This is a genomic window from Methylocystis heyeri (assembly GCF_004802635.2).
Classification (GTDB): domain Bacteria; phylum Pseudomonadota; class Alphaproteobacteria; order Rhizobiales; family Beijerinckiaceae; genus Methylocystis; species Methylocystis heyeri.
This window is the reverse complement of sequence record NZ_CP046052.1, coordinates 3,387,501-3,500,178: the sequence shown is the minus strand read 5'-3', so window position 1 is coordinate 3,500,178 and position 112,678 is coordinate 3,387,501. Positions and strand designations below refer to the sequence as shown.

The window sequence follows — 112,678 nt, the reverse complement described above, 5'->3', positions numbered from 1 at the left end:
TGAGATATCCCGCGCGGGCGAGACGCAGGCCGAGATCGGCGTCCTCGGTCACATTGTAGGCGTCCCAGAAGCCGAGCTGCGCCAAGGCCTCGATGCGGAAATGGTTCGAGGTCCCTCCGAGAAACATGGGCGTTCCCATGACGCTGGAGCCTTTGTTGAAGACGTCGAACAGGGCTGCATATTCCAGGGCGAAATGGGCGGTCAGCGCATTTTGTCCGCCATTATGGATGCAGAGGCTCGCCTGCAGGCAGGCGGTCTCGCCCGGCAGCCGCCGGAACAGCGCCGCGGCCCGGCGCAGCTGCCGCGGCTCGGGCATGTCCTCGGCGTCATAGACGGTGACCAGGGCGCCGCGGAGAAAAGGCGCGGCGATATTCATGGCGCGGGGTTTGGTTTTCGGCGCGCCTGCGGGCGCCACGATCACCCGATGCGGCGCGGCGGGCCCATGGAGGCGCAGCGCCGCCTGCGTTTCCAAATCGTCTTCCTCGACCATGAAAACGACGTCGAGCTTGGCGCGGGGATAATCCAGACCGTCGATAGCCGAAGAAAGCTGGCGGACGACTGCGGCTTCCCTGTAGAGCGGCGCGATGATGGAATAGACCGGCAGTTCCGCGTCGGCGATCTCGAAATTACGCTCGTCGCGCTCGAAGCTCGCTGCGCCGGCCAGCAGCCGCGTGAAGACGCTCACAAGGAATAATGCGGCGAGCAGGAGGGCGGCTCCCAGCGCCGCCGGACCAAAGGGAAGAAAAAGACAGGCGAGGGGCAGGGCCGCGCTAAACGCGGCCAGCGCTGCGCCGCTGCGCCCGATCGCGCCCCGGGCGCAGAGTTCCGGATCCGCGCGTTCTGCACAAAACGGGGCGGCGGCCGCGGCTCGCCGCAATGGTTCCTGCTCCAGCGCCTTCAGAAAGCGACTGCGCGTCGTCACCGCGAAAAGAGGCCGGGCGTTCTTGCCTCGCGCGGCGCCGATCAGCGTGCCAATTGCGGCGCCCTTCGGCGCAAAAAGCCATCTGAGCTCCAGCGGATTTGGGGCGAGCGGCGCATAACCGAGTTCCTCGGCGTGAGCGGCGTCGGCGGAACTCGCGATCCTAAATCCCTGCTCCAGAAATCGCACGCCGAGATGCGCGGCGAGCAGCCGGTAGAAACTTTCTTCCGCCATCAGGCCTTCGGCCAGCAGGGCGGCGTCGGCCGAAACGCCTTGGCGCCGCGCCAAAGCGCTAGCGTAAAGGAGAACTTCGCCAGGCGCGCCGAAGGCCGCGAGAAAGGCGATCTCCTGCGGCAGCGGCCGGGGCGTGGGTTTTTCGGAAGCGAAGCCGTCGCGAAGGCGCGCATTTGGCGGGAAAACGGAGGCGTCCGCGCCTTCCGCCCGGCGGCGGTCGCCATGACGGGGCGGACTTTTCGCCTGATTTTCCGAAATGCGGCCGTCGGGCCGGGGCGAACTCATGAAAACCCTTAAACGGGCGTCCGGGCGGCGGCGCGACGGCGGGCTCCCGAACGTCTTTCACCTGTGGAAACGACTTATAAGGAATTGTGGCGCCAGGACTTGGCCTTGGCAAGAGCTCGGCGCTGCGTGAAACATTTTCCCGGCGTCCCCTTGAATTGGGGACGCCATTTGTTCTCAGGCCTTTTCGCATTCGGCCCGGAAGGCCTTGCGGGCCTTGCCGTGGAGCCCCTTGGCGTCGGCCTGGGCGCGGCAATCCTTGCGCTTGGTCTTGGCGTCCTCCGCGGTCGCCGGTTTCTGCGCCGCCGGGGCCGGCGCAGTCTCGGCCTGAGCCTGAGCTTGCGGAACCTTGCCTGCGATCTCGGCCGGCGGGGCCCACACCTGCTCCGCCATGGCGGGTGAGGCGTACATGGCTCCGGCCAGGGCGGCGATTTTAATCAGATTGATCTTATTCATAAAAGCTCCCTCTCTTGCGGCGCGGCGAGCGCGGCCCGGCGCCGTCGTTTTGCTTGGCTTCGAGCGGCCGCTCACGCTGCTAAGACATTTTTAAGAAAATTGCACGTTTCCGCGAAGTTTGATCCCGGGTTTCGCCGCGCCGGTTTTTCCCTTGGATCCGGACTCGCAAAAAACCCCGACAATTCCGGCCCTCCGCGCGTCCCGGGCGCAACCCTGGCCACCAAAGCGCCGGAAATGCTATGAGCAGGCTCGAACGCGCCCGGATGGGCGCGCTTTTCGCAGCGCCAACATCCCGAGCACAGCTCCCAATGGAAACGATCGCGCTCGCAGTCGCCTTGATGGCGCTCGCAGCCTGGCTTTATCTCATCGCCTTCAACGGCGGTTTCTGGCGGCTCGCCGAACAGGACCGCTTCCTCGCCCCGGAAGGCGCTGCGGCTCCAAAAGACGCGAGCGTCGTCGCAATCGTGCCCGCCCGCAACGAGGCGGACGTCGTCGCGCAATGCGTTTCCTCTCTGCTCGGCCAGAAATTCTCGGGAAGCCTGCATATCGTCCTGGTGGATGATCAGAGTTCGGACGGAACGGGGGAGGTCGCGCGCTCCTGCGCCGAGGAGATGGGCGCTTCGGAGCGGCTGACGGTGCTGGGTTCAGACGGGCCCGCTCCGGGCTGGACCGGCAAGCTCGCCGCCATGCAGCGTGGGTTCGACCATGTGCGCGCCCTTGAGGCCCAGCCGGCTTTCGTGCTCTTCTGCGACGCAGACATCGCCTTCGAGCCCGTCGCTCTGGAGCGTCTGGTCGCGGGCGCCTTCGCGCGCGGGACCGTGCTCACCTCTTTGATGGTGAAGCTGCGTTGCGAAAGCGCGGCCGAGCTTTGGTTCGTGCCGGCTTTCGTGTTTTTCTTCCAGATGCTCTATCCCTTCTCCCGGGTGAACGATCCCGAATCCGCGGTCGCCGCCGCCGCCGGCGGCGTGATGCTGGCGCGGCCGGAGCCGCTCGCTCGGGCGGGAGGCCTCGCCGCGATCCGAAGCGCCCTCATCGACGATTGCGCGCTCGGCGCCCTGATGAAAAGACAGGGGCCGATATGGCTCGGGCTGACGCAGTCCGTCCACAGCCTGCGGCCCTATCCCGATTTCGCCGACATCGAAAAAATGGTCACGCGCTCGGCCTACGCCCAGCTCGGCTTTTCGCCGCTGCGGCTATTCGGCGCGCTCATAGGCATGGCGATCGTTTATCTGGCGCCGCCGCTGCTCGCCGTTTTCGGCGAAACTCCCGCCCGGGAGGCCGCGCTGGTCGCCTATGCGCTGATGGTTCAGGCCTTTATGCCGAGCTTGGGCTTCTACGGGCTTTCGCGCTGGCGCGCCCTGGCCTTGCCCCTGGTGGCCGCCTGTTATACGTGGTTCACGCTAGAGTCGGCGCTTCAGCACGGGCGCGGGCGGGGCGGGGCCTGGAAGGGACGTTATCAGGCTCATTAACGCGGTTTTGCTTGAGCATAGAGCGACTACTTCGCCGAAAATTGGCCCCGAGCGGGATCTACGCGGGAATTTATAAAGCACCATGGGCAGCGCCGGCATGATCGCAATCGCAGAGACGGCCTCGGGCAAGTCGCATCGGGACGAGAATTTCCCGGTCGCGTCTTTTCTGATCTCTCCCGAGAGACGAGCCCCGGTCCTCGCCTTCTATAATTTCGTGCGCGCGGCCGACGACATTTCCGACCACGCGACGCTATCGCCGCTCGAAAAGCTCGTTTTGCTCGACCGCCTGGAGGCGGCGCTGCTGGGCGAGGGGCCGGACGAGCCGGTCGCCCGTGCGCTGCGGGAAACCCTCGCGGACCGGGGCGTCGCGGCCCAGCATGCGCTCGATCTCCTGACCGCCTTCCGCCGCGACGTGACCAAGCTTCGCTACGACGACTGGGACGATCTCATCGACTACTGCCGTTATTCGGCCATGCCGGTGGGACGCTATGTCCTCGACGTTCATGGCGAGGACGCCGCCAGATCATGGGGCCCCAACGACGCGCTTTGCGCAGCGCTGCAGATCATCAACCACCTGCAGGACTGCGGCAAGGACTACCGGGAGTTGAACCGGGTCTATCTTCCGCAGGACTGCCTTGCGAGACACGGCGCCGGCGTCGAAATGCTCGCCGGGGAGCGCTCGCCGCCTGAGCTCCGCGCCGCGATTGCGGAACTCGCCGGCAAAACCCGCCTGCTCCTCGCGCAGTCGCGCGAGTTTTCCGGACGGATCCGCGACCTGCGGCTGGCGATGGAGGTGGGCGCGATCCAGAGCCTCGCCGAGACCCTCGTCGAAAAGCTGAGCGTCGCCGACCCGCTGTGCGACAAGGTCCACGCCGGCAAGGCGCAGTTCGCCCTTATCGGGACCGCCGGCGCCGCAGCCGTGCTCATGCGCCGCATTCTCGAGCGGGGACGCAGCCGATGAGCGCGATCGACAACGCCGCGGCGCTCGACCCGCAAAAAAAGGCCGAGCCCGCCAAAAAAAGCTCCTTCTATCTCGCCATGCGCGTGCTGGAGCCGGAGCGCCGCGAGGCGATGTTCGCCATCTACGCCTTCTGCCGGGCGGTGGACGACATCGCCGACGAAGACGGCGACCGCGCCGACCGGCGGCGTCAGCTCGATGTCTGGCGCGCCGACCTCGATGAACTCTACGCCGGCCGGGTGCGCCAGAGCTGCATCCAGCTCGCGGCTCCCGTCCGCCGCTACGGGCTCAAGCGCGAGGATTTCGAAGCCGTCATCGACGGCATGCAGATGGACGTCGACCGCGATATCTGCGCGCCCGATTGGGCGACGCTCGATCTCTATTGCGATCGGGTGGCGAGCGCCGTCGGGCGGCTTTCGATCCACGCCTTCGGCCTCGCCGAGGCCTCTTCTCCCCAATTGCTGGAGAAGGCGCGCATGCTCGCCCACCATCTGGGGCGGGCGCTGCAGCTCACCAATATCCTGCGCGACCTCGACGAAGACGCCGAGCGCGGGCGACTCTATCTGCCGCAAGAAGCGCTGGCCGCTGCAGGGATGACCGATTTCTCGCCGAAAGCCGTGCTTGCGCATCCAGGACTCGGCGCCGCCTGCGCCGAGGTCGCGGCCAAGGCGCGGGAGCATTTCAAGGCGGCTGCCGGGATCATCGCCGCCAGTCCCGCTCATGCGGTGAAGGCGCCGGCGCTGATGGCGGCGGCCTATCGCTCCATTCTCGATCGGCTTTGCGCGCGGGGCTTTACAGCGCCGCGCGAGAAGGTCAGCGCCTCGAAGCTGGCGGTCCTGGCGGTGTTTCTACGTTATATTCTTGCATAGCGGGTTTTTTCCATGAGCGATGTCGTTCATGTCGTCGGAGCCGGTCTTGCCGGTCTTTCTTGCGCGATCAGGCTCGCGGAGGCCGGCCGGCGCGTGATTTTGCACGAAGGCGCGCGCATGGCGGGCGGCCGTTGCCGCTCCTATTATGATTCGGCGCTGGGTCTCGCCATCGACAATGGCAACCATTTGCTGCTGTCCGGCAATGCGGCGGCGCGGGACTATTGCCGCCGCATCGGGGCCGGCGACGCGCTGGTCGCGCCCGAACAATGCGTCTTCGATTTTCTGGATGCGCGCGACGGCTCGCGATGGCGGCTCGCGCCCAACGCCTCCCGCCTGCCGTGGTGGGTCCTGGTTCCCTCGCGGCGCGTGCCCGGAACGAGACCGCTCGATTATCTCGGAGCCGCCCGCCTGCTCCGCGCCAAAAAGGGTGCGACCATCGGCGAGACGATGGATTGCTCCGGCCTGCTCTATGAGCGGCTGTGGGGGCCGGTGCTGCTCTCCGCCCTCAACACCGAGCCCAGAGAATCGAGCGCCGAACTCGCCGGAGCCGTGCTTGCCGAGACGCTGGCGGCCGGCGGCGACGCCTGCCGCCCGATGGTCGCAAGGGACGGTCTCGGGGCCGCCTTCATCGATCCCGCCTTGACGAGGCTGCGGGAGCTCGGAGCGGAGGTCCGCTTCGGCGCGCGGCTGAAGGCGCTGGATTTTTGCGATGGTCGTGCGGGTGCGCTTCATTTTCCAGAGGAAACGGTCGAGATCTCTCCGCAGGACCAGATCGTGCTGGCGGTCCCGCCCTGGGCCGCCTCGGGTTTCGTTCCCGGCCTCGTCGCGCCGGATGATTTCCGCGCCATTCTGAACGCGCATTTCAAGGTCGCGCCGCCGCAGGGCCAGCCGCTTCTGCTCGGGATGATCGGAAGCCTCAGCGAATGGCTGTTCGCCTTTCCAGACCGTCTCTCGGTGACGATCAGCGGCGCGGACCGGCTGATGGACGAGTCGCGCGAGGATCTCGCCCGGCGGATCTGGCGGGAAGTCGCCGCCGCGACCGGCCTTTCCGAAGACCTGCCGCCCTGGCAGATCGTCAAGGAGAAGCGCGCCACCTTCGCCGCCACGCCGGCCCAGCAGGCGCGCCGGCCGGGCGCGAAAACCGAATGGCCCAATCTCTGGCTCGCCGGGGATTGGACCGCGACCGGCCTGCCGGCGACGATCGAGGGCACGATTCGCTCAGGATACAAGGCCGCCGATCTGGCGCTGGCCGGCTATGCCGGGCGATAGGTCCGCCCGCGGCTTGATCCTATAGCCAAATCACTATAAGCCACGCTGAAGGCCAAGCGGTCGGCCCTGCGCCGCCTGCGGATTGGCGAATGCTCTCCGAGCCCCCGAAGCAGAATGGTCCAGGAGACCGACAACCTCTTAAAGGCCGAGCCGGTGCGGCGGATCGCCGTTCTCATGCGGGAACGCGGCCTGCGCCAGATCGAGGCCGCTGGATTTTTCGGGGTGACGCAGCCGGATGTCTCGAAATTGCTGCATGGCGACTTCCGGCAGTTTTCGGTGGAGCGCCTGCTGCGCTTTCTGGCGCCGCTCGGACAGGACGTCGAAATCGTGGTGCGACCTTGAGCGAATTTCCGAAAAAGTTGACAGACTTTTTCGATAGGAATTCGCTCCAGCTTTTGATTTTACGCGTTTTCTGATCGCTCGAACGAACTCGTTCGAGCGGAAATCGCGTGAGCGCCCAAGGGAATCCCAGTCTGAAGATATGCTGAATCTACTCGCTGAACGTTTGTCCAATTGGACGAAGGCCAGAGACATGACCACCGCAGAAGCGCCCGTTTTGTCCGTTCCTTCCGCCCCCGCCGATCCGCTTGAGGCGAGCGTCGAGCGCGCCAGGGACGCGCTGCTCGCCCTCGGCAAGAGCGACGGCCATTGGTGTTTCGAGCTCGAAGCCGATTGCACCATCCCCGCCGAATATGTGCTGATGCGCCATTATCGCGCCGAGCCGGTCGACGCCGAGCTCGAGGGCAAGATCGCCAATTATCTGCGAAGGGTGCAGGGCGCCCATGGCGGCTGGCCGCTGTTCCAGGACGGCGATTTCAACATCAGCGCCAGCGTGAAGGCCTATTTCGCGCTCAAGATGATCGGCGACGACATCGACGCGCCGCATATGGCGCGCGCCCGCGAAGCGATCCTGCGCCATGGCGGGGCCGCGACCTCCAACGTCTTCACCCGCGCGCTGCTGGCGCTCTATGGTGAAATCCCGTGGCGCGGCGTGCCTGTGATGCCGGCCGAGATCATGCTGCTGCCGAAATGGTTTCCCTTCCATCTCGACAAGGTGTCCTATTGGGCGCGCACCGTTCTGGCGCCGCTGCTGGTGCTGATGGCCAAAAAACCGCGGGCGAAAAATCCGCTCGGGGTCCATATCGCCGAGCTTTTCGTGACGCCGCCGGATGAGGTCCGCGAGTGGCCCAAGGGTGAGCACCAGACCTTCCCCTGGACCGCGATCTTCGGGACGGTGGACAATATTCTGCGCGTCGTGGAGCCCTTCTTCCCCAAGGCGACCCGCGAACTTTCCATCGCCCGCGCCGAAAGCTGGACCACCGAACGCCTCAACGGCGTCGACGGCCTCGGCGCGATCTTTCCGGCCATGGTCAACAGCCTGCTGATGTATGACGTGCTCGGCGTTCCGGCCGGCGACCCCCGCGTCGTCGCCGCGCGCAAATCGATCGAGCTTCTGCTGGTCGTCAAGGAGCATGAGGCCTATTGCCAGCCCTGCGTCTCGCCGGTGTGGGATACGGCGCTCGCCTGCCACGCGCTGATGGAGGCTGGGGGCGTCGAGAGCCGGGTGAAACAGGCGCTCGACTGGCTGGCGCCGCTGCAGATCCTCGATGTGAAAGGCGATTGGGCCGTTCAGCGGCCCGACACGCCGCCCGGAGGCTGGGCTTTCCAATACGCCAATCCCCATTACCCCGATGTCGACGACACCGCCGTGGTGGTCACGGCGATGGATCGCTATTCCCGCGAGAGCGGCGACGCGCCCTATGGCGAGCGGATGGAGCGGGGCCGCATCTGGGTCGAGGGCCTTCAAAGCAAGAACGGCGGCTGGGGCGCCTTCGACGCCGACAACGCCTATCATTATCTCAACCATATTCCTTTCGCCGATCATGGCGCGCTGCTCGATCCGCCGACCGCCGACGTCTCGGCGCGCTGCGTCTCGATGCTGGCCCAGCTCGGCGAGACCCCGGACACGAGCGCGGTCCTCTTCCGCGGCGTGCAATATCTGCTGTCGGAGCAGATGCCGGACGGCAGCTGGTTCGGCCGTTGGGGGGCCAATTACATCTATGGGGCGTGGTCGAGCCTCTGCGCGCTGAACGCCGCCGGCCTGCCGCATGATCACGAGGCCTATCGCCGCGGCGTCGCCTGGCTGCAGTCGATCCAGAATCCCGACGGCGGCTGGGGCGAGGATCTTTCCAGCTACAAGCTCGATTACAAGGGCTATGAGCCGGCGCCTTCCACCGCTTCGCAAACCGCCTGGGCGCTGCTCGCGCTGATGGCCGCCGGCGAGCGCGATTGCGAGGCCGCGACGCGGGGCGTCGACTATCTGCTGCGCACGCAGGCGGAGGACGGCCTGTGGGAGGAGGCGCGCTTCACCGCCACCGGCTTCCCGCGCGTGTTCTATCTGCGCTACCACGGCTACGCCAAATTCTTCCCGCTGTGGGCGCTGGCGCGCTACCGCAATCTGCGGGAGACCAACGCCAGGACCGTGACCGTGGGGCTTTGATCTTTTCGCAGCTACGGGAATCGAAAAAGCGGTCCTTCTGGGCCGCTTTTTTTGCGAATACTTCGATCGCGGCGCCCAGAGCCTGCCCCAAAAACTGCAAGGTTGCGTCTTTATATGACTTCCGCGAGATCGCTTTGCGATACGCGTAACCACCGCCGTAGAAATCACTGGTCGACAGCGGTTTTTGCGGCGAAGGAATACGAAATCCAGCGGATTTCGTATTACCGTGATCAGTGACCGGATTTGGCGTTCCGCATTTTTTCAGGAGTAACTCATGTCCTGCAGCCATCAGACCCTTGGCGTCTGGCCTCTCGTCATCCCGGCCTCGTTGATCCTGGCGCCCCGCATATTCACCTATTGCCGGCGCAGACTCCCGGAGCTTTCGAAGCTGGCGAATGAGAAGCGCCTGCAGGCGCAGCAGCTCTTCGCCCGTCGGCCAAGGCTGCGCTTGAGGCGAGAGGCGTCGCCAGAGCCCGCGCTGACGCGGCTGTCATAGCACTTCAAACATCCGGATTTTCCCCACGCTCGAACATTTGTTCGAGCGGCGTGAGCCCGCGTCTTTCATCGAGGGTGGGCTCGCACACCGCAAAGAAAAAACCTCCCAATTCGCCATTCCGTCAGACTGTGCGTTCGGCCAGCAGGCGCTCGGCTCACAAATAGCCGAGCTTGTGCGCGAATCCCGCGCATGGCAAAAATAAACGGCTTAGTCCGAGTCGTTGGAGAGGCTTTCTTTCAATCGGGAGATATGGCGCATGACGGGCGGCCATCGGCGGCGCAAACAGCAAGGCTCGCGTCCGCAGGCGCCGATCCTGGTCATCACCGGACTGACCCGGGAGGCCGATTGCCTGCGGGGAGAGGGCGTAACCTTTCTGTGCAGCGGCGCCGACGCGAATGCGCTGCGCAGCGCCCTCGCCGAGAAGGACGCGACCCAATATTCCGCGGTGGTGAGCTTCGGCCTTGCGGGCGGGCTGGACCCGGTTCTGCGGCCGGGAGACGCCGTCATCGCCACCTGCGCCGTGAGCGACACCGAGACCAGCGAGCGTCTCCAACCCATGCTCGGCCGCATTCTGCTCGAAGGCTTTTCGGGCGCGGGGGTCGCGGCGCGGCATGGCGCCGTTTTCGGCGTCGATGCGCCGGTCATGACCGTCGCGGAGAAGACCCTGTTGCGACAGCGCAGCGGAGCGGCGGCGGTGGATATGGAATCGCATCTCGCCGACGCTTTTGCGCGGCGGCATAATCTGCCTTTCGCGATCGTGCGCGTCATCAGCGATCCGGCGGGACGGGCGCTGCCGCCCCTCGCCGGCCAGGCGATCAGGCCGGACGGGGGCGTCGACGTCGGTTTTGTGGCCAAGGAGCTTGCGCGTCGGCCGGCCCAGCTCGGCGATCTGATCCGCGCAGGCTTCGACGCCCGCGCGGCTTTCTCCACCTTACGCCGCTGTGGAGGGCTGCTTGGCCCGCTCCTGGGCCTCGCGCTCGCGTAGCTGGGACAGCGTCGCCACATTGGCGTCGAAGACATATTCCGCCGGCCGCTGCTTATCGAGCGGAATGTCCGGCGCCATCGGGCCTTCGGTCCTCACGCCGAACAGCGCGACCTTGAGCGCGCGCCACGGACGCATCACGCTGTCCTCGACCGCGGTGGCCTCGAAGCCGCTGTGCACCATGCAGTTGGCGCATTTCTCGTAATTGCCGACGCCATAGGAGTCCCAATCGGTCTCCTCCATCAGCTGCCTGAAGGTGGGAACATAGGATTCCCCGAGCAGATAGCAGGGGCGCTGCCATCCGAACACGGTGCGCAGCGGCATGCCCCAGGGCGTGCAGTGGTAGCTGACATTGCCGGCGAGGAAGTCGATGAACAGGCCCGACTGCTGCAGCGCCCAGGCCCGGCCGCCGCGGCCGCGCCGCAATATTGCGCGGAACAGCTCCTTGGTCCGCGCGCGGCTGAGGAAGTGTTCCTGATCCGGCGCGCGCTCATAGGCGTAGCCCGGCGAGACCGTCATGCCGTCGACGCCGAGCCTCGTCAGCTCGTCGAGGAAGGCGGCGGCGCGGGCGGGATCGGTGTTGGAGAAGAAGGTGCTGTTGGTCGTGACCCGGAAGCCCTTGGATTTCGCGAGCTTGATCGCCTCGACCGCGCGCTCGAAAACGCCTTCCTGGCTGACGGCGTGGTCGTGCATCTCCTTGTCGCCGTCGAGATGGATCGACCAGGTGAAATAAGGGCTCGGCTTGAACTGATCGATGCGCTTCTGCAGCAAGAGCGCATTGGTGCAGACGATGGCGAATTTCTTGCGCGCGATCACGCCCTCGACGATCTGGGAGAGATCCTTGTGCAAGAGCGGCTCGCCGCCGGCGATCACGACGACCGGCGCGCCGCATTCGTCGACCGACGCGAGAGCGTCCTCCACCGGCAGGCGGCGGTTCAGAATATGGTCGGGATAGTCGATCTTGCCGCAGCCCGCGCAGGCGAGATTGCAGCGGAACAGCGGCTCCATCATGAGCACCAGCGGATAGCGCTTGCGGCCGAGGAGCTTCTGGCGAAGGAGATAGGAACCGACAGTGGCGACATAGCGAAAAGGAATGGACAAGGCTCTATCCCTGTGTGTTTCAGCCGCCTTCGGTAACGGCGGGGCTGCGCGCATTTTCCCCGCCGCTACTTTGAGCCGCCGGGCGCAGAAAATGCCGATAAACGACGTTCCGGCCCGTTTTCCCGACCAATGCGCCAGGGAAAACGCGCCGGAGGCGAAGCGCGTTGCGCAGGTTTGAAGGAACCGCGCGAGCATTTTGCGATCGTCCCTAACATGAAAGCCGGGCCAAGGAAAACCCACGCCCCGCGGGCGGGAACGAGCTCGCAGCGCCGCCGCCGCCTGCGCTTTTCGGGCTCCGCGCCATTTCTAGGCCCCAAAGTCATGTGCTAGGTTGCGCCGGGACGCCGGCGCCGGGATTTTGCGACGGCGCAGATCTTCGCCTGAATGAGGAGCGCGTTCATGACCGAGGCCGCGGCGACGACCGAACCCGCCCGTCCCAGCGCGCCTGCTCCCAAACCATCGCTGCAGGAGCGATTCGCGGCCCTCGCCTTCCGGCAGCACTGGCCGCGGGAGATCAACCTCGGCCGCATCGGCGTTTGGATCGCCGCTCCGGTGCTGTGCTGGGTGTTCTACACGACCTCCAGCGGCATGATCGACATCATGCAGAAGGAGAGCGGCGACTGGGTCGGCTTCCTCGGCGCCTTCATCGGCACCAGCGCCATACTGGTCATGCTGACCTCGACATCCTGGTCGCTCGGCTCGGACCTCGCCGGCCTGATCACGCGGCGCAGGATGGCGCGCGAGCGAATGGTCATCAAGACGGCGATCACCGCGCTGGTGTTCCTTTTTGTGTTCTCGATCTCCGCCTTTTTCTCCTTCACCTATTATTACAACAACATCTTCAAGCTCTCCTCCAAGAAGATCGCGGGCGAACTGCAGCCGATGGAGCTTGCGACCGAGGTTCTGCTGCCCGCCTCCAAAGAAATCGCCGCGCGTTACGACGAGGCCTCGGCCAAAATTCTGGCCTCGGCGAGCTTCAAGGAATATCTCGCCGGGCTCGACTCTCTGAGCGAGGCCTCCCGCGGCGCCTCCGCCTCCCTGCGCGAATCGATCCGCAAGGGACAGGAGGCGCAGCAGAAGGTCGCCGCCGACGCGGCCCGGCAGGCTGCGGCGGAGCTCGCCGACGCCCAGGCGGCGGGGCGCCAGCTCGAAGACCTCCGCGGCCGCATCAGGCAGCTCGACCGCAGCGTCGCCGACCTCGACGCCATCATCAAGCTCAAGCAGGACGAAATCTCCGCCCTTTCCACCACCGCCCGGCAGGAGGAACAGGCGGCCGTGGACGCCTCCAAAGGTCTCGACGGCCTCGGCGCCGCCTGCGGAGCCAATTGTCTTTCCCATCGGGCGAAATCCAGCGAGGCGCTGAAGCGCGCGGCCACCATACGCGACACGCTGGCGGGCCCGGTCGCCGAACGCGCCGCGGCGTTCAAGCAGCGCGACGCGCTCAACGCGCAGACCATCGCCCTGGCGCAAAAGGCGGAGCAGGCTGCGGTCGTGACGCAGCGCCCCCTTCCCAAGACCGAGGCGGCGCCTGATCTGCAGGGCCTGGAGCGCGATCTCGACGCCGCGCGCGAGCAGCTTCGCTCCGATCCGAGCTGGCGGCTGGTGCGGGAAGCCAAGCCGCTTTGCGAGACCATCCTGGCCGCGGCGCGCAACGCCCGAGCGCAGCCCCAGTCGATCGCTTCGGATTTCGCCTGCGAGCCCGCCGGCGGCCCGACGCGCGAAGCCCTGGCGGCGCGCGAGGAAGTCGTCGCCGCGAGGGCGGTCTTCGACAAGAAATGCTCGCTCGACGGCGAGCTTCGCGAGGAGATCGGAAAGATCGCCGCGCAGATACGGGAATCTTCCGCGCCCGACGCCGGCGCCAGGGGTTTCGCCGAGTCAAAAAAGCTGGTCGACGCCTGCGTCATCTCCGCGCGCGCGGCCGGCCTGTCCGAAACCGACGTGCGCGAGCTATTGAAGAAGAGCGACGATTTTCTGCGCGGCCACACCACGGAGCGCAACAAGTTCGAACTCGCGCGCGAGGCCTTCTGGAGCTTTACGCCCGACTCCACCATGGCGCTGGCGGTCGCGATGGCTCAGGACGCTTTCGTGTTCATCATGAAGTTCCTCTCGGAGATCTTCCGCCGCGCCTATGAAACCCGCGAGAAGCGCCAGTTCGGCGCGCCCATCGACCTCACCGACGGCGAAGACGAGCCCACCGAAATCCGCGCCATGAAAGCGGTGATCCGCGCCGCCAGGCCCGTGCACGGCGACATGAGCGAAATCGACCCCGAAGCGGCGACGTTCCAGCTGTTGCCGCTGAATGCGCGGGAAAATCTGACGGCGCTGCTCAACCGGCTGGTGCGCGACGAAATCGCCCATGTCGACCGGCGGGGCTTTTACGTGGTCGACAACATGACCATCGCCCAGATCGAGCAGCGACTGCTCCACGGCCTCAGGATGCGCTGGCCCACCAAGAGCGCGAGAGGGGGGCTCGAAGCCTATCCCGACGGGCCCCAGGCCTATTATGTCGGGGGCGCGCCGCGCCGGCGCCGGCCCAGCGCCCTCGAGCGCTATCTTTCTCCCTCGCCGGAAGGCGAAGCGCAATCTGCGCCGGCGGAGCGGGCGCGGTGAATCAGGCCGCGGCCCGCGGCGCGGCGTAGGAAGGCAGGAAGCGCAGGCAAATGCCGGGCAGGCTGTGCCTTATGCCCGACAGCACGCTGATCTCGCGCCAGCGCGGATAATCCGGCGGCAATTGGCGCAACGCCGCCCCCACGGACGAAAGATATGCGGCCTCGGAGCCGAATTCGCAGCCGGCTCCGAAGGTCATTACGCAGCTCTCGCGGGAAAGAGCGTAGCGCATCAGCGCCTCGCGCAGAAACGCCGCGCCCGGCGAGGAGAAGGTCCGTCCCGGCGGCGGGGCTCGGCGCAGGGGCGGCGACTGGAAACGCGCAGCTTCGCTTTCCTGGACGAGATCGGGTTCGGCTTCGAGCTGCGCGCCGGCGAGATCGAGCAGTGCGTCCGGCCGGCGCCGCCAGCTCTCGAAATCGCACAGCCAGACGGCGCTCTGCTGATAAAGCCGGCCTTGCCCCCGGTCGCCGTCCTCATGCCGGAACCGCGTCCGCAGCAGGACGAAAGGCCGCGCGCCGGGGCCCGGCCATTGGGGCGCCGGCCGCCCGATGAAGCAGCCTCGGGCTCGGGCCTGCAGCTCGATGAGATCCGGCTCGACCCGGCGCACGCCGAGGAGAAGGGATGGAGAGAGCGCCGCATCCCAATCGGGATCGAGGCCGATGCTGCGTCGCGTGACGCCGTATCCTTCCTGCGGCGAGATCGAGAGCCCCGGGCCGGAGGCGAGCTTCCCGTAATTGATGCGCTCGAGACGCATCTCTTTTCCGCCTCTGGGCGATGTGTCGGACATTGGGCCGGCTCCCGAGCCGGGCCATGGTTTACGCCGGCTGACTTTTGCTAAAATTATAAGTTCCTGCTTAAACAAACATTACGGGAAAGAGCCGAAGGGGCGCGCTTAGGGCCGGAAGCGCGTTCAATTCGGGGACGCATTGTCTCAAGTACATGGTTTTATTGATGATAGGCTGTCATGCTTCCTTCATTGGGTTGTCATAAAACTCTGGCCTAGGAAACTTAGATTCCATCACGGCGATACGCCCGCCGCATCGCTTCCCTTTGATCCAACTGAAAAGAGCCTCTGTGATGCTACCCAAGTTTTTGAAGCGGGCCGCCGTCGCCGCCCTGAGCCTCGCCGCGTCGGCGCAGCTGGCGTTCGCAGTGGACATTTCCGGCGCGGGCGCCACCTTCCCCTACCCGATCTACGCCAAATGGGCGGAAGCCTATAAGAAGGAGACGGGTTCGAGCATGAACTACCAGTCGATCGGCTCCGGCGGCGGCATCAAGCAGATCAAGGCGCGCACGGTCACCTTCGGCGCTTCCGACCAGCCCCTGAAGGCCGAGGATCTCGAGGCTGCGGGCCTCACCCAGTGGCCGCAGGTCATCGGCGGCATCGTCCCGGTGGTGAATCTCGACGGCGTCGCTCCCGGCGACCTCACGCTCAACGGCGACGCGCTCGCCAAGATCTTCCTCGGCGAGATCAAGACCTGGGACGATCCCGCGATCAAGAAGCTGAACCCCAAGGCCAAGCTGTCGTCTCAGGCGATCGCGGTCGCCCATCGTTCGGACGGTTCCGGCACGACCTTCAACTTCACAAATTACCTGTCCAAGGTTTCTGCGGACTGGAAGACCAAGGTCGGCGAGAACTCCGCAGTCGAATGGCCTGTCGGTCTCGGCGCCAAGGGCAATGAAGGCGTCGCGAACACCGTCGCCAACACCAAGGGCGCGATCGGCTATGTCGAATACGCCTACGCCAAGCAGAACAAGCTGACCTACGTCAAGCTGGCCAACAAGGACGGCAAGGTGGTCGCGCCGACCTCCGAGAGCTTCCAGGCTGCGGCTTCCAACGCGGACTGGGCGAAATCGCCGGGCTTCTACCAGATCCTCACCGACGAGCCGGGCGCCAAGTCGTGGCCGATCACTGCGGCGACCTTCATCCTGCTGCCGAAGCAGCCGCAGGACGCCGCCGCAGCGGCCGAAGCGCTCAAATTCTTCGGCTGGGCCTTCGCCAAGGGCGGCAAGGCCGCGGAAGAACTCGACTATATTCCGCTCCCCGAGTCGGTCGTGGCTCTGATCAAGAAGAGCTGGGCCGCCAATGTGAAGGGCGCGGACGGAAAGCCGCTGGCGGCGGCGAACTGAGCCGTCGGCGCAGGAGACAGCGACGGGCGCCTGACGAACGCTTTGCGGGCGTCGGGCGCCTCCGTCATTAAGCAAAAAAGGAAGGGTGGCGGAAAATGACCGTGACGCAGCCGAGCATCGACCGCGCCGGCGCGCGCAGCGCTCCCGCCAGGGAAAACTCTATGTCAGATTTCGCGTTGACGGGAATGCAGTCCGGCGCCGCCAAAACCGAGCGAGCCCGCGTGCTCGCCAAACTGAGTTTTCACGACGCGTTCTTTCGCAGAGTTACTTTCTCCGCGGCGTTCACGGTGTTGATCCTGCTGGGGGGCGTGATCCTCTCGCTGATCGAGGGATCGATACCGGCCATCAGGGCCTTCGGCTTCGGCTTTCTCGCCTCTCAGTCGTGGAATCCCGTCACCGACAATTTCGGGGCCTTGCCTGCGGTCTACGGCACCGTCGTCACTTCGAGCATCGCCATGCTGGTGGCGGTCCCGGTCGGGATCGGGGTTGCGGTGTTTCTCACCGAGCTCTGCCCCCACCCCTTGCGCCGGCCCATCGGAATGGCGATCGAGCTCCTGGCCGGGATTCCCTCCATCATCTACGGCATCTGGGGATTGTTCATCCTCGCGCCGTTCCTGCAGCAGCATGTGCAACCGGCGTTGATCTCGATCTTCGCGGGCGCGCCGGGGCTCTCGACCCTCTTCGCCGGGCCGCCCTACGGCATCGGCATGCTGACCGCGGGCCTGATTCTCGGCGTCATGGTGCTTCCTTTCATCGCTTCGATCTCCCGCGACGTGTTCGACACCGTGCCGCCCGTACTCAAGGAAGCCGCCTCGGGCGTCGGCTGCACCACCTGGGAAGTGATGCGCCATGTGGTGCTGCCCTACACCAAGACGGGCGTCATCGGCGGGGTGATGCTCGGCCTCGGCCGCGCCCTCGGCGAAACCATGGCGGTCACTTTCGTGATCGGCAACGCCCACAAGATCTCAGGCTCGCTCCTCGCGCCCGGCACCACGATCTCCGCGACCATCGCCAACGAGTTCACCGAGGCCGTGGGCGACGTCTACACCTCGGCTCTGGTGGAGCTCGGGCTCATTCTCTTCATCATCACCTTCTTCGTTCTCGCCGGCGCGCGCTTGCTGCTGCTGCGGATCGAAAGCAAGGCCGGAGCCTGACATGTCCTCGCTCTATTACAGACGCCGCAACGCCAACGCCGTCGCCACGACGCTGTGCTGGGGCGCGGCCGCCTTCGGCCTCGCCTGGCTGGTCATGATCCTCGGGGCGCTCGTCGTCGAGGGCGTCAAGGGGCTTTCGCTCGACGTCTTCACCCAGAACACGCCGCCGCCGGGCAGCGCCGGCGGCCTCCTCAATGCGATAATGGGATCCCTGATCATGACCGTCATCGGCGTCGCCATAGGCACGCCGCTCGGCATGCTGGCGGGCACCTATATGGCGGAATACGGACGCTATTCGAAGCTGACCGTCGTGATCCGGTTCATCAACGACATCCTGCTCAGCGCGCCTTCGATCGTCATCGGCCTCTTCGTCTATGAGGTGCTGGTCGCGCAGATGAAGCATTTTTCGGCCGTCGCCGGAGCGGCTGCGTTGTCGATACTGGTGATCCCGGTCGTGCTCCGCACCACCGAGGATATGCTTCTGCTCGTGCCGGGCGCGCTTCGCGAGGCTTCTTCGGCGCTCGGCATGCCCCGATCCTACATGATCCAGCGCGTCGCTTACCGGGCGGCCAAATCAGGCCTCGTCACGGGCGTGCTGCTGGCGGTGGCGCGCGTTTCCGGAGAAACGGCGCCTCTGCTCTTTACCTCGCTGAACAACCAGTTCTGGAGCCTCGACCTCAATGCGCCGATGGCGAGTCTGCCGGTCGTGATCTTCCAATTCGCCCTGTCGCCCTACAAAGATTGGCAGCAGCTCGCCTGGACGGGCGCGCTGCTGGTCACGGCGATGGTTCTCGCCCTTTCGATCTTCGCACGCGCTCTCAGCCGCCAAAGGACCACCAAATGATGGCGTCGCATATTCCGGCCAACGACCTTCCCACCAAGGTCTCGGTCCGAAATCTCGATTTCTTCTATGGCGATCATCACGCCCTCAAAGGGGTCAACCTCGGCCTGCGCACAAACAAGGTGACCGCTTTCATCGGGCCGTCGGGATGCGGGAAATCGACGCTGCTGCGCGTGCTCAACCGGATGTACGACCTTTATCCCAAACAGCGCGCCCAGGGCGAGGTTCTGCTCGACGGCGAAAACATCCTGGACCCGCGCGTCGACGTCAATCTCCTGCGGGCGCGCGTCGGCATGGTGTTCCAGAAGCCCACGCCTTTTCCGATGACGATTTACGAAAACATCGCTTTCGGCATTCGCCTCTATGAAAAGATTTCGAAAGCTGCGCTGGACGAACGCGTCGAGGAGGCGCTCCGCGGAGCCGCCATTTGGGACGAAGTCAAAGACAAGCTCCATATGAGCGGTCTCGGCCTCTCGGGCGGGCAGCAGCAGCGCCTCTGCATCGCGCGCAGCGTCGCCATCCAGCCGGAGGTGATCCTCTTCGACGAGCCGTGCTCGGCGCTCGATCCCATCTCCACGGCGAAGGTCGAGGAGCTCATCGACGAGCTGTCCGATCGCTACACCATCGCCATCGTCACCCACAACATGCAGCAGGCGGTCCGAGTGTCCGACTACACCGCCTTCATGTATCTGGGCGAGCTGGTCGAGTTTGGCGAAACCGACGAGGTTTTCTCCAACCCGAAACAAAAGCGTACCCAGGATTACATCACAGGACGTTTCGGTTGAGTCCTTTGCGGCCTTCCAAAAAGCGGTCGAGGAAAGAAAAATGAGCGACCATATCGTTAAATCCTATGACCGGGACCTCGAGACGCTCGGCCGCAGAATCGCGGAAATGGGCGGCATCGCGGAAAAAATGCTGGCGGAAGCCATGGACGCGCTCGCCGCTTTCGACGTGACCCTGGCGCAGCGCGTCGTCGTGGCGGATGCGCGACTCGACGCCCTGCAGCGCGACATCGAGGAGAGCGCGATCCTGACCATCGCGCGGCGCCAGCCTCTCGCCATCGACCTGCGCGAGTGCATCGCAGCGATCCGCATTTCGGGAGATCTCGAAAGGGTGGGCGATCTCGCCAAGAATATCGCCAAGCGAACGGTGAAGATCGCCGGCGAGGCGCGCCTGCCGCGCGCGATCATCGGCCTCAAGTCGATGCACGACGTCGCGGCGCTCCAGCTCAAGGACGCCCTGGACGCCTACGCCCAGCGCGACGTCGAGCGCGCGCGTTCGGTCTGGATCAACGACGCGGAACTCGACGCGCTGGAAGACTCCGTCTTTCGCGATCTTCTCACCTTCATGATGGAAGACCCGCGCAACATCTCCTTCTGCACGCATCTGCTGTTCTGCTCGAAGAACCTGGAGCGGATCGGCGACCACACCACCAATATAGCGGAGACCGTGATCTACCTCGTCACCGGCGAACCCATGCCGACGGACCGGCCGAAAACGCGGTCCCCTGACGGCGGCGGCGCGATTCCTCCCGCCGCTCCGCTTTGATGTGAGAAAACGGCATGAATGATCTGCGAACTTCGCCGATGCGCGACACGGCCAACGACAGGGCGCCGCGCATTCTGGTCGTCGAGGATGAATCCTCTCTCGCGCTTCTGCTCGTCTATAATCTGGAGGCGGAGGGTTTCATCGTGGAGCATGTCGACCGCGGCGACGAGGCCGAGCTTCGCCTCGCGGAGGCGCCGCCGGACCTCGTGATACTGGATTGGATGCTCCCCGGCGTGTCGGGCCTCGAGATCTGCCGGCGTCTGCGCGCCCGGGACGACACCCGCGACATGCCGATCATCATGCTGACCGCACGCGGCGAAGAAAGCGAGAGAGTTCGCGGGCTCTCGGTCGGCGCCGACGATTATGTGGTGAAGCCTTTCTCGACTCCCGAACTCATGGCGAGGGTGCACGCTCTTCTTCGCCGCGCCCGCCCCGAACGGGTCGCGAGCCGCCTCACCGCGGGGGACATCGATCTCGACCGGGAAACCCGAAGGGTGAAAAGGGGCGGGAGGGAAATCCACCTCGGCCCCACCGAGTTTCGTCTGCTCGAATATTTCATGGAAAAGCCGGGGCGCGTGTTCACCAGGGCCCAGCTTCTCGACAGCGTCTGGGGAATGTCCGCCGAAATCGACGAACGCACCGTGGACGTTCATGTCGGACGGCTGCGCAAGGCGCTGATACGCAGCCGCGAGAAAGACCCGATCCGCACCGTGCGGGGAGCGGGCTATTCTTTCGATGAAACCTTCGGCCGAAACTAGAGCGTTTGCAGCCGAAGCGCATGCCTGTTCGGCGTGGGAAACGCGTTAAAACAACGACCCGGAGTCTTTTCATGTTTCCATGGAATCATGAAAAGACTCCGGACGGCGCGACCGCCGAACGAAATCGTCGGGTCCCCGTCTATCGCTCTCCGATGAATAAAGGTTCGATCGCATCGGCTTGAGAGCCTGCGCGATTTGCCGGGCGAAATTGGGTGGGGCCAGGGCTGCCCCGACCGTTCGGCGCCGAGCGCGGGTCGGAGCATTTTCCCAAAAAGTGCGAAGCGGTTTTTGGGAAAGAACATGCTCCGTCACTGAGATCTGGAGCGCGTCCGACTGCGTTTGAACGGAACGCGCTCTAGCGAGCGATGCGCGCGTGATCCCGCCGCCGCCGGTCCTGCGCCGGCTGATAGGCGATGCCCGCATGATGGCTGCAATAGGGACCGGCGCCGATGGGAGACTTGGCCCCGCAAAAACGGAATTCGGACGCAGTGGGATCGCCCATCGGCCATCGGCACATCGACTCCCGCAGCTCCATCAGCGTCACGCGCGCGGTCAGCGGCACCACGACATCCTCCTCTTCCACCTGGGGAGCTATCGCGACCACCGGGCGAGGCGAGTAGGCAAGAGCGACATTGCCCATCACCGGCGCGCTTTGCGTCCGCGCGGCGGGCTGCTGAACGCGCGGCGGCTTTGCGGCGCGCGGGCGCGGAGAGGCCGGCGCCTTGGCGCGTTCGGCCAGTCCCAACCGGTGGATCTTGCCTATGACGGCGTTTCTTGTGACGCCCGGCCCCAATTCGGCTGCAACCTGGCTGGCGCTGAGCCCTTCGTTCCAGAGTCTCCGGAGGAGCTCGACGCGTTCTTCGGTCCAAGACATGGTTTGTCTCCATTCGAGGGCCGGCCGCAAACGACCGGCGCGCTGTCTGATCGAGAATCGGCCAGCATTCGCTGAAGCCGGCATGGACCGGCAGCGATAGACACCCACTCGAACTCGCGAGAAAATTACGGCGCGACGGAAGCCCGTCAGCGCTGCCGTGAACGTTACTCTCGCCAATGAATCACGCGCAAGAGTCGCTGGCAAGCCAAAGCCAGTTCCCCACAGGCTTCTCATGCGTCATTGAGTCCGCACTGTGGCGCGCAGGACTCACCCGTTGCGGATTCGCGGTCGCGACCGGCGCAAAAAGCGTCGCCGGGTTTGACCATCAGAGCGCAAAATCCTAGTATGCGCGGACCCTGCCGCCCTCTCGGGCGGCGCTTTGTTTTTCGACCCCTTCGGCGGCGGCCGATCTGACACGTTTCCATGCGCCGGGCGCAGAAGACGTTCAGGGCGGATGGAGTTGGCACATTGAACTCGGCGCTATTCCCGACCTATGCGCGAGCGGATGTCTCTTTCGAGCGCGGCGAAGGCCCGTGGCTGTTCGCCGCCGACGGCGACCGCTATCTCGATTTTGGCGGCGGAGTCGCCGTCATGTCGCTCGGCTACGCCCATCCCCATCTCGTCGAGACCCTGCGCGACGCCGCAGAAAAACCGTGGCATGTCTCCAATCTGTATCAGGTTCCGCAGGCGGAGCGACTGGCGCGGCGGCTGACGGAGGCGACCTTCGCCGACCTCGTCTTCTTCTCCAATTCCGGCGCCGAGGCGGTCGAATGCGCCATCAAGACCGCGCGTAAATATCATGCCGCCAACGGCGCGCCGGAACGCTACCGCCTCATCACCTTCGAGGGGGCTTTCCACGGCCGCACCCTCGCCACGCTCGCCGCCGGCGGAAACGCCAAATATCTCGAAGGCTTCGGTCCGAAGGTCGACGGCTTCGATCCGGCCCCCTTCGGCGATCTCGCCGCGGTCGAGGCGCTCATCGGTCCGGAGACCGCGGGCATATTGCTGGAGCCCATCCAGGGCGAGGGCGGCGTGAGGGTCTTCCCGCGCAATTTCCTCAAAGGCCTGCGCGAACTTTGCGACAGGCGCGGGCTGCTGCTGGCGGTCGACGAAGTTCAGACCGGCGTCGGTCGCACCGGAACTTTCCTGTGCATCGAACAGGCCGGCGTGAGCCCCGATATCGCCGCGCTGGCCAAAGGCCTCGGCGGCGGATTTCCGATCGGGGCCTGCCTCGCCACCAGGGAGGCGGCGAAGGGCATGACGTTGGGCGCGCACGGCTCGACCTTCGGAGGCAATCCGCTCGCCGCTGCGGTCGGCGGCGCCGTGCTCGACGTGGTTCTCTCCCCCGGCTTCATGGAGCGTGTCGCCCGGCTGGGCTCGCTGCTGCGTCAGCGTCTCGCAGAACTCGGCGACCGTTATCCGTCGGTCATCGAAAGCATCCGCGGCGAAGGTCTCCTGTTCGGCGTCAAGACGCGCGTTCCCAACACCGAATTCGTCGCGGCCGCCCGCAAGGCCGGACTGCTGACGATCGGCGCCGGCGACAATGTCGTCCGCCTGCTGCCGCCGTTGATCGTCGAAGAGGAACATATCCTCGAAGCCGCGCGGCGACTGGACAACGCCTGCGCCGAGTTGCAGAAAAGCGCGAAGCCTCATACGGGGGCGGGTCTATGAAAACCGCCGCCGAAAAGCCGGAGCTGCGGCATTTCCTCGACCTCTCGGAGGTTTCCGCGGCCGAGCTGCGCCGCATTCTCGATCGCGCGGCCGAGCTGAAGTCCCGCCGCGTCAAGGGCTCTCCGCCTCGCGAACAACCGCTCGCCGGGAAGTTTCTCGGCATGGTGTTCGACAAGCCTTCGACCCGCACCCGAGTCTCCTTCGACGTCGCCATGCGGGAGCTCGGGGGCGAAACCATCATGCTCACAGGCGCCGAGATGCAGCTCGGGCGCGGCGAAACCATCGCCGACACCGCCCGCGTTCTTTCCCGCTTCCTCGACGCGGTGATGATCCGCATTCTCGATCACGGCGAGCTTACGGAGCTTGCGCGCTACGCGAGCGTTCCGGTCATCAACGGGCTGACGAAGCTCTCGCATCCGTGCCAGGTGATGGCCGATGTGCTCACCTTCGAGGAGCATCGCGGCCCGATCAAAGGCCGCACAGTCGCCTGGAGCGGAGACGCCAACAACGTGCTCGCGAGCTGGATCCATGCGGCGCAGCGTTTCGACTTCACCATCAATGTCGCGACGCCGCCCGATCTCGCGCCGGGCGAACAGATCCTGTCCTGGGCCAGGGCGAATGATGTGCGGCTCAATCTCACCAATGATCCTTACGCCGCAGTTTCGGGCGCGGACGCCGTCATCACCGATTGCTGGATTTCGATGGGCGACGAGGAGGAGACCTATCGCCACAATCTCCTCGCGCCGTTCCAGGTCAACGACGAGCTGATGAAAGCGGCGGCCAGGGACGCTATCTTCATGCATTGCCTCCCGGCCCATCGGGGCGAGGAGGTCACCGACTCGGTGATCGACGGACCCCATTCCGTCGTTTTCGACGAGGCCGAAAACCGCCTGCATGCGCAAAAGGGCATTCTGTCCTGGTGCCTGGAGCCCGCAACGACGTGAGCGACCCCAACGGAGATACGCCGAGCCGCCCTTTCACCATCACGGCGCAGGACGATCGCCTGCTTCCTTTCGCGGTGGAGGGGCTCGACCTGCGTGGCCGGCTGGTGCGCTTCGGGCCGACGGTCGACGCCATTCTCTCCCATTACGACTATCCGCTCGCCGTCGCCCGGGCGCTGGGCGAGTCGATCGCGCTCACCGCCCTGCTGGGGTCGGTGCTCGAATCCCATGGCCGTTTCCAGATGCAGACGCGCAGCGACGGCCCCGTCGATATGATCGTGGTGGACTACGACGCCCCGGGCCAGCTTCGCGGTTTCGCCCGCTTCGACGCCGAACGCGTCGGGCAAGCGCGTTCGACCGGCGAGCTGCTGGGGCTCGGGAACATGGCCTTCACCATCGAGCGCGAGGAGGACGCCGCCCGCTATCAGGGCGTGGTCGCGCTGGAGGGCGAGAGCCTCGAGGAAGCCGCGCATCGCTATTTCAGCCAGTCGGAGCAGATCCCGACTTTCGTGCGCCTCGCGGTCGCGGAAGCAATCACCCCGCAGGGGCGAAGCTGGCGCGCCGGCGGCCTGCTGCTCCAGCATCTTCCCTCGGGCGGCTCCAGGCCGCGTGACCTCCATCCCGGCGACGCGCCGGAAGGAATGGCCTCCTCCCTCGCAGACGAGGAGCGCGCCGACGCCTGGGCCGAGGGCCTCGCTCTCGCCGCGACGATTCAGGATCACGAACTCGTCGATCCCAATCTCTCGGGCGAGCGGCTCCTCTATCGCCTGTTCCACGAACGCGGCGTGAAGGTTTTTCCCGAACGCGAAATGGCGGAGTTCTGCCGCTGCTCGGATCTGAAGGTCGAAAACCTCATCCGCAGCTTTCCTCCCCATGAGCGCGAGCACATGGTCGGAGACGACGGCCGCATCGGGGTCACCTGCGAATTTTGCGGCGTTTCGCGCAGCTACGATCCCAAAGAGTTCGAATAGCGAACCGGCCGCCGAGAGGTTCGGGCGGCCCGCTGGATTGCGCTCAGCCGAACAGCCAGAGTTTCAGCGCGAAGCCCGCCGCCAGCGTCTTGCGGAAATGTTCATAGAGGGCGAGATGGCCGGCGCCGGGCTTCGGCAGCTCGTTCTTCTTCAGCCTGCGGAAAAAGGGCTGCGAGAGCGCCTCGAAATTGGCGAGGGTATAGACGCCGTTGAAGCGCTCCGAGACGCGCTCGGCAATGTCCGGGAACAAAAGCAGCAGCGCCTTGAACAAGGCGGGATTGACGATATTGGCTTCGGCCTCGTGCAGTTTCAGCCCAGCGACACAGGCCCGCAGATAGGGGTTGAGCACCCGGTAGACGTCGAGCGGCCCGGCTTCGACGAAGGTTCCGTCGATCGCCTTCAGGGCGGCGTTGAAGGTGACGCGCGAGATCATGCCCTTGCGCCGCTCGGATGGCGAAAGCAGCCCTTTGAGCGCGCTGTCGTCGCGGCTGCAGAACAGATCGAAGACATTGTGCAGCAGGGCTTCGGCCTCGGTTTCGCTCTCCGAAAGCCTTCGAATGTCGAGCAGCAGCTCTGGGGGCACGGGACGCTGCTTGGTGTTGACGTCCATGAAGAGCTGGCATTCCTGGGCCCGCGTCAGCTTGTTGTAGATGACCACCGGCACATTGACGCGGCGCTTGGCGAGGTTGAACCCGAAGATGCGATGCTGTCCGTCGATGATCAGAAAGGAACGGGCAACCTTGCGAAAGCGCAGCGTCCGGCTGGCGTCGTCATATTGCAACCCGGCGCCGGGCTGGGCCGAAAGGATGACGGCGCTCGGCGCCGAACCGAAGCCGCTGTCGATGTAATCCGCGATTTCGCGCGCGCGGCGCTCGTCGAGCAGGCGCTGGAAGCCGTCGATGGGGTTTTCCTGACGGGTTTCCGCGGCGCAGGTGGCCGCGAGCACGTCGCTCGGCAGGACGGTGGAATAGAACCGATGCTCGCCTTGCGTGACCAGCAGGGCGGTCTCCGCCACAATGCCGCCGTCCGGCGGCGCCGCGCTTTCTGCGGAATTTACATCCGGGCGAGGCGTGCGCCTCCCGGAGCCTTTTGTGGGAACCGTCTGGCCGCGACCCATGCGCCTGGCCTTTCGTTTTGCGGATCTTCGCCATCCTTGCGGCGAATCACGCGAGGCGAAAACAGGGTAAGCGGGAAATTCAGCGGGAACAACATAAGAAGGTTTGGCGATAAGCGCGCAGTTGGTCGGCAAAGGATGTCGCGGCGCGCGGCATCCGGGCTTTTAGAAGGCATAGACCAGATCCGCCGCCGCGGCAGGGCGGCGGTTGTCGCCCCGTGCGCGCGAACCGAACAGCGCAGCATGGGCCACGCCCTTCGCGCGCAGAGCCGCCTCGTTCTCTTTGAGTTTTGCGATGATGTCCTGCCGGTCCATTTCTTCAAACTGCCACAAAGACGGCCTTTTGGCGGGGGGCGGCCTCAATCGCTGCTGCGCGAGGTCCATGTCGCGTAAGAAACGCCGTCGAGCGCGGCCAGCTCGTTGGTGACGGCGTCGAGTTCTTCGGCCTTGACGCTGCTCGCCGAAAGGGTGGCGACGAGCTCGACCTCGTCGTCGCGGTCGAGTTCCTCGACGTCGCGAACCGGATAATTCGCGCCTTCCAGCGTTTCGACGAGCAGATCGCGCAGCGACTCTCTCCTGGTTTCGATGGCGGTCAGGCGGACCTCATAGATGGCTTCGGTTGCGCTCTCGTCGATCGGCGCGCGTTCGATAAGTGTGACCAGCGGCCTCAAAAACGTGTTTCCGCCAAGTACGAAAGCGGCGAGCAGCACGGCCTCGGCGGGATGGTCGGCGCCGGCGAAAGCGCCGGTGACGGCCGAGCACCAGATCGTCGCGGCGGTGTTGAGGCCCCGGATGTTCATGCCTTCCTTGAGGATCACGCCGGCGCCGAGAAAGCCGACGCCCGAGGCGACATAGGCGAGCACCTGCGTCGCTCCGGGGTTCCCATTGAGCCTCATGCCGAGATCGACGAAAGCCGAAGCGCCGAGCGCGACCAGCGCATTGGTGCGCAAGCCCGCATTGCGCTGGCGGTATTGCCGCTCGGCCCCGATCGCGGTCCCAAGCGCCAGCGCGACGGCGAGGGATATGAAAGTGTTCAGGAATTCCTGAGGGTCGAAATGAATGAGCCCCGCCATGCCGCGATCCGTCGGTGAGATGCAATTGCCTAGGCTCACGCCTATAGTAGCAATGAGACCTTTGCGCGAGGCGAATTTCCCGTCAGGGAGCCTCGTTGTTTTTCGAGAGCTTTGGAAAATGAAACGGCGCAGCTTCATCGCAGGGATCGGCGCGGCCGCCTATGGATCGAGCGCTCTCGCCGGGCAGGCGCCGGCGGTCCCCGCGGCGGCGGCGCCCGCGGCCCCGCGAAAGCCCTACAAGACGCTCGCCGAGACGAGCGCCAAATGCCTCGAGGCGTCGCGGGATTGTCTTCGCAAATCCTTCGAGCGGCTCTCGGCCAAGGACCCGAGCCTTGCGGATTGCGCAAGCCTTGCGAGCGAGGTCGCCGCGGCCTGCGCCGCGCTCGAAGCCCTTGCCGGGACCGGCGCGCCCTTTGCTGTCGGCTTCGCCCGCACCGCGGCCGATCTCTGCCTCGCGTGCAAAAAGGAATGCGAGAAATTCCCGCAAATCGCCGAATGCCTGGCGCTCGGCGCGGCGTGCCGGACCTGCGCCGAGGAATGTCGCAAGGCGGCGGGGTGAACGCATTTTCGCAAAAGCAGACATGGCTTTGCGAAAAGACCGCACCCAACCCGGGATATGGAGCGTCGCAAGGCTTAGATATGGATCGCCCTTTTATCCACGCCGAGCGCCGCCTCTTTGACCGCCTCGGACATGGTCGGGTGAGCGTGGCAGATGCGGGCGAGATCCTCCGCCGAGCCTGAAAAGGCCATCAGCACGCAGGCTTCGGCGATCAGCTCTCCCGCGCTGGCGCCGAGGATATGCACGCCGAGAACCCGATCGGTCGCCGCATCCGCGATGATCTTCACGAAGCCGTCGGTTTCCCGCATGGCGCGGGCGCGGCCATTGGCGGTGAAGGGAAACTTGCCGATATTGACGGCGGCGCCTTTGGCGCGCGCTTCTTCCTCGGTGAGGCCGACGCTGGCGATCTCGGGCATCGTATAGACCACGCCGGGGATGACACCATAATCGACATGGCCATGCTGGCCGGCGAGAATCTCGGCCACCGCGACGCCCTCCTCCTCGGCCTTGTGCGCGAGCATGGCGCCGCGGATCACATCCCCGATGGCGTATACGCCGGGCGCGCTGGTCGCGAAACGATCGTCGACGACGACCCTGCCCCGATCGATGGCGACGCCGGCCTCGGCCAGCCCCAGACCCTCGGTATAAGGAATGCGGCCGGTCGCGATCAGCACGCCGTCAGCCTCGATGGTTCCTTCCCCGCCGCCGTCGACTGCGGCGAAAGATACCGTCGCTTTCCCTTCGCCCCGATCCACGCGCGTGACCTTGGTCGAAAGGCGGAACCCGAATCCCTGCTTTTCGAGAATTTTCTGGAAGCGCTGCGCGATTTCGAGATCGAAGCCCGGCAATATCCGGTCGAGAAATTCGATCACCGTGACCTTGGCGCCGAGGCGTCGCCAGACCGAACCCAGCTCGAGCCCGATCACGCCCGCCCCGACGATTGTGAGGTTTTCCGGAACCCGCGGCAGGCTGAGCGCGCCGGTGGACGAGAGAACCAGTTTTTCGTCGATTTCTATCGCCGCGCCGGTGGAGTCGCGCAGCGGCGCCACCGCCGAGCCGGTTGCGACGACCACGTTGCGGGCTGAGACGATCTGCTTGCCGCCGTCGGCGGCGGTCACCTCGACCCGATGCTCTCCCTCCGGGGGCAAGAGCCGCCCCGAGCCGATGAAGGAATCGACGCCGTTTTTCTTGAGCAGGAAGGCGACGCCGCTCACATTGGCGGCGACCGTGGCGTCCTTGTGCTTCATCATCGCCGAAAGATCGAGGCGGGGAGAATCCACGACGACGCCGAGCGGGGCCAAAGCGTAGGCCGCCTCGCTGAACATATGGGAGGCGTGCAGCAGCGCCTTGGAAGGGATGCAGCCGACGTTGAGGCAGGTCCCGCCGAAGGTGGGGTTCTTTTCGACGACGGCCGTTTTCAACCCGAGCTGCGCGGCGCGAATAGCGCAAACATAGCCCCCCGGGCCCGTTCCGATGACGACGAGATCATAGCTCATGAAGCTGTCCACCCCCCCTTTGCGCCGCCGGCTCTCCCGGGACAACGCCCGCCGCGGCCGAAGGGCCGCAGCAAGCCCGAGGCCAAGCCTCCCCGCGCCTGCGCCTCTATCTTGAAGGCTCGGTCTGGTTTCAGCCCGCCGCCCAGAAATAAATGGCCAGCGCGAGCAGGCCGATGCCGGTCTGGCCCAATTCCAGCTGGCCCCAAAGCCGGATGACTTTGCGCGCCTCATGCGCATCCTCGCCCCCGATCAGGGCCAGGATGCGGTTGTTGAGGGGCACGATGGCGAAATAGGTGTACGGCCAGCTCGCGATGATGACCAGGGCGCCGAGCAGCCAGCGGATGTCGTCGAGTTCGCGGAAGGCGACGAAGCCGGCGATCGCCGACAACAGGGCGAGGCCCGCGAGCACGATGAAGCCGCGGTGGTCGGAAGGCTCCCATTCCTTGGCGAGCGCCGCGTCGTCGAGGGCCTCCCGGGCCGGCTGTTCCACGTAGTTGAGGTAAAGCGAGGCGCCGCTGAAACCGCCGGCGGCGGCGAGCGCGATAGAACCAATGATCATAGCTTGCGTCCTTTGTGGTGAAGCCGCGAGGAGCGGCTAGCCGGTTCAGGCGGTTTCGATCGCTTCTTCGTCGCAGACGACCCTGGCGTTGGTCTTGGCCTCCGAGGCGACATCGAGCCTGATCGCCTGAACTCCGCCCGTGGCTGCGCCGTCCCGCGCAGTGAAGTGTTCGAAGAACATCTTCATGGTGCGATCGACGCCGAAGGCGTTTATGCGTCTCGTGTCGTCGCCGTAGAAGCGCGCCGCGTTCGGCGAGGCCGTCACGAGATCGTAGGAGGGGAAATAGGCGATGTTCGAACGCGAACGCACGACTTCGTCGGCGGCCGCGCGCAGGATCGCCTTGGACGCCGAATTGGACACCAGCACATGGCGGTCTTCGCCGGTCGCGATGATCGAGACCGGCGAGACGCTCAGGATCATCCGCACATTGGGGTTGCGGGAATGGATCAGATCGGCGGAGGCGAGGAAATCGCGCACCACCTCGCCGACCGTCATGTTCCAGAACTCATAGAGCTGCGGGTCGTATTCGCCGCCGGCGACGCCGGGTGCGAGCTGCAGCACGGCGCCGTCCGAACGATGGCGCCAGCATTCGGTGAGTCCGAAAGTGAAGACGAAGACGTCCATGGTCTCGATCATCTTCCGCACCGCCGCGAAATGGCGCTCGCGATCGGCGCGCATGGCCTCGGCGCTGTCATATCCCTCCGGCTCGATGCGCGGCCGGAACGGGTCGACGAAGCGCCCGTCTTCGCGGGTCCAGACGTCGAGATCGGGTTTGTATTCGCCATAGGCGCGCCGGATCAGCTGCAGGAGCTGGGTCGTCGTATAGAGATTGCCGTAGCGGCAGGAATACATCGAATAATTGCGGCGCTGCGCTTCTTCGTCCGGCATGCCCTCGGGCGGCCGCTCGGCGAGGTAATAGTGATAGCCGCTGTGCTGGAGGCGGTGGGCTATCTCCTGGGCGAAGCAGCTTCCCGCCGTCGCCACCTTGTCCTGCGGCGTGATCCGGAACGGCGCCCCGACGATCGGATCGAGGGCGAAAGGGGGCAGCGAAGCCACCGCCTTGCGCCAAAAGCGATGGTCGGGTAGGGAGCTATAGGGGTTGTCGGCCAAGGGTCGATCTCCTTTTGGACGGGCCCGCCCGCCTTTCGTTCGGCGCCGCCCATGATCGTGCCGGGAACATAAACGCAGCCCGGCCGCTTGTCATCCGTAGGCGCCGCCCGAGGTTCGGGGTCCACGCGCCTTCCTGCATATGGCCCTTCGCACCGATGATCCTTATTTCGCAGATCGACAAACAGATTCTCCGCGCCCGGACCGCGGCGCTGCTCGGGCCTCGTCTCGCCAAATGGCGCGGCGTCGCCGAAGAGGCGGGTCCGCGCATCGCCGTCGTCGGCAATTGCCAGAGTTTCGGCGTCGCCTATGCGATGAAGCTGCTCGACCCGACCGCCCGCGTCGATCACTATTCCGCGGTGGCGAAGGCCCTGGCGGACATCGACCTTCTCGCCGGGACGCTGGCGGGCTACGATTATGTCTTCACGCAGGATTTCCCCGCCCATATCGTGAAGGGCGGGGATTCGCAGGAGCTGCTTCGGCGCCTTTCCAACGCGACGCTCTTCCCCACGGTGAGCTTCGCCGCGTTTCAACCCGATCTCGTTTATCTGCTCGACGCCGACAACGGCGGAAAGGCCTTGTCCGGTCCCCTGCGTCCTTACCACTCGGCGCTCGCGGTGTTCGCCTATCGCGTCGGCCTTTCGGCGAAACAGGCCAATGCGCTGTTCAATCGCAACGTCTTCGAAGCCGTGGGCTATTTCGACGTGTGGAACTCGGCGGCGCAGGAGTTTCTCGACAATGCGAGACGCTATGGCCTCGATCTGTCGCAGGAGCTGATGAGCTGGGCGCGCCGCGGGGTGTTCATGTATTCCATCGTTCACCCGAAGCCCTATGTGCTCGCCGACATCGCGAGACAGCTCTTCGCCAAAAAAGGGCTCGCCGTGCGCAATGAAAATTTCGACGATTACGCGATCGACGATCTCGCCCGCGCCGAGATTTTCCCGGTTTATCCCGAAATCGCCGAGAATTTCGGCGTGCGCGGAGGCTATCTGTTCAAGCAGGGCAATTTCCATATCTCCAACGGAGTAGGAAATTTCCTGACCCTGCCCGAATATATCGACGCCTGCTACGCCGTCTACAAACGGGCGCGGCCGGCGCAGATCGCCCATCCGCGCATCGACGGCTGGCTTTCCGACGAGAGTCTCACCCGCAGGCTCGTCGCCCTCGCTCAAGAGAATTTATCGCAAGCCGCCACGCCGACCCTGTGAAGCCGGGCCGGGCCGGCTTCCCGGTCCGGCGGCCGATCGATTCCTCGCTCACATGGCCATCATCGGCGCATGTTCCATCTCGAGGAAAAAGGCGCGGATGCGTGGCGCGATCTCGGTGCGGAAGCGCGAGCCGTTGAAGACGCCGTAATGGCCGACGCCCGCCTGCAGATAATGCATGCGGCGCTCCGGCGGGATTTTCGCGCAGAGGGTCTGCGCCGCATAGGTCTGTCCGACGCCGGAGATGTCGTCCTTCTCGCCCTCGACGGTGAGCAGCGCCGTGTGTCTTATCGCGTGGAGATCGATGAGTTCGCCCCTGTGGCGCAGCAGGCCCAGCGGCAGGGCGTGCTTGATGAATATTTCCTCGACCGTCTGCAGATAGAACTCGGCGGTGAGATCCATGACCGCGAGATATTCGTCGTAGAAATCGCGATGCTTCTCGGCGCTGTCGCCGTCACCCTCGACGAGATGGTTGAACATTTCGAGATGGGCCGAAACATGGCGCTCGATGTTCATGGCCATGAAGCCGGAGAGCTGCAGAAAGCCTGGATAGACCTTGCGCCCCATGCCTGCGTTGGGGAAGGGCACGGTGTGGATGCAATGCTGCCTGAACCAGTTGATCCCGCGCTTCTCGGCGAGGTTGTTCACGGCGGTCGGGTTGACCCGGGGATCGATCGGGCCGCCCATCAGAACCATGGATTCCGGGGCGTGGGGATCGTTGGCGGCTTCCTTTACGGCGATCGCGCCGATCAGGGGGACTGACGCCTGGCACACCCCGAGCGTATGGAGCGGAACGCCGTCGCGCTCCCTGGAAAGATGGGTCAGAATCTCGTCGATGTAGTCGATGTAGTCTTCGAGGTCGAAACGGCCCTCGCTCAGCGGAACGGCGCGCGCGTCGCTCCAATCCGTGATGTAGACGTCGTGGCTCGGCAGAAAGGTCTCGACCGTGCCGCGCAGAAGCGTGGCGTAATGGCCGGACATCGGCGCCACGATCAGCAGCTTCGACTGGCGCGGAGCGGCGCCGGCGAACTCCCTTTTGAAATGGAGGAGGCGGCAGAAAGGCTTGGACCAGACATGCTCCTCGACGATCGGGACCGGCTCGCCGTCGATCTGGACCGGTTCAAACCCGAAGACGGGCTTGCCGTAGCGCCGGGTCATGCGTTCGAACAATTCGGCGGAGGCGGCGAGGTTGCGCGCCAGGGTGGTGTTGGCGAGCGGGTGGAACGGACTTTTGAGCATCTGCGTCGTGGCCTCCGACAGCGCGCGCGCCGGAGCGAAGGCCAGATGCAGCAGCTCGTACATCTGATAGGAATACCTGTCCATTTCACTGTTCTCCGCAGACGCGTCGCAAGCAGGAGCCGCGGCGCTGGCGCGCCTGCGCTATGCTGCAACGCACAATCTTTGCCTCACCATAGTCCAATTCGCCAGAATTGGAAACGACAGCGCTCCCTTTCGGCAAAAGGAACGGAAATCTCTATCAAATAAAGTGGTGGATCGCGAGCGCGCGCCAAGGCGCTCGCCGTTTTGTAAACTTTCCGTTATGGTGCTGCCCTAGAATGCAGCCGCCGCGCTCTCATCCCTCGATCGGGCGACGAGAAATGGCGTCGGACCAAAGCGTGGAGCGCAGTCGCAATGCGATGCGCTCTTAAGGGGGGGCTATGTCGACAGTCGCAGAGATTATTGACGCCGCCCAGGGCGGGAAGCTCGTTGAAAACCTGGCCGAGCAATTCGGGCTCACGAAGGAGCAGACCAGAGCCGCCGTGGAGGCTCTCGCCCCGGCGCTCGCCCTGGGTCTGCGCAACGCCGCGGCCGATCCAGAGGCGCTGGACAAGCTCGTCTCCGACGTCGCTCATCCCGTCCACGCCGCGGCGTTCCTCGATCCCGCCGCAGCCGCGGGGGAGGAGACCGGCGCGATCGGCCAGGCCGCCGTCGCCAATCTGTTCGGCTCCGGTTCTGCTGCGGGCCAGATGGCCCAGGTCGCGGCGCGGGACGCCGGCCTGCGTCCCGATATATTGGCCCGCCTTCTGCCGGTGCTCGCTTCGGTGGTGCTGGGCGGGCTGTTCAAATCATTGGACAAGCAGGGGCTCGGCTCGATTCTGGGCCAGCTGGCCGAAGCCGGCGGCCTCGGCTCCATACTCGGCCAGCTCGGCGGCGGCGCTCCCAAGCCGCAGAGTCAGGCGGGCGGCGGCCTCGGCGGTCTGCTGGGGGCCTTGCTCGGAATTCTTCTGCGCGGCGGCGGCCGGCCGGCGGGCCAGCCCTCTACCCGTGCAGACGCGCCTTCGCTGCCGGGCGGCTTCGACCCCGCCGGGCTCGAAGCCGCAATCGAGCAAATCAAGAAGACTTTGAATCCGGAAGGAAACACTCCGCCCGCTCCGGCCCGGGACGCCGAGCTTCAGGATGTGCTGGACAGGGTCTTTCCCCGAAAATGATCAGCGCAGATTGTTGACGATCGGCCAATACCAGGATTGCATTTTGTCGTGGATCACGTTCATCGCCCCGATCGCGGCGAGCGAGATCATCATGGCGATCCAGGCGTATTCCAGGACGGTCGTCCCGCTCTCGTCCCGAAAAAAGCGAAGCAACGCTAGCTTCATAAGATTACTCCTCGGGGCCAGCTATAATCGGCGACCGTCGCGAAACCGTTAATCGGAATCCATCTATCTGCGCTCGACGCTTAACTTTCTTGGTTTCACCGTGCCGGAAGGACCGGGGCTTGCCTTGGCGCCGCTTTTGCGGCAATGCAGCGGCCAAGCCCGGTCTAGGGGAACGGTCCTGCTTTCAGCGCCGTTTTGAACTCGACGGCTTCCAGGTTCGCAAGCTCCGGCGTCCAAAGGGCTTTGCCTCCCCCCGGACCTTGCCAGGACGTGGAGGCGATCTCCGCGCCGGTCTCTCCTCGGCGCGTCCTGTTGTGAAAAACATCGAATGAAAGCGAACCATGGCCCGCGACGCTAACGACACAACGCCGATCACGTCGCGCCGCGAACTGGTCGCCTGGCTCGAAGCCGGCGAGAAAAACCCGTCGGAGCCGTTGCTGATCGGAACCGAGCACGAGAAGATCCCGTTCTATGCTGCGACGCACGCGCCGGTTCCCTACGAGGGTGGAATCCGCGCCTTGCTCGAGGGGCTGCAGGCGGCGCAGGGATGGTCTCCGATATGCGACCGCGACGCGCTGATCGGCCTCTACGACGAAACGGGGGGCGGCGCCATTTCCCTGGAGCCCGGCGGACAATTCGAACTTTCGGGCGCTCCGCTGACCGACGTCCACGCCACGAAAGCCGAATGCGATGCGCATTTCGAGGCGCTGCGTCCTATCGCGGGGTCGCTGGGGATAAGGTTTCTCGATCTCGCCACGAGCCCGAAATGGTCGCGGGCGCAGACTCCGGTAATGCCCAAGCAGCGTTACGGCATCATGTCCGCCTATATGCCGAAAGTCGGCGGCCACGGCCTCGACATGATGTTCAGGACCGCGACTATTCAGGTCAATCTGGATTTCACCGGCGAGAGCGACATGGTGCGAAAGCTTCGCGTCGGTCTCGCGCTGCAGCCCATCGTCACGGCGCTGTTCGCGAACTCCCCTTTCATCGACGGCAAGCCGGCCGGCGTGATGTCGAAAAGATCCCAAATCTGGCTCGACACCGACGCTGCGCGAACCGGAATGCTGCCTTTCGCCTTTGAAGAAGGCATGGGTTTCGAGCGCTATGTCGATTACGCGCTCGACGTGCCGATGTATTTCGTAAAGCGCGGCGAGGTCTATCACGACGTCGCGGGGGCGAGCTTTCGCGACCTGCTCGAAGGCAGGCTCGCCCGGCTGCCCGGCGAACGCGCGACGATTTCGGACTGGGCGAACCATCTTTCCACCATCTTTCCCGAGGTGCGGCTCAAAACCTACCTCGAAATGCGCGGAGCCGACGCGGGACCTCGGACCCATATCACGGCGCTTCCGGCGCTGTTCGCCGGACTGTTCTACGACGCCGTCGCCCTCGACGCCGCCTCCGAGCTGATAAAGGACTGGAGCGCCGAAGACAGGGCGAATTTGCGCGCGGAGGCGCCCGTGCGCGCGTTGGAGACGCAGATCAAAGGCCGCAGCGCCAGGGAGATCGCGCTCGACATCCTGGGCTTTTCACGCTCCGGCCTGCAGCGTAGGGCGCGACTCGACGCGGGCGGATTCGACGAGACGATCTATCTGGAGCCGCTGGAGACGATCGCGCAGGAGGGCCGGCCGCTCGCGGCGCAGCGGCTGGAGAGTTTCCACATGCGGTGGGGCGGTTCGGTGGAGCCCGCCTTCGAGGAATGCGTGATGTGAACCGCTCTCGCGCGGGCGTCGGATGGCGGCGGCCCGCAGCAGGCGGAAGAGGTCTTCCCTCGCGCCCTTTTTTCGTCAGCGCCGGTAGAGCGCCGCATCGGCGCTCGGCGCGCCGGCGCGCACATGAAAGGCCTCGGAGGCGCGACGCACGCCGTCTTGGGTTTCCGCATAGCCGAGCGGCGCCGGCTGGGCTTTAGCAGCGCGCACATGGCCGCCTATTCGAACGCAGCCTTCGGCCCCCGAAACCGAAACGAAATCATTGCCGAGGCGAGAGCAGGAGGCGCCGGCGGCTCCGAGCGAGCTCTCCGCATGGACCGGCGCGCAAAAGGCCAACGCCGCCAAAGCTCCGGGAAGCGAAGCCCTGATCGACGAAAAGACCCCCGGCGTCTCGGATCGTTTGCGGATTGCCGATAAATTCATGCGCCTCTCTGCCTTGTGAGGTTTTTGCGAGGATAGAGCGTCGCAGCGACGCGCTTGCGAGCCGCGCAGGGAATCGATCGGATTCTTTGCGCGAAGGTCTTACCTGAAAGTTAACGCGAGAACGCGCCGAGGTCTCATGCGCAGGCCGGAACGACCAGAGCGCCAGGACCGGCATATCCAACTAACGCGAACATAATGGCAGCATCGTGTCGGCGGCGAGCGCCGCCGCGGGCGGAAAGCCGCGCGGGATTAATACATTCTGCCGGCCTTCGAAAGGTCCTGGCGCCAGTCGCCGAGCACCGCCTGCACCAGGGCGAGGGCGGCCACTGCGGCGGTGTCGGCCCGGAGAATGCGGGGCCCGAGCGATATGCGCAACACATGGGGCCGGCGCAGGACGAGCGACCTTTCGACGTCGTCGAACCCGCCCTCGGGCCCGATCAGCACGCTGACCGGAACGGCTTCGCCGGCCGCCGCGGCGACTCGTCGCAGAGCTTCGACAGGGTTCGAAAGCTCGGCGTCTTCGTCGCAGAAAATCACCAGGCGTTGCGGAGGCAGTTTCTCCAGCCAGCTCTCCAGCCCCAGCGCATCGGCGAGCTCCGGCGCGTTGAGCAGGCCGCATTGCTCCGCGGCCTCTATGATATTGGCGCGCAGGCGGTCGCCGTTGATTTTTCGGACCTGAGTGCGGCGGGTTATGACCGGCGTGAGCCGCGCGGCTCCCATTTCCGCCGCCTTCTGAACCATGTAGTCGAGTCGGGCCTGTTTGAGAGGAGCGAAGGCGTATTCGAGGTCGCCGGCGGCGGTCTGCTCGCGCATCCGTCTTTCGACGACGAGATCCGCGGCGCGGCGCGAGACCATCGAAACCCTCGCCCGCCACTCGCCGTCGCGGCCGTTGAAAAGCAGCAAAGGATCGCCTTCGCCGAGGCGCAAGACGTTCAAAATGTAGTTCTGCGCCCCCGAATCGGGCGTCACGCGGGCGCCTTCCGCCAGCTCGACTTTGACAAATAGCCGCTGGGCGGCAAAATCATAGCTGGACAAGATCTTCCTCGGGGGCGTCCTGAATTGTCGAAGACGACGCGTCGCTTCTCGAGCCATAGAGTCTTTCCGGTTCAGATTGAACCGGAAAGACTCTAGAACTCTTTGTTTAATTGTGTTTTCTTCACGCGAACCGGTATCCACTTCGCTCGAAAACACTCTAGCGCGCGAGGCCGGCTGCGGGCGGTTTCATGCGGGACGCTTCGCGGGAGAAGCAACTTATATGAGGGCAGGCAGGTGAGAGCAATGAAGCTGCGCGGCGCCGCCGCTGTTTTTTGCATGGCGATGATGGGCGCCGCATGGGCGCAGCAGCCCGCGGCGCCTCCGGAGCCGGAGGGCTACCGCCTCGACAATTACCATACTCCGACCCCCGCCACGCTGAAGGGCGCGACCGTGATCGGCGTCGACCGCGCCTATGAACTCTGGAGCAGGAAAGAGGCCGTCTTCATCGACGCGCTGACGCGGCCGCCGCGCCCGGCCGATCTGCCGAGGGAGGTGATCTGGAGGCCTTCGCCGCGGCATGACATTCCCGGCAGCGTATGGCTGCCCGGGACGGGTCTGGGCGAACTGTCGCCCGAAATGCAGGCCTATTTCGAAAAAGGCCTCGCGCGTGCGACCGGCGGCGGCAAGGAAAAGCCGGTCGTGTTCTATTGCCGCACCGACTGCTGGGCGTCCTGGAACGCCGCCAAGCGCGCTCTCACGCTCGGCTACAGGAACGTGCTCTGGTATCCGGGCGGCGCGGACGCCTGGGAGAAAGCGGGGCATCCGCTCGAAGAACGCGCGCCCGAGCCCATGTGAGGCCGACGCGGCGGGGCGATGCGGGTTCCGACGGGCGCCGTTCGCCCTGCGGCCTTTGGTCCCGGGCGGGCGCGGCGCGGGGATCCGGATCGAGGCGCATTCTCCATCGCAGGCGCATGTCCACTTTGGGCATATGCGCTCTGACGCGACGAAGAATCCGGCTCGATGACTTGTTGCTTCCGCGTCCTGACGGGGCTTGTCGTCGACGCCGGGCGGCTGGAAATCCGGATTCGGCGCCCTGCCGGCCCAGCGCACAGCTTGCGCGTCGTGCGCGCCTCCTGTTAACTGAAGCGGATGAGTAACGGATTTTATCGCATGAGCACTCGTTTCCCGGCGTACCGTCCCGTAATGACGGGATTGCTGCTCGCCGCTGCGCTGCTCGGCCTCGACGCCGCCTCGGCCGCGCGGGCCCAGGAGTCCTCCTGCCAGGCCGATTTCCAGCGCCTCACGCAGAAGCGCATGGCGCAGATCGGCGCTTTGAACAAGCTGGGCAAGTCGGGCAAAGGCAAGATGGACCCGGTCGCCGCTTGCCCGATCGCGCGCAATCTCGCGGCCGTCGAAGGCGAGATGCTCGGATATATGACCAAGAACAAGGACTGGTGCGCCATTCCCGACAACGTCATCGACAATTTCAAGCAGGCGCGCGCGAAATCCCAGAACTTCGCCTCGCAGGCCTGCGGCGTCGCCGTCAAGGTGAAGAAAATGCAGGAGCAGCAGCGCCAGCAGGCCGCCAACCCGCAGAACGCGCCCGCCAGGCTGCCGGCCGGGCCGCTGTGACTCTGACGCAGAACCAATCCGGGGCCGCCGAGGCCCTGCCCGACGCCGTAAGCGGCCATCCGCTGCTGCGGCTGGCGCCGGCGCCGGTAAAACCCTTCATCCAGCTCGCGCGGCTGGATCGTCCCATCGGCTGGTGGCTCTTGTTGCTGCCCTGTTGGGAAAGCAGCGCGCTTGCGGCGGCCGCCCTCGGCGCGGCGCCCGACATCAAGCAATTGGCGCTGTTCTTTCTGGGCGCGGTTTCCATGCGGGGCGCCGGCTCCACCTACAACGATCTGGTCGACCGCAACATCGACGCGCAGGTCGAGCGCACGCGCAATCGCCCGCTGGCGAGCGGGCGCGTCTCGGCCCGCGCCGCGATCGTTTTCCTCGTCGCGCAGTGTCTCGTCGGGCTTTTCGTGCTGCTGTCCTTCAACGGACTGACGATCGCGCTGGCGCTGGCCTCGCCTTTGATCGTCCTGCTCTATCCCTTCGCCAAGCGCTTCACCTCCTGGCCGCAGGCCATTCTCGGCTGCGCTTTCGCTTACGGCGGGCTGCTCGGATGGACCGCCCGCACGGGCAGCTTCGATTGGCCCGCCCTGCTGCTCTACCTGAGCGCGATTTTCTGGACGATCGGCTACGATACGATCTATGCCCTGCAGGACGTGAAGGACGACGCGCGCGCGGGCGTTTTGTCGACGGCGCGCCTGTTCGGCTCGCGGGTGCGGTTGGCGGTGGGGACGCTCTACGCCATTTCCGCGATTTTCGCCTGGGTCGCCGTCGCTGCGGCGCATCTCGGCGTCTTCGCCCACCTCGGAGCGCTGGCTTTCGCCGCTCATCTCGCCTGGCAGGCGCGTCAGGTCGGCGAGGATTGTCCGCCCGCCCTGGCCCTCACGCTGTTCCGCGCCAATCGCGACGCGGGCCTGCTTCTGTTCGCGGGCTTCCTCGTCCAGAGCCTCGCCTCGACGTTTCACTCGTAGCAGACGATCTCGCGCTCTCCGGCGAAGACCGTTTCCGTACGGCTCGCTTCGCCCTTCTTGCGCCGCGACAGGAAACGCGGCCGGCGGCCGGCGATCCCGAAATTGCGGCGGCGCCCAATCGCCCGGTTTGAATCCTGCGTTCCGTCGACCGGCTCCACGTCGCCGTCCTCCTGAGACAGCCGGGGAAGGTCGAGATAGTTGGACCAGTATTTCCAATCCGCCGCCACGGCGGCGCTGTCCCTGGTTTCGCAAAGAACGATGTCGAGGTCGGGGTCCGCGTGAGCGAGCGAGAGCCGATAGGCGGCTCCGCCTCCCGCCGCCGCTTCCACGGCGAGCGCCACGCCCCGATAGGATCTCACCGGCACGGAGACCATCATGGCGATGCCTTCCAGGCTGCGGGCGATGACGATGTCCTTGCGCGTGACGCGCACTTTGCGCTTGCCCTCGTCCGCGCGCCGGTCGCGCTGCACCAGGCAGGATCCCGCGCTCTGGGCTGCATAATTCGCTTCGAACATGGTGGTCTCCTCAAAACAGCGGATCGCTTTTCTGAGAGGCATCCTGCCCCGGGCGGCTGGCGAAAGTCGCTAAGAAGGCTGGTGAATGGCTCGTAAATCCTTGGGTTTTCGAGAGGTTTGCGGACACAGGGTGAAAGGCCGGAAAAGGGTTTCGCTAAAATGCGCGCAATTTGCGTAAACGGAGGGCGGCCCTGCGCGAAATGGCGCCTTGCAGGCCGCGAGCGCGTCGCCTACTCCCTTGACGATGCAGAGCACACAAACCCAACCCGCCGCGCTGCCCGAGCTCACCCGGCGCCTCGAAGCGGCGGCGCGAGCGGCGGGCGAGATCGCCATGGCCTATTTCCGCCACGGCGAGCGCACCAGCGCGGGCGTCAGCTACAAGGGCGGGGGCTCGCCGGTCACAGAGGCGGATTTCGCCGTCGACCGATTTCTGTTCGGAGAAATGACGTCGCTCGCGCCGCAGGCGGGCTGGCTGTCCGAGGAAAGCGCGGACAGCCCCGAACGCCTCGCCCGGTCCTCTCTGATCGTGGTCGATCCCATCGACGGAACCAAAGCCTTTGCGCGCGGCGACAGCCGTTGGGCCGTGTCCATCGCGCTGGTGGAGAACGGCCGCCCGGTCGCGGGCGTCATTCACGCTCCGGCGCTGGAGCGCACTTTCACCGCTTTTGCGGGGGGCGGCGCCTTGCTCAACGGCGCGCCGATAAAGGTTTCTGCGCGGGGCGATCTCGCCGGGGCCCGGATGGTCTCGCCGCGCGACCTCGCGGGCTTTTTCGAAGCCTCCGCGCTCGGGCTGGAGATTGCGCCGCGAACCCCCTCCCTCGCCCTGCGGCTGGCCGACGTCGCCATGGGAGCCAATGATCTCGCCATCGCGGCGCCGGACGCGCGCGACTGGGACATAGCCGCAGCCGACGTGATATTGAGCGAAGCCGGCGGCGCGCTCGCCGAGCCCGAGGGGGTCCCCTTGACCTACAATCGCAGCAGTTCACGGCGCGACATGCTGATTGCGGCGCCGAAGGCGCTCTTTGATCAAACCCTCGCCCTCGCCAGGGCCGCTATGAAAGGAAAACCATGACGCAATCGGCGATCGAAAAACACGAGAAACCGAAACAGCTCCTGCATCTCGTCTTCGGCGGCGAACTCGTCGATCTCGACGGCGTAGCGTTCCGCGATCCGGGCAAGCTCGACATCGTAGGCGTCTTCTCCGACAATGAAAGCGCCCTGGCCGCCTGGAAGGCGAAGGCGCATTCGACGGTGGACAACGCCCATATGCGCTATTTCGTGGTCCATCTGCACAAGCTGCTCGATCCCGATATCGAGAGCCTGTGAATTCAAAAATTCCCCGGTCCCGGGCGCCGTTTCCTCTGCGACAAAGGACCGGCGACCTCATCCGCCGACGACAGGCGGCGACATTCGCCGATTTCGCAACCGGCTTCGAATGCGGGCCGGGGCGGAAGCGTCCGGCCGATGAGAAATCGCTCCGGCCGGTCGTAGATTTGGAGCGCATTTTGGTCGCAAAAGCGGTCTAGTTTCGCATATCCGCTCCGAGCGCTTTCAGGCCGGGCGGAAACGTCCGGTCGACGTCGCAAAAGCATGTCTGGTTTTGCGACGGCGCTCCGGGCGCCCGGAGTTGCGGCGCGCAGCTTCGCATCCCCGTTCAGTTGGTTGGATTGGTTCCCGATGCCGATTCTTGCGTTATACCGGCTTGCGACGATCGCGCTGACGCCTCTCGCCCGTCCTCTGCTCGCCATCCGCGCCAGACAAGGCAAGGAAGATCCGGCCCGCTTGAACGAACGGCTGGGGTTTGCAAGTCTGCCTCGTCCGGCGGGGCGGCTGGTGTGGCTGCACGGGGCGAGCCTCGGCGAGAGCCTGTCTCTGCTCCCTTTGATCGATCGTTTCATCCAGCGCGGCGTGGAGGTGCTGGTGACGAGCGGCACCGTCACTTCGGCGCGGCTTCTCGCGGCGCGCCTGCCCGCGGGGGCCTTTCACCAATTTCTGCCTCTGGACGCCCCTCGCTTCGTCGAGCGTTTTCTGGATCACTGGCGGCCCGATCTCGCGCTGTTCGCCGAGTCGGAGCTCTGGCCCAATATCGTCGCCTCGATCCACAAGCGGCGGGCGCCGCTGGTGCTGGTCAACGCCAGAATATCGACCGCTTCCGCGGAGCGCTGGCGCCGCGCGCCGGGCGTAGGGGCCTCGCTTTTCGGCAAGATTGATCTCTGCCTCGCCCAGGACCCCGAAAACGCCGCGCGCTTTCTGGGGCTCGGCGCGCCCCGCGCCCGCGTCGCCGGCAATCTGAAGTTCGACGTGCCGCCGCCCCCGATCGAAGCGGCGCAGCTCGCCGGCTTCAAGGGAGCCATCGGCGCGCGGCCGGTGTTCGCCGCGGTTTCGACCCATCCCGGCGAGGAGGCTTTCATCCTCGACGCCCATCAGGAAATGGCGCGGCAGATGCCGGCGCTTCTGACCGTGATCGCGCCGCGCCATCCCGAGCGCGGGGCCGAGATCGCGGGACTGGCGCGCAGCCGGGGGTTGAACGCCGTTCAAAGATCCGCGGGGGCGCAGCCGCAGCGCGACGCCCAGATTTATGTCGCCGATACGGTGGGCGAGCTGGGTCTGATCTTTCGGTCAGCGGAGGTCGTCTTCATGGGCCGCTCGCTGGCTCCGGGCGGGGGACACAATCCGATCGAAGCGGCCAAGCTGGGCTGCGCCATTCTGCACGGCCCCTCGGTGGAGGATTTCGCCGACGTCTATGCGGAGCTCAACGCTGCGAAAGGGGCCGCGCGGGTGAGCGACGCGCCGGGACTGGCGCGCGCGGCGCTTTATCTGCTCTCGCAGCCGGCGCGCACCCGGAAAATGGGCCGCGCGGGAGCCGAAGCGGTCGAGCGGCTGGGCGGCGCCTCTCAGGAGATAATGACGGCGATCGAGCCCTATCTCGCCCAGCTCGCGGCGGCCCGACAGTGACCCAAAGACATGCGCGCGCCTGATTTCTGGGGTGCGCCGGCGGGGCTGCGAGCCTTTGCGCTCTCGCCTCTCGCCGCGCTTTACGCCGCCGCTGCGCGAGCCCGGCTGGCGCGGCCTGCGCCGCGGGCCGACCTCCCGGTCATTTCGATCGGCGGCCTGACCCTGGGCGGCGACGGCAAGACTCCGACCGCGCTGGCGCTGACCGCCATGCTCAAACAGCTGGGCGAGCGGCCTTTTCTGTCGACGCGCGGCTATGGCCGCCGCAGAAGCGCCGAGGGGGAGCCCTTCGTCGTGGACCCGGCGCGGCACGACGCCCTCACAGCCGGAGACGAAGCTCTGCTGCTGGCGCGGGCGGCGCCCACCATCGTCGGGGCCGACCGCATCGCAGCGGCCCGGCTCGCCGCCGGGCTCGAGGCTTCCGTGCTGGTGCTGGACGACGGCCTGCACAGCCGGCGTCTCGACCCCGATCTCTCGCTTCTCGTCGTCGACGCCGAATATGGGGCCGGAAACGGCTTTTGTCCGCCCGCGGGGCCGCTGCGCGCGCCGCTCGCGGCCCAGCTCGCCCGGGCCGACGCGCTGCTCCTCATAGGAGACGGGCCTGCGCCGGGCTTCGGCTTGGATCGGAGGGTGATGCGCGCAAGGCTCGAGGTCGATCCGCAAGCCGCAGCCCGGCTTTCCGGGCGCAGTGTGTTCGCCTTCGCCGGCGTGGGCCGGCCGGAGAAATTCAAAAGAACGCTGGAGCGGGCGGGCGCCTCGGTCGCGGGCGTCAGATGGTTCCCCGACCACCACTTTTATGACGCCGCCGAACTCGCGGGCCTTGCGCTGACGGCCCAAAAGCTCGGGGCCTCGCCGGTTACGACGGAAAAGGATCTGGCGCGGATCGAGGCGACCGCGGCTTTCGAAGCCGTTGCGGCGACGCTGAAATTCAAGGAGCCGGACCGCGTGAAGGACATGCTCGCGGAGGTTCTCGCCCGGGCGCGAGCCGGGAGGGGCTCTCGCGGCGAATGAGGATCCGAAGCGGATGAATAAAGAGAAGAGACTATGCCCCCCACATTTCCTTGCGCGCTCGATCGGCATCCCTGGCCAAGCTACAGCATATTAAAATCTGTTTGGTGAGACTGCAGGGCACGGACAGAAATCTCCGATCCGCGATCATCAATTTGTTGATAGAGGCCTCCAGAAAAAAGCGGGCGACCGAATTTCCTTTCGTCGCCATTTTCTTGAGGATGGCGATCGCTCTCAGTTTTTCATGGCGGGAGCCGAAAAACGCCAAGTGCCTAGCATAGAACAACTTTGACGTCTCATGTACCCCGGATAATTCCAGGAACATTGTTTTTGCCCGAGGCTTGTCGAACTGCTCGATGAATTTCGCGTAATGATGGCGCGCTTGCAGAGTTCCATCAGACAGAGCCTCTACAAAGAATGGCTCCACCCGGGAAAAGTCCTTGGGAGTTCGATGATATTCGTTCCAAGCGATTATCAATTTGGGTTCAAAAAATTCGTGCGGCTCTTTCATTGAGGTCCAATCCCTCGGCCGGGACGGCCAGCGATAACGCAATTACAATGCAATTGAGCTGGTGTTGTCGGATATATTGCCGCGACAAAGGTCGGATCGTTCCGATAGTTTGATCCATTACTTGGCGATGGCGCGCTTGTTAACGTGAGGAGCTACTAATCCTGAAGTTTAAGCGCAATGTCGTCGCAAGGCCGCCTCGCCTTTTGCGACGACGCCCTGCGTCAAGACCGGCGTCCGGCCCGCAGCAGCTTCATCCGCGCCTCGGGGCCGCTGTAGGCCTCCTGGCGGTCGACGCTCCAATAACGCAGTTCCTCGAGGGGAATCGCCTCGCCGGTAACGGCGCAACGCACGAAGGCGCCTGCTTTTCGCACGCGATATTCGCCGTCGCGATATTCCAGCTCCGCTTCAACGGCTGGCTGGGGATGTCGTTCGAATCTGTTCATACGCAGGCCGCCGGTCACGCGTCGGGTGAGACGTCTCAGTGAGGAAATAAACAAGCTGTTGCGCATTTTTCAATGGCTCGTCAGGATGACTTTACACCACAGCGGGCGCCCGGCGCCAGCATGGACCTCGCCCGCGTTGCGTTTTTGAGGGTTTGCACGCAGGCCCGTTTGCCGTTATCGCAATCGCCCGAACCCCTTGGCGCGCTTTCTGCTGGAGCGCCGCCGCCCGACGATCCGAAAATCGCACGGGAACGGGGAGCGGAGCCCATTGTCGCGCAGGCCTGTCGGCATTACGACAATGCGCTCCGGAACGGCGCGGCGGCGAGGATCGGCGGCGAATATGGCGGCAATTTCCAAGGGGCGGCGCCAGGCCGCCTTTATCTTCATCCTTATCACGGTCGCGCTCGACATGCTCGCCTTGGGCGTGATGCTGCCGGTGCTGCCCAAGCTCATCGTCCAGTTCGAGGGCGGCGACCTGCACAGGGCGGCGACCATCGCAGGATTCTTCGGCTTCTCCTGGGCGCTGATGCAATTCCTGTTTCAGCCGGTTCTGGGAGCGCTTTCGGACCGCTTCGGCCGCCGGCCCGTGGTGCTGGCCTCGAATTTCGGCCTCGGGCTGGATTACGTGTTCATGGCGCTCGCGCCGTCGCTGGCCTTTCTCTACATGGGCCGGTTGATCTCGGGGATCAGCGCGGCGAGCTTCTCCACCGCCAGCGCCTATATCGCCGATATCACCCCGGAGGAAAAACGCGCGGGCCGCTTCGGCATGCTGGGCGCCGCCTTCGGTTTCGGCTTCATCATCGGACCCGCGATCGGCGGGTTGCTCGGCGAGTACGGGCTGCGGCTGCCCTTCGTCGCGGCGGCGGTGTTGAGCCTCGCCAACGCCCTCTACGGCTATTTCATCCTGCCCGAATCGCTTGCGCCGGAAAAGCGCACGCCCAATATCGCCTGGCGCGGCGCGAACATCTTCGGCGTGCTCGAGCTGCTGACGTCGAAACGCGAGCTCGCTCTGCTCACCGCGGCGGTGTTTCTCTCCTATCTCGCCCATGAGTCCCTGCCGAGCCTCTTCGTTCTCTACACCGATTACCGCTATCACTGGGATTCGAAGACCACCGGCTGGGCGCTGACCATCGTCGGGGTTTCGCAGACTATCGTCTCGGGCGGTCTCGTGCGGCCCGCCGTCGCGCGCCTCGGCGAGGTCAGGACGCTGACGATCGCGCTGGTTTTCGGCGCGCTGGGCTTCGCCGTCTACGCCTTTGCCTCCAACGAATGGGCGTTTCTCTCGGCGCCGCCGCTGATCGCGCTGTGGGCCATGGCCAATCCGTCGTTCCAGGCGCTCGCCACCCGCTTCGCCGATCCCTCGCATCAGGGGCGGCTCCAGGGCGCGCTCGCCAGCCTGCGCGGCGTCTCGGGAATGATCGGCCCGTTGCTCTTCACCCAGATATTCGGGCTGAGCGTCGCGACCGGCGAGTTCCCCGGCGCCGCCTATTTCCTTTCGGCGGCGCTGCTTTGCGCAAGTCTCCCGGTCGCGCTTTCGGCAACGCGGATCGCTGCTCCTCAAACCGCGTTCCGATAGGCCTTCTTCGAGAATACGGTCATGAAGATGATCCATAGGTCGAGGAGCAGCGACCAGTTGTCGATATAGTGGAGGTCGTGCTCGACGCGCAGACGGATTTTCTCCGGCTTGTCGATCTCCCCGCGCAGCCCGTTGACCTGGGCCCAGCCGGTGATGCCCGGCTTGACGTTGTGGCGGCGGGCGTAGAGCGCGATCTTGCGCTCGAACAGCTGGTCGTGCGCCAGAGCATGGGGGCGCGGCCCGACCAGCGACATCTCGCCTCTCAGCACATTCAGCAGCTGGGGCAGTTCGTCGATGTTGTAGCGGCGAATGAACCGGCCGACGCGGGTGATGCGGCTGTCGCCCACGGTCGCCTGTCTCACATCCCGGCCGTCGTCCATCGTGGTCATCGAGCGGAACTTGAAGATCCGGAAGGGCTCGCGGTTGAAGCCGTAGCGGCGCTGCAGGAACAGGACCGGACCCTTGCTGTCGAGCCTGATCGCGACGGCGGTCGCGAGCAGCACGGGGGAAAGCATGAGCAGGGCGAGGCTCGCGGCGGCGGCGTCGAAGGCGCGCTTGCCCATCACTTCCATGGCGTTGAGCGGGTGGCCGCCGAGGCTCAGGCTGGAGACGCCGCCATGCTTGTCGATGCGCGCGTTCGCGAAACGATCCAGCACCTTTTCCGGTCCGAGATGTATTTGAGCCGGCACCCGCATGAAGGCGTCGACGCAGGCCTCGATCGTGCTTGTATGAGACCATGGGGCGAGGATGAAAATATCGTCGGGCCGCAGCATGCGCGCCGCCGCGGCGGCCAGAACCAGATCCTCTTCCATGGTGGAGGGATCCTCACGGCGCAATTCGATCGCCCCAACGACGTCAATGCCGCAGCTTTCGGGCTTGTAGCGGAGTTCGAAGCTCTCGATGTCTTCGCCGAGGCCGACAAGAAACACCCGGCGCGAAGCGACGCCGCCCGCGCGCGTCGCGCCGCGCGCGAGCTTCACCAGGAGCAGGCGCGTCGCGTAGATCGAAAGGTAGCCCGCGGCGTAAAAGAGCATGACCGCGCCGCGCGAATAGGTTTCGCTCGTCTTGGTCAGAAAGCCGAAGGCCAGCGCAATCAGAAGGCTGATGGTCCAGACGCCGAACAATCTCCAGCCCTGCCGGCGCAGGGCGAGGTAATCGGCGATGCGATAATCGCCACGCGTGACGTTGGAGACCACGAAGAGCAGCGCGGAAAGCAGGCACAGCTCCAGATTATGCGAGGTCAGCGCTGCTTCCCCGTAAGCAAAGGCATGGTAAAGAGCCACCGTGGCCAGCGCCGCGACGCAGGCGGCCAGCAGCTCCGCCGTCGCCACTCCGCCTCCGAGCAGCGCGCGCGCCAAAGACGCGTTGCGCCTTGGCAGTTTTTGACTCCAATCGCCGCGTCGCGGCCGCTCGGCCGGACGGGGGAGAACGAACGGCCGGAAACCTGCGCCATTGCGCCGCAGGGGCGCCTTGTCCAGAATCAGGGTCATGCAACGCCTCCGATTGAAACAAAATCGTCTCGATTCGGCACATTTTCTTTCCGACGAGAAGTCTTGAAGGGGAGGCTGCAAGCCGGGCGCCCTTGCTGGAATAAACTCAGCCGAGGTCTCGGAAAATCGCTCTGCAGGCGATTCGATTGCTTGAAAACCATTCGGGCCGCGACCTGCTCGCCGCTCGAGCGCCGAAGCCGCGGGGCTTCACAAAGACGTCATCCTCGCTATAGACTATGTGCGACATTCGCAAGGGCCATCCCGAGCGGTCGTTGCTCGGGTCTCCCCTCGCAAGATGAGAGGCGGCGGCGTGACGATTCACTTTCGAAGCCATAATGTCTCGCCGCAGTCGTGCCCGGCGTTGGTTCTCAACGCCGATTTTCGGCCTTTGAGCTACTATCCCTTGTCGCTGTGGGGCTGGCAGGACGCCATCAAGGCGGTGTTCCTCGATCGCGTGAATATCGTCTCGGAATACGACAAGGTGGTCAAAAGCCCGTCTTTCGAGATGCGGCTGCCTTCGGTCGTGTCCCTCAAGGCCTATGTGCGGCCGTCGCGCCAGCCCGCCTTCACCCGCTTCAACGTGTTCCTGCGCGACAGGTTCACCTGCCAGTATTGCGGGCAGCAGGAGGAACTCACCTTCGACCATGTGATCCCCCGCTCCAAGGGCGGCGCCACCACCTGGGAGAACGTCGTCGCCGCCTGTTCGCCCTGCAATCTGCGCAAGAGCGACCGCCTGCCCGACGAAGCGCATATGTTCCCGGCGCAAAAGCCCTACGCCCCTACGGTGGTGGACCTCCACCGCAACGGCCGGCTGTTTCCGCCGAACTATCTGCACGAAAGCTGGATGGATTATCTCTATTGGGACTCGGTGCTGGAGCCTTGATCGGACGGCTGCTTCGTCGCGTCCTGGTGATTTGCTTCGCTTTCCTGATCGCCGCCAGCGCCGGCGCGCTGTTCCTGCCGCTTGCCGCGCTGGCCGATCCTGTCCTGCGCGAGACCGGCCTGCGCGCCCTGGGCGCGACTTTGCTCGGCGCTCTGGACGAACCATGGCGCGAGCCCGATCTCGGCTGGAGCCTCGCCGTTCTGGGCCAGGCTTTTTGGGCGGTTCTCGTCGGCGTATGCGCTGCGCCGCTGGCCTTCGCCGCGCTTCTCGGGGAAATGGCCGGAACGAGCAGCCTGATCTGGCACGCAGGAGCGAGCGGCGCACTCGCCGCCGCTTCGCCCTGGATCCTGCGCGCCGCCCGGGGCCTTCCCGGAGCGACTCACGCCAACCCGCTGGAAATCCGCGTCGCCGTGCTGTTTTTTCTTACCGGGGCGCTTACAGGCGCGGTTTATTGGCTGATCGCCGCGCGCGAGGAAACGCTCCGCTGAGCCGGGGCGTCATCGCGACATATTGCCGAAAATATTGCGCATGATCTCCCGGGATATCTGCGTGCCGAGAGAGCGCGCGGCCGACTGCAGCGCCGCGCGCGCGGCGAGTTCGGCGGGAGACATCCGTTTTGGATTGGAGCGGGTGAAGAGGCCTCCGACTGCGCCCGTGAGCTTGCCGAGAAGGCCGCCGCCGGCCGAAGGCTCGGGCGCGGACTCGGCGTTCTCGGCGTCGGTGCGCTTCGCCGGGCCGGAGCCGATGTTTTCCATGCGCGCGCCGGCGCGTTTTTGCAGAACCTCGTAGGCGGACTCGCGGTCCATCGGCGTGTCGTAAAGCCCATAGAGCGGGCTGTTCTCGATGACGGCCTGCCGCTCCTCTGCGCTTATCGGGCCGACCCGCGCGGCCGGCGGCGCGATCAGCGCCCGGTCGACCACTTCGGGGGCGCCTTTGGCGTCGAGCATGGAGACGAGGGCCTCGCCGACGCCGAGCTGCATGATCGCCTCGGCGGTGTCGAAATTGCTGTTGCGGCGAAAGGTTTCCGCGGCGGCGCGGACCGCCTTCTGGTCCCGCGGCGTGAAGGCGCGCAGCGCGTGCTGGATGCGGTTGCCGAGCTGGCCGAGCACGGCGTCCGGCACGTCGAGCGGGCTCTGGGTGACGAAATAAACCCCGACGCCCTTGGAGCGAATCAGCCGCACCACCTGTTCGATGGCGGTAAGGAGGCTTTTCGGCGCATCGGTGAAGAGAAGATGCGCCTCGTCGAAGAAGAACGCGAGTTTGGGCGCTTCGAGGTCGCCCACTTCCGGCAGGCGGGCGAAGAGCTCGGTGAGCATCCACAAAAGGAAGGTGCCATAAAGGCGCGGCGACCGCATCAGCCGGTCGGCGGCCAGAATATTGACGTAGCCGCGTCCGTTCTCGTCCTTTGCGATGAAGTCGTTGAGATCGAGCGCGGGCTCGCCGATAAACTTGTCGCCGCCCTGGTTTTCGAGCGCCAGCAGCTGGCGCTGGATCGCGCCTATGGTCGCGGGAGCGACATTGCCGTATTTTGTTTGAATCTCGGAGGCCTTGTCGGCGACATAGGTCAGAACCGCGCGCAGGTCCTTGAGGTCGTAGAGCAACAGGCCCTGTTCGTCGGCGACGCGGAAAACAATGTTCAGCACGCCTTCCTGGGTTTCGTTGAGATCGAGCATGCGCGCCAGCAGCAGCGGCCCCATTTCGGCGATGGTGGCGCGCACCGGATGGCCCTGCTCGCCGAAAATGTCCCAGAACACGACCGGAAATTTTTCCGGCCTATAGACCAGGCCGAGCTTTTTCGCGCGTTCGACGAAGGCGGGCCTCGCGTCTCCGGGCTGCGACAGGCCGGCGATATCGCCCTTCACATCCGCCAGAAAGACCGCGGTTCCGGCTTTGGAGAAGCCTTCCGCGAGGCGCTGGAGCGAGACCGTCTTGCCGCCGCCGGTCGCGCCCGAAATCAGCCCGTGGCGATTGCCGAAAGGCAGCAACAGGTAGCGATAGGCGATGTCGGTCCCTGGGCCGACGCCGGCCCCGACGAGGATTTTGCCTGGAACCGATTGCGGATCGTCGCTCATGGGGGCTCTCTTAGGGAATCGCTTGAAGGCGGCGACCGCATCATCGCAGAGGGCGCCGCGGCGCGAAAGCGTTTGCGCGCAAAGTGTCAGGGCAATCGGGTGAAGGACGGAACCTTTCGATGTGGGGCACCCCACCCCGCCGCTGTCGCGGCGACCCTCCCCGTCAAGGGGAGGGATAGCGCCCGTCACCCAATCGATCTGGGCCGGCGCCGGCCCGGGTCATGACGAGGCTGGCGATTTTGAAGATGTGTGACCCCGATAGCCCCCAAGAGTAGGGTAACAGCCCTCCACCCGATCGCCCTGCGCAAAGTGTCGTCTCACGCGGGAAACCATAACGCTTATCGCCTGCTTGACCTCGGGGGGCCCGGCGGGCGAAATAGCCCCGACCGGCTATAGCGCAGGAACAGCGTTCATGGATCGCCCATCTGGCTTCTCTCCCGCGGAGGGACCGACGACGGGGCGGCCGAGGCTCCGCCTCGTCGCCGACAATGGTCCTTGCTGCGCGCCGGAAAAGCAGAAAGGCGCCGTGAAGGCGCGCCGGGTGGCGCTCGATCCGGGCGTCGCGCTCGACGACGCTCTTTCCGCCGCGCTTTCCTCCTGCATCGATCATTTTGCGGCCAATGCGCCGCTGCTCCACAGAATCGGCGACGCCGAAGCTCTTCGCCAGCTGCGCGTGTCTCTGCGGCGGCTGCGCGCCTTTCTCTCTCTGCTGCGACGCGAAGCCTGCGTCGAAGGCCTCGACGAGATCGCCGCCCGCGCGAAAACGATCGCCGGTTTTTTTTTTTGGCCGAAGGGCGGGACTGGGATGTTTTCCGCGAGAGCCTCGAACGTCGTTTGGACGACGGCCGGCCCATGGAGCCCGGTTTCGCCGCTCTGCTCGACGCCGTCGAACTGCGCCGCCGTCGGGAAAGGGAGATCGCCCGCGCCGCGCTGGCGCCGTCGGCCGTCGCCGAATTTGCCTGCGATCTGCGCAAGATTCTCGCGCAGCGTCCCTGGCGCGACGCCATCGAGGGCTGCAATGCCCGGGGCTCGGCCCGGATCTTCGCCGTCGCGGCTCTTACCCGTCTGCATCGGCGCGCCGGCAGGAAATGCGAGGGGCTGGAGCGATCGACGCCCGAGCGGCGCCATGAGGCGCGCAAGGCCCTGAAACAAACCCGCTACGCCGCGGAGTTTTTCCAGAGCCTCTTCGCAAAGAAAGGCGCCAGGGCCTATCTGGTCGGACTCGCCGTAGCCCAGGATCTGCTCGGCCAGGAGAACGACAGGGCCACGGCCTCGAGACTATTGGGCGAAGTCGAGACTGCGGAGACCGCCCGGGCGGTTTGGTATTTGCGGGGATGGAGCGCGGCGGCGGCGGCGCTCGGCGAAAGCCCGGCGCTGGAGGCCTCGCGCCGGCTGAAGAAGCTCGAGCCGTTCTGGCGTTAGCGCATGTTCCCGAAAAGTGCGCAGCGGTTTTTGGATAAGAACATGCGCCGTGAAGCGTGTTCCCGAAAAGTGCGCAGCGGTTTTTGGTCGCCCTCCGGAATGCTCGAATCCAAACGCGAGCGGCCGACGCCGCCGCCGGCCGCTTTTTCCAAGGTCGTCAGGCGTTTCCACCTGAATTGAAACTCCAGAGTGTTTTCATGCTTGACGGAAACTTGAAAACACTCTGAGTTTTTGCGTCAACGCGTTTCTTACGCCGAACCGGCGTCCACTTGGGCTGGAAACGCTCTAGTGCCGGGTCATGAACTCGTCGACCTGTTTCTTGGCCTGGTCCTTGGTCATCCCGTAGCGTTCCTGGATTTTACCTTCCAGCTGCTCGCGGTTTCCGGATATCCTGGTCAGGTCGTCGTCGGTCAGCTTGCCCCATTGCTCCTTGATCTTGCCGGTGAACTGCTTCCAGTTGCCTTCCATCTGATCCCAGTTCATTGCACTCTCCTTTGCATCCAGTCGCCCGCACAAGGCTGTCCGCCCCGGCGGCTTTCACCACGGCCGCTGGACGGCGCCGACCACCGCAGACACGATGAAAAGAATAATCGCGACCCAGAACAGGATGCGGGCGCCTTCCATCGCCGTGCCCGCAACGCCTCCGAATCCGAAAATGGCGGCGACAATCGCAATCACCAGAAAGACGATCGCGTAATAAAGAAGGTTGCCCATCTTTATTCTCCGGGTCCATACGTTTGCATGGGCGGTAAACTGGCGTCGTGCGCAGATAAATCAAGCTTTGCGATGACGACCGAAAATTTATTGGCGGTATTACTGCAAAGAACGAGATTTATAGCTTCGATCAGGATCGCTCTCCGGCCGAGCGTGCAGTTTGCTCGCAAGGAAGCGAAAGGCGCAAATCTTCGCGCGCTCCTGTTCTCTCCAGAGCGGGCGGGCGTTGGAGATGAAGCGGTCCAAATCCCTTTGGTTCATCTCGTTCGTGTAGATTGAAGAAGGTGTTCAGCCGGACCCGCGCGGCGCCGGCGGTTTAACGCCGGAGACGGCCCTGACGGCTAACGCCGAAGGCGCTGAGGGCCGGAGGTGAGCTTTTGCGCTCACTCCCCTCCGATCAGCTTTTTGACGGCGCCGCCGACCGAGCCGAGAGCGCGCTGCGCACCTTGAAAAATGCCGTCGTCCGAGCGTTGCGCCGGGGCGGGAAGGACCGTCGGCGGCTCGGCGGACGCGCGTTCCGCGGCGGCGGCCTGGGCCTTGGCGGCGGCGGCTTTGGCCTTGGCTGCAGCCTTTTTCTTGGCGATTTTGGCTTTTTGCTCCGGCGTCAATGGCTTGGGGGCGGCAGGATCGGTTTGCGACAGGCCCTGCGGCGGTTGCGGAGCAACCGGCGCGGCCGGGGCCGCAAGGGCGGAATCCTGCGACTGCGCCGAACCCTTCGGCGCGAGCGAGCCGTCCGGCAGAATGGTGACGGTCTGGGAGGGCGCGGGCGGGGCCGCGGGCGCAGGTTGGGGCGGCTCTTGAAGGGAAGCCGCCGGAGGCTGAGCCGCGGGTTTGGCCGGCTCTGCCGTCTTGGCCGGCTCTATCGGAGCGACGGGGCGCGCGGCGGGAGGAGCTTCGACGGCGCGCTCGGCCGGCGGGGGCGACGGCGGGGCCTCGTCGAGCGCGGCCTGCCGGGGCTGGACGGGGGCCGGTCTGGCGGAAGACGGGACGGGCAGGTCCTCCTCGGGCGGAAAAACCTCTGCGGGAGGGGGAGCGGCGGCGACCGGAGCGGAAGAGGGCTCCTGCTCCGCCGCGACCGGCGCGGGAGCGGTCGGCGTCCAATAGGCGAAGGTCGCGCCGAGCGCGCCGACGAACAGCACCATGACCAGCGCGGAAGCGGCGAGGATGAGTTTTCGTTTGTCCTCTCGCTCCTCGAGGCCGTAATCCGGTTGGGCGTCGCCGCCGGGCGCATTTGCGCGCTCCGGGACCATATCCGGCGGAGCGGGGGCGTAGGGCGGCGGCGCGGGCTCGATCGCGAGGGGTTCGTTCGCGAATTCGGCCTCGTTCGCGGCCTGCGCACGGCGCAGCCGTTTTTCGAGCTCCTCCAGACTCGCGAAGAGTTTTTCCTGATCGAGCGGCAAGCTCATTGTTCTGCCCTTCGTTTGCTTGCGTCTTCCTGGGGGTCGCGTTCTCTTCTGCGGCTCCTAACCCAAGAAAACTCCTAAATTATGGCCGTTGGCGGGTGGCCCGCTTCAGCCGCCGCCGAACAGTTTTTCCAGAAAGTTGCGGTTGTCCTGGTCCGCTGGGCCCTGAGCGGGCTTGCGATCCGCGCGTCTTGCGCCGGGGGGCGGAATCTCCCCGGGCGGCAGCAGCGTCTCCAGCCCATGCACGGCCGGTTTCGCGCCGGCGGGCGGCGGCGGGGCGGCGGGCTGCCGCACCCGCTGCGGCGCCGACGGCGAAACGCCGAACAATCCGAGAACTGCGTCGGCGACCTGCGCGGGTTCGGGGAGAGGCGCCGGCGAGCGCCAGGTCCCCGACGGCAAAGCGGCGGGCGTCGCGCCCTGATGAGCCGCAGTCATGAAGCGGCTCCAGATCTCCACCGGCAGATTGCCGCCCGAGGCCTTTTTGGTGGGGGAGTTGTCGTCGTTGCCGAGCCAAACCCCGGCGACGAGGCGGCTGGTGTAGCCGACGAACCAGGCGTCGCGGAAATCCTGGCTGGTGCCGGTCTTGCCTGCGGCCTGCCACCCCGGCAGCTCCGCCTTGCGCGCGGTTCCGGTGAGCAGGGTCTCCTCCATCATGCTGTTCATCATCGCGACGAACTGGGGTTCGATCACGCGGCCGTTGGAGGAGCCCTTGCGCGCATAGAGCTGCTTGCCGTCGGCGGTGCGCACCCGCGTGATGACATGGGCCTGCACCCCGATCCCGCCGTTGGCGAAGGGGGCGTAGGCCGTGACCAGCTCCAGAGGGGTCACTTCCGAGGTCCCGAGCGCCAGCGAAGCGTTGGGCTGCAGTTCCGACTGGACGCCGAGCCGATGCGCGGTATGCGCCACGGCTTTCGGCCCCACTTCGAGGCCGACCCGCACCGCGACGGTGTTGAGCGAAAGCGAGAGCGCTCTCGTCAGCGTCACCGGACCGAAATATTCGTGGCTGTAGTTCTCGGGCTGCCAGCCTTTGACGTTGAGAGGCCCGTCCTCGCGCACGGTGTCCGGCGTCATGCCGCGTTCGAGGCCGGTGAGATACACAAAAGGCTTGAAGGAAGAACCGGGCTGGCGCTTCGCCGCCGTGGCGCGGTTGAACTGGCTCTCGGCGTAATCGCGCCCGCCTACGAGCGCCTTGACGGCGCCGTTGGGATCGATGGCGACGATGGCTCCCTGGGAGACGCCGAATTTGGACCCCTTGCGGTCCAGCTCTTCGGTCAGGGCTCGCTCGGCGGCGTTCTGGAGAGCGCGGCTGAGCGTGGTGGTGACGACGAGGTCCTGGTCGATCGCCCCGATGGTGTCGTCGAGCAGGTCCATCACGTAATCGGCGGCGTAATTGATCGAACCCGCGCCGTTGTCGCGATGGGTGCGGGCCGGATTGGCCAATGCGAGCTTGGCCATCGCCTCGGTGATATGTCCCTCCTGGGCCATGGCGGTGATGACCTGCGCGGCGCGCTCGGAAGCGCCCTCGGGATTGCGGTCGGGCGCGAGCTTGCTCGGCGCCTTCATCAGCCCGGCCAGGACGGCGGCCTCGGCCAGGGTCACATTGCGCGCGCCATGCCCGTAATAGCGCCGGGCGGCGGCTTCGACCCCATAGGCGCCGGAGCCGAAATAGACCCGGTTGAGATAGAGCTCGAGGATCTGGTCCTTGGAATATTTGTGCTCCAACCAAAGGGCGAGGATCGCCTCCTGCATCTTGCGGGAGATCGTCCGCTCCTGGGTGAGGAACAGATTCTTGGCGAGCTGCTGCGTCAGCGTGGAGCCGCCCTGCATTCCGCCCCGTCCGAGGACGTTGCGGGCGAGGGCGCGGAGAACGCCGACCGGATCGACGCCCCAATGCGAATAAAACCTGCGGTCCTCGATCGCGATGAAGGCCTTGGGCAGATAGGGCGGCAGTTCGGAAAGGCGTATGGCCGCGCCGCCGGTGTCGCCGCGATTGGCCAGGAGCTCGCCGTCCGCCGCCAGAATGGCGATGTTCGGAGGACGCTTCGGGATGGCGAGCTGGTCGATGGGCGGAAGCTGGGCGCCGTAATAGAGCGCGAGGCCGGCCGCGCCGATCGCGCCCCAAAGGCTCAGCACCATGCCCCAATAGATCAGGCCGCCCAGAAGCGATCCCGAGCGGGGTTTTTTGGCGGGAGCGGGCTTCTTGCGCGCGGGTTCGTCGCCGAGTCCTTCCTCGCGCGCGGGTTTTTTTGCGGTTTTGGCCGGCTTGCCGCCTTTCTCGCGGCGCTCGGCGCGCAGATCGCCGAAGTCCTCCTCCTCGGGAGGCGCATCGCGGCCTTTGTCCTTGCGGGCCATCCTGGAGATGCTTTCGCGTTTGTGAAGCGCCCGGGCGCCGCTCCCGCGCCCTGCCGAATTCGAGCGGATCGCTAAAAAGTAACGGTGTCTTTTTAAGGGTCGGTTAAGCGCGCAGGGGCTGCGTTCGCCTCGCGTTCTTGCAGATTTGGGGCCTCCTGGCGAACCAACCCCTTGCGCTCCCAGCGGCTCCGGGCCAAACTCGCGCCCCCCGGCGGGCGCGAACCGCCACAACAGCAAGGGCGGAATTTCCCTCCATGAAGGTCACGATCGAGAGAGCGGCGCTGCTGCGGGCCCTGGGCCATGTTCACCGGGTTGTCGAGCGGCGCACCACCATACCGATCCTGGCCAATGTGCTCATCGAGGCGACCCCCGACGGCCTGCTGCTCAAGGCGACCGACCTCGACCTCGAGATCACGGAAAGGGCGCCAGCCGAAGTGGGGCAGCCCGGCGCGACCACGCTGCCCGCCCATACGCTCTACGACATCGTGCGCAAATTGCCCGAAGGCGCGCAGGTCTCGCTGGATGAGACCGGCGAGCAGGGCCAGCTCACGCTGCGATCGGGGCGCTCGCGCTTCAACCTCCAGACTCTGCCGCAGAGCGACTTCCCCGACGTCACGTCGGGAGAGTTCAGCCACAAGTTCTCGCTGCCGCCCGCCGATCTCAAGCGATTGATCGAAAAGACCCAGTTCGCCATTTCGAGCGAGGAGACGCGCTATTACCTCAACGGCATCTTCATGCATGTCGCCGAGGTCGAAGGCCGGGCTTTGCTGCGCGCCGTCGCCACCGACGGGCATCGACTGGCGCGGCTGGAGCTTCCGGCGCCCCCGGGCTCCGCCGGAATGCCGGGCGTCATCGTCCCGCGCAAGGCGGTCGCGGAGATTCAGAAGCTCATCGAGGACGCCCAAAGCGACGTCGTGATCGAGCTTTCGACCAACAAGATGCGTTTCGCTTTCGGCGAGGCGCTGCTGACCACCAAGCTGATCGACGGCACTTTTCCCGATTACAGCCGCGTCATTCCGGCCGGCAACGACAAGCGCCTCACGGTCGAGCGCGACGCGTTCAAGAACGCCGTCGACCGCGTCTCCACGATATCCTCCGAGCGTGGACGCGCGGTGAAGCTCGCCCTGTCGGAAGGCAAGCTGGTGCTCTCCGTCACCAACCCGGATTCGGGCTCGGCGGTGGAGGAGCTCGAAGCCGATTACGACGCGCCGCCGATCGACATCGGCTTCAGCTCCCGCTACCTGCTGGATATCGTGAATCAGCTCGACAGCGACACGGCGCTGTTCCTGCTCGCCGATCCCGGTTCGCCGACGCTGATCCAGGACCGCGACGGGGCGAATGCGCTTTATGTCCTGATGCCGATGCGGGTGTAGCCCCCGCCCGCCACGCCAGGGCCACATGAATCGCGCCGGATTAAAGGCTTGGAGCGCGATGCGCTCTAGTCCAGGGTGGGCCTCATGGTCTTTTATATTTCGCATTACTGGTTCTGGCTGTTCGCGATCTTCGTCATCGGCCTCACCAATGGTCTTCTGGCCAAAGAAGCCGAGAAGCGCAGGAAAATCTCGCCCTGGCTGGGCTGGTTCGCCCTCGCCTTCGGCGTCGGACTGGCGCTCGCGCTCCTTTCAGTCCTCGGCGGCCGGGCCGGCGTCTGGCTCGAGACCGGCCTCGCTTCTTTCGCGAGCTTCATCGCCGGGGCGGTCGCGGGCGTTCTCGCCCGTCATGGATCGCTGCGCGAGCACAGGAACTGGGCTCTCGGGCTCGCCCCTTGCGTCATGCTGTGGTGGGCGGGGAACATGTTCGGGATGCCGCGGCTCGAAGCCGGGTTGAGACAGTCGGTGGAGGCGGCGGTCGCCAAAGCCGGGGGCGATCCCAAAAACCTCCTCGTCGACGGGCGCGACGTCCTGCTGCCGAGCAGCGCAGCCGACCGCGCCGCGCTTGCCGCCGAAATAGCCAAGGTCGACGGCGTTCGTCTGGTCCAGGGCACGGACTGGGTGTTCGGAGAGAAGCCGCAGGCGGGCCCCGGGCCCGAAAATCTCCCGCCGGCGAATTCGGCCCCTGCAAACGAAGAAAAGGCCGATCTGCCGGCGAAAGGCGATCAAGGCGGGACCGGCGCGGCCGACGCCGCCAAGACACCTGCGGAAAGGTCGAAAGCTGCGAAAACCCTCCTTGCCCGCCTGCCGTCTTCCGGCCCGCTCGACCTTCCCGCCTGCCAGGGCGCCATCGAGGCGGAACAGGCCTTGCAGAGAATCGAGTTCCGCGGGCGAGGAACGGCCGTTCATCGCGCCGCGGCCGAGACGCTCGATCGCATAGCGGAGCTGTTGCAGCGATGCCCCGAGGCCAAGGCGGAGATCGTGGTCCGCGCCGACCGCAATGCCGAGGAAAGCCGCGGCCTCGCCCGGCGCCGCGCCGAAAGGCTGGCGCAATATCTGATCGCCGAAGGCATCGCGAGCGGGCGCCTCTCGACCGCGGTCCGTGGCGCGGAGCCGGAGGCTCCCGGCGGCGGCGGCCGTGCGCAAAGCATCGAATTCGTGCTCAAATAGCGGCAAGCCGTCGAAACAGGCGCCTGGCGACGCTCTCGCCGGCGCGGATATAGATCGCCTATCCTCAAAACGAGAAAGCGCCCAGAGCCGATCATGGACCTGCCTCATTCCACTGCAATCGCCACGACGACCGCTTCCGACGCGCTGGTGCGCGAACTTTCCGCCGATGTGCTGCGCAGGCTCACCTATACGGTCGGGAAGGACGTGGCGTCGGCGAGCCCGCGCGACTGGTTCATCGCGGCGTCGCTGGCGACGCGCGACCGCATCGTCGAGCCCTGGCTCGCCTCCAACAAGCGCAATTATCAGCAGGACAGGCGCAGGGTTTACTATCTGTCGCTCGAATTTCTGGTCGGCCGGCTGCTGATCGACGGGCTGACCAATCTCGGCCTGACCGAAGCCATGCGCGCGGCGCTCAAGGATCTCGGCGTCGACCTCGACGCCATGCGCGAACTCGAGCCCGACGCCGCGCTCGGAAACGGCGGCTTGGGGCGCCTCGCCGCCTGTTTCATGGACAGCATGGCGACGCTGGAGATAGCCGCCGTCGGCTACGGCATTCGCTATGATCACGGCCTGTTCCGCCAGACCATCAAGGACGGCTGGCAGCACGAATATCCCGAGGACTGGCTCGCCTTCGGCAACCCCTGGGAATTTCCGCGCCCGGAGATCGTCTACGACATCTGTTTCGGCGGCCATGTCGAAGGCGCCCGGCTCGCCGACGGCGCTCTCGCCCATGTCTGGCGTCCCGCGGAAACGGTCGAAGCGGTCGCCTATGACACGCCCGTGGTCGGCTGGCGCGGCAAGCATGTCAACACGCTGCGCCTGTGGTCGGCGCGGGCTCCCGATCCCCTGCGGCTCGACGCCTTCAACGCCGGCGATTACCTCGGCGCGCAGGCGGATCAGATGCGGGCGGAGTCGATCTCAAAGGTGCTCTATCCCAGCGATTCGACCCCTGCGGGGCAGGAGCTGCGCCTGCGCCAGGAATATTTCTTCGCCTCGGCTTCGCTGCAGGATCTCATCCGCCGTCACATGAAGCAGACCGGCGACATCAGAAAGCTCGCGAGCAAGGTCGCCATCCAGCTCAACGACACCCATCCCGCCATCGGCGTCGCCGAGCTCATGCGCCTTCTGGTCGACGTTCACGGCCTCGAATGGAAAGAGGCCTGGGAGATCACCCAGGCGACCTTCTCCTACACCAACCACACTCTGCTTCCAGAGGCGTTGGAGAGCTGGCCGGTGGCGCTGATGGAGCGGCTGCTGCCCCGCCATATGCAGATCATCTATCTCGTAAACGCGCTGCATCTCGATCGTCTGCGCGACAGCGGCGTGCACGACGCCGGCGTTCTCGCCAATGTGTCGCTGATCGACGAGCACAGTGGTCGTCATGTGCGCATGGGCAATCTTGCCTTTCTCGGCTCGCACAAGATCAACGGCGTCTCCGCGCTGCACACGCAGCTGGTCAAGGAGACTGTGTTCCGCGATTATCACAAGCTCTATCCCCGGCGCATCGTGAACAAGACCAACGGCGTCACCTTCCGCCGCTGGCTGCTGGAGGCCAATCCGCCGCTCGCCGGCCTGCTCGCCCAGACCATCGGTCCAAGAGTGTTCGACGACCCCGCGCATCTTTCCGAGCTCGAGCGATATGCCGACGACGCCGATTTCCAGCAGCGCTTCGCCGCGGCCAAACGCGCCAACAAGGAGCGGCTGGCGCGGCTCGTCTTCGAGCGCGTCGACGCCAAAGTCGACGCGAACGCGCTGTTCGACGTGCAGATCAAGCGCATCCATGAATACAAGCGCCAGCTTCTGAATGTGCTGCACACCATTGCGCTGTATCAGGACATCAAGGCGCAGCCTTCGCGCGCTTTCGTGCCGCGCGTGAAGATCTTCGCCGGCAAGGCCGCGGCGAGCTACCATCAGGCCAAGCTGATCATCAAGCTCGCCAACGACGTAGCGCGGGTCGTCAACGCGGACGAAGACCTGCGCGGCCTGCTGAAAGTGGTGTTCCTGCCCAATTACAACGTCAGCCTCGCGGAGAGGATCATTCCCGCCGCCGATCTTTCCGAGCAGATCTCGACCGCCGGCATGGAGGCTTCCGGCACCGGCAATATGAAATTCGCCCTCAACGGCGCGCTGACCATCGGAACGCTGGACGGCGCCAATGTCGAGATCAAAGAGCGGGTCGGAGACGAAAACATCTTCATCTTCGGTCTTACCGCCGCAGAGGTCGAGCACAGCCGCGCCAAGGGCATCGACGCGCGCGAGGCGATCGAAGCAAGCCCCCGCCTGGGCGAAGCGCTTCAAGCCGTAGCTATGGGCGTTTTTTCCCCCGATGACCGCAACCGCTACGCCCAGCTCGTCGATGCGCTGACCTATTACGATCACTTCCTGATCTCGAAGGACTTCGAATCCTATTGGGATGCGCAGGAAGCCGTGGACGCGCGCTGGCGCGACCAGAAGGCCTGGCGCCGCGCCACGATACTCAACACCGCGCGCGTCGCCTGGTTCTCTTCCGATCGCGCCATACGCGAATATGCGGAAGAGATTTGGAATACGCCGGTCGCGTAGCGCGCGAGGATCCCGTCGCGTTTTTAAATCCGCCCGCGTTCCTTGAACTGCGCGGCGACGAGGCGGCCGATGCGAAAAACAAATTGAATGATGGACTCGCGTTTTATCCTCGCGGCGGCGATGGGGCGCATTTCGAGGCTTCGCCGCAGCAGGACTTTCGCCGTGGCGGCTTTCCTGTGCGACTTGTCGAGATCATGCGCGGTCGAGGCGGTGGCGAGAATGGAGTTCAGCGGTCGCCGCGGCGCTTGTTGGGCGCGAGAATGCGCCGACGCGACAAGGGGTTTCGTCATGGGATCATCCTTTTGGTTTGGCGGCGCGGCCGTCGCCGCGCGATGGAAGCGTCCCGCAGGCGATCGTCGCTTGCAAAAGCAGGCGCGGGACGGGCTCTTGATCAAGGCATGAGCGGCGAACGCTCGAGCAAAATCCGAAAAAGTTGATAGACTTTTTCGATAAGATTTTGCTCCAGCTTTTTGAATCTGGAGCGATTTCTTATCGACCAGACGATTCCGTCCGGTCGGAAAGCGCTCTAGCGCCCGCGCGGCTTCAAAATCGGCTCGGCGACCGGTCGGAACGCAACGCGACCTTGTCTATTGGAATCGAGCATTTCCCTATGAGACAGCTTAACGGTGGCAATTGTTTGGTGGGGGCGCGGGCGCTTTCGGCCCAAGGCCGCCGCGACGCGCCGTTGCGCCGCCCTGGTTTAGAAAAATAGGGAGGTTGCACGGGAAAGCCGCTCTGGCGCCGGAGCCGGTTTTTCTTTATTTCAGGTCGAGAACGATCGTCGACTGCAAACCTTGCGAGCCGCCATGACCCAAAATGGCCATGTTTCATCGCAATCCACGGATGGTCGGCGGGGCGCCGCCTGGCGCGCGAGGCAAAGCGACATCGACGCGATCTTATCGGCGCGCTGTGGCGATCCCTTCGCCGTTCTCGGGCTTCACCAAACCGAAGCCGGTTTCGTCATCCGGGCTTTCGCGCCCGGCGCCGAGACGCTGGAGGCGGCGACGCCCGGCGGCGATCGGATCGCGGCGCTCGAACGCGTCCATCCCGACGGTTTCTTCGAAGCCCTGATCCCCGGCGCGACGCAACGATTCCCTTATCTGCTCCGCGCCAAAAATGCGCAGGGCGCCTGGGATTTTTGCGATCCTTACGCCTTCGGCCCGGCGCTGGGGCAGCTCGACGATCATCTCCTCGTCGCAGGGGAGCACCAGAAGCTCTATGAGCGGCTCGGCGCGCATACCCTGACGCATGAAGGCGTGCACGGCGCACTCTTCGCCGTCTGGGCGCCCGAAGCGCTGCGCGTCTCGGTCGTCGGCGATTTCAACCGCTGGGACGGCAGGGTCTGTCAGATGCGCAAGCGCATCGACAGCGGCGTCTGGGAGATTTTCATTCCGGGCGTGGCTCGGGGCGCGCGTTACAAATATGAGATCGTCGGACGCGACGGCGGCCTCGCGCCCTTGAAGGCCGATCCTTTCGGCCGCGCGGCCGAGTTGCGACCGGCCACGGCGTCGGTCGTGGTCGCCGACAAGCCTTTCCCCTGGACCGACGACGCCTTTCTCGCCCAGCGACGCAACAAAGACCTGCGTCGCGCGCCGATGTCGATCTACGAGGTTCACCTGCCCTCCTGGCGGCGAGGCCCGGAAGGGCGCTTCTTGACCTATGACGAGCTTGCCGCGGAGCTCATTCCTTATGCGGCCGATCTCGGTTTCACCCATATCGAGTTGTTGCCGATCAGCGAACATCCGCTCGACGCCTCCTGGGGCTACCAGCCGATCGGGCTGTTCGCGCCGACCTCCCGCCATGGCGATCCCGCCGGCTTCAAGCGTTTCGTGAACTGCGCCCATGAAGCGGGGCTGGGCGTGATCCTGGATTGGGCGCCCGCGCATTTTCCGACCGACGCACATGGTCTCGCCATGTTCGACGGAGGGCCGCTCTATGAGCATTCCGACCCCCGGCGCGGCTTTCACCCGGATTGGAACACGGCGATCTATGATTTCGGCCGCCGCGAAGTGGCCAATTTCCTGATCGCCAATGCGCTCTATTGGCTCGACTGCTTCCATATCGACGGGCTCCGCGTCGACGCGGTGGCCTCGATGCTCTACCTCGATTATTCGCGCAAGGCCGGCGAATGGGCGCCCAATCCCGACGGCTCCAACGACAATCGCGACGCCGTGCGCTTTCTGCAAAGGTTCAATGAGCTGGTTTACGGGCTGTTCCCCGGCGTCGTCACCATAGCGGAAGAATCCACCTCCTGGGCGGGAGTCTCGCATCCGACCTCGGCGGGCGGCCTCGGTTTCGGCTTCAAATGGAACATGGGATGGATGAACGATACGCTCGCCTACATGGCGACTGATCCGGTTCATCGCAAATGGCGTCACGACAAGCTGACTTTCGGCCTGCTCTATGCGTTTTCGGAAAATTTCGTCCTTCCCCTGTCGCATGACGAAGTGGTGCACGGAAAAGGCTCCATCGTAGCAAAAATGCCCGGCGACGAATGGCGCAGATTCGCCAATGCGCGCGCCTATTATGGCTTCATGTGGGGGCAGCCGGGAAAGAAGCTGCTGTTCATGGGGCAGGAATTCGGCCAGACCAGCGAATGGAAATTCGATCAAAGCCTCGAATGGGGGCTGCTCGAATATGCGCCTCACCAGGGGCTGCAGAAATTCATCCGCGACCTCAACCGCGCCTATGGCCATTGCGAAGCGCTTCATGCGCGCGATTGCGAAAGCGAAGGCTTTCAATGGATCGTCGTCGAGGATCGGGACAATTCGGTCTTCGCTTTCGTCCGCTACGGCGAGGACCGGATGAGGCCGATCGTGGTGGCGGCGAATTTCACTCCCGTGCCGCGGGAGAATTACATCCTGGGCTTGCCTCATGCCGGGCGCTGGCGCGAGACGATCAATTCGGACGCGCTGGAATATGGCGGCTCGGGACGAGGCAATCTCGGCGAGGTTCGCGCCGCCCATGAGGCGCTTGGAGCTTTTCCCGCTTCGGCGCCGATTGTTCTGCCGCCGCTCGCCACTCTCTTCTTCGAATTCATTCCGGATGAGCTAGAATAAATATCGAATCGCGGGTGGGTCCGATGAACACCTCTCCTAACGCTCCTCTTGCTCGTTACGCCATGGCCTATGTGCTCGCGGGCGGGCGCGGTTCTCGGCTCATGGAGCTGACCGATCGCCGCGCCAAGCCCGCGGTCTATTTCGGCGGCAAGTCGCGCATCATCGATTTTGCCTTGTCGAACGCCCTCAACTCGGGCATCAGGCGCATTGCGGTGGCGACGCAATATAAGGCCCACAGCCTGATCCGGCATTTGCAGCGGGGCTGGAGCTTCTTTCGCACCGAGCGCAACGAGAGCTTCGACATACTGCCGGCCAGCCAGCGCGTCTCCGAGGATCACTGGTATCTCGGCACGGCCGACGCCGTCTATCAGAACATCGACATCATCGAGAGCTACGACCCAAAATACATCGTGCTGCTGGCGGGCGACCATATCTACAAAATGGATTATGAGCTGATGCTGCAGCAGCACGTCGACCAGAACGCCGACGTCACGATCGGCTGCCTCGAGGTTCCGCGCGCCGAGGCCTCCGGTTTCGGCGTGATGGCGGTCGACGAACGCAACATGATCCACGCCTTTGTCGAGAAGCCCAAGGATCCGCCGGCGATGCCGGGGCGCCCCGACAAGGCGCTCTGCAGCATGGGCATTTATGTGTTCGAGGCGAAGTTTCTCTACGACCAGCTGCGCCGCGACGCCGAAGACCACAATTCCGCCCATGACTTCGGCCGCGACATCGTTCCCTACATAGTCAAGCACGGGCGCGCCGTCGCGCATCATTTCTCGCGCTCCTGCGTGCGTTCGGCCAATGAGCAGGAATCCTATTGGCGGGATGTCGGAACCGTCGACGCCTATTGGGCGGCAAATATCGACCTCACCGATTTCACGCCGCAGCTCGATCTCTATGACCGCAACTGGCCGATCTGGACCTATGGCGAAATCACGCCGCCCGCCAAATTCGTGCATGACGAAGTCGGGCGGCGCGGACAGGCGCTTTCATCGCTGGTTTCGGGCGGCTGCATTGTTTCGGGCGCCACCTTGCGCCGCACGCTGCTGTTCACCGGCGTTCGCGTCAACTCCTACGCCAGCGTCGAGAATGCGGTCATCCTTCCCTATGTCGATGTGGGGCGTTCGGCGCGCCTCGCCAATGTGGTCGTGGATCGCGGCGTGCAGATCCCCAAAGGGCTCGTCGTCGGCGAAGACCCGGAACTCGACGCGCGAAGATTCCGGCGCTCGGAGCAGGGGGTTTGTCTGATCACCCAGCCCATGATCGACCGGCTCGAACAATGAGCCGGATCTCCTCGCTCGCGGTAGCCTCCGAGATAGCTCCCCTGATCAAGACCGGCGGCCTCGCCGACGTCGCCGCCGCCTTGCCCGTGGCGCTTGCCGCCGAGGGCGTCGACACGACGACTCTTGTTCCGGGCTATCCGGTCGTCCTCGCGGCCTTGCCGGAGGCGCGACCGATCTGCGATCTCGGCCATTATTTCGGCGGGCCGGCCCGGCTGCTGGCCGCAAGCTGCGACGGGCTCGATCTTTTCGTTCTCGAGGCTCCGCATCTTTATGTGCGCGAAGGCGGCCCCTATGGCGATTTTCATGGGGCCGACTATCCCGACAACCACTTGCGCTTCGCCGCCCTGGCGCGTCTCGCCTGCATGATCGCGCAAGGCCTGTTGCCGGATTATGCGCCCGATATCCTGCATGCGCATGACTGGCAGGCGGCTCTCGTTCCCGCCTATCTCCATTACGCCGAAATCGGCGCGCGCCGGCCGCCGACCGTGCTGACGATTCACAACCTCGCCTTTCAGGGCAAGTTCGAAAAAAACATTCTGGGCGACATCGGCCTGCCGCCGGAGTCCTTTTCGATCCACGGCGTCGAATTTTACGGCGGCGTCGGCTTCCTCAAGGCCGGCCTGCAATTCGCCGATCGCATCACGACCGTTTCGCCAGCCTATGCCGCGGAAATCATGACGAGCGAATTCGGCATGGGGCTGGAGGGGCTTCTGCGCGCCAGAGCCGCGCATGTCGTCGGCATCCTGAACGGCGTCGACGCCAAGACCTGGGATCCTTTCACGGACGCGCGCATTCCGGTCCATTACAATCAGGCGTCTCTTAGTCAAAGGTCGAAGAACAAATCGGCGCTGCAGCAGGCTTTCGATCTGGAGCCGGACGCGCAGGCTTTTTTGATCGGCGTCGTCAGCCGGCTTTCCTGGCAGAAGGGCCTAGATCTTCTGCTCGAAGCATTGCCGGAAATCATGCGGTCCGGCGTTCAGATCGCCTTGCTCGGCGCCGGAGACAAAGCGCTGGAGAGCGACTTTCTCGAAGCGGCGCGAAATTATCCCGGCAAGATCGGCGTCAAGATCGGCTATGACGAAAACGCCTCGCATCTCGTTCAGGCCGGCGCCGATGTTTTTCTCGTTCCCTCGCGCTTCGAGCCCTGCGGCCTGACCCAGCTCTATGCGCTGCGCTATGGCGCGGTTCCGGTGGTGGCGCGGGTCGGCGGGCTGCAGGACACGATCATCGACGCCAATGAAATGGCTTTGGAGGCGGGCGTCGCCACAGGCTTCCAGTTTTCGCCCGTAACGGTCGACGCCATGATTGCGGCCTTGCGCCGGGCCCGCAATGTCTTCGCCGACAAGGCGCGGTGGCGCCGGCTGCAAAGCAACGGCATGAAGACCGACGTCTCCTGGCGCGAGCCTGCGCGGCGCTACGCCGAGCTTTATCGCGAGCTGATCCGTCAGCGCTGCGGAGTCTGAGATGAGGTCGATCTGCGAAGGCGCGCCCGAGCCTTTGGGTCTCGCCCTCACGCCGGAGGGCGCCAATGTCGCGGTCTATTCCGCGAGCGCCGAGGCGATCGAGCTATGCCTGTTCGACGAGGCCGGTGAACATGAAATCGAACGCATCGGGCTGTGTTATCGCACCGGCGACGTCTTCCATGCCCATATCGGCGGCCTGAGGGAAGGCGCCCGCTATGGCCTGCGCGCGCAGGGCCCCTTCGACCCGCATGAGGGACATCGTTTCAACGCCTCAAAATTGCTGATAGACCCCTATGCGCTTGCGCTGGATCGGCCGTTCAGACTTCATCCCTCGATGTTCGGATATTGCGAGGGCGATCCGGCGCGAGATTTGTCTTTCAGCGCGGAAGACAGCGCCGCCTTGATGCCGAAATGCGTCGCGGCGAGACCCGTCCGCGCCGATCTTTCCTTGCGCCCGCGCCGCGCCTTCGAAGATCTGATCCTCTATGAGCTGCATGTCAGAGGTTTCACCAAGACGCATCCCGACATCCCCGTCGATATCCGCGGGACTTTCAAAGGCCTCGCCCATGAGGCGGCGCTCGAACATCTTCTCGGCCTCGGCGTCACCGCCGTGGAGATCATGCCCTGCGCGGCCTATATCGACGAGCGCCATCTCGCGCGCCTCGGCCTTTCCAATTACTGGGGTTATAATCCGGTCGCGATGCTGGCGCCCGATCCACGCCTTGCGCCCGGCGGCTGGGACGAGGTGAGAGAGAGCGTGGCGCAACTTCATCGCCGCGGCCTCGAAGTCATTGTCGACGTGGTCTTCAATCACACCGGCGAAGGCGACGAACTCGGCCCGACGCTGTCGCTGCGCGGGCTCGACAACGCAGGCTATTATCGCCTGCGTCCCGATTCGCCTCGGCTTTACGTGAACGACTCCGGTTGCGGCAATATTTTAGGCTTCGACCGGGCGCCTGTGGTGCGCTATGCGCTCGACGCGCTGCGGGCCTGGGCGGAATTGGGTGGGGTGGACGGATTCCGGTTTGATCTCGCGACGACTCTGGCACGGCGGCCGGAAGGGTTCGACGGCCAAGCCCCATTGCTGACGGCCATTGCGCAGGACCCGGTCCTGCGCGAGCTGAAGCTCGTCGCCGAGCCCTGGGACATCGGCCCCGGCGGCTATCAATTGGGAAACTTCCCCGCGCCTTTCGCGGAATGGAACGACCGCTTTCGCGATTGCGCGCGTCGGTTCTGGCGCGGCGACGCCGTGGGCGTCGGAGAACTCGCGACCCGCGTTTCAGGATCGCGCGACTTTTTCGAAAACCGCCGGCGTCCCTCGCGCAGCGTCAATTATATCGTCGCGCATGACGGTTTCACCTTGCGCGATCTCGTGTCTTATTCAGCCAAGCGCAATCACGCCAATGGCGAGGAAAACCGCGACGGCGGGGACGAAAATTTTTCCTGGAACCACGGGATAGAAGGCGAGACCGACGATCCCGCGGTTGTCGCCGCGCGGGCGCGCGACGAACGCAATCTTCTCGCCACTCTCCTCTTCGCGCGGGGCGCGCCCATGATCGCGATGGGCGCGGAAATGGGAAAGAGCCAGAGCGGGAACAACAACGCCTATGCGCAGGACAACGAAACCGCGTGGCTCGACTGGGCGAGGGCCGACCGCGACCTCATCGCCTTCGTCTCCCAACTGATCGCCCTGCGTAAATCCTCGCCGGCGATCGGGCGCGACCGCTTTCTCACCGGCCTGTCCTGCGACGAGACATTGCTCCCCGACGTCGAATGGCGCCGCCCGAACGGCAGGCCGATGCAAGAAGAAGACTGGCGCGATCCCCAGGGCGAAACCCTCGTCGCCAGCCTCTACGACGCGCCTTCCCAAAGCCGACGCCTCATCGTCTGGCGCCGAGGCGCAGAAGAGACGACCGTCGCGCTGCCGGCGCCGCGCGAGGGATATGAATGGCGCATCGCCTCCGCGACCGCGGAGCCGGTTCTGCGCGAGGGCGTCGTGATCGTTCCTGCGCGATCGGTCACGGCGCTGAAGGAAGAGGCATCGCCAGAAAAGCCTTTGTGGCCCGCCGTGACGCCCGACGAGCTTCTGCGCAAGCTGGCGCAGGCGGCCGGCGTCGCGCCGGCATGGAGAGACGTCGAGGGCGCCGAGCGCGAGGTTCCGGGAGCGACCACCCTGAGCCTGCTGGCGGCGCTCGGTCTTCCGGCGAGCAATCTCGGCGAGGCGCGCGACAGTCTCGCCCGCCTCTCCGAGCGGGATGACCGCCGCGCCTTGCCGCAGAGCGTCGTCTTTCGCGAGGATGAAACCATTTGGCTGAGGGTTCCGCGCGTCGCCCGCGATCTTCGTCTCGATCTATCGGTCACGCTGGAGCGCGGCGAAAGACGCCGCGTCGAACTTTCCCCCGGCGATCTCGAAAGCCTGCAATGGCGCGGGGTCGACGGCCGCACCTTCGAGGGATTTCGCGCGCGGCTTCCGCGCCTGCCGCTCGGGCGCCATGTCGTCTCGCTCGAGGGCGCCGAATGCCTGCTGACGGTCGCGCCGCGTCGCTGCCATACGCCTTCGCCCGGCGCGCGTAAGTTTGGAATTGCGGCGCAGCTTTACGCCGTTCGGCGGGAAGGCGACCAGGGCGTCGGCGATTTCACCACGCTGTCGCAGCTCGCGCGTCTTAGCGCCGGAGGCGGCGCGGCGATGGTCGCGCTGAACCCGCTGCATGCGCTGTTCGCGCAGGATCGCGAGCGCGCCAGCCCCTATTATCCTTCGGACCGGCTGTTTCTCGATCCGCTCTATCTCGACGTCTCGCGCCTCTCTCCCGCGTTCGACCCGGAGACTCCGGGCCTCGAGGCTTTGCGCGAGGCGCCTCTGGTCGATTACCCCGGCGTCTATGATCTCAAGCAGAAGGCCTTCCATGCGAGCTTCTCGGCCTTTGCGGATTTCGAGCGCCGGCGGCCCGAGGCGGAGCCGGCGAAGGCCTTCGCGCATTTTGTGGAAGCCGGCGGCGGCGCTCTGTTGCGCTTTGCGTGCTTTGAGGCCATCAGCGAGGAGCGCGGCGGGGAGGATTGGCGGCGCTGGCCGCAGCCCTTGCGCGACGGCGAGCCGCGGGAGCTGCGGGAATATGCCGGCGGCCGCGCCTCCCGCGTCCGCTATCATCAGTATCTGCAGTGGCTCTGCGACGGGCAACTGGCGCAGGCCGCCGCGGAAGGCCGCAACGCCGGCCTGTCTTTTGGGTTTTGCCGCGATCTCGCCGTCGGCGCCGCCCCGGACGGCTGCGAAAGCTGGCGCAATGCGGGGCAATTGCTGAAAGGGTTCTCGATCGGCGCGCCGCCCGATCCTTTTTCGCGCGAGGGCCAAATATGGGGCCTGCCGCCTTACGATCCGCTGCAATGGAAAGCCGACGGCTGCGCCGCTTTCACAGCGCTCGCGCGCGCCAATATGAAGCACGCCGGCGCCTTGCGGATCGACCACGCCATGGGGCTGGCGCGGCTGTTCCTGGTTCCGGAAGGCGCAAAGGCGCTGGAGGGCGCCTATCTTTCCTATCCGCTGGAGGATCTTCTCGGCCAGCTGGCGCTCGAATCTTCCCGCGCGGAGTGTCTCGTCGTCGGGGAGGATCTCGGAACCCTGCCTTGGGGGTTCCGCGACAGGCTGAACGAGGCGGGCGCGTTGAGTTATCGCGTGCTCTGGTTCGAGCGCGAGGGCGACGCCTTCAAGCCGCCGGCCCATTACGCCGAACAGGCGATGGCTTGCGTCTCGACCCATGATCTGCCGACCCTGCGGGGCTGGTGGGAAGGCCGGGACATCGAGGAAAAGAGCGCGCTCGACCTGCTGGGTCAAGAGGAAGCCGGGCGCGAGCTGGCCGGGCGCCGGACGGACCGCAGGCGCCTGCTGGCCGCGCTGGCGCGGGAGGGGCTGGCGGTCGCCGGCGACGAGGACGCCCCCTTCGGCGCAGAGCTCGCCGCCGCGGCCCACGCTTACGCCGCCCGCGCGCCTTCATGGCTCGCTATGGCCCAGCTCGACGATCTTGCGGGAGAGGCGGCGGCGATCAACCTGCCGGGCACCGACCGCGAGCGGCCGAACTGGCGCCGTAAGCTCACGGCCTATCTGCCCTCCCTGTTCACAAACAGGATCGCCGCCTGCGTTCTTGCGGGACTTCGCCGCAATGTGGACTAGATTTGAACCCCATAGTAGGGCTGTCGACGAATTCATTGGCGAAAGTCCCTCGCGGAGGGCGGCGCGGGCATGACGAGCGGATTTGCGTGATCGGAGCGTTCTTGAGCGGTTTCAGGCGTCGTTCCTGCGACGCCGCTGCAGCGAGCTGGAGCCCTCCCGCGCTGTTTGATCCGGGCTGGGCGGGTCAGCGCCGCATGGGCGGGCCGCGGAGCGCGGCCTTCGCCTTTTCCTGTGCGCTCGGCTCCTGCGCTCTGGGCCTCGCCGCCGGCCCCTTGCGGGCGGAGTCGCCGCCCCCGCCCAAGCCCGCGCCAAGCGCGGACGAGGGCGAACTCTCCGCCAAACGGCTGCAATTGCGCGGCGTCGAGGACACCATCAGCGCTTCTGAGGAGCAGAAGCGCAAGATCGAGAGCGAGATCGCGACCCTGCAGGGGGAGCGGGAGCGGCTCAGCCAGACCCTGCTCGACGCCACCGCGCGGCTGCGGGCGACCGAGGAAAGCGCCCAGGAAGTGGAAAAGCGGCTGGACGAGCTGACGGTCGGCGAGGACGCGATCCTGCAATCGCTGCAGGCCCGGCGGGCGCTGGTCGGGGAGGTTCTGCTGGTGCTGCAACGCATGGGCCGCCGCCCGCCGCCCGCTCTGCTCGCGCAGCCCGAAGACATTCTGGAGGCGATCCGCGCCTCCATGGCGATGGGCGCGGTCCTGCCGCAGATGCGCGCGGAGATGGCCGCGCTTCAGATCGATCTCGAAAAACTGTCGCGCCTGCGCGACGACATTCGCGACCAGCAGGCCAATCTTCTGCGCGAGAAGGAGAGCCTCAACGTCCAGCGGGCCAATCTCGCGCCGATGATCGAGGCGCGGCAGAAAGCCTTGAAGGAGGCGGAAACCGCGCGCGCGGCGCAGTCGGAGCGCGCACGCGCCCTCGCCGCGCAGGCGTCCGGCATCAAGGATCTGATCGCCAGGATGGAGGCGGAGAGCGAAGCGGCGAGACGCGCGGCCCAGGCGGCGCGGGACGCCGATGCGCGGCGCGAGGCGGACGACGCCGCGCTTTCGCGCGAGCAGCGGGCGGCCGCGCTCTCGGCGCCTTTCCACGACCCGGCGCGCCTCGCGCCGGCCGTGGCCTTCGCCGATCTCAAAGGCCGGCTGCCGCTGCCGGCTTCGGGCCAGATCCTGCGGAGGTTCGGCGCCCCCGACGGCTATGGCGGGACGGAAAAGGGCATGTCGCTCGCCGCCCGGGAAAAAGGCGTCGTCATTGCCCCGGCTGACGGATGGATCGCTTTTTCCGGCCCCTATCGCAGTTACGGACAACTCTTGATCATCAACGCCGGCGGCGGCTATTATGTCGTCTTGGCCGGAATGGCCAGAATCAATGTGAGCGTCGGTCAATTTGTGCTGGCGGGAGAGCCAGTGGCGAGCATGGGCGACGGCTCCGCGCAAACTGCCGCGACGATCGCGATAGGCGCGAAACAGCCCATTTTATACGTCGAATTCCGCAAGGACGGAAATTCGATAGACCCCGGCCCATGGTGGGCGCGGTCAGATATGCGGAAGGTTGGCGGATGATGCGGAAAACTGCCCTGATCGTAACCGGCATCGCCATTGGCGCCGGAAGCTTGACGCTTGGACAACATGCGCGCTCCCTGGTGGGCGGTCCGGCTCTGGCGGCGCCCGCCGACACCTATAAAAGTCTCAGCCTCTTCGGCGACGTCTACGACAAGGTCCGCACCGACTATGTCGAGAAGCCGGACGAGCAGAAGATGATCGAGGCGGCCATCAACGGCATGCTTTCCTCGCTCGATCCGCATTCCAGCTACCTCGACGCCAAGGGCTTCAAGGATATGCGGACCCAGACCGAGGGCAAGTTCGGCGGCCTCGGCATCGAGGTCACGCAGGAAGACGGCCTGATCAAGGTCGTATCGCCGATCGACGACACCCCGGCCTCGCGCGCCGGAATCCTTTCGGGCGACCTCATCGCGGGCATCGACGACGAGAGCGTTCAGGGCCTGACGCTCAACCAGGCGGTCGACAAGATGCGCGGCGTGGTGGACACGCCGGTCAAGCTGACGATCTTCCGCGGCAAGGACAAGCAGAAGATCGAGGTCAAGCTGAAGCGGGCCGAGATCCACATCAAATCCGTCAAATGGCGCAAACTCGACGAAGACATCGGCTATGTCCGCATCTCCCAGTTCAACGAGGAGACGGCCGACGGCCTCAGGACCGCCATGCAGAAGTTCCAGCAGGAGATCCCGGCCGATAAATTCAAGGGATATGTGATCGATCTGCGCAACAATCCTGGCGGTCTGCTCGACCAGTCGATCCAGGTCGTCAACGCTTTCATCGATCATGGCGAGATCGTCTCGACCCGCGGCCGCAACGCCGACGAAACCCAGCGCTACAACGCCCGTCCCGGCGACCTCTCCAAGGGCAAGCCGGTCGTGGTGCTGATCAACGGCGGTTCGGCGTCGGCTTCGGAAATCGTCGCGGGCGCCTTGCAGGATCACAAGCGCGCCACACTGATCGGTACGCGCTCCTTCGGCAAGGGCTCGGTGCAGACGATCATCCCGCTCGGCGGCTCCAATGGCGCGCTCCGCCTCACCACCGCCCGCTATTACACGCCGTCCGGCCGCTCGATCCAGGCCAAGGGCATCGATCCGGACATGCTGCTGCTGCAGGATGTGCCCGACGAGCTGAAAGGCAAGGACGACACCAAGGGCGAGGCTTCGCTCCGGGGCCATCTGAAGAACGGCGACGACGAGAAAACCGGCTCGCAGGCCTATGTTCCCGCGGACGAAAAGAAAGACAAGCAGCTCACCGCCGCCATCGAACTGCTGCACGGCAAGCCGCGCGCTCAGATCATCCAGTCGCTGGAGGCGAGCTCCAAGGAAGCCGCCGGCAAGTCGGATAAGAGCGCGACCTCCGAAAAAAGCGCGAACTGATCGCAGCTCGGGGCGCAAAGCGCGCCGAGCCTCGCGCCCTGATCGAACCGCCGCCGGCTGCGGGCCCTTCTCTGGACCGCAGCCGGCGCTGTATCTACAGGGGACGCAGCGGTCCTCAAGGGAGCATCAAGGGCGTGGCCAGTTTCCTCGACTACGTGAATCCGACCCGGTTTATGGCGATTTCGGACAAGGCGCTGCCCTGGCTGGTCGGCGCATCCACGCTTCTGCTCGGCGTCGGCCTCTATGCGGCGTTCTTTCTCGTTCCGCCCGATTACCAGCAGGGCGAGACCGTGCGCATCATGTATATCCATGTGCCGTCGGCCTGGCTCGGCATGTTCGCCTATATCGTAATGAGTTCGGCCTCGCTCGGCGTGCTGGTCTGGCGCCATCCGCTCGCCGACGCCGCCCAAAAGACAGCCGCTCCGCTCGGGGCCGCCTTCACTTTCACCTGCCTCGTGACCGGATCGCTCTGGGGCAGGCCGATGTGGGGAACCTATTGGGAGTGGGACGCCCGCCTCACCTCCTTTCTCGTGCTTTTCCTGCTGTATCTCGGCATTATCGCGGTGCGCCAGACCATGGACGACACGCCGCGCGGCGCGCGCGTCGCCTCGATCATGACGCTGGTCGGGTTGATCGACATTCCGATCATCAAATTTTCGGTCGACTGGTGGAACACGCTGCACCAACCCGCTTCGGTCTTCCGCGCCGGCGGGTCGACCATCTCCGGCTCCATGCTGTGGCCGCTGCTGGTGATGGCGCTCGGCGCCTCCGCCTTGTTTCTCACGCTGCACTTCATGGCGCTGCGCAATGAAATCCTGCGGCGGCGGATCGCGCGGCTGACCATGGACAAAATCCGCGCCGGCGAGAGCGAAAGCGGCGCGCTGGAGGCCGGCGCGCTCTGATTTTTAAGGACAGCCGCTTTTTACAGGCCCTAAGCCCGACCCGCAGACCCTTGCGGTCATTCCCGAGGAACCACGATGTTCAGCGACGCCAACTGGATCTATATCGTCCTCGCCTATGGCGTGACCTTTTCGGTGGTCGGCGGCCTCGCATGGCGCATCGTCAGCGAGCATCGCCGCCTGACCGAGGAACTGGGCCGCCTCAACCAGTCTGAAGGAGACGACGCGTGAGCCGATTGGAGACAGGGGATGCGGGCCCGGCCCGTCGCTCGCTGCTGCGGCTGCTGCCGCTCGTCGTTTTCCTGCTGCTGGCGGCGGTGTTTCTGTTCAGGCTTTTCGCCGGCGACGCTTCCCGCTTGCCCTCAGCCCTGATCGGCCGCCCGGCGCCCCCTTTTACGCTTCCCGCAGTGCAGGGCCTTGCCGGAGTCCCGGGCTTTTCCGACGACGAACTCCGCCAGGGCCATGTGAGCATCGTCAACATATTCGCGTCCTGGTGCGGGCCTTGTCATCAGGAACATGCGACGCTGATGGCGATCGGGCGCGACGCCGCCCTGAAGGAAAAAGGCGTTCGCCTTTACGGCCTGTCCTACAAGGACGAAGCGCCCAATGCGGTGCAGTTCCTGACCGACGGCGGCAATCCCTATGCCGCGGTAGGGGCGGATTTGTCCGGACGCACGGCCATCGACTTCGGCGTCTATGGCGTGCCCGAGACCTTCATCATCAAGGGCGACGGCACGGTGGCCTATAAATATGTCGGACCGCTCAGCGCTCAGGCCTTTGCGCTCACCCTGCTGCCCGAGATCGAAAAAGCCATGAAGTAAGGCGGAAAGGGCGCGCGGGGGCCGTGTCTCTCAACGCCCCCTTATCCTGCGCAGCAGGGGCCAGAATGCGCGTCCGATCGGCGGCGGCATTTTCTTCAGCGCCGTCTTGATCCTCTGGCGCGGGCCGCCGCTCCAGACGCGAGCCAACAATCTTCCGGGAGGCGAGAAGCCGACGACCCAGTCGGCGACCGGCGCCGCTCCATCCGCCCATTCGGCCTTATAGGGATCGAAAGGCGCCAGCATGTCGTAACGGGTCATGCCGCGCGCAAGGCAGCTCTTCATGACGTGATCCGCGAGCAGAATCCCGACGCCCTGTTTTTCGCAGGCGGGGTCATGGGTCAGCAAATGCCCGAAGCACGCCCCCTTGCAGGAAAGCGTCACGCCGACCGCGACAGGCTCTCCGTCGCGAAGGACGGCGTCGACCAGCGTCTCGACCGGGCCCGGCTTTCGCCGCAGGAGGTCGAGAAAGAAATCCGGCATGGCGCCGCTTTCGATCGGCTCCGAATAAAGGCCCCGGCGCAGCAGCCATTCCCGCTTCATGGCGAATGCGGCGCCGATGAGCCTTTCCGCCTCGGCTCCCTCCACGCCCGCGCAAAACGCGATTTCGCCCGTTTCATGCAGGCGCCGCAACAGTCTGCGCCGGGACGACTGAGCCTTTGGCGAACGCCGCGCCAGAGCGTCGGCCGATTTTCCGGCGAGATCTGCGAAAGGCGCTTGGGCGTTTTCGCAGGACGTCGCCACGCGGGCGAGCAGGCCGCCGACATTGGAGTCGCCCCGGGTCTTGCGCAAGATTGCGAGGTCGGCGCCCAGAGCCCGCACCGCCTGCCATCCGAGAGCCAGTAATTCCTGAGATCGGGGGCCCTGCTCCAGCAGTACGTCGCCATATTGGCTGACCGGCTCTCCCATCCATCCCAACCGCGTCAGGCGGCCGAAGCGGAACGTCTCGACCAGCGGCCAGATCATCGCCAGCCGCCCGTCGCAACGGCCGGTGACGATGCGAAGACCGACGGCGTCGCCGAGGTAGTGATCGGCCCAGCAGCTCAGCCAGCGATGATCCTGGAACAGATGCTCCGGGTGTCCCGCGCGGGCGAAGAGATCGTTCCATTCCTGGCCGAGCGCCTCGAAGCCGTCGCGGTCGCGAACGACGGCGATGTCCCAGGATGTTCCAGGCGCTCGCGGCGTGGGCATGACGGATCCGTCGCGGAAGGCGCTTCGTCCAGTGGATCGATCGAGTGCGGCGATCGCCATGTCAGGATTTTCGCATTGCCTGTTCGGCGAGAAGGCGCGGGCCGGCAAGAGGGAAATTATAGAGGTAGGAGAAGGCCAGCGGCGGGTGGCGCATGACGAAGGCGGCGTCGGCTGCGACCAGGGAGCGGATCGCGACCAGGGGCAAGGGCGCTCGCAAGGGCCTGAAATCCTTGTTCCACAGGCCGGGCTCCGGCGCGTCGGGGTAGAACACGCCGATCATGCGGGCGCGGATGAAGGATGTGAGGCGAAGGCTCTTTTGCGCCCGTGCCAGCGTCTTGACGCCTTCTGCGCTCCGGCAGTTGGGGAAGGCGATGAGGATGGCCCGATAGGCGCCCATTTTGGCCGGATGAGGAATATCCTCGAACTGGAAGAAAGCGCGGCGCAGCTCGGCCCGCACGCGCTCATATTCGCCCGGCCCCGCTTCGCTCACGCCGAAGCGCAGAGTATCGATGCGCGCGCCCATCGAGGTGAAAGGGCAGACATTGCCGTCGCGGCCGAGGTCGCGATGATCGCTCATGAGAAAGTTTCGGGTCCAGTCCTTCAACGCCGTCAGGGCTTCGTCTCCAAGGCGATCTTCGCCGAGAGACACCAGAGGTACTTCCTCCAACGCCTGATCTCTCATGAAAACCTCTCTCCGGCGCCCGGCCCCGCGAGCGCAACGCGCCGGAGAGGCTGCGCCGAGGCGCTTAACATCGGGTAAGGAGGATCCCCGGCGCGTCGCCGGCCAGAAGGTCAGGCCGCCCGGTAAAACAGGCCGACGGTGAGAGCGCCGCCGATGATCACCACAAAAACGCGCAGGATCTTTTCGTCGATATGGTGAAGCATTTTCGCGCCGACCACGCCGCCGATGACGGCGCCGAGCGAAGTCGTGACCGCCTGGCGCATATGCAGGTCCGGCGCAAACAGAAAGATCGCGACGGCGGCCGCGTTTATGACGCCGGCGAGCACGTTCTTGGTCGCGCCCGCGACGCGCGCGTTTTGCCCGGCGAGGGTCAGGGCCGCCATCATCATGAAGCCGATGCCGCCGCCGAAATAGCCGCCATAGACCGAGATCAGGAATTGGACTGCGGCCGCGCCTCTGGCGCTCAGGCGGCGTGGGGTTTCCGTCTTTTTACGAAAGAAGCTGCCCCAAGCGAAAATCAGGGTCGCGAACAGCACCAGCCAGGGCAGCAGGCGGCTGAAAAAGGCGGAAGGGGTTATCAACAGGACCACGGCCCCGACGCCCCCGCCTACGACGCTGATCGCAAACAGGACTTTCAGGGACAGGCCATTGGCGCCCGCGGCCAGCGCCCGCCCGGTCCAGCCGGTGGCGATCTGAGCCGGAAACAGGGCGACGCAGGAAGTGACATTGGCCGCGCGGGCGTCGAGCCCCGAAAGCATCAGGGTCGGGAGGATAAGGAACGAGCCGCCCCCCGCCAGCGCGTTTTGCGCGCCGGCCCAGGCGCCGACAAAGAAAATCAGGACGTCGATCATCGGCCTGCTATTTCAGGCTCCAAAGCAAATGGCAAGCGCCGTTCCCGCCCGCTTCAATCGTCGCTCAGGCCGCGCAGGACGATCTCGATGAAATCGCACAGCTGGGCTTCGAGCGTCGCCTCCGGGGTCGGCGCCAGCTTTTCCTCCAGCCCGAGCGACGCAATTCCGTGAACTGCGGAAAACAGCGTGCGCGCTTTCTGGCGCCGCTGATCGGGATCTTCCTGAGGCAGCAGACGCGCGAGAGGGGCTTCGAGCAGCTGGAACAGCCGCTCCCGCTCGGCGAAATACCACTCGGGCAGAGGCTTTTCCGGGGGCAGCCGGTGCTCGAAAAGCGCTTTCCATCGCGGGGCGTTGGCGCGCGCGAAACGCAGATATCCGAGCGCGAGGCGCCTCAGCTCCTTCTTCTTTTTCAGGACCTCGGGCGGCGGCGCCAGAGCGGCCTCGAGCAGAGCGAGGGTTCTTGCGTTCACGCGCAGGACGAGTTCGTCGAGGTCCTCGAAGGCGATGTAGATGGCGCCTAGGGCGCAGCCGGCCTTGTCGGCGAGTTCCCGGGCCTTGAGGCCGGGCAGGCCCTTCTCCGCGACGATGGCTTCCGCGGCATCCAGCACCCTGGAGCGGTGGAACTCGCGCCGGGCGGCGGCTTTATCGGGGAGGCTCTCTTGAATTTCGGTCAATCTCTGGGCTCTGTCGGGAATTAGTCTGAACGACGTTCAAATTGTGCTTGAGCGGCGTTGGCGATTGCGCTATCACAGATTGAACAACGTTCATAGTAGGGCTGGCCGATGTTTGTAAGCAGGCGGAACGCGCAACTTTCCATCCAATGCGGGGAGCCGAGGGCAAATTCATGCCCCGAAACCGGCCCGGCGGCAAATTACATTTTGTCGCGGAGCCCCGCGGCACTACCCGGCCGGGTGAACGCAACCCATCTTTAAAGCCGATCGGCGTAAGCTGAATCGCCCCTCCCGCATTTTGCGACGGAACCCCCATGCCAAAGCCGCTGATTGCAACGCGACGTTTCGCGCCCTTGTTCTGGTGCCAGTTTTTCGCTGCGTTCGACGATAATTTCCTCAAGAACGCGGTGGTCCTCTTTATTCTGTTCAAAATCGGCGGCGACAGCGGCGCTTCGCTCGTAACCCTCGCGGGGGTGACCCTGATCGCGCCGCATTTCCTGTTCTCGGCGCTGGGCGGACAGCTCGCCGACAAATACGACAAGGCGCTGGTGGCGCGCCGGCTCAAGCTGGCGGAAATCGCCGCCGCCGCCGTGGGCGCCGCCGGTTTCTGGCTGGGCTCGACCGAGATCCTGTTCCTGGCTCTTTTCCTGTTCGGACTCCTCGGCGCGCTGTTCATGCCCGTCAAATACGGAATCCTGCCTGATTGCCTTGCGCGGGAGGAGCTCCCGGCGGGCAATGCGATGGTCGAGGGCGCGACTTTTCTCGCCATTCTCACCGGGACGATCGCGGGCGGGCTGGCCATGGAAGGCGGCGGCGACAATCTCCTGATCGCCCTCGGCATGATGAGCTTCGCGCTCGCGGCCTACGCGGCCGCCCGGCTCATCCCGTCGACGCCGCGGGCCGATCCCGAATTGCGGATCGACAAGAACATCCTGCGCTCGACAGCGGGGCTGCTGGTTCATCTGAAGGGCCAGCCCAGGCTGTGGCGTCTGGGGATCGTCACCAGCATCTTCTGGCTGATCGGCGCGGTGGCGATGTCACTGCTGCCGCCGCTCGTCACCCAGACTTTGCACGGGTCCAGCCCGGTGGTGACGATCCATCTCGCGGCTTTCGCCATCGCAATAGCGGTCGGCTCCGCCATCGCGGCCTGGCTGCTGCACGGCCGCATCGCGCTGCTGCCCGCCGCCGTCGGCGCGGCGATCATCGCGGTCGCCTCCATCGACCTCGGACTTTTTCTCGCCCTCGATCCGCCGGGCGCATCGGAAGCGCTGCTGCCTCCGGCCCAATATTTCGCGCAGCCCGCCGCGACGCGCGCGCTGATCGACCTCGTTCTTCTCTCGATAGCCGGCGGCCTGATGGTCGTACCCGCCTTCGCCGCGCTGCAGGCTTTTTGCCCGCCCCAGGAGCGCGCGCGGGTTATCGCCGCGGTGAATGTGCTCAACGCCGCCTTCATGGTGGGTGGGGGCGTGATCGTCGCCGCGGCGCAAGCGCAGGGAGCCCCGGTGTGGTCGATCTTCCTTTGCGTCGGGGCCATGTCGGGCCTCAGCGCCTGGTGGATACTCGAGGCCGTCGTGGATTCGCCGCTCCAGGACTTCCTCTATGTCTTCTTCAGCGTTTTTCATCGCCTGGAGACCAAAGGCCTGGAGCATTTCGAGGCGGCCGGCTCCAATCCGATCATCGCCCTCAACCATGTCAGCTTTCTCGACGCCGCGCTGGCGCTCGCGATCCTGCCGAAAAATCCTGTGTTCGCGATCGACCGCACCATCGCCACGGCCTGGTGGGTCAAGCCTTTCCTGCGTTTCGTGCGCGCCGTCCCGCTCGATCCGACCAAGCCTTTGGGCACGAGAGCGCTGGTGAATCTCGTGAAAAGCGGCGAAACCCTCGTGATCTTCCCGGAAGGCAGGCTGACCGTGACCGGAAGCCTCATGAAGGTCTATGACGGCGCGGCCCTCATCGCCGACAAATCCGGCGCCAAGGTCGTGCCGGTGAGGATCGAGGGGCCCGAGACGACGGTGTTTTCGCGCCTGAACAAGGCGCAGGTCCGGCGGCGCTGGCTGCCAAAATTCACTTTGACGGCGCTGGAGCCCGCTCCGCTCGCCGTCGATCAGGACCTCAAGGGCAGGGCGCGCAGGCAGGCCGCGGGCGCGGCGCTCTATCACGCCATGTCGGATCTGATTTTTCGCACCAGCGACACCGAACAAACCCTGTTCGACGCCGTCTCCAGGGCGGCCAAGGAGCACGGCCATTCGCGCATCGCGCTGGAGGACCCGGTAAGCGGGCAGCTGAGCTATCGCAAGCTGCTGATCGGCGCGCGCGTGCTCGCAGAAAAACTGTCGGCCTACGCGAATCCCGGGGACGCCGTGGGGCTGCTCGTGCCCAACGCCAATGGCGCGGGCGTGGCTTTGCTCGCGCTCTCTTCGGCGGGCTGCGCGCCGGCCATGATCAATTTCACCGCGGGGCCGGCCAGCATACTCTCGGGGCTGCAGAGCGCGCAGGCGAAAACCGTGGTGACTTCGCGCGCCTTCATCGAGAAGGGCAATCTCCAGCACCTGATCGAGGCGCTCGGCGCGGAAATGCGGATCATCTACCTCGAGGATCTGCGGGACGGCGTGACGCTCTGGGACAAGCTGCGGGGGGTGCTGCTCCATGGCCGCCCGCTGGTTCGGCGCCGGCCGGAGGATCCCGCGGCGATACTCTTCACCTCGGGCTCGGAGGGGACGCCCAAGGGCGTCGTGCTGTCGCATCGCAACATCCTCGCCAACGCCGCCCAGGCCGCGGCGCGCATCGATTTCGGCCGCAGCGACAAGGTCTTCAACGTCCTTCCGATCTTCCACAGCTTCGGTTTGACGGCCGGATTCGTTCTGCCCATCGTCTCCGGGGTGCCGATCTATCTTTATCCTTCGCCGCTGCATTACCGCATCATTCCGGAGCTCGTGTACAATTCCAACGCCACGATCCTCTTCGGCACCGACACATTCCTCACCGGCTATGCGCGCACCGCCAATTCCTACGACTTCCGTTCGATCCGCTACGTCGTCGCGGGCGCCGAGCCGGTCAAGGAAGCCACCCGCGCGACCTGGGGCGAGAAATTCGGCGTCCGCATTCTGGAAGGCTACGGAGTCACCGAAACCGCCCCGGTGCTCGCGCTCAACACGCCGATGTTCAACAAATTCGGCACCGTCGGCCGGCTGATGCCGGGGATCGAATGCCGCCTGGAGCCTGTCCCGGGGGTTGCCGACGGCGGCCGGCTCGTCGTGCGCGGACCCAATGTCATGCTGGGCTATCTGATGGCCGACAACCCCGGAGTGCTCCAGCCTCCTGCCGAGGGCTGGCACGACACCGGCGACATCGTCTCGATCGACGCCGAGGGCTTCGTGGCGATCAAGGGCCGCGCCAAGCGTTTCGCCAAGATCGGCGGCGAGATGGTGTCGCTCGCGGCGGTCGAGGCCCTCGCGGGGGAGTTGTGGCCCGACGCGCGCTCGGCCGCGGTCGCGGAAAGCGACAACCGCAAGGGCGAGCGCGTCGTTCTCGCAACCGAGCACAAGAGCGCGACGCGGGCCGATTTCATCGCCTTCGCAAAGGGGAAGGGCGCCGCCGACCTCATGATCCCGGCCGAGGTCATCAATGTCGAGAGCATTCCCGTGCTCGGTTCGGGCAAGCTCGATTTTGCGGCCATTAACAAAATGGTTCGGGAACGGCCACGCTTCGTGGTTCCGACGCCGCGCACGCCCAACGGGCTCGGCCGCATCAACGGCGACGGGGTCAAGAGTGCTTGAGGCCGCACGCGCGCCGGCGCGTTTCCGGCGCGCCGGCCGGCTCGGTAACGCTCGAGCATCTGCACTCGGGGCCCCCAGGCCTTTTTGTGGAATGCGATGGGTTCCGCTTTGCCGGCAAAACGGATGAGGCTGAACGCTCATGAAGGGCTTCCGGCGCTCGTTCTGGACGCTTCGGCCGCCGGTTGAAAAATGCCGCCTTCGCGATCGATCGCTTATTCGAATAGCGGTCGCCTCCGCAATCCTCGACCGCTCCCGATTTGAGCGCAGATACAGCCTCAGGCGGGCCGACGCCGATCTCGAAAACCGGACAAGTCCAGACATATACAGGACAAATTCTCGCGGACCGGTCTTTGATATCTTTCGGTTCAGGAGAGAGCGCGCCGCCGAACGGCTGAGCCGCCGACCAAATTTCGCGGTGTGAGGAGCTTCCTTTATTGAGTTCGGCTTCCGAAGCGCCTCTGCTGGTCTATGTCCATGTTCCCAAAACGGCGGGAACGACAATCAACCGGATCCTCGGCGGGTTGTCTCCGCTCGGGGTCGACGCCTTCCATTTTCATGCGCTGAAGCCGGAATTTCTCGAGACGGCGCGGCGTAGCGACTGGATCAGCGGCCATCTCGGCTGTGATGTTTTCCGCCATCTCCTTGCGGGGCTGGGGCGGGAAATCGATTTTCTTTCGGCGGTCAGGGAGCCGGTCGCGCAAATCTGCTCTCATTTGAACTACAGCTTCCATCGTTCGAAATCGCTGGACTATTTCGACCGGCACAGCCTGCACGAACAACGCATCGACGCCGATGTGATGACGACCGATTTCAGCAATCCCACGTCGGTGATCAAGCTGCTCCTGAACTGGCGCAATTTGTTTTTGAATCTTCAGTCCCGCCTCGTGATCGGCGAGGATTTCGACAGGCTGAGCGAGAGCGAAGTCGATGCGAGGCTCGCTTCCTATAAATTCATCGCGACCGAGCGGAACCTCTTCGACCTCGTCGATTATTTCGGCTTTCATCAGAGCGAGGCGAGGAAGTCTCTGCCGATCGTGAACAAGGCGCAGTACTGCTTCGACCCCTCGATCTTCGACCATCCCGAGCTGAGAAGATTTCTGCATCACCATCACCGTCACGACCTGCGGCTGTATCAAAAGATTTCTCTGCGCCGCTGGGACGATCCCCCCGAGCCTTTCCGTCCGTCGTTCCCTTTCGACAAGGCCTTTACCGAGGAGCATTTCGACGAGGAGAGCTATCTCGCCGCAAATCCCGAAGTCGGGCTCGGAGTCCAGGCCGGCGTGTGGTCGTCCGGATGGGATCATTTCGACAAACGCGGGCGCGCCGAAGGACGCGGCGTCCGCCGGCGATATCCGCCCCTGGCCGAGCCGCAATCCTAGAGTCCTTGCTCCACCTTTGTTTTCTGAACCGGGTATCCACTTTGCTCGAAAACACTATAAGTTGTTGGTTTAATGCATTTCCCGCGCCGAACGGGCTCCACTTCGGATAGGTCCCGAAAAATGCACAGTGGTTTTTCGAAAAGAACATGAGGCGGGGAATCGCGCCCCGTCGAGCGCAGGATAATACAGCGCCTTGCCGAAGCGACGAATCAATCATATGATTGATTTATGCCGAGTCATGACCAAAAGCAGTCCTATATTCGCAAAGACGGACGCCGGGCGATGATCGCCGAAGCGGCGCGGGCGCTGATCCTTGAACACGGGTATGCGGCGCTGCGGACCCGAGACGTCGCGGCGCGCGTGGGCATCAACATTTCAACCCTGCATTTTCATGTGCCGAGCAAGGCCGCATTGGTTGCGCTGATCGCTGAAACCACGCGAGACAACTTTCTTGCCAGATTGCCGCCGCCCCCAGATGCGGAGAGGCCTGCAGGCGCCCAGCTTCGCGCCGAAGCGCAGGCATATCACGACAGCCTGCGTGACCGTCCTGAATTGGCGGCTTGCCTGGCTCAACTCAGACAGATCGGCGGAACTGTTCCGGACGTCGCCGCAATGATCGATTCCTTCACTGATGATTGGCTCCGCCGTTATGCCGAGATCATCACGATAGGGCAGCAGCAAGGCGCGTTCCGTTCCGATCTGACGCCGCTACCCGCCGCGCTGGCCATTACCGGAGCCCTGACGGCGTTCGGCGCTCGCGGACCTCACGGTCTGGAAATGTTCTGGCCCGTTTTCAACGAGCTGGAGCGAGGATTTCTGGTTGCCCCTGGACCGGAGGACGAACAACGGTGAAAATTTCCCTTCTGGCCGAAAGGCAAATTCTAAAGGCTCAACTCGAGGGTCAATTCGAAAACCTGAAGGGCGCAGGAAAACCTCTGCATCTGAGCGGGGATAACAGCGTGGAAGCCATCGGCTTCCGCATCATGTCCGAAGCCGGAGCCTTGCCGCGAGAAATCGAATTGCGCAAAGCCGTCGAAGAGCAGACCCGCGTATTGGGCGCCGCTCCCGACGAGGAAGCGCGTAGACGTGAATTGAAAAAACTCGCCGATATTCAGTTGCGACTCGACATAGAACAGGAAGCCCGGCGGCGTTTTTATGGCGGTTGACGGCTCTTCGCTCGGCCCCAATCGAAAGCGAAAGCCTCTCAAACGGGAGGCCTGAAAGTCGAGGGATAAACCGCCTGACGTCCGTCCCCATCCGGCCCGCTTGATTCCAGGCCGCAGATCGCCATGACTGGGCGCAGGATTTTTCTTTCGCCGGAGCGCGCTTTGACATCAAGAGCCATGAAACTGCTGAAGGGCTTTTCTTCGATCGTCGCCCTCGCCGGGCTGGGCGCGGCCCCGGCCGGCGCCGAGACCGCCCGCTCCGTGGTTCCCATCAAGCTGACTCAGAACGATTACGGCGGCGGGCGGATCTATGTTCCCGTTCGCTTTGGAAACGTCATCGGCTCGATGCGTCTCGACACCGGGGCCTCGGCCACGCGCATCACGCTCGCGCCCTGGAACAAGGACCTCCCCTCTCTCGGCCAAAGCGGCTCCACCGGCGCCTCTGGCCGCACGACGAGCTGCGAGGACGTCGAAGCGAGCAAAGTGGAGCTCAAAGCCGACCAGGGCGCCAATATCGGCAGGTCGAAATATGTGGTCGCCCGCTGTCCGGCGAGCGACGGGGACGACCTGCTGGGGCTCGATTTTTTCAAAGGCGCGCGCTTCACCCTCGACTTCGACCGCAAAGAGCTCGTGTTCTTTGGAGAAAAAGGCGCCTCCGGCCAGGCTGCGCCGTTCAAATTGCTGGGGCCGGACCAGCGTCTGGTCGGCGTCGAACTGAGACTGGGAGACGTCGCGGCGGTCGGGCTGCTCGATTCAGGCGCCGAAATTTCCGCGGTGGATCGGCAATTTGTAACAAAGCACAAGAAAATGTTTACGCTGGTCAAAGCTCGGGGCAAGGCGACCGAAGCCGCGGGCAAGGATCTGGCGGCGAAAATATACAAAATAAAACAGATCGATCTCGGAGGCGGCCGCGTTCTGCGGGATGTCTATGCGCTGGTCTACGACTTCGGTTTTCTGCGCGAGGCGCTCGGCGGGCGCACGCCGCTGATCCTCGGAGACAATGTGATCGGCCGGTTCAACTGGGAGCTGGATTTCACTTCCGCGCCTCCCAGCTGGGCGGCCAGGGCGAGATAGGCGGAAGACCGCGCTCGAATGCGCCCCAGCCGCGCAGCTCGGGCTGGACGCGGCGCGCCGGCGAGAATATTCCTTGACCTGCTCACTAGACTAATAGCGGCCGCCGCTCCCCCGGGCGGGAAGGCTTTTTCGCCGAGGGTTTCGAATGCTCAAGCGTATTTTTTCCGCCCTGCTCTGGAGCGCCGTCGGCGCGACCGCGGTTTTCGCGCTCTTCACCCTCGCCACGGCGCGGGGCGAAAAAGTGAATGCGCTGTGGCTGGTGGCCGCGGCTGTGGGGGTCTATCTGATCGGCTACCGCTATTACGCTCTTTTCATCGCCAGGCGGGTCCTGCGGCTCGATCCTGCTCGCGAAACCCCGGCCCATCGCCACAACGACGGGCTCGATTATGTCCCGACGGACAGGATCGTGCTGTTCGGCCATCACTTTGCGGCCATAGCCGGCGCCGGGCCGCTGGTCGGCCCCGTGCTCGCCGCACAGCTCGGCTATCTGCCGAGCGCGCTGTGGCTGATGACCGGCGTCATTTTCGCCGGCGCGGTGCAGGATTTCCTCGTGCTGTTCATCTCGACGCGCCGCGACGGACGTTCCCTCGGCGATCTCATCAAGACCGAAATGGGCTCCGCCGCCGGGCTCATCGCCATGGTCGGCATTCTCGCGATCATGGTCATCCTGCTCGCCGTGCTGGGGCTCGTGGTGGTGAAAGCGCTGGCGGACAGTCCCTGGGGCTGCTTCACGGTCTTCGCGACCCTGCCCATCGCCGTGTTCATGGGCGTTTACGGGCGCTATCTGCGGCCCGGCCGCATCGGCGAAATGTCGCTGATCGGCTTCGTTCTGCTTCTCGCCAGCATCGCCGCGGGGCGCCTCGTCGCGGAAAGCCCGGTATTGGGCCCGCTGTTCACCTTCAAGGGCGAGACCCTCGCCTTCATGCTGATCGCCTATGGCTTTATCGCCGCGGTTCTGCCGGTGTGGCTGCTGCTGGCGCCGCGCGACTATCTCTCCACCTTCCTCAAGATCGGCACCATATTGTCGCTCGCGCTCGGCATATGTTTCATATGGCCGCAGCTCCATATGCCTGCGGTGACCCGTTTCATCGACGGAACCGGGCCGGTTTTCGCGGGGAGCGTGTTTCCCTTCCTTTTCATCACCATCGCCTGCGGCGCGGTGTCGGGCTTCCACGCTTTGGTTTCGTCGGGCACCACCCCAAAGATGATCGCCGACGAAAGCCAGATTCCCTTCATCGGCTACGGCGCGATGCTCATGGAGTCGATGGTCGCCGTCATGGCGCTGATCGCCGCCTGCGTGCTGGAGCCGGGCGTCTATTTCGCCATGAACAGCGCTCCCGCCGTGATCGGATCGACGCCCGAGGCGGTCGCCAATGTCGTGTCCGGCTGGGGTTTTCCCATTGCGCCGCAGGCTTTGACCGACATCGCCGCGCAGGTCGGCGAAAAATCCATTCTCTCGCGCAGCGGCGGCGCGCCGACGCTGGCGGTGGGCATGGCGCAGATCCTCGCCTCCGCGGTCGGCGGCTCGGGAGCGATGTCCTTCTGGTATCATTTCGCGATCCTGTTCGAGGCGCTCTTCATCCTGACCACCATCGACGCGGGCACGCGCGTCGCGCGTTTCATGATCCAGGATCTCGTGGGGAACTTCGTCCCCGGCTTCCGCAACACCCGCGCGCTGGCTCCCAATCTGATCGCGACCGGCCTCGCCGTGATCGGCTGGGGCTGGTTTCTCTATCAGGGCGTCGTCGATCCGCTCGGAGGGATCAATTCGCTGTGGCCGTTGTTCGGCATCGCCAACCAGATGCTGGCGGCGATCGCCCTCACGCTGTGCACGGTGGTGCTGTTCCGGATGAAGCGGGAAGGCTACGCCTTCGTCGCCGCGGCCCCCGCGGCCTGGCTCTATGTCTGCACGCTGACGGCGGGCGCGGAGAAGATATTCCATCCCGATCCGCGCATCGGCTTCCTCGCCCATGCCGGGCGCTACGCCGACGCGCTGGCCAGAAATCAGCTTCTCGCCCCCGCCAAATCCGCGCTGGACATGCAGCGCGTGATCTTCAACGATTATGTCGACATTTCCTGCGCGGCGCTGTTCATCGCGCTGGTGCTCGCCATGGGCGGCTTCGGCCTTGCGGCCATCCGCCAGGCCCTGCGCAGCGACGCCGTCACGACCAGGGAGACGCCGGATGGATTGCCTGAACTGCGGACCGTTGCGGCTTGATCTTTCCCGCCTCGCCAAGAAACTGCGCTCGGGCGCCAATCTGATGATCGGACAGCCCGATTACGACGCCTACGCCGCTCATCGCCGGGCCAGCCATCCCGGCGAGCCGGTGATGTCGCGCGAGGAGTTTTTTCTGGAGCGGCAGGCGCGGCGCTTCGGCGAAGGCGGCTCGCGCGCCCTGCGCTGCTGTTGAGGAGCCATGCCGGGCGGGGCTCTCGACGAAACGCAGGCCTTGAAGGCGCTGCTGGAATATTACCGCGCCATCGGCGTCGACTTCGCGCTCGATGAGAGCCCGCACGACCGCTTTGCGCAAGCCGAATATGAGATCGCCGCCGCCGAGGCGCCCGAATCTTCGCCGGCGCCGCCTCCTCCGGGCCCCGTCACGCGAGAAGCCCCGCCGCGGGCTTTGAACGTTGCGGCCCCGTTGACGCCGCAGGCTGCGCTCGAGGAGGCCGAAACCATTGCGAATGCAGCGGCCACGCTGGAGGAATTGCGGGAAGGACTCGCCGGTTTCGAGGGCGGGCGCGCCTCCAGAGCCCGGCATTTTCTGTTTTCAAGCGGCAGTCCAGCCCCTTTGATGGCGCTCGATTACGCGCCGGGCGAGGCTGAGGAAAGCGGCGGCGAGGCTTTCAGCGGCGCCGAGGCGCGATTGCTCGACGCCATGATGGCGGCGATCGGGCGCGGCCGAACCAGCGCCTATTACGCTTATTTCTCGCCATGGCGCCCGGCCGGCGGGCAGCCGCTCGCGCCGCATGTGACGGCGGCGCTGGCGCCTTTTGCGCTCAGGCATATCGCGCTGGCGCGGCCCAAAGCGGTTCTGCTGCTGGGAGACACGGCGAGGATCGTGCTGGGCGGCGCCGAATCGCCGGCGCGGCTCTATGCGCGGAAATTCGAGCTTCAGGCCGGCGCAGAGACCGTCGTCGCCGTGCCGGCCCCCGGCCTCGCCGCCATGCGGAAAACCCCCTCGCTCAAGCGCCACGCCTGGCGGGCGCTGCGGACGCTGGCGCTGATTCTGGAAAGCTGAGCCGCTTTGTTCCGCCGCCTCGCCCGCGCCAGATCCGCCGCGACCTCGCTCAAGCCGGACCCGCGCCAAAACGCCGGGCCACATAATCGTCGACGATGCGAATGAATTCGTCGGCGATGCCTTCGCCGCGCAGCATGTTCCCAAAAAGTGCGTAGCGGTTTTTGGATCGGAACATGCTCAATGTCTTGAAGCGCGGCGACCTCGCTCAAGCCGGACCCGCGCCAAAACGCCGGGCCACATAATCATCGACGATGCGAATGAATTCGTCGGCGATGCCTTCGCCGCGCAGCATGTTCCCAAAAAGTGCGTAGCGGTTTTTGGATCGGAACATGCTCAATGTCTTGAAGCGCGGCGACCTCGCTCAAGCCGGACCCGCGCCAAAACGCCGGGCCACATAATCATCGACGATGCGAATGAATTCGTCGGCGATGCCTTCGCCGCGCAAAGTCATCGCCTTCTGGCCGTCGATGAAGACCGGCGCCGCCGGGCTCTCGCCGGTGCCGGGCAGGGAAATGCCGATGTCGGCGTGTTTCGATTCGCCCGGCCCGTTGACGATGCAGCCCATCACCGCGACATTGAGCGTCTCGACGCCGGGATATTGCGGGCGCCAGATCGCCATGCGCTCGCGGATATGGGCCTGGATGTCGCGGGCGAGCTCCTGGAACACGGTGGAGGTGGTGCGTCCGCACCCCGGGCAGGCCGCGACCAGCGGCACGAAGGTGCGAAAGCCCATGGTCTGCAGGATTTCCTGCGCCACCCGAACCTCAAGCGTGCGGTCGCCGCCGGGTTCGGGGGTGAGAGAGACCCGGATGGTGTCGCCGAGCCCGTCCTGCAGCAATACGCCGAGCGCGGCGGCGGAAGCGACCACGCCCTTGGTGCCCATGCCGGCTTCGGTGAGCCCCAGATGCAAAGCGTAATCGCTGCGCTGGGCCAGCATCCGATAGACCGAGATGAGATCCTGCACCGCCGAGACCTTGGCCGAGATCACGATCCGATCGCGCGAGAGGCCGATCTCCTCGGCGCGCTGGGCGGAATAGAGCGCCGAGCGCACCATGGCTTCGCGCATGACCGCCCGCGCCTCGATGGGCTCCTTCGCGGCGGCGTTGATGTCCATCAGATGGGTGAGCATCTCCTGATCGAGCGAGCCCCAATTGGCCCCGATCCGCACCGCCTTGCCGTGCAGAATCGCAAGCTCGACGATGGAGGCGAATTGCTTGTCCTTCTTTTCCTTGAAGCCGACATTGCCCGGATTGATGCGATATTTGGCGAGGGCTTCGCCGCAGGCGGGATGGTCGGCGAGCAGCTTGTGGCCGATGTAATGGAAATCGCCGACCAGCGGGACGTCGACGCCCATCTGGTCGAGCTTTTCGCGGATGTGCGGCACGGCGGCGGCGGCTTCGTCGCGGTCGACGGTGATGCGCACCAGCTCCGAGCCCGCCCGCGCCAGCGCCGCGACCTGGGCCACGGTGGAATCGACGTCGGCCGTGTCGGTGTTGGTCATGGACTGCACTGCGACCGGCGCGCCGCCGCCGACGGTCACCGCGCCCTTGCCTTTTCCGATGGTTACGGCGCGGCTGCGATGGCGCGGCGCGGGTTCGGCGGCGATGGGTTGCGGCAGGCAGGTTTCGGCGTCGGTGGTCATGGGTCTTCCGCTCGCGGGAAAGGATTTTTCCCTTGGTGGGACGGAATGGCGGCGAGGTCAAGCAGGATGGGGGCTGATAGGCTGCAACCTTACCTTCGATCCAGGAGGGGAGCGATAGCCAAAATGGTTGCGCGTTTGTTCGGCTTGGCCTGTCATGGGTTCTAGGGCCCAGACTCATAACCAATAGCTGACAGTGGCAGCGAGGCAAACGGCGGCGAGGAAATTGACGGCGTTTCTGTCGTAGCGCGTCGCCACGCGTCTAAAATCCTTTAAACGGCAGAACATGCGCTCGATGGCGTTGCGGTTTCGATAGAGGAGCGGCGAAAAGCAGTTCTTCCATTTGCGGTTGGCCTTGGGCGGAATATTCGGCAGTGCGCCGCCGTCCTCGATCCTACGGCGGATGGCGTTGCTGTCGTATCCCTTGTCGCCGTGGAGGACTTCGCAAGGCGGAAGATGGGCAAGAAGTTCCGCGCCCGCTGTGCAATCGGCGACGTTTCCGGCTGTGAGCATGAAAGCTATGGGTCGACATTGCGCGTCGGTCAGCGCGTGGATTTTCGTTGTGCGTCCACCGCGCGAGCGGCCGATGGCCTGATTTTTCTCCCCCCTTTGCCGCCGCTGGCCGAGCGATGCGCTTTCACCGCCGAGGAGTCGATGAGAACTTCCGTCGGCGGCCCGCCGGCTTGAGCGAGTGCATGGAACAAGTCGACCCAGACGCCCTTGGCGGCCCAACGGACATAGCGATTATAAAGTGTCTTTTTGGGCCCGTATTCCGGCGGTGCGTCGACCCAGCGCCCGCCGGATTTGAGCACTTGGACGATGCCGCTGATGACCCTGCGGTCGTCGACCCGCGCCTTGCCGCGCGTGTCAGTGGGAAGATGTGGCGCAATCTTCGAAAACTGCGCATCTGTCAGCCAGAATTGATCGCGAATCATCGGCGCTTCCTTTCGGAAGCCCTGAATCACAACCCGCTCTTTACGCCAAGCACTTTATGGGTCTGGACCCTAACGAAAGCGTGGTGCTGCTCAATCGGCGTAGCTGCCGTTGAAGGCGTTTTGATGCAGCCGCAGATCAGCCCGTGGCACATCACCTTCGTCTGGAAATATGGCGCCCGGAAATCTGTTTTTTGCGATCGTAAGCGGTCTTGGGACAGGATTGCGCATTATGTCGAACACGAATCCCGTGACATGGGGGACATCATCGAACTCACTTTTATAAACGACAGTGCCCATGAGAACCGGATTGATGTACGAATCGGTTTCGATGCATTTGGCGACGTCAATATCCACAACGTAGGTGCCAATTTTCTGGCTGATGGGGGTGCCCTCGAAAACGGTAAACCCGAAAGGGTATTCAGACTGTTTCCTAGCGCTTTCCACAAGTTCACGTATGCGGCGTAATGGATAAAATGGCTTGTCATCACTAAGGGTCTGGCATCGCACTTCGAAATATATATAAGCGCTCTTGGCTGGCGATTTACCAACGTTCTCTAGAACGAATTCAAAAGAAAGATACGGGGCGAACTTCTCATAAGTAAGCGGCCCGTTTATATTTGTGTTAACTTTGATCCAAGGCCTGTTCGATGCAGCAAGTGTCTTGCTCGCAATATCTGCCGACTTTTTAGCAGCTTCGGAGGCAATTCGAGACGTTCTGTCGGCGCGAACGAGGAATCCTATCTGGATTGCAGAGGATAGGAATAGAAATCCTGTAAAAACAGTCAGCCACTCTGTAAAATACGAAATTGGATCGTCATCAACTTTAGACCAAAAAGTATTATAGGAATCAGCTTTCGGCGTTTTTCCTTCAGGATTATTGGCCGCGTGCAAGAGTAAGCCATTACCTTGCTGCAGGCCACCAGAATTCAATTGAAAATGCGTTCCCGCATACGACCCGAAAAATGCAGCAAAAACGAGAGTCGATATGCAGGCCGCGGCGAGAATGTATTCGCGCACCTAACTCCTCCTAACAAGCTTATCTTCAACTTTATGCTGGTGAGCGCAAGTGCGGCAAGGGCATTACTGCGAGCGATCAGCCCCAAGGCCGCCGGGAGCATGATTATTTTTGCGCTAGGCTTGGTGTGGAAGCTTCATGCCGACGAGCGAGGGGCCGCGTTACCGTCTGTTCATTCGGCCGTCAGCGCCTCGACGAATCATTGATGTTGGTCTGCGAAAAATCCTCGCCTGTGAACAACAGGCGGGCGCGATAGGCGCGGGCGCAGGCGTAGGCGAAGCAGTCGCCGAAGTTCAGAGCGGCGGGATGACGGCTTTTCCCATATTTCTCGAAGGCGCCGAGGGCGGCGGCGGTCATGCTTTCGGTGATGGGAACGACCCGCACGGCGGCTTCGTCCAGCAATGCGCGCATTATGTCTTGCGCTTCCTCCGGGGCGATCTGGCGCGCATTCATCAGACGCACGCAGGTCTCATAGACCACGACAGGGGAAGTATAGGGGGCCTTCGCGCAAGCGATGCGCTGCGCCATCTCCGGGCCTTCCGGCTCTTCCAGGAGGATGGCGAGAAAGGCCGAGGCGTCGATCATCATTTCTCGTCATTCCAAAGCGCGTCGAAAAACTCTTTGTCGTTCGCGAATGGTTGCTCTGGTTTGGCGGGATAGGACGCAACCCGCGCGCGAAGCGGCTGTAAGCGTTCCCACAACGGAATTTTGGCCCGTTCGCGCTCGAGTTCGTTGGCGCAGGCTTCCTTGATCGCCTCGACGATCGGCTTGCCCTTTACCTTTGCGAGCTTGCGTATGATCTCGTCGGTTTCGGGGTCTTTGATGCTATAGGCCATGGGATGCCTCGGGGTGGATATCCGTATATCCGGTTCGAGGTATATAGCCTTGGAAAGGTCCCAACAAGCCGCAGCGGAAATGCGATCCTACCTCTTCTTCGCTATCCGGACGAGTCCCATTGAGGCCGTCATCGAGACCGCGAGCGAAGCGCGGCGGGACGCGGTCCAGAGCTGCGCCAAGCCACTGGATCGCCGCGGAGCTTACGCTCTTCGCGACAGCCGCCGTCGAAGAAAAAATTTTGCGACCGAAAATTCAGGCGACGACTTGGTTTGGTAAACGCAAACCACTGATTAACTACGTCTATTGGCGAGCCGGTAAGGTTGACGAACGAGGTTAAGGCCCAACCAGCCTTGTTGGAGTCCTCTCTTGTCGTCCTCAGTGAAAACCTGCGTAACCGGCTGTGCGGCGGCCATGCTCCTTACGATGAATGCGATGGCGGACGAGAGCATGCTCGATCCCGCGCCCGTCTCCGGCTGGATCGTCACGCTTCGCGCCAACGCCGGTTTTTCCCCCACCTGGGACGGTTCGAAAAATCTGTCGCCTTTCCTGCTCCCCGGCCTTTCGATGCGCCGGCCCGGAACGACGGTCGGTTTCGGCGCGCCCGACGAGGCTCCCGGCTTCGCGCTCTATGACAACGGCGTGTTGAAAGTCGGCGCGTCGGGGCGGCTGCGCGGTCCGCGCCAGCAGTCCCAATGGGGCGAGCTCCATGGCATTCACGACATCAACTGGATATTGGAGGGCGGCGTTTTCGCCGAGATGTGGGCGTTCAAGAAGCTGCGCGCCCGCGCCGAGCTTCGGCATGGGCTTCTCGGCCACCATGGCGACGTGGCGGAGTTCTATCTCGACTGGGTGGAGAAACACGGTCCCTGGACCTTCTCCATCGGGCCGCGCCTGCGGCTCGGCGACCAGCCCTATATGAACAAGCTCTACGGCGTGACCGTGCAGGACTCGCTCTATAATCTGTCGGTTCCGCCCTTCACCGCCTGGGCCAGCGCCGCCTCGGTGGGCGCGACCACCGCTCTCACCTATGACTGGTCGGAGGATTGGTCCACGACCGGCTATGTCCGCTACAATCGCCTCGTCGGAAGCGCCGCGGCCAGCCCGCTGATCAAGGATCTCGGCTCGCCCGACCAATGGACCATCGGCCTCAGCGTCTCCTACAGCTTCAAGGTCGATATGTTCTGAGCTTAAGGGCTGGGGTTTTTGTCTTCTTCGGCCGTCGCCGCGGGCAGCAATCCCAGCTTTTTCGCTACGATAAAATCCAGCAGCCGCGTCGGCAGAAGGCGCGGCAGGGCCCAGTCGAAAAGATAATTCGGCACGACGCGGATGCGCGCCGGCGGACTTGCGGTGGTGAGGGCGCGGACGACCGCCTTCGACACCCATTCCGGGGGAGCGCCATTGGCGCCGCGCTCCATCGCCCATTTTCGCAATCGGCGCATGCCGGGGCCGAATATGGTGGCGTCGTAGCGCGAGATGTCGGTGCGATCCGCCTTGTCCCAGATCGGCGTCTTGATCACGCCGGGCTGTACGACGATCACATCGACGCCAAAAATCATCAGCTCACGCCGCAAAGCGTCGGAAAAACCCTCCAGCGCGTGTTTCGAGGCGCCATAGGCCCCAACATAGGGCATGGCCAGCGTCCCCGCGACCGAGCTCATATTGACGATGCGTCCGGGTCTTCCCTGCCGCGCCGGGTCGGCCCCGAGCAGCGGCGCAAAGGCCTGAACAACATTCAATTGACCGAAGAGATTGACCTCGAACTGCTGCTTGAACTCCTCGATCGGCTGGTGGAGCAGCGGACCGGACAGCGCGACGCCGGCGTTGTTGACGAGGCCCGCGAGCTTGCGTCCGGCAAGATGCGCTTCGACCTTCTCGACCGCGAAAGCGATCGCTTCCCGCGCCGTGACATCGAAAAACAGGGGCGCGAAATTCTCGCCGAAGCGCTTCCTCAGCTGCACGGCGTCGGCGTCCTTGCGAACCGAGCCGAAGACGAAGAACCCCGCTGCGATCAGGGCGCGGACGCAGTCTTCGCCGATGCCGGTGGAGGCTCCGGTGACGACCGCGACGGGTTTGGGTTCGTTCATGGGGCGAGTCCTTCGAGCAGCCGGTCGAGCGTCGCGAGAGTGGATGCGTCGGCGCGGCCGTCGACCCTTTGCGGCCGGAAATGGCGCTGGAAAGCGGCGACGACCTTGGTGGTGTCTTCGTCGAACACCCCGCTGGGCGCGACCGCATAGCCATAGGCTGCGAGGCGCCGTTGCAGCGCGCTCACTTCTTGGCCGCAGGCGCCGAGGCCGAGGCCCTCCTCCCCGGCGAGCGGCGCGGGCTTCACATAATGGCCGACGCCGGAAGCAGCGAGAACGTCCCAGGGAAAAAACTCGCCCGGGTCGATCTTGCGCGAGACGGCGATGTCGGAATGGGCCAGCACCCGATGAGGAGGAATGGCGCAGCGCGCGCAGACATCCCGCGCCAGCGCCACGACCGCGGCGATCTGCGCGGCCGGATAGGGGCGGGGATCGTCGTGGCCCGGATGCACGATCTCGACGCCGATGGAGGCGGAGTTGAGATCGGTCTCTCCCGCCCAAAAACTCCTGCCCGCGTGCCAGGCGCGCCGGGACTCCGGCACGAGCTGGAGCACCTCGCCGTTTTCGTCGACGAAATAATGCGCCGAGACTTCGGCCTCGGGGCTGCACAGCAGATCGAGCGCGCTCTGGGGCGTCGGCATTCCGGTATAATGAAGGATGAGCGCGCCGATCGGGCGCAAGCGCTCGCCGTGATTGGGCGAGGCGACCACGCGCGCAGGCTTGTAGTCCGCATCGAAGCTCATGCCGCCTCGGTCCTAGAGCGTTTCCAGCCGAAGCGGATGCCGGTTCGGCGCAGGAAACGCGTTAAAACAAAAACTTAGAGTCTTTTCATGGTTCCATGAAACATCAAAGACTCTAGCGCAGCCGCAGAATGCGGCAGGGATCGCCGGCCCCGGCGGCCGGAGCGCCGATCTCGCGCAGCAACAAAGCCTGCGAGCGGACGAGTTCGGTCAGGAGCGAGGAATCCTGCAGGGGCTGGGGCGTCGCGATGAGCCGGCCCGCGGAATCCTCGGACAGCGCAGCGCGCATGAAATCGCGCCTCGCCTTGTTGGCGGGAAGATCCACGCCGAGCAAGGCTCTTTCGGATTTGTCGGCGCCCGCCTCGGGATCGCCCTGCAGCGCGCGCAGCAAAGGCGCCAGAAACACCAGCGCGCAGACGAAGGAGGCCACCGGATTGCCGGGAAGGCCGAGAACGAAGGCTTCGCCCAGCCGGCCGAAGATCAGCGGCTTGCCCGGCCGCATGGCGATGCGCCAGAAATCCAGCGTCATGCCTTCGGCGGCGAGCGCCGGACGCAGCAGATCGTGATCGCCGACCGAAGCGCCGCCGAGCGTCACCAGCACATCGGCGCGGGATTCCCGCGCTTGGGCCAGGCCGCGTTTGAGATCGGCGAGGTCGTCGCGGAAAATCCCGAGGTCGATCACCTCGGCCCCGGCGGATTCGGCGAAACCGGCGACGGCGACATTGTTGCAGCTTATGATCTGCGACGGCCCCGGCTCGACTCCGGGCGCGACCAGCTCGTCGCCGCTGGCGAGAATCGCGACGCGCGGGCGGCGCGCGACGCAAAGCTCGGCGTGGTTCGAGGCGGCGGCGAGCGCGAGTTCGGCGGGCCCGAGCCGGATCCCGCGGCCGAGCGCAGGCGCCCCCTCCAGAAAATCGAGACCCCGGGTGCGGATGTGGCGCCCCGGCTCCGGCGCGGCCGTCGCGCCGATCAGTCCGCTTTCGGCGATCGAGTCTTCCTGCAGCAATATCGCGTCGGCGCCGGCAGGAACCGGCGCGCCGGTGAAAATCCGCACGCATTCGCCCGGCTTCAGGGGGGCTCCGTAGCCATGGCCCGCCGCGCTTTCGCCTGCGAGCCGCGCCCGCGCGCCCGGTTGCGAGAAGTCCGCGCAACGCACCGCATAGCCGTCCATCGCCGAAACATCGACCGGCGGCTGGGTGCGTCTGGCCATGAGGTCTTTGGCCAGCGTGCGGCCGAGGGCGCGCGCGAGCGGAAGCGTTTCGGGCGAATCCAGCGGCTGGGCCTGTTCCAGAATGCGGGCCAGCGCCTCATCGACGCCGAGCAGTTTCTTTTCAGCCATCGTCGTTCTTTCCGCGCCGCCACTCGCCGCTCTTGCCGCCGCGTTTTTCGACCAGCTCGACGCCCTCTATGCGCATGCCGCGATCGGCCGCCTTAAGCATGTCGTAAATGGTGAGGCAAGCCACCGCGACCGCGGTCAGCGCCTCCATCTCCACGCCGGTCTTGCCGACGAGGCTGGCCTCGGCCGCGACGCGCAGCCCGGGCAGAGAGTCGTCCGGCGTTATCTCGACTCCGACCTTGGAGAGAGCGAGCGGATGGCATAGCGGGATCAGTTCGTGGGTTTTCTTGGCCGCCATGATTCCGGCGACCCGCGCGACGCCGAAGACGTCGCCCTTCTTGGCGTCGCCGGCGATCGCGAGCCGGAGCGTCTCGGGCGCCATCACGACCGCGCCCTGTGCGATCGCGACGCGTCTGGTGGCGGATTTTTCCGACACGTCGACCATATGCGCTTCGCCCTGCGGGCCGATATGGGTGAGGCGGCTCATTCAGGCGCGGGCGGGGGCGGGGTTCAGCAAATCGCGCGTCGCGGCTTCGACGTCATGCTTGCGCATCAGGCTTTCGCCGACGAGGAAGGTGAAGATGCGCGATTTTTCGAGCCGCAGGCAGTCTTCATGCGAGGCGATGCCGCTCTCGGCGACGAGGATTTTGTCCTTCGGCGCGAGCTCGGCCAGCCGCTCGCTGACCTCCAGCGACACCGTGAAATCATGAAGATTGCGGTTGTTGAAGCCGATCAGCCGCGTCTCCAGCGCCAGGGCGCGATCGAGCTCGCGCTCGTCGTGGACCTCGACGAGGACATCCATGCGCAGGTCGTGCGCGGCGGTGTTGAGGGCCTTGGCCTCGGCGTCGGTGACGGCGGCCATGATGATCAGGATGCAATCGGCGCCATGAGCCCGCGCCTCGAAGACCTGATAGGGGTCGTAAAGAAAATCCTTGCGCAGCGCGGGAAGATGCGTCGCCTTGCGGGCGCTTTCGAGATATTCGAGCGAACCCTGGAAAGACGGCCCGTCAGTGAGGACCGAAAGACATGCGGCGCCGCCGGCCTCATAAGCGCGGGCGAGCGCCGGAGGATCGAAATCGGCGCGGATGACGCCCTTGGAGGGAGAGGCCTTCTTGACCTCCGCGATCAGGGCGATGCGGCGTTCGTCCAGCTTGCGTTCGATGGCGTGGATGAAGCCGCGCGGAGGATCATGGTCCCTCACATTGCGCTCCAGGGTGGCGAGAGGCATCCGCACCTTCGCCTCAGAGATTTCCATACGCTTGTAGGACTCGATCTTGTGCAGAATGTCGGTCATTTCGTTCAGCCTGGAGAACAGCCCGGCGCCGCGCCGCCTGCCTCCCAAGAATAATAACACAGAACCGGCGGCTCGGGTTGACCCGGCGCCGCGATAATTAAGCCTGCGCGGCGAGGCGGTTGGAGACCTGCGCAAGAAGCTCCAGTTTCTCGCCGGCCGCGCCGCTGTCGAGCGCCTCCGCCGCGAGCTGCGCGCCTTCCTTGAGGTTTTTGGCCTTTCCGGCGACGATCAGGGCGACCGCCGCATTCAGCGTCGCGATGTCGCGATAGGCGTTTTTGGCTCCGCCGAGCACGTCGCGCAAGGCGCGGGCGTTGAAGGCGGGATCTCCCCCGACCAGATCCTGCGCCGCCGCGAGAGGCAGACCGGCGTCGGCGGGCGAGATCTCAAAGGAGCGCAACGCCCCGTTTTCGAGCGCGACCACATAGGTGGGGCCGGTCGTGGTCGCTTCGTCCAGCCCGTCGCTCCCGTGCAGCAGCCATACATTGCGCGAGCCGAGCTCCGGCAGCGCCAGGGCCATCGGCTCCAGCCATTTGCGGGAATAGACCCCGAGAACCTGCCGTTCGACGCCGGCGGGATTGCAGATGGGCCCAAGCAGATTGAAAATGGTGCGCAAGCCGAGTTCGGAGCGGACCGGCGCCGCATGGCGCAGCGCGGGGTGGTGGGTCGGCGCCGCCATGAAGCAAATGCCGGCTTCGCGGAGGCAGGCCGAAGCGGCGGCGGGGTCGAGCCCGACCTTCACGCCGAGTTCCCCGAGCACGTCGGAGGCCCCGGAGCGCGACGAAGCGGCCTTGCCGCCGTGTTTGGCGACGGCTACGCCGCAGGCCGCCGTGACGATCGCGGAAAGGGTCGAGATATTATAGGTGTTGGCGCCGTCGCCGCCGGTGCCCACGATGTCGATTGCTTCGGTCGGCGCCTCGACCGGCAGCATGGCGGCGCGCATCGCCTGCGCCGCGCCGATCAGCTCCTGCGGGCTTTCGCCGCGTTGGCGCAGCCCCATCAGGAAAGCCCCGAGCTGCGCCGGCGAGGCTTCGCCCTGCAGTATCAGGGAAAAGGCCTCGCGCGCTTCTTCCTGCGAAAAGGGATGGCCCGCGGCGAGAGCCGCGAGAATGCTCCTGAAACGGCTCACGCGACCTTAGCCCGCCTCGGCCGGGAGTCGTTCCACTCCTGCGCGAGCTCGAGGAAGTTGCGCAGGATCTTGTGCCCGTGCTGAGACGTGATGCTCTCGGGATGGAACTGGACCCCGTGGACGGGAAGGCTCTCATGCGAAAGCGCCATGATCAGCCCGTCCGGGGTCGTCGCCGTCACCCGTAGGCAGGAGGGAAGGGTTTCGCGCTTGACGACCAGCGAATGATAGCGCGTCGCCTGGAACGGGCCGTCAATGCCGCGAAAGATGGTCTCGCCCTTATGTTCGATGGTCGCCATCTTGCCGTGGATCGGCAGGGGCGCCCGCACCACCTCGCCGCCAAAGCTCTCGCCGATGGCCTGATGGCCGAGACAAACGCCGAAGATGGGGATTTCCGTGGCTGCGGCGGCGATGAGGTCGAGGCAGATCCCCGCTTCATGCGGCGTGCAGGGGCCGGGGGAGAGCACGATGGCGTCGGGAGCCTCGGCCAGGACTTCGGCGACGGAAACCGTGTCGTTGCGGTGAACCGTGACCTTCGCGTCGAGCTCGCCGAAGTAATGAACGAGATTGAAGGTGAAGCTGTCGTAATTGTCGATCAGCGTGACATTGGCCATATGTGCGGTCCGGTTTCGCAGGCGAGCGCTTTTTCTTTTTCAATAGGCTCGCGCGCGCTCCGAGGCAACCATTCTCGCGGCGTCGGCCGCCGGCGACCTTCAGCTTCCCCGCCGCCCGGGAGCGGCGCCCGACGCACAAAAGAGCCGGACGGTTTCTCCCGCAAGGGGAGACGCCGGTCCGGCTTAGGGAAGTCGAAGGGGAGGAAGAATAAACGCCGATCAGAGGCGGTAGCGGATCTGATCGGTCCAGAAGCGCTCGAGGCGGTTCAGAGAGGTGTTCAGGATCTTGAATTCTTCGGTGGTCACGCCGCCGATCTGCTCGACCGTCATCGCGTGCTTTTCATAGAGATTGGCCACGATGTCGTGGACTTCCTTGCCTTTCGGGGTCAGGCTGATGCGCACCGAGCGGCGATCGACGCGGGAGCGGGCGTGATGGAGATAGCCCATCTCGACCAGTTTCTTGACATTGTAGGAAACATTCGAGCCGAGGTAGTAACCACGGGTGCGCAGCTCGCTGGCGGTCAGCTCCTTGTCGCCGATGTTGTACAGCAGCAGCGCCTGGACCGAATTGACGTCGCCGCGGTCGCGGCGGTCGAATTCGTCCTTGATGACATCGAGCAGACGGCGATGAAGGCGCTCCACGAGCGTCAGAGCCTCGAGATAAACCGGGCGGATTTCGCCGATGCGTTCGGCGCGCGCCTGCTGAGGGGCTGTTTTCGTGGCGGTGTTCATGCGTCCTCTCCGTCTATTCCAAAGATACGTTGAAGCATCTATTGATTGGCGTTCATTAGGAGAATTTAGCGGGTTCGAATGAAAACCAGTTTAAGTAACAGGCTGAATCCGTCGTTTACCAGAAACGCTCGCATTGCAGTGAATCGAGGGTGAATTTAAACAAGCGATTTACTCTAAAAATCGCTTAACCATCGCAGCCCCGATCCGCCTGTCCACCGCCCTTCAGGGCCGGTCGCGGATCGCGAGCTGCGGGGGAAATCGTCCCCCGGACACCCGAGGGCGCCCGTCAGCGCGAAAGCTTGCCGCCCTTTGCGGCGGCGGCGGGAGAATGGCGCGCCGGATCGGCCGATCCAACGGCGGTTTTGCCCTTCGCCGAAGCAGGCGGGGGCGCGGCGGGCGCTTCCGCACCGGCCTCGGACGCCCCGCCCAGCTCCGCCGGCGCGCCCTGGCCGGCGCCTTTTCGTCTGCGCCGGCGGTCGATCATGTTTTGCGTTTCGAAATCGCGGCCCGCTTCGAAGGTCAGGGCGAAATAGAGCACGATCAGCACCAGATTGACGCCGATCAGCCAATAGCCGCCTGCAAAGAAGCGCGGCATGCTGGCGGCGACGAAGATCTGGGCGCTCGCGATCAGGAGCCACAGGACGCCGCCCCAGGGCGTCGCGAGCCAAAGCCCCACGCCGGCGACGAGATCGAGGACGCTGAAGAGAATGACCGCCAGCGCCGCGCTCTGCGGCATGGCGTCGAAGATCGGGGTTTTCGCGGCCAGGATCGCCTGCCATTGCAGCAGGCCCTGGAGCAGCCAGAACACCGCCATCACGCGCATGAAGCGGGTGAGGAGACGGCCCCATTTGGCGCCTTCGCCCGCGCCCCCCGGATCGCCGACCCGGATGGCTTTGTAGGGATCGTCGGCGTCGTCGTAATTCATGGGATCCGCCATCGGCGCTCCTTTGCCGCACGCGCGGTCGCCGGAGCGTATTCCAATCGCAAGAGCCGGCGGGCTTTCGCGATCGGCAAGCGCTCCAAGTCCTCGGTCTGGCGCGACGCTCGCCGCCTACTGGCCGCGGCGCGCGCGCGTCGCGAAACGCACGGCTTCCTCGGCCGCCCTGAACAGGGCCATGGCCTTGTTCTCGCACTCGCGCTGCTCGCCGGCGGGTTCGCTGTCGTAGACGACGCCCGCGCCCGCCTGGACATGCATCTGGCCGTCCTTCACGACCGCGGTGCGCAGCACGATGCAGGTGTCCATCTGCCCGCCGGAGCCGAAATAACCGATGCAGCCGCCGTAAATGCCGCGCTTGTCGACTTCGAGTTCGTCGATGATCTCCATTGCGCGCACTTTCGGGGCCCCGGAGACGGTGCCCGCGGGAAAGCCGGCCGCCAGAGCGTCGATGCAGTCATGGGCCGGATCGAGCTCGCCCTCGACGTTCGAGACGATGTGCATGACATGGCTGTAGCGTTCGATGGCGAAACTGTCCGTGACCCGCACGGTGCCGGTGCGGGAGACCCTGCCGACGTCGTTGCGCCCGAGATCGAGCAGCATGAGATGTTCAGCGCGCTCTTTTTCGTCCGCGAGCAGCTCGCGTTCGAGGCGCTTGTCTTCCCCGGCGTCGGGGCTGCGCCAGCGCGTGCCCGCGATCGGCCGTATCGTGACCTTGCCGTCGGCGAGACGGACCAGAATCTCCGGGCTGGAGCAGACGATCTGGAAATCGGCGAAATCGAGAAAGCACAGAAACGGGGCGGGGTTGATTCGGCGCAGGGCGCGGTAGAGCGCGAGCGCCGGCAGGGTGAATGGCGCGGTGAAGCGCTGCGACAGCACGACCTGAAAAATATCCCCGGCGCGGATATATTCCTTGGCGCGGTCGACCATTTCGAGGAAGCGCCCGGGCGGCGTGTTCGAGATCGGCTTTTGCGCCTGCAGCAGCGCATCCGCTTCGGCCTCGCGGTGGTCGAGCGGCTGCTCGAGCGAGGCTGCGATGCGCTCCAGCCGGATCTGGGCGGCTTCATGGGCGGCCCGGGCGGAAACGCCGGCGCGAGGGCGGACCGGGGTCACCAGGCAAAGCTCGTCCCTAACGCTGTCGAACACGACCATGACGGTGGGCCGCAGCAGGATCGCATCGGGGGCGCCGATCTTGTCTTCCTTGGCCGGCGCCAGACGCTCCATCTGGCGGACCATGTCGTAGCCGAGATAGCCGAACACGCCCGCCGCCATCGGGGGCAGGCCCTCGCGCTGGGGCGCCGCCGATTCGGCGATGAGATCGCGTAGCGCTTCCAGAGGCGGCCGGGCGCAGGCCGTGAAGGCGGAAAGGTCTTCGAGCGCGGTGCGGTTGATTTCCGCCCTGTCGCCGCGGACGCGAAAAATCACGTCGGGGTCGACGCCGATCATCGAATAACGGCCCCGCGCCGCGCCGCCTTCCACCGATTCGAGCAGGAAGGCGTTGCCCTTCCTTCCCCGTGAAAGTTTCAGATAGGCCGAAACCGGAGTTTCGAGATCGCCCACGAGGCGGACCGAAACGAGGCAGGCGCGGCCCGCCTCGTAATCCGCGGAGAATGCTTCAAAGGACGGTTCGCACGCCTCGAGGGTCACTTTTCCCCCTCTCCGCCCAATGCGGCTTCGAGCGCCTTCTGGTTGATCTGGACGTTCATAGCCTTTTCGAGCCCCCCGACATATTGCTCGAGCAGGTCGTTCTGCAGCGCCGGCCGGAGCTGTTCGGCGATCGCGAGAACCTCGGGCGAGGAGGCGTCGAATTTCGGCAGGGTGGACTCCGCGGCCACGAAAACGAGCTGTCCGCCGTCGACGGCGACGCTCCCGGCGCCGTGGAGCGGGACCTCGAAGAACTGGATGATCGTCGAGGCGGGGAAATCCGGCCGGTTGGCGCGCTTGAGGTCGGCGACGCGCTTCACCTGCAGGCCGAGCTCGCCGGAAAGATTGTCGATCGGTTTTCCGCCCCGCAATTGCTCGACGAGTTCATTGGCCTTGGCCGCGAGCGCCTTTTCCTCGGCGTCCTTGCGCATCTTCGATTCGACCTGCGCCTTGACCTCGTCGAAGCTCTGCTGACGGGCCTGTTCGATGTCGGCGACTTCGAACCAGACATAGCCGCCGTCGCGGACGGAGACCGCCTCGTTGTCGACGCCCTTGTCGGAGGCGAAAGCGGCCTTGAGCAGATCCGCTCCGCCGGGCAGGTCGGCTACGGCTGTCCCGTTCTTGCCCCGGCCCTGGTCGTCGACCGGCTCGAGCTCCCGGATCTCGACGCCCACCGCCTTGGCGGTCTCGGCGAGGCTCTTGCCGGCGCTGCGCTGATCCTCGATGGCGTCGTGGATGCGGCGCACTTCGGGAGCGGCCTTGCGGGCCGCGATTTCCTTGCGCAGCTCGCTCTGGGCCTGATCGAAGCTCTTGGAGAAGACCGCCGGCTGGATCTTGCGGATCTGGGACACTACGAAACCGAAAGGCGTGGCTGTCGGGCCGGCGAAGCCGGGCGCGGGAAGGGCGAATACGGCGGCGCCGACCTTGGGGTCGCCGAAATCTCGCTCGTAGACGAGGCCGAGATCGACGTCCTTGGGATTGAGCTTGCGTTCGGATGCGAGTGCGCTGAAGTCGAGTCCGCCCTTGAGGCGCGTCAGCGCGTCCTTGGCCTCCGCCTCGGTCTTGAACACGATCTGTCCGACCTCGCGCTTCTCCGGCGCGCCGTAGCGCTGGCTCTTCACCTCGTCATAGAGCTTGCGGACCTCGTCATCCGCCACTTCGGCGGGCTTGGCCAGCGCGGCCGGCGTCGCCGCGAGCGTGGTCAGTTTGCGATATTCCCGGGCGCGAAAGGCTCCCTCGTGGTCTGCGTAATATTTCTTGATTTCGTCCTCGGTCGGAGGGGCCACGGCGCCGGCCGCCGAGGGGGGCAGCAGGATCGTGTCGACGGCGCGCGTCTCGTTGCGGAAGCGGAAGATCGCCTCCAGCATGACGGGCGGCGGCTCCAGCCCCGCGGTCACGACGTCGGTGATCTCCTTGCGCAGGTAAGCGCCTTTCTGGTCGTTGACGAAGCTGCGTTCGCTGAAGCCGGCGTCGCGCACGATCTGCTTGAAACGGTCGGCGTCGAACTGGCCGCCGGGACCCTGGAAGACCTTCTCGGCCTTCAGCAGGCGCTGGGTGTCCTCTTCGCTGATCGCGAGGCCGAGGCTGCGCGCCCTCTGGTCGAGGGCGACATCGGTGATCAGGCGGTCGAGAACCTGCTGGTCGAGACCGGCGCGCCGGGCCTCCTCATTGGTGATGGCGCGGCGCAGGCGTTGCTGAAGGCGGCGCAGCTCGTTCTGATAGGCGGAGCGGAACGCCTCCACCGTGACCTCGCCGCCCCCGATCTTCACCAGGCGCTGGGAGGAAAAGCCGCGAAACACGTCGCCGATGCCCCAGACCGCGAAGCTGATCACGATGAAGCCCATGACGACGCCCATGATGGCGCGTCCGATCCAGTTTTGCGACGCGACGCGAAGCCCCTCGAGCATGTGCCGTTTCCTCGATTTTTAAACCAATGGGGCGCCTCCCGCCCCTTTTTGGCGCGGGACTATAGGGATGGCGGGCCTATGTTGCAATTGGCGAAGGGCCCGGAACGGGGAACCTTCGCGCAAGTCCGGGATTGTCGGCCTTTCAGCCGCCGGGCGGCGGCGTTCGGGGGGCGGGCGGACTTCCGGCGAAATCGCTTTTCCGGGGCGGCCGCGCGTCTTCGGCCGGGTCCGCGGCGATTTGCGCACTTGCCGCCTTTGACGCGGTAATTTGAGATTTGGCGGATTTGCCGGGCGCCGGCCTCCTGTTTCTGAAAGGCCATGAGGAAAAATGAACGAGATTCTCGATAAGGCGGCGGAGTCGGCGCTTTCCGCCGGGCAGCCGGCGGCCGCCCCCGAGGTGGTTTCCGCCTCTCCTGAAGACCAGCCCGAGGCCGAACGGCGCCGCCACATGCGGCGTGCGGATTCCGAGGCCATCCGTCAGGCTTTCGAAACCGGAGAGTTTCCCTATTCGTCTCGCCTCGGCGAAAAATTCTACCTCGAGCATATGCTCCCTTTGCAGGTCGAGCTGCTGAAAGCCCAGAACTGGGCGAAGGAGACCGGCCAGCGCATCGTCGTTCTGTTCGAGGGCCGCGACGCCGCCGGCAAGGGCGGCACGATCAAACGCTTCATGGAGCATCTCAATCCGCGCGGGGCTCGCGTGGTGGCGCTCGAAAAGCCCTCCGAACGCGAACGCACCCAGTGGTATTTCCAGCGCTACGTCGAGCATCTGCCGGCGGCCGGCGAAATCGTCTTCTTCGACCGCTCCTGGTACAACCGCGCCGGCGTCGAGCGGGTGATGAATTTCTGCACCCCCAACGAATATCTCGACTTCATGCGGCAATGCCCGGAACTGGAACGCATGTTCGTCAGTTCGGGCATAAGGCTGTTCAAATATTGGTTCTCGGTCACCCGCGAGGAGCAGGTGCGGCGCTTCAGGGCCCGGCAGACCGATCCGCTGAAGCAGTGGAAGCTCTCTCCCATAGACCGGGCCTCGATCGACAAATGGGACGACTACACAGAGGCCAAAGAGGCGATGTTCTTCTTCACCGACACCGCCGACGCGCCCTGGGCAGTGATCAAATCCGACGACAAGAAACGCGCGCGGCTCAACTGCATGCAGCACTTTCTGTCTGCGCTGGAATATCCGAACAAGGATCATCGCCTGATCCGCGGCCCGGACCCCCTGATCGTGGGCTCCAGCGCCCATGTGATCGGAAGGGACAAGCACATCCTCGGCAAGTCGCTCGATCTCGACAAGAAACGCAAACGCAGCCGGTGAGCGGCCTTTCGCGAAGGGACGCGCCCGGTTGCGCGCAAGGCGGCAGGCTATTGGAAAATAACCGGAGCTTGATTATGGATCGTCTCGACAGCCGCGCTTTCGTTTTTTCGGGGTTTCAATGACATTCGTCCGCCGCCCGCTGCTCGCCGGCAATTGGAAGATGAACGGCTTGCGCGCAGCGCTGACCGAGGTCCAACGGGTCGCCGCCGGATTTGCCGGCGCGCCACGCTCCAGAATCGACCTGCTGCTGTGTCCGCCCGCGACCCTGCTCGCCGCCGCTTCGGCGATCGCCGCGCCGGCGGGCGTCTTTCTCGGCGGGCAGGATTGCCATAGCGAGCCGAGCGGGGCCCATACCGGCGATATTTCCGCCGCCATGCTCGCGGACGCGGGGGCGAACTTCGTCATAATAGGCCACAGCGAGCGTCGCGCCGACCATGGCGAGAGCGACGCGCTGGTGCGGGCCAAGGCGCTGGCGGCCCTCGCCGCCGGATTGACCCCCATCGTCTGCGTCGGGGAGACCCGGCAGGAGCGCGAGGCCGGCAGGGCCGAGGACGTGGTGGGCTCCCAGATCGCCGGCTCGGTTCCGCCCGGCTTTGCGCCGAATCGGATCGTTCTCGCCTATGAGCCGGTCTGGGCCATCGGCACCGGCCTTACGCCGACGCCGCAGGACGTCGCCCGGATGCACGGTTTCGCCCGGGAGCGGCTGGAGGCTGCGCTGGGAGCCGGCCAGGGCCCAGGGGTCAGAATTCTCTACGGCGGCTCGGTGAAGCCCTCCAATGCGCGGGAGTTGATGAGCGTCGACGACGTCGACGGCGCGCTGGTCGGCGGCGCCAGCCTGCGCGCCGACGATTTTCTGGCCATCGCGGCGGCCTGGGCGTGAAGGCGAGGCGCCTGTCTCGCGCCGCCTTGCCCCTGCATCCCCCGCCCGCTATAAGCGCGGCGCCTTTGTTTTCCTAAACTCCAACACATGAGACGGCGCGCCCATGGCGATCGAACGCACTTTCTCCATCCTCAAGCCCGATGCGACGCGGCGCAACCTCACCGGCGCGGTCAACGCCCTGATCGAAAAGGCGGGGCTCCGCATCGTCGCGCAGAAGCGCATCCGCCTCTCCCGCGAGCAGGCCGAGACCTTCTACGGCGTGCATAAAGAGCGCCCCTTCTTCGGCGAGCTGGTCGAGCAGATGACCGCGGCGCCGGTGGTGGTGCAGGTGCTCGAAGGCGAAAACGCCATCGCCCACTACCGCGAGGTCATGGGCGCGACCAATCCGGCCAACGCCGCGCCAGGCACGATCCGCAAGGAGTTCGCGCTCAATGTCGGCGAGAACACCGTTCACGGTTCGGACGCTCCCGAGACGGCAGTCGTTGAAATCGCCCAGTTTTTCTCGGGCAACGAAATAGTCGGTTAAGCGCGGCTTAACTGCAAAGCTCGAGTTTTTTGCGCCGCCGCTTGTCGGGTCGGCCAACGAGTCCTAGCCTTAAAACCCGGTCGCGCGTCCCGTGCGGCCGGGTTTTTGGTTTCGCTATGACCAGAAAGAAGAAGTCTCCTGCGCCCGAACGCCAGGGTCATGTCGACGGCATGTGCGCCATCTACGCCGTGCTGAACGCCTGCAAGCTGCTTTTTGACCATTCGGAAATTCAGGATCTGAAACTTTTCAAGGAGCTCTGCCGCCGGAATCCCGGTCTTTTTCCGCGCATCGTCTATGCCGGCACCGAAGTCGGCGGCGTGGCTTCGCTGCTTGCGACCGCAAAGGACTGGATCTGGCGCGAGCATCGCAAAGAGTTGCGGTTCACCCGCCCGGCCCGGCGCAAGAGCTTCGAGAGCCCGGAACTGTTCTTCGCTTTCCTGCGGGATTATGCGGCGCCGAGGAACAAAGGCGAAAAAACCTCCGCCATCATAGGGATAGACCATCCCTGGGATCATTGGACCACGGTTCGGAGCATCGGCGCGCGTCGGGTCGTCTTTTTTGACAGCTGGCGTTTCCCGAGCCGGGCCGCTTTCGATTATTTCTCTTTGGGCGGCGACGATTGGGAGCAGAAAGCGCTGCTGGCCTATCGCCAGACCTTCGTCCTGCGCGCGCAGCTCCTCGACGAACCTACGCCATATCGCCGAAGAAGCGGTTCATGAGCCGGTCGCGATAGGCGACGAGATTGGAGGCGGCGACGGCGGCGTCGCGTATCGGCGACTCCCAGGACGGCGAGAGCGTGGCTGCGATGAAGGCGAAAACAGTGGCGTCCGCTCCGCAGGGGTCCTCGCCAAAGAGATAGGGCTTGTCGCCGAGCAGCGTCGCAAGGGTCTCGATGTCCCTGACCCCGAGCCGCGCGGCCTCCTCGGCGCTGTGCCTGCCCAGGCCCTGAAGATGAAGGCTTTTCTTCACCTTGCCGCGTATCATCCGCTTGACGAGGGCCCGCGCGGGCGCGGGAACCCGGTCGAAGATCCTGCCTGGACCCCGCTCGAAATTGGCTTCGTCCATCCAGCGGTCGCGGACGATCAGCCAATAGAGGTGCTCCTCGCACATTTTTTCGACCGCCCAGCCAGCGGCTTTCTGTTCGGGCGAGAGATGCGCGTCGAAGTCGAAGCCGCTGGTCTCTTCGATATGCCAGCGGATGAAGGTCGAATCGGCGACGATGACCCCTTCGTCGTCGATATAGGGAAGCTTACCCTTGGGAGCGCGCGCGTAACCCTTGTCGTTCAGCTCATATTCCAGCCCCGCGAGCTTTAGCAGCGTCATCGCCTTGACGACGAAGGGGCTGAGATCGGGCAGGCCGGGAGCGGGGCGAAAGCAATAGAGCGTGATCATGGGCGCCATCCAGAAAAGACGGGAACGGCTTATCCGTTCGTGGGCCGTTACGCCAGTTCCCAAAGGCGACGACTGGCGCAGAAACCGCCCGGCGCCCTGCTCCCCTTCCAGCCTCCCTGGGTTGGGCGGAATAAGGCGCCGCCCGTCATCGACGGTCGGGGCCTTGTTTTCCGGTTCGTTTTATCCGGCTCCTGCCCAGTCCGGGGCC

Annotated in this window: 106 protein-coding genes and 1 pseudogene (1 of these 107 running past the window's edge); 59 read left to right on the top strand and 48 right to left on the bottom strand. The window is 64.9% G+C overall.

What is annotated here, in order from left to right:
* Window positions 1-1,438, bottom strand: the 5' portion of a protein-coding gene (locus H2LOC_RS15905) for a glycosyltransferase family 2 protein (RefSeq protein WP_154331685.1). It extends 533 nt beyond the left edge of the window; only the first 1,438 of its 1,971 coding nucleotides appear in the window; its start codon is at window positions 1,436-1,438; the stop codon falls past the left edge of the window.
* A gap of 174 nt (window positions 1,439-1,612) precedes the next feature.
* Entirely contained in the window at window positions 1,613-1,891 is a 279-nt protein-coding gene (locus tag H2LOC_RS15900) for a PsiF family protein (protein ID WP_246206860.1), read from the bottom strand.
* Window positions 1,892-2,199: 308 nt separating this feature from the next.
* Here H2LOC_RS15900 and H2LOC_RS15895 point away from each other — a divergent pair, with 308 nt between their 5' ends.
* The 8 genes from H2LOC_RS15895 (at window position 2,200) to H2LOC_RS15860 (ending at window position 10,437) form a co-directional block, all read left to right on the top strand.
* Window positions 2,200-3,360 carry a glycosyltransferase gene (locus H2LOC_RS15895; RefSeq protein ID WP_136497997.1) on the top strand — a complete coding sequence of 387 codons (1,161 nt, stop codon included), beginning with the start codon at window positions 2,200-2,202 and terminating at the stop codon, window positions 3,358-3,360.
* Between the two features lie 97 nt (window positions 3,361-3,457).
* Window positions 3,458-4,321: a squalene synthase HpnC gene (hpnC, locus tag H2LOC_RS15890; RefSeq protein ID WP_136497998.1), complete on the top strand. Its 864-nt coding sequence runs from the start codon at window positions 3,458-3,460 to the stop codon at window positions 4,319-4,321.
* Entirely contained in the window at window positions 4,318-5,187 is an 870-nt protein-coding gene (gene hpnD / locus H2LOC_RS15885; protein ID WP_136497999.1) for a presqualene diphosphate synthase HpnD, read from the top strand. Before hpnC ends, hpnD begins: the two co-directional genes overlap by 4 nt.
* A 12-nt stretch (window positions 5,188-5,199) precedes the next feature.
* Entirely contained in the window at window positions 5,200-6,456 is a 1,257-nt protein-coding gene (gene hpnE, locus H2LOC_RS15880; protein WP_136498000.1) for a hydroxysqualene dehydroxylase HpnE, read from the top strand.
* A 114-nt stretch (window positions 6,457-6,570) separates the two neighbouring features.
* Entirely contained in the window at window positions 6,571-6,798 is a 228-nt protein-coding gene (locus H2LOC_RS15875) for a helix-turn-helix domain-containing protein (protein ID WP_136498001.1), read from the top strand.
* Between the two features lie 190 nt (window positions 6,799-6,988).
* Complete coding sequence (shc, locus tag H2LOC_RS15870; protein ID WP_136498002.1) at window positions 6,989-8,956, top strand: squalene--hopene cyclase; 1,968 nt, start codon at window positions 6,989-6,991, stop codon at window positions 8,954-8,956.
* Window positions 8,957-9,230: 274 nt separating this feature from the next.
* On the top strand, window positions 9,231-9,452 hold the full coding sequence (locus H2LOC_RS15865) for a hypothetical protein (RefSeq protein WP_136498003.1): 222 nt from the start codon (window positions 9,231-9,233) through the stop codon (window positions 9,450-9,452).
* A 256-nt stretch (window positions 9,453-9,708) separates the two neighbouring features.
* Window positions 9,709-10,437 carry a phosphorylase family protein gene (locus H2LOC_RS15860; RefSeq protein WP_136498004.1) on the top strand — a complete coding sequence of 243 codons (729 nt, stop codon included), beginning with the start codon at window positions 9,709-9,711 and terminating at the stop codon, window positions 10,435-10,437.
* On the opposite strand, the gene hpnH is transcribed toward H2LOC_RS15860, so the two are convergent.
* Complete coding sequence (hpnH, locus tag H2LOC_RS15855) at window positions 10,384-11,535, bottom strand: adenosyl-hopene transferase HpnH (protein ID WP_136498005.1); 1,152 nt, start codon at window positions 11,533-11,535, stop codon at window positions 10,384-10,386. The two genes, H2LOC_RS15860 and hpnH, sit on opposite strands and share 54 nt — an antisense overlap.
* Before the next feature lie 399 nt (window positions 11,536-11,934).
* Between hpnH and H2LOC_RS15850 the strand changes: the two genes are divergently transcribed.
* Window positions 11,935-14,145 (top strand): hypothetical protein, encoded by a 2,211-nt coding sequence (locus tag H2LOC_RS15850; RefSeq protein ID WP_154331684.1) that lies wholly within the window; start codon window positions 11,935-11,937, stop codon window positions 14,143-14,145.
* 1 nt (window position 14,146) lies between these two features.
* Here H2LOC_RS15850 and H2LOC_RS15845 read toward each other — a convergent pair whose 3' ends face one another.
* Window positions 14,147-14,929, bottom strand: a complete 783-nt coding sequence (locus H2LOC_RS15845; protein WP_154331683.1) for a hypothetical protein — start codon at window positions 14,927-14,929, stop codon at window positions 14,147-14,149.
* Between the two features lie 290 nt (window positions 14,930-15,219).
* On the opposite strand from H2LOC_RS15845, the gene pstS reads away from it, so the two are divergent.
* The 6 genes from pstS (at window position 15,220) to phoB (ending at window position 20,573) form a co-directional block, all read left to right on the top strand.
* Window positions 15,220-16,272, top strand: coding sequence for a phosphate ABC transporter substrate-binding protein PstS (gene pstS, locus H2LOC_RS15840; protein WP_136498007.1), 1,053 nt, complete (start codon window positions 15,220-15,222; stop codon window positions 16,270-16,272).
* 161 nt (window positions 16,273-16,433) lie between these two features.
* Complete coding sequence (pstC, locus tag H2LOC_RS15835) at window positions 16,434-17,426, top strand: phosphate ABC transporter permease subunit PstC (protein ID WP_136498092.1); 993 nt, start codon at window positions 16,434-16,436, stop codon at window positions 17,424-17,426.
* A 1-nt stretch (window position 17,427) separates the two neighbouring features.
* Window positions 17,428-18,270: a phosphate ABC transporter permease PstA gene (gene pstA / locus H2LOC_RS15830; RefSeq protein ID WP_136498008.1), complete on the top strand. Its 843-nt coding sequence runs from the start codon at window positions 17,428-17,430 to the stop codon at window positions 18,268-18,270.
* Window positions 18,267-19,052, top strand: a complete 786-nt coding sequence (pstB, locus tag H2LOC_RS15825) for a phosphate ABC transporter ATP-binding protein PstB (protein ID WP_136498009.1) — start codon at window positions 18,267-18,269, stop codon at window positions 19,050-19,052. The genes pstA and pstB overlap by 4 nt, the downstream gene beginning before the upstream one ends.
* 40 nt (window positions 19,053-19,092) lie before the next feature.
* A complete protein-coding gene (gene phoU / locus H2LOC_RS15820) occupies window positions 19,093-19,815 on the top strand; it encodes a phosphate signaling complex protein PhoU (RefSeq protein ID WP_136498010.1) in 723 nt (240 codons plus the stop codon).
* A 14-nt stretch (window positions 19,816-19,829) separates the two neighbouring features.
* The gene (gene phoB / locus H2LOC_RS15815) at window positions 19,830-20,573 is read left to right on the top strand and encodes a phosphate regulon transcriptional regulator PhoB (protein WP_136498011.1); all 744 of its coding nucleotides are present in this window, start codon (window positions 19,830-19,832) and stop codon (window positions 20,571-20,573) included.
* Between the two features lie 355 nt (window positions 20,574-20,928).
* Here phoB and H2LOC_RS15810 read toward each other — a convergent pair whose 3' ends face one another.
* Window positions 20,929-21,447 (bottom strand): GcrA family cell cycle regulator, encoded by a 519-nt coding sequence (locus H2LOC_RS15810; protein ID WP_136498012.1) that lies wholly within the window; start codon window positions 21,445-21,447, stop codon window positions 20,929-20,931.
* 468 nt (window positions 21,448-21,915) lie between these two features.
* Between H2LOC_RS15810 and H2LOC_RS15805 the strand changes: the two genes are divergently transcribed.
* Genes H2LOC_RS15805 through H2LOC_RS15795 form a run of 3 tightly spaced genes read left to right on the top strand, consistent with a single transcriptional unit; the run spans window position 21,916 to window position 25,030 of the window.
* Window positions 21,916-23,118 (top strand): aspartate aminotransferase family protein, encoded by a 1,203-nt coding sequence (locus H2LOC_RS15805; protein ID WP_136498013.1) that lies wholly within the window; start codon window positions 21,916-21,918, stop codon window positions 23,116-23,118.
* On the top strand, window positions 23,115-24,062 hold the full coding sequence (gene argF / locus H2LOC_RS15800) for an ornithine carbamoyltransferase (protein WP_136498014.1): 948 nt from the start codon (window positions 23,115-23,117) through the stop codon (window positions 24,060-24,062). The genes H2LOC_RS15805 and argF overlap by 4 nt, the downstream gene beginning before the upstream one ends.
* Window positions 24,059-25,030: an Hsp33 family molecular chaperone gene (locus H2LOC_RS15795; protein ID WP_136498015.1), complete on the top strand. Its 972-nt coding sequence runs from the start codon at window positions 24,059-24,061 to the stop codon at window positions 25,028-25,030. The genes argF and H2LOC_RS15795 overlap by 4 nt, the downstream gene beginning before the upstream one ends.
* A gap of 43 nt (window positions 25,031-25,073) precedes the next feature.
* Here H2LOC_RS15795 and H2LOC_RS15790 read toward each other — a convergent pair whose 3' ends face one another.
* The 3 genes from H2LOC_RS15790 to H2LOC_RS15780 form a co-directional block, all read right to left on the bottom strand.
* A complete protein-coding gene (locus tag H2LOC_RS15790; protein WP_136498016.1) occupies window positions 25,074-26,147 on the bottom strand; it encodes a DGQHR domain-containing protein in 1,074 nt (357 codons plus the stop codon).
* Between the two features lie 162 nt (window positions 26,148-26,309).
* Window positions 26,310-26,477 carry a nucleotidyltransferase family protein gene (locus H2LOC_RS15785; protein ID WP_154331682.1) on the bottom strand — a complete coding sequence of 56 codons (168 nt, stop codon included), beginning with the start codon at window positions 26,475-26,477 and terminating at the stop codon, window positions 26,310-26,312.
* 26 nt (window positions 26,478-26,503) lie between these two features.
* Window positions 26,504-27,217 (bottom strand): MgtC/SapB family protein, encoded by a 714-nt coding sequence (locus tag H2LOC_RS15780; RefSeq protein ID WP_136498017.1) that lies wholly within the window; start codon window positions 27,215-27,217, stop codon window positions 26,504-26,506.
* A gap of 118 nt (window positions 27,218-27,335) precedes the next feature.
* Here H2LOC_RS15780 and H2LOC_RS15775 point away from each other — a divergent pair, with 118 nt between their 5' ends.
* Window positions 27,336-27,776, top strand: a complete 441-nt coding sequence (locus H2LOC_RS15775) for a Csp1 family four helix bundle copper storage protein (RefSeq protein WP_162009785.1) — start codon at window positions 27,336-27,338, stop codon at window positions 27,774-27,776.
* Window positions 27,777-27,850: 74 nt separating this feature from the next.
* Here the strand turns inward: H2LOC_RS15775 and lpdA are convergent, their stop codons facing one another.
* The 3 genes from lpdA to H2LOC_RS15760 all read right to left on the bottom strand — a co-directional run bounded on the left by lpdA (window position 27,851) and on the right by H2LOC_RS15760 (window position 30,941).
* Entirely contained in the window at window positions 27,851-29,272 is a 1,422-nt protein-coding gene (gene lpdA / locus H2LOC_RS15770; protein ID WP_136498019.1) for a dihydrolipoyl dehydrogenase, read from the bottom strand.
* Between the two features lie 130 nt (window positions 29,273-29,402).
* The gene (locus tag H2LOC_RS15765) at window positions 29,403-29,831 is read right to left on the bottom strand and encodes an anthrone oxygenase family protein (RefSeq protein WP_136498020.1); all 429 of its coding nucleotides are present in this window, start codon (window positions 29,829-29,831) and stop codon (window positions 29,403-29,405) included.
* Window positions 29,832-29,876: 45 nt separating this feature from the next.
* Window positions 29,877-30,941: a GSCFA domain-containing protein gene (locus H2LOC_RS15760; protein WP_136498021.1), complete on the bottom strand. Its 1,065-nt coding sequence runs from the start codon at window positions 30,939-30,941 to the stop codon at window positions 29,877-29,879.
* 155 nt (window positions 30,942-31,096) lie between these two features.
* Here H2LOC_RS15760 and H2LOC_RS15755 point away from each other — a divergent pair, with 155 nt between their 5' ends.
* On the top strand, window positions 31,097-32,146 hold the full coding sequence (locus tag H2LOC_RS15755; protein ID WP_136498022.1) for a WcbI family polysaccharide biosynthesis putative acetyltransferase: 1,050 nt from the start codon (window positions 31,097-31,099) through the stop codon (window positions 32,144-32,146).
* A gap of 48 nt (window positions 32,147-32,194) precedes the next feature.
* Here the strand turns inward: H2LOC_RS15755 and H2LOC_RS15750 are convergent, their stop codons facing one another.
* Entirely contained in the window at window positions 32,195-33,466 is a 1,272-nt protein-coding gene (locus tag H2LOC_RS15750) for a polyhydroxyalkanoate depolymerase (protein WP_136498023.1), read from the bottom strand.
* A gap of 335 nt (window positions 33,467-33,801) precedes the next feature.
* On the opposite strand from H2LOC_RS15750, the gene H2LOC_RS15745 reads away from it, so the two are divergent.
* On the top strand, window positions 33,802-34,572 hold the full coding sequence (locus tag H2LOC_RS15745; protein ID WP_136498024.1) for a DUF937 domain-containing protein: 771 nt from the start codon (window positions 33,802-33,804) through the stop codon (window positions 34,570-34,572).
* Here H2LOC_RS15745 and H2LOC_RS21605 read toward each other — a convergent pair whose 3' ends face one another.
* Complete coding sequence (locus H2LOC_RS21605; RefSeq protein ID WP_202620476.1) at window positions 34,573-34,737, bottom strand: Flp family type IVb pilin; 165 nt, start codon at window positions 34,735-34,737, stop codon at window positions 34,573-34,575.
* Between the two features lie 341 nt (window positions 34,738-35,078).
* On the opposite strand from H2LOC_RS21605, the gene H2LOC_RS15740 reads away from it, so the two are divergent.
* Window positions 35,079-36,446 (top strand): glutamate--cysteine ligase, encoded by a 1,368-nt coding sequence (locus H2LOC_RS15740; RefSeq protein WP_136498025.1) that lies wholly within the window; start codon window positions 35,079-35,081, stop codon window positions 36,444-36,446.
* 75 nt (window positions 36,447-36,521) lie between these two features.
* On the opposite strand, the gene H2LOC_RS15735 is transcribed toward H2LOC_RS15740, so the two are convergent.
* A complete protein-coding gene (locus H2LOC_RS15735) occupies window positions 36,522-36,866 on the bottom strand; it encodes a hypothetical protein (protein WP_136498026.1) in 345 nt (114 codons plus the stop codon).
* A gap of 249 nt (window positions 36,867-37,115) precedes the next feature.
* Complete coding sequence (locus H2LOC_RS15730) at window positions 37,116-37,901, bottom strand: 16S rRNA (uracil(1498)-N(3))-methyltransferase (protein WP_246206859.1); 786 nt, start codon at window positions 37,899-37,901, stop codon at window positions 37,116-37,118.
* 243 nt (window positions 37,902-38,144) lie between these two features.
* Here H2LOC_RS15730 and H2LOC_RS15725 point away from each other — a divergent pair, with 243 nt between their 5' ends.
* From H2LOC_RS15725 to ubiA, 3 genes are all read left to right on the top strand, one after another.
* The gene (locus H2LOC_RS15725) at window positions 38,145-38,696 is read left to right on the top strand and encodes a PQQ-dependent catabolism-associated CXXCW motif protein (RefSeq protein ID WP_136498028.1); all 552 of its coding nucleotides are present in this window, start codon (window positions 38,145-38,147) and stop codon (window positions 38,694-38,696) included.
* Window positions 38,697-39,011: 315 nt separating this feature from the next.
* Window positions 39,012-39,473 carry a hypothetical protein gene (locus H2LOC_RS15720; protein ID WP_136498029.1) on the top strand — a complete coding sequence of 154 codons (462 nt, stop codon included), beginning with the start codon at window positions 39,012-39,014 and terminating at the stop codon, window positions 39,471-39,473.
* Window positions 39,470-40,429: a 4-hydroxybenzoate octaprenyltransferase gene (ubiA, locus tag H2LOC_RS15715; RefSeq protein ID WP_136498030.1), complete on the top strand. Its 960-nt coding sequence runs from the start codon at window positions 39,470-39,472 to the stop codon at window positions 40,427-40,429. Before H2LOC_RS15720 ends, ubiA begins: the two co-directional genes overlap by 4 nt.
* Here the strand turns inward: ubiA and H2LOC_RS15710 are convergent.
* A complete protein-coding gene (locus H2LOC_RS15710; protein ID WP_136498031.1) occupies window positions 40,420-40,944 on the bottom strand; it encodes a DUF6101 family protein in 525 nt (174 codons plus the stop codon). The genes ubiA and H2LOC_RS15710 overlap by 10 nt on opposite strands.
* Before the next feature lie 244 nt (window positions 40,945-41,188).
* On the opposite strand from H2LOC_RS15710, the gene H2LOC_RS15705 reads away from it, so the two are divergent.
* The 4 genes from H2LOC_RS15705 to lpxK all read left to right on the top strand — a co-directional run bounded on the left by H2LOC_RS15705 (window position 41,189) and on the right by lpxK (window position 44,907).
* Entirely contained in the window at window positions 41,189-42,016 is an 828-nt protein-coding gene (locus tag H2LOC_RS15705) for a 3'(2'),5'-bisphosphate nucleotidase CysQ (protein ID WP_136498093.1), read from the top strand.
* Window positions 42,013-42,270 (top strand): DUF4170 domain-containing protein, encoded by a 258-nt coding sequence (locus H2LOC_RS15700; protein ID WP_136498032.1) that lies wholly within the window; start codon window positions 42,013-42,015, stop codon window positions 42,268-42,270. Before H2LOC_RS15705 ends, H2LOC_RS15700 begins: the two co-directional genes overlap by 4 nt.
* A gap of 351 nt (window positions 42,271-42,621) precedes the next feature.
* Window positions 42,622-43,899 (top strand): 3-deoxy-D-manno-octulosonic acid transferase, encoded by a 1,278-nt coding sequence (locus tag H2LOC_RS15695; protein WP_136498033.1) that lies wholly within the window; start codon window positions 42,622-42,624, stop codon window positions 43,897-43,899.
* A gap of 9 nt (window positions 43,900-43,908) precedes the next feature.
* Window positions 43,909-44,907 (top strand): tetraacyldisaccharide 4'-kinase, encoded by a 999-nt coding sequence (lpxK, locus tag H2LOC_RS15690; RefSeq protein ID WP_136498034.1) that lies wholly within the window; start codon window positions 43,909-43,911, stop codon window positions 44,905-44,907.
* 31 nt (window positions 44,908-44,938) lie between these two features.
* On the opposite strand, the gene H2LOC_RS15685 is transcribed toward lpxK, so the two are convergent.
* Both H2LOC_RS15685 and H2LOC_RS15680 read right to left on the bottom strand, forming a co-directional pair.
* Window positions 44,939-45,415 carry a hypothetical protein gene (locus H2LOC_RS15685; RefSeq protein ID WP_136498035.1) on the bottom strand — a complete coding sequence of 159 codons (477 nt, stop codon included), beginning with the start codon at window positions 45,413-45,415 and terminating at the stop codon, window positions 44,939-44,941.
* A gap of 221 nt (window positions 45,416-45,636) precedes the next feature.
* The gene (locus H2LOC_RS15680) at window positions 45,637-45,858 is read right to left on the bottom strand and encodes a DUF2093 domain-containing protein (protein ID WP_136498036.1); all 222 of its coding nucleotides are present in this window, start codon (window positions 45,856-45,858) and stop codon (window positions 45,637-45,639) included.
* A 340-nt stretch (window positions 45,859-46,198) separates the two neighbouring features.
* Here H2LOC_RS15680 and H2LOC_RS15675 point away from each other — a divergent pair, with 340 nt between their 5' ends.
* Window positions 46,199-47,434: a TCR/Tet family MFS transporter gene (locus tag H2LOC_RS15675; protein ID WP_136498037.1), complete on the top strand. Its 1,236-nt coding sequence runs from the start codon at window positions 46,199-46,201 to the stop codon at window positions 47,432-47,434.
* On the opposite strand, the gene H2LOC_RS15670 is transcribed toward H2LOC_RS15675, so the two are convergent.
* Window positions 47,416-48,924, bottom strand: coding sequence for an undecaprenyl-phosphate glucose phosphotransferase (locus tag H2LOC_RS15670; protein WP_136498038.1), 1,509 nt, complete (start codon window positions 48,922-48,924; stop codon window positions 47,416-47,418). The genes H2LOC_RS15675 and H2LOC_RS15670 overlap by 19 nt on opposite strands.
* A gap of 310 nt (window positions 48,925-49,234) precedes the next feature.
* On the opposite strand from H2LOC_RS15670, the gene H2LOC_RS15665 reads away from it, so the two are divergent.
* Together H2LOC_RS15665 and H2LOC_RS15660 are read left to right on the top strand one after the other, a co-directional pair.
* Window positions 49,235-49,807 (top strand): HNH endonuclease, encoded by a 573-nt coding sequence (locus tag H2LOC_RS15665; protein ID WP_202620475.1) that lies wholly within the window; start codon window positions 49,235-49,237, stop codon window positions 49,805-49,807.
* Entirely contained in the window at window positions 49,783-50,295 is a 513-nt protein-coding gene (locus H2LOC_RS15660) for a hypothetical protein (RefSeq protein ID WP_246206858.1), read from the top strand. The genes H2LOC_RS15665 and H2LOC_RS15660 overlap by 25 nt, the downstream gene beginning before the upstream one ends.
* 9 nt (window positions 50,296-50,304) lie before the next feature.
* On the opposite strand, the gene H2LOC_RS15655 is transcribed toward H2LOC_RS15660, so the two are convergent.
* Window positions 50,305-51,879: a helicase HerA-like domain-containing protein gene (locus H2LOC_RS15655; protein ID WP_136498039.1), complete on the bottom strand. Its 1,575-nt coding sequence runs from the start codon at window positions 51,877-51,879 to the stop codon at window positions 50,305-50,307.
* 412 nt (window positions 51,880-52,291) lie between these two features.
* Here H2LOC_RS15655 and H2LOC_RS22125 point away from each other — a divergent pair.
* A pseudogene (locus H2LOC_RS22125) lies at window positions 52,292-52,636 on the top strand (CHAD domain-containing protein); the annotation flags it as partial.
* 26 nt (window positions 52,637-52,662) lie between these two features.
* Complete coding sequence (locus H2LOC_RS21970) at window positions 52,663-53,301, top strand: CHAD domain-containing protein (protein ID WP_162009783.1); 639 nt, start codon at window positions 52,663-52,665, stop codon at window positions 53,299-53,301.
* A 285-nt stretch (window positions 53,302-53,586) separates the two neighbouring features.
* On the opposite strand, the gene H2LOC_RS15645 is transcribed toward H2LOC_RS21970, so the two are convergent.
* From H2LOC_RS15645 to H2LOC_RS15630, 4 genes are all read right to left on the bottom strand, one after another.
* The gene (locus tag H2LOC_RS15645; protein ID WP_136498041.1) at window positions 53,587-53,784 is read right to left on the bottom strand and encodes a CsbD family protein; all 198 of its coding nucleotides are present in this window, start codon (window positions 53,782-53,784) and stop codon (window positions 53,587-53,589) included.
* Between the two features lie 54 nt (window positions 53,785-53,838).
* Window positions 53,839-54,015 carry a DUF1328 domain-containing protein gene (locus tag H2LOC_RS15640; protein WP_136498042.1) on the bottom strand — a complete coding sequence of 59 codons (177 nt, stop codon included), beginning with the start codon at window positions 54,013-54,015 and terminating at the stop codon, window positions 53,839-53,841.
* 383 nt (window positions 54,016-54,398) lie between these two features.
* A complete protein-coding gene (locus tag H2LOC_RS15635; protein ID WP_136498043.1) occupies window positions 54,399-55,421 on the bottom strand; it encodes a hypothetical protein in 1,023 nt (340 codons plus the stop codon).
* Between the two features lie 105 nt (window positions 55,422-55,526).
* Entirely contained in the window at window positions 55,527-57,770 is a 2,244-nt protein-coding gene (locus H2LOC_RS15630; RefSeq protein ID WP_136498044.1) for a transglycosylase domain-containing protein, read from the bottom strand.
* A 254-nt stretch (window positions 57,771-58,024) separates the two neighbouring features.
* Here H2LOC_RS15630 and dnaN point away from each other — a divergent pair, with 254 nt between their 5' ends.
* The 3 genes from dnaN to H2LOC_RS15615 all read left to right on the top strand — a co-directional run bounded on the left by dnaN (window position 58,025) and on the right by H2LOC_RS15615 (window position 62,872).
* Entirely contained in the window at window positions 58,025-59,143 is a 1,119-nt protein-coding gene (gene dnaN / locus H2LOC_RS15625; protein ID WP_154331681.1) for a DNA polymerase III subunit beta, read from the top strand.
* Window positions 59,144-59,227: 84 nt separating this feature from the next.
* Window positions 59,228-60,310 carry an OmpA family protein gene (locus tag H2LOC_RS15620; RefSeq protein ID WP_136498045.1) on the top strand — a complete coding sequence of 361 codons (1,083 nt, stop codon included), beginning with the start codon at window positions 59,228-59,230 and terminating at the stop codon, window positions 60,308-60,310.
* Between the two features lie 93 nt (window positions 60,311-60,403).
* On the top strand, window positions 60,404-62,872 hold the full coding sequence (locus tag H2LOC_RS15615) for a glycogen/starch/alpha-glucan phosphorylase (RefSeq protein ID WP_136498046.1): 2,469 nt from the start codon (window positions 60,404-60,406) through the stop codon (window positions 62,870-62,872).
* A 23-nt stretch (window positions 62,873-62,895) separates the two neighbouring features.
* Here the strand turns inward: H2LOC_RS15615 and H2LOC_RS15610 are convergent, their stop codons facing one another.
* Window positions 62,896-63,162 carry a hypothetical protein gene (locus tag H2LOC_RS15610; protein WP_136498047.1) on the bottom strand — a complete coding sequence of 89 codons (267 nt, stop codon included), beginning with the start codon at window positions 63,160-63,162 and terminating at the stop codon, window positions 62,896-62,898.
* Between the two features lie 516 nt (window positions 63,163-63,678).
* On the opposite strand from H2LOC_RS15610, the gene glgB reads away from it, so the two are divergent.
* From glgB to H2LOC_RS15565, 9 genes are all read left to right on the top strand, one after another.
* A complete protein-coding gene (glgB, locus tag H2LOC_RS15605) occupies window positions 63,679-65,931 on the top strand; it encodes a 1,4-alpha-glucan branching protein GlgB (protein WP_136498048.1) in 2,253 nt (750 codons plus the stop codon).
* A 23-nt stretch (window positions 65,932-65,954) separates the two neighbouring features.
* Entirely contained in the window at window positions 65,955-67,217 is a 1,263-nt protein-coding gene (glgC, locus tag H2LOC_RS15600) for a glucose-1-phosphate adenylyltransferase (protein WP_136498049.1), read from the top strand.
* Entirely contained in the window at window positions 67,214-68,680 is a 1,467-nt protein-coding gene (gene glgA, locus H2LOC_RS15595) for a glycogen synthase GlgA (RefSeq protein WP_136498050.1), read from the top strand. The genes glgC and glgA overlap by 4 nt, the downstream gene beginning before the upstream one ends.
* 1 nt (window position 68,681) lies before the next feature.
* Window positions 68,682-72,842, top strand: a complete 4,161-nt coding sequence (gene glgX / locus H2LOC_RS15590) for a glycogen debranching protein GlgX (protein ID WP_136498051.1) — start codon at window positions 68,682-68,684, stop codon at window positions 72,840-72,842.
* A gap of 101 nt (window positions 72,843-72,943) precedes the next feature.
* On the top strand, window positions 72,944-74,401 hold the full coding sequence (locus tag H2LOC_RS15585; protein WP_246206857.1) for a murein hydrolase activator EnvC family protein: 1,458 nt from the start codon (window positions 72,944-72,946) through the stop codon (window positions 74,399-74,401).
* Complete coding sequence (locus tag H2LOC_RS15580) at window positions 74,398-75,774, top strand: S41 family peptidase (protein WP_136498052.1); 1,377 nt, start codon at window positions 74,398-74,400, stop codon at window positions 75,772-75,774. The genes H2LOC_RS15585 and H2LOC_RS15580 overlap by 4 nt, the downstream gene beginning before the upstream one ends.
* Window positions 75,775-75,908: 134 nt before the next feature.
* Window positions 75,909-76,676 (top strand): heme ABC transporter permease, encoded by a 768-nt coding sequence (locus H2LOC_RS15575; RefSeq protein ID WP_343040033.1) that lies wholly within the window; start codon window positions 75,909-75,911, stop codon window positions 76,674-76,676.
* A 75-nt stretch (window positions 76,677-76,751) separates the two neighbouring features.
* Window positions 76,752-76,904 carry a heme exporter protein CcmD gene (ccmD, locus tag H2LOC_RS15570; RefSeq protein ID WP_136498053.1) on the top strand — a complete coding sequence of 51 codons (153 nt, stop codon included), beginning with the start codon at window positions 76,752-76,754 and terminating at the stop codon, window positions 76,902-76,904.
* Window positions 76,901-77,494 carry a DsbE family thiol:disulfide interchange protein gene (locus H2LOC_RS15565; RefSeq protein WP_246206856.1) on the top strand — a complete coding sequence of 198 codons (594 nt, stop codon included), beginning with the start codon at window positions 76,901-76,903 and terminating at the stop codon, window positions 77,492-77,494. Before ccmD ends, H2LOC_RS15565 begins: the two co-directional genes overlap by 4 nt.
* Window positions 77,495-77,524: 30 nt before the next feature.
* Here the strand turns inward: H2LOC_RS15565 and H2LOC_RS15560 are convergent, their stop codons facing one another.
* The 4 genes from H2LOC_RS15560 to H2LOC_RS15545 form a co-directional block, all read right to left on the bottom strand.
* Window positions 77,525-78,682 carry a GNAT family N-acetyltransferase gene (locus tag H2LOC_RS15560; protein ID WP_162009782.1) on the bottom strand — a complete coding sequence of 386 codons (1,158 nt, stop codon included), beginning with the start codon at window positions 78,680-78,682 and terminating at the stop codon, window positions 77,525-77,527.
* A 61-nt stretch (window positions 78,683-78,743) separates the two neighbouring features.
* Window positions 78,744-79,364 (bottom strand): DUF6875 domain-containing protein, encoded by a 621-nt coding sequence (locus H2LOC_RS15555; RefSeq protein WP_136498055.1) that lies wholly within the window; start codon window positions 79,362-79,364, stop codon window positions 78,744-78,746.
* Between the two features lie 110 nt (window positions 79,365-79,474).
* On the bottom strand, window positions 79,475-80,215 hold the full coding sequence (locus H2LOC_RS15550) for a sulfite exporter TauE/SafE family protein (RefSeq protein ID WP_136498056.1): 741 nt from the start codon (window positions 80,213-80,215) through the stop codon (window positions 79,475-79,477).
* Between the two features lie 53 nt (window positions 80,216-80,268).
* Window positions 80,269-80,889 carry a TetR/AcrR family transcriptional regulator gene (locus H2LOC_RS15545; protein ID WP_246206855.1) on the bottom strand — a complete coding sequence of 207 codons (621 nt, stop codon included), beginning with the start codon at window positions 80,887-80,889 and terminating at the stop codon, window positions 80,269-80,271.
* Window positions 80,890-81,200: 311 nt separating this feature from the next.
* Between H2LOC_RS15545 and H2LOC_RS15540 the strand changes: the two genes are divergently transcribed.
* From H2LOC_RS15540 to H2LOC_RS15505, 8 genes are all read left to right on the top strand, one after another.
* A complete protein-coding gene (locus H2LOC_RS15540) occupies window positions 81,201-84,662 on the top strand; it encodes an acyl-[ACP]--phospholipid O-acyltransferase (protein ID WP_136498057.1) in 3,462 nt (1,153 codons plus the stop codon).
* A gap of 434 nt (window positions 84,663-85,096) precedes the next feature.
* The gene (locus tag H2LOC_RS15535) at window positions 85,097-86,041 is read left to right on the top strand and encodes a hypothetical protein (protein ID WP_136498058.1); all 945 of its coding nucleotides are present in this window, start codon (window positions 85,097-85,099) and stop codon (window positions 86,039-86,041) included.
* A gap of 282 nt (window positions 86,042-86,323) precedes the next feature.
* Window positions 86,324-86,893 (top strand): TetR/AcrR family transcriptional regulator, encoded by a 570-nt coding sequence (locus H2LOC_RS15530; RefSeq protein WP_202620474.1) that lies wholly within the window; start codon window positions 86,324-86,326, stop codon window positions 86,891-86,893.
* Entirely contained in the window at window positions 86,890-87,207 is a 318-nt protein-coding gene (locus H2LOC_RS15525; RefSeq protein ID WP_136498060.1) for a DnaJ family domain-containing protein, read from the top strand. Before H2LOC_RS15530 ends, H2LOC_RS15525 begins: the two co-directional genes overlap by 4 nt.
* 177 nt (window positions 87,208-87,384) lie before the next feature.
* Complete coding sequence (locus tag H2LOC_RS15520; RefSeq protein WP_136498061.1) at window positions 87,385-88,281, top strand: pepsin/retropepsin-like aspartic protease family protein; 897 nt, start codon at window positions 87,385-87,387, stop codon at window positions 88,279-88,281.
* 145 nt (window positions 88,282-88,426) lie between these two features.
* Entirely contained in the window at window positions 88,427-90,499 is a 2,073-nt protein-coding gene (locus H2LOC_RS15515) for a carbon starvation CstA family protein (RefSeq protein WP_136498062.1), read from the top strand.
* Window positions 90,465-90,692 carry a YbdD/YjiX family protein gene (locus tag H2LOC_RS15510; RefSeq protein WP_136498063.1) on the top strand — a complete coding sequence of 76 codons (228 nt, stop codon included), beginning with the start codon at window positions 90,465-90,467 and terminating at the stop codon, window positions 90,690-90,692. The genes H2LOC_RS15515 and H2LOC_RS15510 overlap by 35 nt, the downstream gene beginning before the upstream one ends.
* A 6-nt stretch (window positions 90,693-90,698) precedes the next feature.
* Window positions 90,699-91,523: a uracil-DNA glycosylase family protein gene (locus tag H2LOC_RS15505; protein ID WP_136498064.1), complete on the top strand. Its 825-nt coding sequence runs from the start codon at window positions 90,699-90,701 to the stop codon at window positions 91,521-91,523.
* Between the two features lie 49 nt (window positions 91,524-91,572).
* Here H2LOC_RS15505 and H2LOC_RS21965 read toward each other — a convergent pair whose 3' ends face one another.
* The 7 genes from H2LOC_RS21965 to H2LOC_RS15480 form a co-directional block, all read right to left on the bottom strand.
* Window positions 91,573-91,698, bottom strand: a complete 126-nt coding sequence (locus H2LOC_RS21965; protein WP_281350519.1) for a hypothetical protein — start codon at window positions 91,696-91,698, stop codon at window positions 91,573-91,575.
* A 30-nt stretch (window positions 91,699-91,728) separates the two neighbouring features.
* Window positions 91,729-91,854 (bottom strand): hypothetical protein, encoded by a 126-nt coding sequence (locus H2LOC_RS21960; protein WP_281350519.1) that lies wholly within the window; start codon window positions 91,852-91,854, stop codon window positions 91,729-91,731.
* Between the two features lie 30 nt (window positions 91,855-91,884).
* Window positions 91,885-93,165, bottom strand: coding sequence for a flavodoxin-dependent (E)-4-hydroxy-3-methylbut-2-enyl-diphosphate synthase (ispG, locus tag H2LOC_RS15500; RefSeq protein ID WP_136498065.1), 1,281 nt, complete (start codon window positions 93,163-93,165; stop codon window positions 91,885-91,887).
* A gap of 174 nt (window positions 93,166-93,339) precedes the next feature.
* Window positions 93,340-94,097 (bottom strand): IS5 family transposase gene (locus H2LOC_RS15495; RefSeq protein WP_425487302.1). Its coding sequence is split into 2 segments (ribosomal slippage): window positions 93,340-93,752 and window positions 93,752-94,097, totalling 759 coding nucleotides; the frame shifts between segments, so codons are not numbered across the junction.
* 90 nt (window positions 94,098-94,187) lie between these two features.
* A complete protein-coding gene (locus H2LOC_RS15490) occupies window positions 94,188-95,114 on the bottom strand; it encodes a hypothetical protein (protein WP_136498066.1) in 927 nt (308 codons plus the stop codon).
* A gap of 181 nt (window positions 95,115-95,295) precedes the next feature.
* Complete coding sequence (locus tag H2LOC_RS15485; RefSeq protein WP_136498067.1) at window positions 95,296-95,700, bottom strand: type II toxin-antitoxin system VapC family toxin; 405 nt, start codon at window positions 95,698-95,700, stop codon at window positions 95,296-95,298.
* Complete coding sequence (locus tag H2LOC_RS15480) at window positions 95,697-95,948, bottom strand: type II toxin-antitoxin system VapB family antitoxin (RefSeq protein WP_136498068.1); 252 nt, start codon at window positions 95,946-95,948, stop codon at window positions 95,697-95,699. Before H2LOC_RS15480 ends, H2LOC_RS15485 begins: the two co-directional genes overlap by 4 nt.
* Window positions 95,949-96,315: 367 nt before the next feature.
* Between H2LOC_RS15480 and H2LOC_RS15475 the strand changes: the two genes are divergently transcribed.
* Complete coding sequence (locus tag H2LOC_RS15475) at window positions 96,316-97,134, top strand: MipA/OmpV family protein (protein ID WP_136498069.1); 819 nt, start codon at window positions 96,316-96,318, stop codon at window positions 97,132-97,134.
* A 2-nt stretch (window positions 97,135-97,136) separates the two neighbouring features.
* Here H2LOC_RS15475 and H2LOC_RS15470 read toward each other — a convergent pair whose 3' ends face one another.
* The 11 genes from H2LOC_RS15470 to H2LOC_RS15420 form a co-directional block, all read right to left on the bottom strand.
* A complete protein-coding gene (locus H2LOC_RS15470) occupies window positions 97,137-98,033 on the bottom strand; it encodes an SDR family oxidoreductase (RefSeq protein ID WP_136498070.1) in 897 nt (298 codons plus the stop codon).
* Window positions 98,030-98,773 (bottom strand): N-acetylmuramoyl-L-alanine amidase, encoded by a 744-nt coding sequence (locus tag H2LOC_RS15465; RefSeq protein WP_136498071.1) that lies wholly within the window; start codon window positions 98,771-98,773, stop codon window positions 98,030-98,032. Before H2LOC_RS15465 ends, H2LOC_RS15470 begins: the two co-directional genes overlap by 4 nt.
* Before the next feature lie 112 nt (window positions 98,774-98,885).
* Window positions 98,886-100,109 carry a molybdopterin molybdotransferase MoeA gene (locus H2LOC_RS15460; protein WP_136498072.1) on the bottom strand — a complete coding sequence of 408 codons (1,224 nt, stop codon included), beginning with the start codon at window positions 100,107-100,109 and terminating at the stop codon, window positions 98,886-98,888.
* Window positions 100,102-100,593 carry a cyclic pyranopterin monophosphate synthase MoaC gene (gene moaC, locus H2LOC_RS15455; protein WP_136498073.1) on the bottom strand — a complete coding sequence of 164 codons (492 nt, stop codon included), beginning with the start codon at window positions 100,591-100,593 and terminating at the stop codon, window positions 100,102-100,104. Before moaC ends, H2LOC_RS15460 begins: the two co-directional genes overlap by 8 nt.
* On the bottom strand, window positions 100,594-101,400 hold the full coding sequence (gene trpC / locus H2LOC_RS15450) for an indole-3-glycerol phosphate synthase TrpC (protein ID WP_136498074.1): 807 nt from the start codon (window positions 101,398-101,400) through the stop codon (window positions 100,594-100,596). It abuts the gene before it with no gap.
* Between the two features lie 97 nt (window positions 101,401-101,497).
* Window positions 101,498-102,526 (bottom strand): anthranilate phosphoribosyltransferase, encoded by a 1,029-nt coding sequence (gene trpD / locus H2LOC_RS15445; RefSeq protein ID WP_136498075.1) that lies wholly within the window; start codon window positions 102,524-102,526, stop codon window positions 101,498-101,500.
* The gene (locus H2LOC_RS15440) at window positions 102,523-103,137 is read right to left on the bottom strand and encodes an anthranilate synthase component II (protein WP_136498076.1); all 615 of its coding nucleotides are present in this window, start codon (window positions 103,135-103,137) and stop codon (window positions 102,523-102,525) included. Before H2LOC_RS15440 ends, trpD begins: the two co-directional genes overlap by 4 nt.
* A gap of 219 nt (window positions 103,138-103,356) precedes the next feature.
* Window positions 103,357-103,869, bottom strand: coding sequence for a transcriptional regulator LdtR (gene ldtR, locus H2LOC_RS15435; RefSeq protein WP_136498077.1), 513 nt, complete (start codon window positions 103,867-103,869; stop codon window positions 103,357-103,359).
* 286 nt (window positions 103,870-104,155) lie between these two features.
* Complete coding sequence (locus tag H2LOC_RS15430; RefSeq protein WP_246206854.1) at window positions 104,156-104,806, bottom strand: DUF6163 family protein; 651 nt, start codon at window positions 104,804-104,806, stop codon at window positions 104,156-104,158.
* A gap of 114 nt (window positions 104,807-104,920) precedes the next feature.
* Window positions 104,921-106,450, bottom strand: coding sequence for an anthranilate synthase component I (gene trpE / locus H2LOC_RS15425; RefSeq protein WP_136498078.1), 1,530 nt, complete (start codon window positions 106,448-106,450; stop codon window positions 104,921-104,923).
* Window positions 106,447-108,354: a SurA N-terminal domain-containing protein gene (locus H2LOC_RS15420; RefSeq protein ID WP_136498079.1), complete on the bottom strand. Its 1,908-nt coding sequence runs from the start codon at window positions 108,352-108,354 to the stop codon at window positions 106,447-106,449. Before H2LOC_RS15420 ends, trpE begins: the two co-directional genes overlap by 4 nt.
* A 328-nt stretch (window positions 108,355-108,682) precedes the next feature.
* On the opposite strand from H2LOC_RS15420, the gene ppk2 reads away from it, so the two are divergent.
* The 4 genes from ppk2 to H2LOC_RS15400 all read left to right on the top strand — a co-directional run bounded on the left by ppk2 (window position 108,683) and on the right by H2LOC_RS15400 (window position 111,797).
* Complete coding sequence (gene ppk2, locus H2LOC_RS15415; RefSeq protein ID WP_136498080.1) at window positions 108,683-109,672, top strand: polyphosphate kinase 2; 990 nt, start codon at window positions 108,683-108,685, stop codon at window positions 109,670-109,672.
* Between the two features lie 118 nt (window positions 109,673-109,790).
* On the top strand, window positions 109,791-110,552 hold the full coding sequence (tpiA, locus tag H2LOC_RS15410; protein ID WP_136498081.1) for a triose-phosphate isomerase: 762 nt from the start codon (window positions 109,791-109,793) through the stop codon (window positions 110,550-110,552).
* 103 nt (window positions 110,553-110,655) lie between these two features.
* Window positions 110,656-111,078: a nucleoside-diphosphate kinase gene (gene ndk, locus H2LOC_RS15405; RefSeq protein WP_136498082.1), complete on the top strand. Its 423-nt coding sequence runs from the start codon at window positions 110,656-110,658 to the stop codon at window positions 111,076-111,078.
* A gap of 116 nt (window positions 111,079-111,194) precedes the next feature.
* The gene (locus H2LOC_RS15400; protein WP_136498083.1) at window positions 111,195-111,797 is read left to right on the top strand and encodes a hypothetical protein; all 603 of its coding nucleotides are present in this window, start codon (window positions 111,195-111,197) and stop codon (window positions 111,795-111,797) included.
* Here the strand turns inward: H2LOC_RS15400 and H2LOC_RS15395 are convergent.
* A complete protein-coding gene (locus H2LOC_RS15395; RefSeq protein WP_136498084.1) occupies window positions 111,766-112,470 on the bottom strand; it encodes a glutathione S-transferase family protein in 705 nt (234 codons plus the stop codon). The two genes, H2LOC_RS15400 and H2LOC_RS15395, sit on opposite strands and share 32 nt — an antisense overlap.
* Window positions 112,471-112,678 lie beyond the last annotated feature (208 nt).

Coding starts and splice junctions, on each gene's coding strand:
- H2LOC_RS15900 (WP_246206860.1), bottom strand. CDS start 1,891: ATGAATAAGATCAATCTGATTAAAATCGCCGCCCTGGCCGGAGCCATG.
- H2LOC_RS15895 (WP_136497997.1), top strand. CDS start 2,200: ATGGAAACGATCGCGCTCGCAGTCGCCTTGATGGCGCTCGCAGCCTGG.
- hpnC (WP_136497998.1), top strand. CDS start 3,458: ATGATCGCAATCGCAGAGACGGCCTCGGGCAAGTCGCATCGGGACGAG.
- hpnD (WP_136497999.1), top strand. CDS start 4,318: ATGAGCGCGATCGACAACGCCGCGGCGCTCGACCCGCAAAAAAAGGCC.
- hpnE (WP_136498000.1), top strand. CDS start 5,200: ATGAGCGATGTCGTTCATGTCGTCGGAGCCGGTCTTGCCGGTCTTTCT.
- H2LOC_RS15875 (WP_136498001.1), top strand. CDS start 6,571: ATGGTCCAGGAGACCGACAACCTCTTAAAGGCCGAGCCGGTGCGGCGG.
- shc (WP_136498002.1), top strand. CDS start 6,989: ATGACCACCGCAGAAGCGCCCGTTTTGTCCGTTCCTTCCGCCCCCGCC.
- H2LOC_RS15865 (WP_136498003.1), top strand. CDS start 9,231: ATGTCCTGCAGCCATCAGACCCTTGGCGTCTGGCCTCTCGTCATCCCG.
- H2LOC_RS15860 (WP_136498004.1), top strand. CDS start 9,709: ATGACGGGCGGCCATCGGCGGCGCAAACAGCAAGGCTCGCGTCCGCAG.
- H2LOC_RS15850 (WP_154331684.1), top strand. CDS start 11,935: ATGACCGAGGCCGCGGCGACGACCGAACCCGCCCGTCCCAGCGCGCCT.
- H2LOC_RS15845 (WP_154331683.1), bottom strand. CDS start 14,929: ATGTCCGACACATCGCCCAGAGGCGGAAAAGAGATGCGTCTCGAGCGC.
- pstS (WP_136498007.1), top strand. CDS start 15,220: ATGCTACCCAAGTTTTTGAAGCGGGCCGCCGTCGCCGCCCTGAGCCTC.
- pstC (WP_136498092.1), top strand. CDS start 16,434: ATGTCAGATTTCGCGTTGACGGGAATGCAGTCCGGCGCCGCCAAAACC.
- pstA (WP_136498008.1), top strand. CDS start 17,428: ATGTCCTCGCTCTATTACAGACGCCGCAACGCCAACGCCGTCGCCACG.
- pstB (WP_136498009.1), top strand. CDS start 18,267: ATGATGGCGTCGCATATTCCGGCCAACGACCTTCCCACCAAGGTCTCG.
- phoU (WP_136498010.1), top strand. CDS start 19,093: ATGAGCGACCATATCGTTAAATCCTATGACCGGGACCTCGAGACGCTC.
- phoB (WP_136498011.1), top strand. CDS start 19,830: ATGAATGATCTGCGAACTTCGCCGATGCGCGACACGGCCAACGACAGG.
- H2LOC_RS15810 (WP_136498012.1), bottom strand. CDS start 21,447: ATGTCTTGGACCGAAGAACGCGTCGAGCTCCTCCGGAGACTCTGGAAC.
- argF (WP_136498014.1), top strand. CDS start 23,115: ATGAAAACCGCCGCCGAAAAGCCGGAGCTGCGGCATTTCCTCGACCTC.
- H2LOC_RS15790 (WP_136498016.1), bottom strand. CDS start 26,147: ATGGGTCGCGGCCAGACGGTTCCCACAAAAGGCTCCGGGAGGCGCACG.
- H2LOC_RS15780 (WP_136498017.1), bottom strand. CDS start 27,217: ATGGCGGGGCTCATTCATTTCGACCCTCAGGAATTCCTGAACACTTTC.
- H2LOC_RS15775 (WP_162009785.1), top strand. CDS start 27,336: ATGAAACGGCGCAGCTTCATCGCAGGGATCGGCGCGGCCGCCTATGGA.
- lpdA (WP_136498019.1), bottom strand. CDS start 29,272: ATGAGCTATGATCTCGTCGTCATCGGAACGGGCCCGGGGGGCTATGTT.
- H2LOC_RS15765 (WP_136498020.1), bottom strand. CDS start 29,831: ATGATCATTGGTTCTATCGCGCTCGCCGCCGCCGGCGGTTTCAGCGGC.
- H2LOC_RS15755 (WP_136498022.1), top strand. CDS start 31,097: ATGATCCTTATTTCGCAGATCGACAAACAGATTCTCCGCGCCCGGACC.
- H2LOC_RS15750 (WP_136498023.1), bottom strand. CDS start 33,466: ATGGACAGGTATTCCTATCAGATGTACGAGCTGCTGCATCTGGCCTTC.
- H2LOC_RS15745 (WP_136498024.1), top strand. CDS start 33,802: ATGTCGACAGTCGCAGAGATTATTGACGCCGCCCAGGGCGGGAAGCTC.
- H2LOC_RS21605 (WP_202620476.1), bottom strand. CDS start 34,737: ATGAAGCTAGCGTTGCTTCGCTTTTTTCGGGACGAGAGCGGGACGACC.
- H2LOC_RS15740 (WP_136498025.1), top strand. CDS start 35,079: ATGGCCCGCGACGCTAACGACACAACGCCGATCACGTCGCGCCGCGAA.
- H2LOC_RS15735 (WP_136498026.1), bottom strand. CDS start 36,866: ATGAATTTATCGGCAATCCGCAAACGATCCGAGACGCCGGGGGTCTTT.
- H2LOC_RS15725 (WP_136498028.1), top strand. CDS start 38,145: ATGAAGCTGCGCGGCGCCGCCGCTGTTTTTTGCATGGCGATGATGGGC.
- H2LOC_RS15720 (WP_136498029.1), top strand. CDS start 39,012: ATGAGCACTCGTTTCCCGGCGTACCGTCCCGTAATGACGGGATTGCTG.
- H2LOC_RS15710 (WP_136498031.1), bottom strand. CDS start 40,944: ATGTTCGAAGCGAATTATGCAGCCCAGAGCGCGGGATCCTGCCTGGTG.
- H2LOC_RS15705 (WP_136498093.1), top strand. CDS start 41,189: ATGCAGAGCACACAAACCCAACCCGCCGCGCTGCCCGAGCTCACCCGG.
- H2LOC_RS15700 (WP_136498032.1), top strand. CDS start 42,013: ATGACGCAATCGGCGATCGAAAAACACGAGAAACCGAAACAGCTCCTG.
- H2LOC_RS15695 (WP_136498033.1), top strand. CDS start 42,622: ATGCCGATTCTTGCGTTATACCGGCTTGCGACGATCGCGCTGACGCCT.
- lpxK (WP_136498034.1), top strand. CDS start 43,909: ATGCGCGCGCCTGATTTCTGGGGTGCGCCGGCGGGGCTGCGAGCCTTT.
- H2LOC_RS15685 (WP_136498035.1), bottom strand. CDS start 45,415: ATGAAAGAGCCGCACGAATTTTTTGAACCCAAATTGATAATCGCTTGG.
- H2LOC_RS15680 (WP_136498036.1), bottom strand. CDS start 45,858: ATGAACAGATTCGAACGACATCCCCAGCCAGCCGTTGAAGCGGAGCTG.
- H2LOC_RS15675 (WP_136498037.1), top strand. CDS start 46,199: ATGGCGGCAATTTCCAAGGGGCGGCGCCAGGCCGCCTTTATCTTCATC.
- H2LOC_RS15670 (WP_136498038.1), bottom strand. CDS start 48,924: ATGACCCTGATTCTGGACAAGGCGCCCCTGCGGCGCAATGGCGCAGGT.
- H2LOC_RS15655 (WP_136498039.1), bottom strand. CDS start 51,879: ATGAGCGACGATCCGCAATCGGTTCCAGGCAAAATCCTCGTCGGGGCC.
- H2LOC_RS15645 (WP_136498041.1), bottom strand. CDS start 53,784: ATGAACTGGGATCAGATGGAAGGCAACTGGAAGCAGTTCACCGGCAAG.
- H2LOC_RS15640 (WP_136498042.1), bottom strand. CDS start 54,015: ATGGGCAACCTTCTTTATTACGCGATCGTCTTTCTGGTGATTGCGATT.
- H2LOC_RS15635 (WP_136498043.1), bottom strand. CDS start 55,421: ATGAGCTTGCCGCTCGATCAGGAAAAACTCTTCGCGAGTCTGGAGGAG.
- H2LOC_RS15630 (WP_136498044.1), bottom strand. CDS start 57,770: ATGGCCCGCAAGGACAAAGGCCGCGATGCGCCTCCCGAGGAGGAGGAC.
- dnaN (WP_154331681.1), top strand. CDS start 58,025: ATGAAGGTCACGATCGAGAGAGCGGCGCTGCTGCGGGCCCTGGGCCAT.
- H2LOC_RS15620 (WP_136498045.1), top strand. CDS start 59,228: ATGGTCTTTTATATTTCGCATTACTGGTTCTGGCTGTTCGCGATCTTC.
- H2LOC_RS15615 (WP_136498046.1), top strand. CDS start 60,404: ATGGACCTGCCTCATTCCACTGCAATCGCCACGACGACCGCTTCCGAC.
- H2LOC_RS15610 (WP_136498047.1), bottom strand. CDS start 63,162: ATGACGAAACCCCTTGTCGCGTCGGCGCATTCTCGCGCCCAACAAGCG.
- glgB (WP_136498048.1), top strand. CDS start 63,679: ATGACCCAAAATGGCCATGTTTCATCGCAATCCACGGATGGTCGGCGG.
- glgC (WP_136498049.1), top strand. CDS start 65,955: ATGAACACCTCTCCTAACGCTCCTCTTGCTCGTTACGCCATGGCCTAT.
- glgA (WP_136498050.1), top strand. CDS start 67,214: ATGAGCCGGATCTCCTCGCTCGCGGTAGCCTCCGAGATAGCTCCCCTG.
- glgX (WP_136498051.1), top strand. CDS start 68,682: ATGAGGTCGATCTGCGAAGGCGCGCCCGAGCCTTTGGGTCTCGCCCTC.
- H2LOC_RS15580 (WP_136498052.1), top strand. CDS start 74,398: ATGATGCGGAAAACTGCCCTGATCGTAACCGGCATCGCCATTGGCGCC.
- ccmD (WP_136498053.1), top strand. CDS start 76,752: ATGTTCAGCGACGCCAACTGGATCTATATCGTCCTCGCCTATGGCGTG.
- H2LOC_RS15560 (WP_162009782.1), bottom strand. CDS start 78,682: ATGCCCACGCCGCGAGCGCCTGGAACATCCTGGGACATCGCCGTCGTT.
- H2LOC_RS15555 (WP_136498055.1), bottom strand. CDS start 79,364: ATGAGAGATCAGGCGTTGGAGGAAGTACCTCTGGTGTCTCTCGGCGAA.
- H2LOC_RS15550 (WP_136498056.1), bottom strand. CDS start 80,215: ATGATCGACGTCCTGATTTTCTTTGTCGGCGCCTGGGCCGGCGCGCAA.
- H2LOC_RS15540 (WP_136498057.1), top strand. CDS start 81,201: ATGCCAAAGCCGCTGATTGCAACGCGACGTTTCGCGCCCTTGTTCTGG.
- H2LOC_RS15530 (WP_202620474.1), top strand. CDS start 86,324: ATGATCGCCGAAGCGGCGCGGGCGCTGATCCTTGAACACGGGTATGCG.
- H2LOC_RS15520 (WP_136498061.1), top strand. CDS start 87,385: ATGAAACTGCTGAAGGGCTTTTCTTCGATCGTCGCCCTCGCCGGGCTG.
- H2LOC_RS15515 (WP_136498062.1), top strand. CDS start 88,427: ATGCTCAAGCGTATTTTTTCCGCCCTGCTCTGGAGCGCCGTCGGCGCG.
- H2LOC_RS15510 (WP_136498063.1), top strand. CDS start 90,465: ATGGATTGCCTGAACTGCGGACCGTTGCGGCTTGATCTTTCCCGCCTC.
- H2LOC_RS15505 (WP_136498064.1), top strand. CDS start 90,699: ATGCCGGGCGGGGCTCTCGACGAAACGCAGGCCTTGAAGGCGCTGCTG.
- H2LOC_RS21965 (WP_281350519.1), bottom strand. CDS start 91,698: ATGTTCCGATCCAAAAACCGCTACGCACTTTTTGGGAACATGCTGCGC.
- H2LOC_RS21960 (WP_281350519.1), bottom strand. CDS start 91,854: ATGTTCCGATCCAAAAACCGCTACGCACTTTTTGGGAACATGCTGCGC.
- ispG (WP_136498065.1), bottom strand. CDS start 93,165: ATGACCACCGACGCCGAAACCTGCCTGCCGCAACCCATCGCCGCCGAA.
- H2LOC_RS15485 (WP_136498067.1), bottom strand. CDS start 95,700: ATGATGATCGACGCCTCGGCCTTTCTCGCCATCCTCCTGGAAGAGCCG.
- H2LOC_RS15480 (WP_136498068.1), bottom strand. CDS start 95,948: ATGGCCTATAGCATCAAAGACCCCGAAACCGACGAGATCATACGCAAG.
- H2LOC_RS15470 (WP_136498070.1), bottom strand. CDS start 98,033: ATGAACGAACCCAAACCCGTCGCGGTCGTCACCGGAGCCTCCACCGGC.
- H2LOC_RS15465 (WP_136498071.1), bottom strand. CDS start 98,773: ATGAGCTTCGATGCGGACTACAAGCCTGCGCGCGTGGTCGCCTCGCCC.
- H2LOC_RS15460 (WP_136498072.1), bottom strand. CDS start 100,109: ATGGCTGAAAAGAAACTGCTCGGCGTCGATGAGGCGCTGGCCCGCATT.
- moaC (WP_136498073.1), bottom strand. CDS start 100,593: ATGAGCCGCCTCACCCATATCGGCCCGCAGGGCGAAGCGCATATGGTC.
- trpC (WP_136498074.1), bottom strand. CDS start 101,400: ATGACCGACATTCTGCACAAGATCGAGTCCTACAAGCGTATGGAAATC.
- H2LOC_RS15440 (WP_136498076.1), bottom strand. CDS start 103,137: ATGGCCAATGTCACGCTGATCGACAATTACGACAGCTTCACCTTCAAT.
- ldtR (WP_136498077.1), bottom strand. CDS start 103,869: ATGAACACCGCCACGAAAACAGCCCCTCAGCAGGCGCGCGCCGAACGC.
- H2LOC_RS15430 (WP_246206854.1), bottom strand. CDS start 104,806: ATGGCGGATCCCATGAATTACGACGACGCCGACGATCCCTACAAAGCC.
- H2LOC_RS15420 (WP_136498079.1), bottom strand. CDS start 108,354: ATGCTCGAGGGGCTTCGCGTCGCGTCGCAAAACTGGATCGGACGCGCC.
- ppk2 (WP_136498080.1), top strand. CDS start 108,683: ATGAACGAGATTCTCGATAAGGCGGCGGAGTCGGCGCTTTCCGCCGGG.
- tpiA (WP_136498081.1), top strand. CDS start 109,791: ATGACATTCGTCCGCCGCCCGCTGCTCGCCGGCAATTGGAAGATGAAC.
- ndk (WP_136498082.1), top strand. CDS start 110,656: ATGGCGATCGAACGCACTTTCTCCATCCTCAAGCCCGATGCGACGCGG.
- H2LOC_RS15400 (WP_136498083.1), top strand. CDS start 111,195: ATGACCAGAAAGAAGAAGTCTCCTGCGCCCGAACGCCAGGGTCATGTC.
- H2LOC_RS15395 (WP_136498084.1), bottom strand. CDS start 112,470: ATGATCACGCTCTATTGCTTTCGCCCCGCTCCCGGCCTGCCCGATCTC.